Consider the following 115343-nt stretch of genomic DNA (forward strand, 5'->3'; position numbering starts at 1 on the left):
TTTCCATTTGCAAAGGTCCCGCGTTCCCGCCTTCTTTCCAGGCTTTATAAAGCTGGAGCGTCGTATGGCAGTATTCTTCCATGCGAAATTCCTGCTCCTCCGGACCCGGAAGATGATATTTGCAGGACGGAACGATGACGGTTCCGGTACTGCGGCCAATTTTAAGCGCGGCCTGCATAAACTCCAGATAATCCAGGATAGTGCCGTGCCATCCACGGCCTGCCCAGGTGACATTCCAGCCGGGTTCTCCGGTTTCTTTCCCCGTGATCGTATCGACGATCATCCGGGTTTCCTTGACCGCCCAGGCCTCCATGGAGCGTGTGCCATCGGCATTTTCCGCAATGACCGTTTTCAACACGACAAAACCGAGCCCGGCCTCCGCGTCGTCCTGAACCTGGCGGATATTTAACGACAATTGCCCCGACGCTTTGCCGAACGGATTCCGAATGGTTTTCGGACCGTAGCGGGACGATACGTCGAGGCTATAGGTTTCGAGCAAGTACTGTTCTATCCCGTCCGGAAGCCCGGCACGGAACCGTTCATAATCGCGCGCGATGCGCATGACATCCACGGAGGAAACCCGCGGACGATCGGGCAGGATCAGGCCGTTGTTCAACATCTTCATCTCCCCCATGAAGATTGTATTCCACAGCCGGGTTGATCTGTCCTGCCCTGAAGCCCTATTTTTTTGATAAACAAAATAATGACCTTCTGCACGATTCATTTACGACCTTTCGCTCACGATCTCCGAAGACATTTAAACCTGTATGATTTATCGTACACATTTTGCGTTTTGGCTGCTACAGGGGCGTTTCTGTATGATTTTTCATACACATTTCGCACTTTGGTTGCTATGGGAGCGTTTCTGTATGATTTATCGTACACATTTTGCGTTTTGGCTGCTACAGGGGCGTTTCTGTATGATTTATCGTACACATTTCGCGTTTTGCTCGCTCTGGAGACTTTTCTATACGATTTTTCATACACATTTCGCGTTTTGGCTGCTATGGTAGCGTTTCTGTATGATTTATTTTACACATTTCACCTACGCCACTGCATGGGGCATTAAAATCACTCATACCGGACTCAGCCTAGTTCTGCACTGCCCTCTCCGTCAAAAAACGCCGCGCAAACTCTGCGAGGAACGCCGCGCCGTGTTCCAGCGCCCGTTCGTCGATCGTCATTTGCGGATGGTGCAGCGGATAGTCGCCGAAGCCGGAGCCCCGCGCCCCGACCAGGAGAAAAGCGCCGGGCACTTTCTCCATGTAAAAGGCCATGTCCTCGCTCGTCATCGGCGTGCGGTCGAGCGGGACAATCGCCTCGGGGCCGAACAGGTCCCGGAGGCAGACTTCGGCGCGCCGGATCAGGCCGGGGTCGTTCACGGTCGGCGGGTAGCCGAATTCGTAGCCGACCTCGGCCCGGGCGTTCAGCCCGCCGGCGACCGCTTCCGCCAGCGCGGTTATTCGGCGCTGCATTCGTTCGCGCGCGCCCGAGTTTACGGCGCGCACCGTGCCACGGACCTCCACCCGGTCCGCGATGATGTTGGGCAGGCTGCCGCCGCGGATCGTTCCCATGCTGAGCACGATGGGCTCGGCGGGATCGGTCTCGCGGCTGACCAGCGCCTGCAGCGCCGTGAGCACGTGCGAGGCGGCGAGAATCGCATCGACGCCCTGGTGCGGGGCGGCGCCGTGCCCGGCACGGCCATGGACCGTGATGTCGACATGATCCATGCTCGCCATCACGGTCCCGGCTTTGACGCCGAAGCGGCCGGCCGGAAGATCCGGCCACAGATGCAGGCCGACGATGCCGTCCACGCGCGGCGATTCCAGCACGCCGGCCTCGACCATATGCCGGGCGCCGCCCAGCATTTCCTCGGCCGGCTGAAAAATGAACTTGACCGCCCCGCACAGCTCCTCCTGCGCGGCGGTCAGCAGCCTGGCCGCGCCGAGCGCCATCGTCATATGCCCGTCATGGCCGCAGGCATGCATCGCGCCGTCATGCCGCGAAGCAAAGGGCAGGCCCGTCGCCTCCGTCAACGGCAAGGCGTCCATATCCGCACGAATGGCCAAACACGGTCCCGGCCGGCCCGTGTCGAACAAGGCGACGACCCCCGTTCCCGCCACGCCCCGCTTCACGGGCAAGCCCAGCGCTGACAAATATTCGCCCACAAAGTCCGATGTCTTCCATTCCTTGAACCCCAGCTCGGGAATTTGATGAAGCTCGCGACGCATTCTCACAAGCTCCTCCCCCAAGCTGGCCGCCGCTTCCCGAAAGTTGACTCCACTCTTACCCATCATGAGCTTCCTCCAAATTCAGCGTATAAATTTGTCTCGGACGGCCCCGCCCTGCGGGCTGCTCCTCTCCCACGATGCTGGCCATTTCGTACTTTTCGAGCGCGGCCATAATGCGCCGGGCGCTGCGAAGCGTGATCCCGAACCCTTCCGCCAGCTGGGAGGCCGTGAATGTCGAAGTCCCTAAACGCCGGCACAGCGATAATAATTTGTTGATCGTGCCGACGCTGAGTCCGACTTTTTTGGCGATGGAAATCAGCTCCGGATTTTCGCTCCTCGCGGAATATTCCAGCGTCAAGTCGGACCCGAGAGGACCGTGGACGATGCCGTCCTGCATAATGAGGTAACATTTGCCGCCGCCCCCGGATTTCGCTTTATACAAAGCCTCCTTCGCTTTTCCCTCGGCTTCGTTGGCCGTACGGCCGATCCCGATTCCGATGCTCGCGTTCCATTGCAGCCGCTCCATGATTTCCAGCAACAGCGGAGCATCCTGGAATTTCCGGGTCACTTGCTCGATAATGCCTCTTGTCGTAATGAAAGAAACCTCATCCGAGTCGCTCCATTTGATCAAAGCCTGGGTCTCTTCGCCGAAGTCGACCAGAATTTGCTGCAAAATGATCTTTTTGCGCTGGATGTCGTATTCGGATGAGGCTTCCTTCGCCATCTTGGCGAAATTGTCGATATTTATGATCCCGATTGCGATCTGAGTGCTGCTCAGCCTGAGGCTTTTCCCCTCCAAAAGAGCGCGGTTCAAGCAATCCCGGATTGCGGAATGGGTGGGAACTACGCGATAGGCGGGAACGCCGAGCTCGATAAGCTGCCGATAGACCGATGTCACGCAGGTTACGGTAATATTTACGCGCCCTTGACGCCAAAGATCGGCGTGGAACTGGACCAGTTCTTCGTTCGTCATCCCGGACTCGTACGGTTTCACATGCATTTCCTCCACCGGCAATCCGAGCTCGCGCAGCGGTTCTTCGACCTCATTGACTTGCAGGACGTCCACGCTGATCCGAAGTCCGTCCTCAAAAGACTGGATCCCGTTGCGGTATAATTCGAACAACACTTTATACAGCGCGGTTCCGGAATAAAATACATGCACCATCGGCTTGCTCTCGGCACCCGCCAATGCGATCCGGTACGGGATCGGGCCCGTGAAGAGCAATATATCCGCCTGGTCCGCCACTTCCCGGATGACGTCCGGTGTTTCCCGCTCGTGGCGATACGGCGCAGGCAGCATTGTCATTTCCGCGAAAAACGAACCGAAATCCAGCACGGTCTCGACTAAATCCCGGGGTCCAATTACCGCGACCCGCAGCTTGATCGTCATGTTCACCGCCCCCTGCCCTTGAGGATGAATGGTTAACTATCAGCCCTTAAACCAGCTTCCAACCTTTTTTGCCTGGTTTTCTATATATTCCTTTACTTCCGAAAAAGAGCGTTTGGTGTTCAGCACGACCTGATCATAATCCCCCATGTACTCAAACGAAATCCAGCCCCGGTATCCGAGATCGAGCAGTTTTTGCAGAATCGGCGCATGATTCGCATCGCCCTGCAGGACGGGAACAGCCTGGCTTTGGCTCCAGTCCTGATGGTTCCAGCGGTAATCTTTGAAATGGACATGGTCGATCCAGGGAAAAAACTGTTCCAGTACCGGTACGGGCTCCAAATGATCCACGAACAAATTGAACCCGTCGAATATCAGCTTCAGCCCCTCTCCACGGACGTCCCGCAGCAAGGCCGTAAGGCTTTCGGCCGTATCGGCAAGCGTGTTGTTATGGATTTCGACGGCCAATTGAACCTGTTTTGTCAGGCATATCTCATGCGCTTTTCCCAATCCATCGATGACGCCGTCCCATTCCAGGGCAAGCGCGGCTCTGGAAGCCCGGTGCCCGGCAAACGTTCTGATCCGCGGACAGCCGAGCTCCGCCGCCCATTCCGACGCCCTGCCGATCCTGGCCAGTTCCGCCCTGCTTTCCTCCGGTCCTTTTGAAAAATACGTATATTCGCTGATTGCGGAAACTTCAAGGCACCGCTCGGCAAGCAGCTTTGTCAATCCGGCCGCCGTTCCCCCGCGCCCTTCATATTCGTCCAAATGACCTGCCCAGAGTTCGACGCCCTGCAAACCGACATCCTCCGCCAAAGAAAGTACGGCTTCCAGCCTTTCCTGCTTAAAACCCGTAGAACAAAGGCTAAATTTTATATCATGGAACATGCCGCTCCACCCCCGTCTCGTCCGAAAGATAAACGGCCTCGAGCGCGGCGATGACCGATCTGGCGTACTCCCCGCTGCTGTCCGGCTCCCCTCCGCTTTGGATCGCCTGCAGCAAATCTCTGAATTGCAGAATAAACGGGTCTTCGCAAGGAATCGGCTCGACTTGCTCATACCGGTTTTCACGGCTGATCCACAGCCCTTTGGCCGAGACCAATCGCGCCATTCCCTTCGAAAAGATGAGTTCCGTCTCATCCTTGGCGACACCCTCGTATCCGGACTGGATGATGACTCCGGCAAGCCCGCTGTCGGTCTGCAAAAAGACGCACCCGCTTCCTTCCACGTCGCCTTTCGGCCCTTCGAAGGTGACCGATGCTTTCACGCTCCGTACGCGGCTGTCCGTCAACCACTGAATTTTGTCGATGGAGTGGGCCCCGAGATTCATCAAAATGCCGCCCCCGGCCTTCCTCTTCTCCAGGAACCATTCCGGCCTGCTTTCCGCGTAATAAAAAAGATGGCGCGTATCGTGAATCGCCAGCAGCTTGCCGAGTTCCCCGCTTCGGATCAGTTCTTTCGCCTGAAGATTGGCCGGCCAGTAATGCTGCGTATGACCGACCATCAGCTTCACGCCCGATTCGGAAACGGCTTGCAGGATTTCGTCGCATTCCCGGACGTTGAGCGCCATCGGTTTTTCCAACAGGAGGTGGCACCCCTGCCCCGCGCACCATACCGCACAGGAAACATGCAAATGATGCGGCAGAGCGATGACCGCTATATCCGGTTTCTCCCGGAGCACCATCTCCTTATAATCCCGGTAAAAAGCAATCCCGTACTCCTCCGCCAGCCCCCTCCCCTTGCGGTCGTCCGTATCGGCGACCGCGGCGGCGTCCAGTTCATTCGTTTGCCGGATCGCATCCAGGTGATTGCGGGCGATGATCCCCCCGCCGATCATAACGACACGGTAGCTCATCGAATTCCTCCTTCCATCGAACATGATCGTTTGCCTTCGCCCGGCTTCTTCCGCCTACTTAATCCCTGCGGAGTTACTGCCCTTTGCACAATTTCCTCGGTTACTTTATACCTGCGGAATTGCTGCCCTGCACAAAGTATTTTTCAGCGAACAGGAAGACGACCAGGATCGGAACTAAGCTCATTAGCGCTGCGGCAACCATATACTGTTCGTTGCCGGACCATTGACCGGCCATGGAGAGAATGCCGATCGGCAGGGTGAAGTTTTCCTTGGAGGTCAAGAAGATCGCCGGCGCCAGAATTTCATTCCATTTGGACATGAAGGTAAAAACCGCGAGTGTCGCAAATGTCGGTTTGCACATCGGGATAAAGATGCGCCAATAGATCTGGAAAGGATTACAACCGTCCAGCTTGGCCGATTCCTCATAGTCCTTCGGAATAGCGAGGAAGGCCTGCCTCATCAGGAAAATGCCGAAAGGCGCAGCCAGCCATTCGAGAAGCCAAAGCGGCGTGAGCGTATCCAGCATATGAAGCGATTTGAAAATGACGAATTGCGGGATGATCAGCACGACCGGCGGGATCATCATCGTCCCAAGGACCACGAGAAACAATGTGTTTTTCAGCGGAAATTTCAATCTGGCAAAGGCATAAGCCACCATCGAACAGGATACGAGCGAGCCGATCACGGACAGGACGGTAATGATCGCGCTGTTGGACGTGTACAGGCCGAAGTCGCCCAGCTTCCAAACCTCGGCGTAATTTTTCCATTCCACCGGGTTCGGAATCCATTTTGGCGGGAAGCTCGTATACTGTGCGTAGGTTTTCAAAGAGTTGAAAATCGTCGTGAGGAACGGCATCACCATAATCAAAGAACTGAAAATGATGACGACATACCCGGTGATTTTGCGGGAACGGTTCAGCTTCATGCCGGGAGCCTCCTTTCCTCATTCATAGTGAACCCATTTTTTCTGAAGCAGCATTTGAATGACAGTGAGCAGGAACAAAATAACGAACAGCACCCAGGCAATGGCCGATGCGTACCCCATCCGGAGGAACGAGAAGCCTTCCTGGTACAAATAAATCATGAGAACAAGGCTCGCCTTATTCGGGCCGCCGGCCGAAGAAGCGTCCATGGCGCCGCCGGTCATCACGTAAATTTGTTCAAACGCCTGAAACGTCGAAATCGTACTCATGATCAACACGAGAAACGTCGTGCCGGAAATGAGCGGCATCGTAATGTTCAGAAATTTACGGAACGTTCCGGCCCCGTCAATTTCCGCGGCTTCGTAAACTTCGGAGGGCACGTTTTGCAGGCCGGCCAAATAAATGACCATGATATAGCCGATCCCTTTCCACACGGCGATCAACACGAGCAGCGGAATGACAAGATGCGCGTCCTGAAGCCATTTCTGCGGATCAAGGCCAAGCTTTAACAGCAAGGCGTTCGCGAATCCGAACCGCGGATTGAAAATGGCGTCAGCCACATACAGGATCACCGTCCACGAGGAAATGACGGGCAGAAAATGAGCCAGCCGGAACAGCTTTAATGCTTTCAGTTTTTGATTAAGCGCCACGGCCAGGATTAACGCCAGGATCGTTTGGAGCGGAACGAACAAAATCGTAAAGTAAACGGTATTCCAGAGCGCTTTCCAGAATACCGGGTCATGGGCCAGCTTCGTATAGTTCTCAAACCCGGTCCACTTGGGAGGATTCAGAATATCGTATTCCGATAAGCTGAAGTACAAGGAAGCGAGCAATGAGCCGAGCACAAAAACGACAAAATGGACGAGATAAGGGGCCACCATCAATAGTCCCCACTTACCTTCGCTGTTCAGCCGCTTTTTCCGGATGTTGACCGGCGGATTCGTTCGCGTTTTCCCTGATGTGACCGTTTCCGTATTTCCTACCATGCTCATCACACCTTTTGTTGACGTTTTGGAAAGCAGGGCTCCGTCTCCTTTTAAGGCGAAGCCCTTCCGCTTATCGTGCTACCTCTTCTACTTATTTCTTATAGAAATCGTCCAATACTTTTTGCACCTCGGTGTGCGCTTGTTTCATGGCCTGGTCGACCGGAATTTCCCCTTCGAACGCCCGGTTGATGTTATCGCCGAACTTGCCGACCCATTCGCTCCAGACGGCGTTGACGTCAAGCGTTCCGGCAAACTCGAAGCTGTCGAGGAAGGCTTGCTTGTTTTCCGGCTTTCCGCTCAGGAAGTCCGGCGAGTTGGCCACCGATTTTTTCACCGGCACCGCTTCGCCCAGCGACGCCCATTCCTTCTGAGCTTCATCATCGGTCGCCCAGAATTTTACCCATTCCCAGGCCGCATCGCCCTTAGCACCTTCGGCCTTCTTGTTGATCACCCAGGAATTCGCGATCACCGGGGAAAACCGCTTGCCTTCCGGCCCTTTCGGCAGCAGAGTCACATCATAGTTCAGATCCGCCGCATTGGCGTCGATCGTCCGGGCGTATATGCCGATCCGCATTGCGGCGGCTTTGCTCGGGAAAGGCGCCATATTGCTCTGGAAGCTCTTCAAATCGGATGGGGTCGGCAGCAGTTCCCGCTGCATCCCGTCGACGATCCAGTCCAGCGCCTGTTTGTTTTCCGGCGAATCGATGACCGATTGGGTCAGCGTTTCGTCGAGAACGCCCCCGCCGTACGATTTCAGTACCGTCATCCAGCCTTCCGTAATGCTGAAGAACGTAAGCCCGTACTGGCTAACTTTGTTTTTGTCGAAGCCCGGATCCGTCGCATATTTTCCGCTAGTATCCTTCGTCAGTTTTTCGGCGGCGACCTTCAGATCATCCCAAGTCCAATCGACGGTCGGATACTCCACCTTCGCTTCGTCAAACATGTCTTTGTTATAATAAAGCACCGCGATCTGGATACCCTGAGGCACTCCCCAGTACTTGCCGTTTGCGTCTTTATTGAAATCAAGTCCGTAATAGTCGTCTTTGTTCAAATCTTTTTCGATGAGGGAAGTCAAATCTTTCAGAACGCCGCGCTCCGCGTACTTGGGAACGAGCACTCCGTCGGACAGCCAAAGATCCGGCGCGCTTTCGGCCGCAATCTGGGTGTCGAGCTTCTGGAAAAATTGATTATACGGAGAAGATTCCGTTTTGATCTTAATATTCGGATGTTGGCTTTGGAACTTATCGATCAGCTCCTGCATTTTTGCATCCGTTTGCGCGGAGGAGTAGTATCCGAGTCGGAGTTCCACCTTTTCTCCTTCTTTTTTCGCCGGCGTTTCCGTAGCTGTTCCCTTATTGCTTTCGGCGGGCTCTGCCGTCGTGCCGCTGTTTCCTCCCCCGCCGCCGCAAGCCGCAGCCAGCATCGCAAACACCAGCAAAATACTGAATACATACGTTCCCCGCCAATTCAACTTACCTTTCATGGATTGACCCCCTCATAGATGAAATGTCCACAAAAAATAAAGCGTTTACAAATAGATGATTATCAACGATATCTTTCGGTATTTGTGGCGAATTTGTGAACTTATACTAAAAGTACGGTATCCGCCTTTAAAGGTCAACGTCCTTAATAAGTCCGTTTTTGATCGCCGCCGGATCTCCGGCTACACTTTTACGATATAAGCGCCACCCCGCTCACCGGAATTTACGCTTTCCCGGACAAGCAGCACTTCCCCGCTCATATGTCTGCCGGCGAATCTATACCCTTTGGGTCCTTGATGAGAAAACAGGATATGCTCGCAACCGTCATTGCGTCTGATCGTAAAAGCTGTCGCTTGTTTAGCGTCAACGGGATCTCCGTAACTGTCCAGAACCGGAAGAACCGAAATGACGGGAGCATGGGCGGCTTCCTCCCGGGTTCGGTGGGGAAACAGGATGGTTATGAATGTGGTCAGACCGCTTCCTTTTTGCCGAAACACCGCTTTTAAAGAAGACTTTTTCTCGTTATAATGGCGTGATACGAAACAGGAATCGACCAAGGTCTGCGCAGGAATGAACGGAATCATTCGGAGCGCGGGCTCCCGTTGGCCGGATGAAGCCAGAATACTCCCGTCCGGTTCGACCTGTAAGCTCAAGTCCTCCGCAAAATGAAACGGCAGCGAATATTCATGCTCTCCCCGGGATTTGCAGGTGTCCGCCACAACCCAGTAATTCGGTTTGACGAACAGAATCTGCCTGCGGACAAGAACCGGGTCTTCCAGCCTGAAAAATCCGTCATGGCTTCCTTCGGCATAATCATAGGCGCTCGCCGAGGCCCATACTCGCCCCATCGGACTCGCCACATCGGTCCAATTCCAGGAGTCGACATAGCCGGAAATCGTCCGGCCGTCCACGGACAGCGTGTTGTGCTGGAGCGACTCTTTAAAATATTGGCGGTACTCGTTTTCCATATAAGTATGACGGCCCGGATCGGTTAGGAACTCCTTGCCGTACGCAAAGAGACTGACGTGAAGCAGATCGTCGTGCCCATGGGCGCGGATCACGTCCATATGCCCCGCATCAAAGGCCAAATAATGTGCTTCGCGTTCCCAATTGGATCGCATGAACATATAGCCGCTTTGCGGCAATTCCATGGAAGCCGCTTCGGGCTCCCGACTTTCCAATTGGGAGTACCGCAGGCACCCTTCTTCCCCGAAAAACCAGATTCCCTCAAAATCGAGCACATCATACCCCATGCGCTTAAGGTCGCCTCTTTGAAAAAGCACGGCCCCCCGGGTCAAAACGTCGCGAATGTCGGTACCGTCGCTGTCGCCCAGCATCGGCTGACGTCCGTCCGGCTGGACGAACGAAAGCGAAGCGCTGTACATGCGGTTCAACGTCTCCCATAGCAAAGCCGGGAGCTCGATGTCATTCGCCTCCGCCAAGCGGCAGCATTCGAACAGGCAGTGCAGCACTTCATGATGGTACATCGTGCATTGTTCGTTGTGCATGCCGTCTTCAAACACTTGAAGCTCGCACATTTCCGCGAGCCGTTCCACGGCCGTGTCGAACCACTCCGCGGATTCGGCGAATTCCGGGAACAACACGGAAAGCTGAAACAGTCCGTTGCTTTCAAGGAACCCCCAATTGCTCTGCCGGTCATGCGGCGTGTATGCGAGATTCAGATACATGCCGTGAAGCCTTACCGCTTCCCGGAATAAAGCTTCTTCGTCATCCCCCCACTCGGCCGATTCCCGGACGCAATAGTATCCCTTCAACCAATTCGCGATCCGGATTCCGCTGTCCAGTTTGCGCCAGGTATCTTTGACATTGTAGGCCCGGTCTTTACTGGCACGCACCTCTTCCTCGGTAAGAGGGTTTTGGGCCAGCCAGTCTTTCATCAGCTCGATATATCCCGTAACGTATTTTTCCTCTCCGGTAAGCCAGTAAGCCTGCCCAAGCTCCCCCATATACCTGGCCCGGTTCAGCATGACCATCCATTCGATGTCTCCCTGATGCCTGTAGGTCCAATCAATCCCCTGGGGAAAAGAGACTTCAGTCTCGCAGCGTTCCATATCCCAGCGGTGCGTATAAATAAACGTTTTCCGGCAGGCGAGATCCGCGCGGTGCAGCACCTCGGCGATTTCCTGCGGCCATTGGTCACGGCAGGTAGCCACGATAAAGCCGCGGTCGGACTCCTCCCAGAAAAAACGTCTTGATCTTTGTGTTGCCGGGTTCATCGGTCCTCCCCTTTCACATTTTTTTACTTATCCTGATTGAAGCCATTCATCCAGATGTCTCCGGACGAAATCGTCATCGTTGAGATGCGGATATGCACGATACACGCGTTCGATTTCTTCAAGCTGACCCGTGGAAAGCTCTTCCGACGGGTTCAAGCACCACCGGCCTTGCAGCAATCCTTGTCGTCTCAGCACTTCATGGATTCCCGGGATGCTTCCCCGAAAGCCGTTGGCCGGATCGAATAACGCCGCATTCACATCGGTAATCTGTTGCCCGCGGGTCAGAAGTTCACCCGGTATCGCGCCGCCTTGATCCAGAATCACCCTGATTTCCTCCAGCAACGCAACCGCCTTGGCGGTCCACACTGCCCAGTGTCCAAGCAGGCCTCCGACAATCCGCTTCTCGACCTGTAGCCCATCGATGTCGAACCGGTAAGCCGTCAGCAAATCGGCGACAATATTGTCGTCGTTCCCGGTGTACAAGGCAACTTCGTCACGCCGGCTCGATTCGCACACCGCACGGACGACGTCCAGCGTTTGGTAGCGGTTGAAGGGCGCCATTTTGATCGCCACGACTCCGGGCAATTCCGCCAGTTCCCGCCAGAAGGAATAGCTGAGCAAGCGTCCGCCGACCGCAGGCTGTAGATAGAATCCGAACACGGGTATCACCTTCGTAATCGCTTCCATTCTTGCAAGCAGCTCGGCTTCCGTCCAGTCGTTCAATCCGCCCATACTGACCAATCCCAGGTCGTAACCCAGGTCCGCCGCCGTATCCGCCTCTCGCAGCGCCTGTTCGGTCGAACCGCAAATGCCGGCGATTTTGAGAAAAGGCCGATCCAGTCCTGCTGCTTCGACCTCCTCTGCGGCCAATCTCAACACCGGTTCAAACAAGTCGATCCCCGGGTCCCTGATCTCAAATTGGGTCGAATGCACCCCGACGGCGATACCTCCCGCGCCAGAGGCCATATAATATCGGGTAAGCGCCCTTTGCCGCTTTTCGTCCAGACGCCGGGAGGCGTCAAGCGCCAGCGGATGAGCAGGGATAACAGTCCCCCGCTGAAGCAGTTCCTTTTTCCCGGCGGACAATTCCTTGGCTGAATTCATTAAAACGCACCCTCCCGCTCTTGAAAATGCGTCGGTTTTCCCAAAGTTTCTCCGCCCGCAAGCACCCATTCCGCCGTCCACTCGATCATTTGACGCAGGGACACGGACGGATAACCGAGTAAGCGATGGCTGGCGGACGCGTTGCTGAGCAATGCCGTTTCTCCTTCTGCGCCCGTAAATACCGGGGCTGTGCCGATCGCTTCACCGAAGCGCTCGGCCAACCAGCGGACGGAAACCGCCTCCGGCCCGGTCACGTTTAACGTCACCGACGGCGAATTGCAGTGAAGAAGCGATCGGATCGCCATTTCGTTGGCATCGCCCTGCCAGATCACATTCACCATGCCCATATTCAGATCGATGGGGCGTCCTTCTTTGACAGCGGTTGCAATTTCGAGCAGAATGCCGTAACGCAGATCGATCGCGTAGTTCAAACGAAAGTTCAGCAAGGGCGTCCCGTTTTTGCGCGAAAAATAATCGAATACCCGCTCTCGTCCCAAGCAGGATTGCGCGTATTCGCCCACCGGGGACGGCCTGGTTTCCTCCGACGCCCCGCCTTGCGCCACAGGGGTGAACGGATATATATTCCCGGACGAAAAAGCGACGATCCGGGATGATTTGTACTTTTCGGCGACCCGTCCCGGCAAATACGCATTCATGGCCCAGGTGAAATATTCCCTGCCGGTCGTCCCGAATTTATGGCCCGCCATATAGATGACGTTCGGAGCATCCGGCAGCCCCGCAAGCGCCTCCTCATCAAGCAGGTCGGCCGCGACGGTCCGAATGCCTTCGGCTTCCAGCTCTTCCTGCAGCATGCCGGACGAAAAACGCGATACGCCGATCACCTGCGAATTTTTGCCTGCAGCGGCAAGTCCCCGTTTCGCCAGCTTCGCCAGGCTCGGTCCCATTTTCCCCCCGACCCCGAGGATGAGAATATCCCCATCCAATCCGTGCAGATCACGGATCAATCGCTCCGAGGGAGTGCTCAGCCGGTCCTCCAGCTCTTCTGTCGTTTTCATTCCATTCACCTCTTCTAGTCGATGGATGCTGTTCCATGGTTCTGGATCATATTTACAGTTCCATCGTAGGTTCCACGGGAATAAAAGACAACGACTTTAAATCGTCCATAATTCAACTCCGGCACAAAAAAGCTGCCCCCGCAGGCCTGCAACTTTGCCCTGGCGACAGCCTTAAATGAAATAGCAGGAAAACCTCCATCTAATTTTGATGGAATCGTTGGAAAGCTTTATTTAACGGGAAAAACTCCCTATGAATTCGCCAAAAGTCCAACTCATTTATCCTTTCCGTTAAATTAACGGGAGGTTTTCCCGCTAATTCGGACAATTCAGCCTTCTTGGGTAGATTAGCGGGAGGTTTTCCCGTTACTTAAATGCAAAAAAAAGACGGCGCAGGGAAAAGCCCCTAAACGCCGTCATTTACAACATCCTAACACCTCAAAACGAAATCATCGCCCCGGTCTCGTCAAACACCGCCGACGGATTCCAGCACACTTCCCATACATTGTACTCGGGGTCCGCAAAATAAGCCGATCTGCCGCCCCAAAACGCTTCCTCCGGCTCCTTGAGGATGACCGCGCCCGCTTGCCGGGCTTTTTCGATCGCCGTATCCACCATTTCCGGCTCCTCCACGTTGACGGCCAAAGTGATTCCCCTGAACGACGGCTTTGATTCTTTCACCGCCATCTCTTGCTCGGAGCCCTCCAGATTGGCATCTTTCAACAACTCCCGATAAGGGAACAAGCTCAGCAGCACTCCGGCCGTCGTGAATACACAGTAATCGTCGTTGCTGGTCGGGGTGTCTTCCCATCCTAATCTTTTGTAAAACGCTCTGAGCGTCCCCAGATCATGTGCGCCCAAAGTGACCAAAGTGACTCGCTGCGGTAACATTCTTATCCCTCCAATCGGTATGGTAATCATATCCTACCGCAAATGAAGGAGAATGACTAGGCTGTCTCTTTGCATTTCCGCAATTTTTGTCTTGCCCGGTACAGTAATATTTTGAAATGGGATAATCCGATCCCCATCAAATCGGCCGACTCCTGATACGAAAAACCGTGGATATGGTACAGGAGCACCGCATGTTGCTGATTCGGCGCCAACTCGGCAAGCATGGCGTACAGCTCTTCCTTGCTCTCCGTTGCCAGCGCATTGATTTCGGGCGTTTCTTCGCAAGGAACGTTATGGAAGTATTCGTTCTCGTAGACCGTGGAACGGCTTTCCTTCCGAAGTCTGTCGATATAGGCATTATAGGCGACGCGAAGCAGCCAGGCTTTCGTCTTTCTGCCTTCCATTTCTTCCAACCGGTCGCATGCCCGGCAAAATGTTTCCTGCATCAGATCCTCGGCATTGTGGTGGTTTTGGCATAAATAATACAAATATCGGTAGACGTCATGTTTATATTCGCGATAGATCAAATCCATCGAACGTTTATTCATCTCTTGCTCCCCCTTACATTTCAAAACCGTAGTCGAGCAGCTTGACCGTATCCGACCAAACTCCCCGTTCGCTGGAATGCAGCACTACGGTGATCAGTTCCTTTTCATCCCGGGCGGCCGAACCGACAAGACAATAGCCGGCTTTTTCCGTGTATCCGGTTTTCACGCCGTTGGCTCCGCGAAAATACCACTCTCCGGCGTCGTTCAGCAGCTGATTGCGATTCTGAAAAACATGCTCGCCCGCGCCTTCACCGCCTGTAGAATAAACGGTTTCGCCCACGATGGTCCTAAATTCTTCATTCTTCATCGCCTCTCTGGCGATTAACGCAAGATCGCTCGCGGTGGTATAATGCTCCGGATCATGCAAGCCGTGCGGATTCGTAAAATGGCTGTGCTTCGCGCCGAGCGCCTTGGCCTTCGCGTTCATCAATTCCGCAAAATAGGCTATGGCTTGCTCCGGTTTTTGGGACTCCCCGGTCTCTAACCGGGCTACGTAAGCCGCTGCCGTCCTTGCCGCGTCGTTCCCCGACGGCAGCATCATCGCCGCGGCCAACTCCCGGACCGTCAGCGTTTCGCCGGGAACGAGGCCGGCCGAGCTTTCGTCCGGGGTCCGCTGCAGCACCTCGTCTCCTACCGTGACCGACGCGTCCGGATCGCTTTTTTCCAGCAATAGGAGCGCGGTTAATATTTTCGTCGTGCTTGCGGGATACATTTTCTGATTGGCATGATCGCTGAAAAGGACTTTACCGGATGTTCTATCCATAATCAGAACGGCTTCCCCTTCCAGTCCCGGCAATTCGGGCGTTCGGATGTCGCGCCATTTTTGTTCAATTCGGTCGATGAGCTTGGTGCCGTTCTCCTGTACATATGCGAAGGATAGTTTCTCGTGATAAACGAAAATCAAAACAATGAATAACAGTATCAAATATCTCTTTTTTCCGGACAATGCCGCCAACCCCTCTTTATTTCTCCTACGTGTACCATTATGTCGCCCGAAGTTTGCGTCACGGATAAGAAATTATTAAGATTCCCTTAAGATTTCCCTTCGATTTCCTTAATCCGGAAAAAAAGCCTTAACCCGAAAGCTCGGACTAAGGCTTAAATGTAAAATATATGTTTATCTAATCTCTTGCGGAAGCCGGACCGTAAATACGGTCCGATCCTCGTCGCTTTCCGCGGAAATCGTACCGCCGTGCAGATCCACGATATGTTTGGCAATCGCCAGGCCGATGCCCGATCCCCCGGTTTGCGCGGCCCGCGACTTCTCGACCCGGTAAAACCGGTCGAACAGGTGCGGCAAATCTTGAGCCGGGATCGGTTCGCCGTAGTTCATGACTTCGGTAACCACATCGTTCCCTTCGATGCGCGCGCGGATATCGAGAAGACGCCCGTCGCTCCCGTAGCGGATCGCGTTCGTGATCAGATTCTCGTAAACGCGGCGAAGCTTGTCGCCGTCGGCGATGACGTAGAGCGGCTGCTGGTTCATGAACAGCCGGCACTCCATGCCGTTTTCCTGCAGCTGCCAGCCGAAATGCGCCGTAATCTGATACAGCATTTCCGCCAGATTGATCCGGTTATTGTTTAACTTCATTTCCTTGTTCTGCAGCCGCGTATACTCGAACAAGTCCTGCAGCAACTGCTTCAAACGCAAGGATTCCTCATAAGCCATATTGACATAATATCGCAGCTCGACTTCATCCTTGTACCGGTCTTGTTCGATCAGACCCAGATATCCGGTAATGGATGTCAGCGGCGTCCGCAAATCATGGGATACGTTCGTGATCAGTTCGTTTTTCGTCTGCTCTGCCCTCCGTTCCTCTTCCATGGAGGTCCGGAGCCGGTCCACCATCCGGTTGATGTCCGTCGCAAGCTGGCCCAGTTGGCCCACGTTTTCCACCGGCACTTTGGCGGTAGAGCCTTCTTCGATCTTGTGAACTTCTTCAATCAATTGGGACAGGTACTTCTGTTCATGACGTCTGACGCTTCTCCGGTAAAAATACAGCGAAAACAGCAAGAGAATCGGAACGCCCGCCAAATAATAGGCTTCAGGAAATCCGATGTGTTTGTTCACCAGCCGAATCACCGAATAAACCGTCAATTCGGGAAAAAAGTAATATACCGCTCTCGCAAGCTGGGCGAGCAGCAACAAGGAGACCAGCGAGGTGACGACCGTCCAGAACACCCAGACAAGAAAGCGGATGCTAGCCTTCAATTTTGTAGCCGACCCCCCATACCGTCCGGATCAGCTTCTCCCCGTCCATTTCTTTTTCCAGCTTGTCCCGCAACCGGCTGATGTGCACCGTCACGGAATTGTTGCTCTCGAAATATTTGTCCTTCCAGATCAGCTCGAAAATCTCCTCCGAACCGAATACCCGGCCCGGATGGCTGGCAAGCAGGTAAAGAATGCCGAATTCGATCGGGGTCAATTTGACCGGTCTGCCGTCCACTGTCGCGGTATGCGTCTCCTTATCGATTTGCAGCGAACCCAGCTTGATCAAGTTGTCCTGCGGGGCTTCTTTCGGCTGTGCGGCATAGGACGATCTCCTTAGCAGCGATTTCACCCGGGCCACTAGCTCCAGCGGGTTAAACGGTTTGACCATATAATCGTCCGCCCCGGTCATGAGGCCCGTAATTTTGTCCATATCCCCGTCTTTGGCGCTAAGCATCAAGATCGGCGTGGTCCGGGTTTCGCGTATTTTCAGGCAAACGGAAATGCCGTCCATGCCAGGCATCATCACATCGAGCACGACGAGGTCGATCTCTTCCCGCTCCATCATTTCAAGGGCAAGCAGCCCGTTTTCCGCCAAATGCACGGTATATCCTTCGTTTATCAAATAGATTTCGATCAGTTTCGCAATTTTCTCGTCATCGTCGACGATCAGAATTTGTTTACTCATCCATTAATCATCCTTTAAAATGTGCTGGACATACATTACCATCATATCATGCGCACTTGCCCAACAAACAAAAAAAAGGTTAAAAATCCATTACGAGAATATTAACAACGCCTTTACATCAACTATTCACTTTCCCACCGGACCGGCAAACGAATGACGAATTCCGTCCCCTCGCCGGGCGTCGACCGAACCGAAATGTCCCCCCGGTGAATATCGACGATTTTCTTGACGATGGACAAGCCCAGTCCGCTGCCTCCCTCATTACGGTTCCTCGAGCGGTCCGCTTTATAGAACCGTTCGAAAAGGCGGGGCAAATCCGTCTCATGAATGCCGATCCCCGAATCGGAAACCGTGACAAACACATGATTCCCTTTTGGGACAAGTTTCAGGATAACGGTTCCTCCGGCGGGCGTGAATTTAATGCTGTTGTGCAGGAGATTGATCCATACCTGACTCAGCAAATCCTCGGCCGCTTCGATCTCCGCTTCCTGCAGGTCCAGGTCGATTTGTAGATCCTTCGCCGACCACTGAGGCTCGCAGGACAGCACGATAGCACGAAGCTGGCGGTCCAGGTGGAAGCGGCCCGTTTCAAAGTCCAGCCTGTCCATATCGAGCGCCGACAGCTTTAATAAATTGTCGCTGATTTGCGACAGCCTTCGGCTTTCCCGTTCGATTATATCCAGATAATGGGCACGCTGATCCTGCGTTATTGCAGGATTGCGCAGCGCCTGGGCAAATCCCTGGATCGAAGTCAAAGGCGATTGAAGTTCGTGAGATACATTGGATATGAAATCCTGCCGCATCGTCTCCATTCTGCCAAGCTCACTGGCCATTTCATTAATGCTTCGCGTGAATTCCCTAAACTCCTTATTAATGCCTTGCTCATCCAGATGTACGGAGAAATCTCCTTTGGAAATGCGCCGAAGCGCCTGGATCATCGCGTTCCACATCGCCATTTCCTTTCGTCGAAAAAGCAGGCTTAAAACCATAAAAACCAAGGAGAATATCGTCACGCCGACGATCACATCAATAAGCCCGGCCACATAATTCCAAGGCGGCCTGCCCGTGTAACGGTAAACCGCATTGGTAAGGAGGCGGGCTGCCGTCCAGGAGACGGCCAAAACGAGGAAGACCACAGACATCCCGAACAGATGCTTGATAAACTTCCAGACCGCTTGAAGCGCTCTAGCCGACCGGGATTTCACTCTCCGCACACCTCCAGCCGGTAACCAAGGCCGCGAATCGTCCGGATCCGGAACCCGTATTTCTCTTCGGTGAAGCGCTCGCGCAGCCGGTTGATATGAACGTCTAGCGTTCGCTCGTTCCCTTCAAAATCATAGCCCCAAATTTCCTCGATCAGCTGCTCCCGAGGCAGCGTTCTTCCCGGATTGCTGGCCAGCCGAAACAAAAGCTCGAATTCCTTCAACGGAAGCGTGAAGGCCTCCTCCGCCGTCCCCGCTTCGAAGGATTGCCGGTTCATGCGGAGTCTGCCTGCCGATACGCTCTGCGAAACGATGATTTGATATCTTTTGAGCAAAGCCTTGACGCGGGCGACCAGTTCCGCCGGTTCAAACGGTTTGACCAAGTAATCGTCCGTGCCCAGGTCGAACCCTTTGACGATTTGTCTCGTTTCCCCTTTGGCGGTCAACATCAATAAAGGCATTTCATACAACCGCCTAAGCTCCCGGCAAAGCTCCCAACCGTCCATATTCGGCATCATAATGTCCAGAATGACGAGGTCGGCCGGTTTGTGCTCCAGAATTTCCAGCGCGTCCACTCCGTCCTCCGCCTCCATCGTCTCCATGCCGGCTTCCTCCAGGAAAACCCGCACCAGTTCGCGGATATGCGGGTCGTCGTCAACGATAAGTACTTTTGCCATGCTTGATCAGCCCCTTGTTTCTTCCAGTAAACCTTCGGCGATTTGCAACTGCTGCGCCGCAAACTCCCGGTACATGTCATGCCCCTGGATCAGCTCCTCGTGCGTGCCGCGTCCGGTAACGGTACCCTTCTCGATAAATATGATCTGGTCCGCGCCGACGACCGTAGCCAATCTATGTGCAATGACAATCGTCGTCCGGCCGGCCATCAGATTGTTCAGCGCCTGCTGGACAACCTGCTCCGAGCGGCTGTCCAGGCTCGAGGTCGCTTCGTCGAGCATCAAAATTTTCGGATCGCGCAGCAGGGCCCGCGCAATGGCAATCCGCTGGCGCTGCCCGCCGGACAGCTTGACGCCCCGCTCACCCACATCGGTGTCATAACCTTGCGGCAGTTCGCCGATAAACCCGTCAGCGTAAGCCATGGCGGCAGCTTGACGAAGCTCCTCGTCGCCGACCTCCCGCTCGACGCCGTAGCACAGGTTTTCCCGAATCGTGCCGGCGATGATCGGGCTATCCTGGGACACATATCCGATCAGCGAGCGCCAGGACCGAAGGGAGAAGCTATCGATCGGTTCGTCGCCCAGCAGAATGCGTCCTTCTTGCGGCAGATAAAATCGTTCCAGCATGGAAAACAGCGTCGTTTTCCCTCCGCCGCTCGGTCCGACGACGGCCGTGACGGTCCCCGGCTCCATCCGGAAGCCGATTCCCTTCAGCACCGGTTCATCCGGCTTATAACCGAAGGTGATGTTTTCGAGCGTCACTGGACGATTGCCGTAAACGACCTCTTCGCCCGTATCGAACTCTTCCTCGTCCGCTTCCAGCGTCTCCAAAATCCGTTCGGTAGCGCCCTTCGCTTTTTGCAGTTGAGTGAAGAACGTCGTCAATTGGGTCATCGGCATCACGATCTGGATAAGATACAAAATAAACGCGACCAGCTCGCCCGCCGTAAGGGCCCCCGAAGAGACCTGCATTCCCCCGTAACCGATCACCACGACCAGCAGCATCATCATCACGACGGAAATAAGCGGGCTGATCCAGGCCATGACGAGCCCTTCCTTGACCCCGAATTTCAGCAGATTCGAAATGCCTGTACTTCCTGTGGCATATTCTCTCCGCTCGGCATTCGATGCTTTGACCAAACGAATCTCCGACAAAACCTGGCTCAGCATCGCCGTAAACGAAGCGGTCTCATCCTGCATCCCCATCGAAATTTTGTACATTTTTCTGCCCAGCGGATAAAGCACCAAAGCCGCCAGAGGGATCACGATGAACATGATCAGCGTCATTTTCCAATTCAGGTACAGCAATACGGCGATGGAACCGATAATTGAAATGATTCCGGTGAAGAAGCCGGCCACATGCTCCGAAATGAGCGTCTTGATGACGCCCGTATCGTTTGTCATCCGGCTGACGGATTCTCCGGTCCGATTGTTATCGAAATAGGATACCGGCAGGACGAGCATTTTTTTCCACAGCCGGTCGCGAAGCGAGGCCACCATTTTTTGCCCGATATAATTCAGCAGGAAAATCCCTACTCCGGAGGCAAGCGTTTGACTCGCGAATGCGGCGACGAGCATGATGATTTGCTTCCGGTCCAGTGCGGCCAGCGAAAACCCGTCGACCAGATTTTTGGTAAACATCGGTATCACGAGCCCGACGAGTGTGGATACTATGCTGAGGACTATCGCAATGACCAATAATCCAACCGATGGTTTCGTTTCCTTTAATAAACGGTAAAAGGCACCCTGATTTTTCTTTTGTATGGCTTCCATGTTTCCGTTCTCCTCTCCCGACTCCAAGTCATGACTCTCTCTCAAGTACAGGAAAAGAATATCCCGCTAATATTAACTCAAGTTAAACGGGGACCGTCGTTACAAGTTCTCCACTTCCACGCTGATGACATGGTCGATATGCCGCAGGAAAAGATAAATTTCGGTCGTATATTCGCTTTCCGAAGCGGAGATCACCATGTCCACGCGCTGGCGCCCTTCTTCCAGATCTTTGATTTTCAGTCGCCGAATCCGGTGCTGGTTCTTTTTCGCCCCCCGACCCGTCAAATCCTTACGCTCAATGATACGAATCAGTTCCGAAACGTCGCCGTGATCTCCCATAACCACCTTGATGGATACGTCCCGTTGATTTAGCTTGTAAGGTCCGATCCATTTGATGATGTGCGGAATGCCGTTGACCGAGATAATCAGGAGGATGACGGCAAGCGATGCTTCAATGTAAAAACCCGTCCCGATCGCAATCCCGATACCTGAAGCGGCCCAAATCATCGCGGCCGAGGTCAATCCGGAAATTCCTTCGTTGCTGCGGCGCAATATCGCCCCCGCTCCCAGAAAACCGATGCCGCTGACGATTTGCGCGGCGAGGCGCATCGGGTCCATATTCGGATGGTCCGGCCCTGAAAATTTCTCGAACGCCTCGATGGAGACGATGGTGACCAAACAGCTAGCGATACAGATGACCATGCTCGTTTTGATGCCGAGCGGTTTCTGTTTGAGCTGCCGATCGATTCCGATGAACAGACCGAACAACAAAGCCATGCACAGCTTGAACACCATTTCCAGGTCTAGTTGTTCCATTGTCTCTCTCCTTCATGCATTATAGAGTGAGTATACGTGTATTGCCCCGTTAGGCGCAAATGATAAATACCCGTATCAGGCAAATAAGAAAAACGACCCCGGCTTTTAAGACCAGGATCGCGATTTGATTGTACAAATTATAACCCCGCAATGCGCCGGTAGGTCGCTTCATCGGAGACGACGTACAGCCTGGCGTCTGGCGGAATGGGTTGATCCAGCTTACGGTTAATGCCGAGATCGGCGCGGTCCGCAAGCAAGGTGGCTCCCTGGCTCAAAAGATCATCGAACGCATCCTTGTAGGTCCGCCAAGCAGAGGAGCACGGAACTTCATAAATATCGTCCCCGTGTTGGCGGCTGAGCAATTGGCGAATGACGTCCGGATTCCCCTCCTGCAATGCCGCGCGTACAGCCAATCTGGATATCGCATCGTGCGAAAGCACGAATTCGTTAACCTGCACATGCCGGAAATTCTGAATATGTTTTTCCTGAGTAATCTCTACGGTCGTATGTACCGCCGGGGCAAGCCGTTCGATGCTCGAAGCGATCAAAAGCGATTTCCCGTCGATCAGCGACGTTTCCTCGATCCGGGAATCCGCAAAAATGACCGCTGCCCTGGCCTCGGTAATGTTGGCCTTTTCCAGGATATCATCCGCGGAAGGATCGCCGCTGACAAAATGAACCTGGTGCACATGCTCAAGCGGATGACGGCCGGCTTCATCGATGATGACCATCTGCGTTTTGGGCGAATAGCTTAAAATCTCTTCTACCGCCGACTGCGTTTTTTTGTTCCAATTGATCAATACGATATGATTTCCGCCCCGAAAGCTCAAGGCTCCCGCCCCCCTTTGCCGGGCTATGCTCCCCAGCGAATCGATCACCTTTCCGATCACCAGGCTGAGAAGTCCTATGCCGAAAATGTACAGAAATATGGTGAACGCTTTTCCCTGTACCGTTCCGGCATAGTAATCCCCATAACCCACCGTAGCCATGGTCGTCAAGACCCAATACAGGGCGTTGAACCAAGTTCCGAACGTCGTGGGCTCCAACAAAAAAGCGACCGTCGCGCTAAAGATGATAAAGCCGACGATAATCAAACTGATCGATGTTTTGCGCATCTTCATCAGCTTGGTCGTGATTCTCAGAAAAAAATGCACGGGTCAGTCCTCCCCGATTGAATAAACCGATTAAATAATGAGACTGCTGATCGCAAACGCCGTGCCGATAAATACCAAGCAAAGCAGAATCCCGACGGCCACGTTGCCCTGTTTTAATTGGTCCGATACTTTGAAGCCGGGCGTAAACAGTTCAAAAATCCAATAAGCCGCAATCAGACATACGTACCCTACGGCAAACCACAGCATCATGAACCAGATCGACGTATTTGTATATGCCGCTACGCCAAGGATAATCGCCGTTCCCAGAAATTTGCCGCCCATGGCGAGGGCAGCTGCTTTGTTGCCGTTTTTCAATTCTTCCATATCCTTATACGGCGTCATCCAGCTGAAAATAACCATGCCCAATAATTGAAGCAGGATAATAACAATAACACTTACGATAATATTCACGAAAACCATTAATCCGCCCACCCCCTAAATTTTGCATACGCCATATCGTAGTCGGCAAAATCATGCACTTCCTCCAACACGACCGACGCCTTCTTCTCCGATTTCAGTTTTTCGTAACGAGCATCATCGATCGGCTGCTTCACCCGGTTGCCGGTCGGCAGCTCCAGAACCGCAAAATTTCTCGTTTTTTCCTGATACTCGGTTTTATACACACCGACCAAGTCGACATCCGTCGTAAGCGCAACTTTGAGTTCGGCGATATCCTTTTCGGCGGAAGCTTTGTCCGCGTAAGATTTGATGGTGCTCCAAGCGGACAGTCTTACCTCATTCTTCTGGTTCTCATCCGTTGTCAGCTCCGCGTCCATGAACTGCAAAATCCAGATTTTATCGCCAGTCGCAAAATTGCCGTCATTCGGCAGCAGCTCGTTATCCGGCAGCAGGGTCATATCGCTCCCGATCAGATCTCCGACCGTCGCCTCCTGAATCCGGTAGTCCCACGGAACCCGAGAGGTGGTCAAGGTCGTCTCCGTTCCGGAGTCCGTATGGAATACGCTCGTCGTTTGGTTTCCGCAAGCGCTCAGCACGAATAACGCCAGTGCCGCCAGCGTTAACCAAAGCATGCGTTTCTTTCGCATTTTTATTTCACTCCTATCGCTATAAAATGGCTGGCGTTCCCCGTAATCGGGCCGCCTGCCCGGCCAAGCAGTCCGCATGGAGTTCCGTTGATGACGAACATGCCTGTCAACAGATGAAGTTCGCCTTCAGCCGTTTCGATTTTGGCAAGCTCAGCCCGTTTCTGGTACACCGAAGGGAATAACACGCTGCTGTCGAAGCCTTCCTCGTCTTCAAGCTCCAGCCGGCCTTCCGCATCATACATGCGCACCGAACCGCCTTCGCGGCCAAACATCGACTTCGACACGAAGCCTCCCGAAAATACGGGCTTATTGTATGTCGGGAGCATGTACGCCGAAATGGCTTCCCGTTCCTCCTCATCAAACAGCAGCCCGAGCTCGTATAACCCCCACGCGGCTGCCATGAGGCCTTTCGATTGCAACAGCAAGCTGTGCGGCGGGTTTATGAGCGTTAACCGTCCCGTTTCGATCGCATAGGCCATCGCCTCTCCGGCGTCGTCCACGGCCATCCATTCCTTCGGGTATAAGGCGAACATGCGGCGTATGATTTCCTCGTCTTTATTTTTCAAATCCCCGTTATCAAACCACAGCTCAAGGCAGTCCTCGCACTTCATGTCCCTGCCGCTATGGCGGACAAGCGCCTCGATCGTGCCTGAATCTTCAAGATGCGAGCCGTAAGCCACGCACGCCGCCGTATCCGGCTGTTCCACGGCCCAAGCGGCAGCGACCAGCTCTTTCATCCCGGCGTTCGGCGATTCGAATCCGGCCCGTTTTAAAATCCACGGTGTCGCGATCGATGCCTCCACGTAACCGGTCGGCGTATCCGCGTTCAATTCGAGCAGCTTGATGCTGCCGTTCCCCGCAATGGCGAAATCGAACCTCGCATACCGGCTGATCAACCCGGGCTCGGCGAGCGGAGCCTCATCCAGCATCGGCCAAAGTAATGGCGGAATACCCAGCAGCTCATACAAATCCGGACGCCGATGAATATATCGTACCGTTTTATCCAGAATGGACCATAGCGACTTTGCCGCACGCTCCAATTCTTCGTAAACCGGCCGCTTCAAAAGCACGATTTGATCGATCCAATACTGCTCTTCCTCCAGGTCAGCCCAAGTAAAGCCGAGCTCGTAAAGCTCCCTTACACGGGATTCGCGATCTTTATCCGGCTTTCCGACAACCTCGAACACGCTTCCGGTCATCCTCCGAAAAATCCTTTTCCGCCGCTCGACTTGGAACTGGACGAACCGGAAACCGAACCTGAAGTGCCGGATTTCGAGCCGGACGAAGTCGAGCCGAGATTGCTGGATTTTCCGCCGATGCCGCCGGGGCTCGAGGATGTGGAACGTCTAATAATCGAGCCTTTGGTGGACGTCGATGTTTTTGGCGGTACGACCGATCCGGCCACCGGCTTGTTCTGGAAAGAGCCGCTCGAGTAGTTACGCGGCTGGTAAGGAGTCGTCGTCCCTGCATAGTAGCCGCCGTATTTTTTGTTCCAGCCGCTTGATGAATAGTTGGATCCGCTGTTAAACAGCAAATGGTAAAGCAGCATATCGTCCCAGCCGAATCCGCCGCCGTAATGGTTGATGATCGTCGTGCCTCCGCCGGATGCCGAGCCTTCCGCCGCCCCTGCGGCTCCGCCGTCCTGCTCTTCCGCTTCCGCTAATGGTAGAGGAAGATTCCAATCGACGTTTTTATCAAAGTATTGTTTGACTTCTTCCGATGACCACTCGACAAGCTTCGGTTCATCGCCGGCAGCCGTACCGCTTCCAGCAGCCAACGCCGTGCCCCCGGGCACCAGAAAAGCGTTGGCCAAAAGCGCGATCCCGAGCGAGGTGGATAACACCTTAATCGGCTTGCCTTCCGGCGTAAACAGCTTCGAGCCGTTATTTTCCTTTTCAAATTTGTCTTCCGAACTCAAAACAGCTTCCTCCTTTTCGCGTGGGTCAATCATTCAGTACCGGGACAAGCAGCAATTCCAGAACGCCGTCATCCACGTTTAACCGCCCTTCTATCGTCTCAAATTCTCGGGCTCCCACCACTATATAATTTACATGCTCCAATGCTGCAATCATGGTTGCGTTCCAAATCCGCTCATCAATTTGTTTAATCTCGCCATCCGGCATTTTTTCGAGCATTTTGACAGTCATGCTGTTCTCCAAACCGATCCCATCCTTTCTAAATTAAACGACTATTTAATGATACGATGTTATTGACCGTTAGTTTCAAGGAACCGATAAAGTCTACCTTCAGCCTAATTCCCCTTCTCCGATGCATATTCCTCAAACTCGATTTGGTCGGCTCGAAGTTCATTTTGCTCAAAGGTGTACGTGATATGAAAATCGCCGACAAATTTGATAACCGAAATATTCGCCCCCAGCCTTGCGGTCAGCTTTCCGTCTTTCACTTGATAGTAAATAATGCTTCCGTATCCGACCCGGTCGTTTAAAAACTCCGGCGTGACATCATCCGATTGAAGAATATGCTCCTTTCCCCGCACTTTCAATGAAATTTTGGCTGTATCCCCTTGCATGGCAACGTTGGAGGTTACCTCTTTATCCAGAATTTCAACCGGATCGGCAATCTTGATTTCTTCAAAAGTTGCCGTATCGACAACGTGGATTTCTTGTATCGCCAATTCCGTCCCTCTGCCCCATGTCATAATCACGACCGCTTCCTCAATTCCATCCCCGGTGATGTCGGCGTAGAAAACTTGCGTTTCATCGGAATACATACTTAATACTTCCCAGTCAAAATAATGCGGGTTTCCGTCGACCTCCAAAATGATTCCTTTAAAAGAGTCGTCCGCTTTATAGGTGGTATGCGCATTATAAAGCTTGATCTTCCGATCCGGATCGGTGATCATAAATCCGGCTTGTTTCGCCTTATTCTCAAGCTTGCTGCTGGACTTCACGGCAACCAATCTTTTGTTTGCCAAATCCAGCTTGTAAAGCTTCTCCTCGGCCTCCGCATCTCCTCCCGCGCCGATCGGTGGTGAAACAACCAGCAGATCGTTTTCGATGCGGGGAAATCGCTCGATTTCCGAATAAACCAAGGTGTCCGAGATGGATTCTCCATTGGATATTTTCAAACTGGACGCCTCTCCGTTCTTTTTATCGATGGCAAAGGCGTAGCCCTCCACGCCATGTCCCGTCTTATACTGAGGCGTCAGTAAATAGACATCCGCATCTTTGAAACTCAATGTATTGAAAATCAGTTTTTTGTCATTCGGACGGGCGTACATCAAGGCAGGCAGTTCCAATAAAGTCTTCGCTTCTTCTCCTTGCCTATAAACAATCTTATAGTTGCTTTGGAACGTCTTGTCCCCTTCCAGCCCCAGATTGCTTGATACGACCAAGTGTCCCAATTCTTCCCTTCCCTCGGACACCATGATCAAAGTACCCTGATCGGTTGCGGTCTCCGCCCGGACGGAAGACGCATCCAGAACGGAATCAAGGGCGGTGGAAGCCGTTAGCGGAGATTCAGGAAAACGGCTGGTTAACTTCTCGTTTTGATCCGTATTTTGGGCCGTATTTGCGGAAGGATTCGGATCCGAGGGATGCTGTCCATCGGTACAAGCAGTAAGCAGACCGCATAGTAAAAGGGTTGCGGAAAAAGTGCGATTCTATTCATCATCATACTCTACTTTCTCTTATTGATGTTTATACCACAATTATAAAACACCAATATATCCAAAAAGTTTAAAAAAGTATTCAAACGATGAAGATGAAGTAAGATTTCACTTTATTTTCTTTCTTATAATCGTTGATCTTCAAGGGTAAATCCCGTTAATTTTCTCACTTCCATAAATTCACCTTCTTCAAAGTGACTCCCTTTACACGGTTTTGATCCAATACCTTTTATTGATATTTCGAATAAACCTCAAAAGCATCCTTGATGATATTTGTATTTATGCCGCTAACCTTATTGATCCTTTCCGCCCATTCCGTCTGCGTCGGAAGTGCACGCTCCATTCGCTTCCCTTCCATAGAACTGTAGAAGCTAATAAAATCATCAAATTCCCAATGGATGACTTCCCGCTCCGCAAAAATTCTCATTTCCACGAGCGGGGTTCTTAATGTTCGCTGTGTTTTTTCCGCCTCGATCATTAGTTGTTCATCCGAAATAGGTTTAAGGAGATAGGTTTGATCCATTTCTTTACCATTCGGCCTTCTATACTTTACAAAGAGGGAATTATCATCGTTCGACTTCAACTTTACCCGGGCACCCGGAAAGAAGTGAGCCAAATACTCTTCCGTATACTCTTCGCTCTCGCGGTCTATTAATATCGGCTCGATCCATTGGTCTCCTAAATCGCATAAGTATCTATTGCCTTTCTCATTAATGGCAACCACGGCAACATGAGAGTCAGGGGTTAAGACGGCGTAACTCGGAAGCTTTGCTTGCCTGAACTCATGAATCAACCAAATCGCCAGATCAAAACAATTCCCGGAGGTTCCATACTGTTCCCTATGGGCTATCATTTGATCGACGGTTCTTTGTTTTTTCTCGGAGGTTATTTGAAAATACCATGCCTTGGTGATGGTCTCCATAGGGAAATTATCGAATTTTCTCCAAACGTTAAGGATATCCGGGGTCGCCCGCAATGCAGATCCCTCATTTCTACGGTTATGAAATCTGATACTTCATAAACGTTCTTAACTAACATCGGAATAGATGCGGAAGTAAGATTCAAGCAATCGCGAATTGGAGTGTTTTTCATGCACCATTTCCATTAGTTCACTCCAGTGCATTTTCATTTCGTTATAATCGCTACCTGCTATTTTTTGTTCATCCGTATTATTTTTCAGGATCTGCAGTATTTCTTCTAAATCTGTACAGGCTTGCTTCCACACCGCAAAATCTTTTTCCGTTTTTAGGATATCGTCCAAATTCATCCGAATACTCTCAAAAAAACGAGAAACTTCGATTACTGCATCGTATTGATTTTTATCCCCGATCGTAAGGTTCCAATGGTTTGCCGCAAGGGATGAAGTCTCGACAGCCACGCTCATATTGGAAATGATTTCATGAAGCCAGGTGGTTACGCCTTCTTTATCTATGGATTCATTAGCCATCCTTTCGTTCACCACTTGGATCGATTCATAAGGGAGCGATATTCCGTAAAAATAAAATCGATTCACCAACAGAGAAAATGTTGTTTCTTCTGCATGCTTAATTTCCTTATATTTGGTGTAGGTTACGATATTTGAGAGAATCAACGTGATAATTAGTAGAAGAATTATCAATTTGTATTTTTTCGACATCTAAGTACTCGCCTTTCTGGTATTCGGAAGGTATGTGCAACCGATCCTTTCAATTCAGCTAATTCAAAATCAATGCATATGGCCATAAAAAACCTCTTGCTTCTTATTTCTCGTTTAATTCTTTCCCTAGTGGTGTAATGAATCCGTCCATACTTACCGCATTCTTTTCCTTCCAATATTCCACCAATTTTTCGTCTCCTTTATTTGTCGCCCATTTGAGGAGCGTGTCTCGATCCCCTTCATAGTTATATAACGGCACACTGAATCCGCAAGAGGTTTTTACGATATCGATGTCCGACACAATGATTTGCCTAAACCCCGTATATAATTCAAAATAACCGGCCATATCATTCCATTCCTCAGAATTAGGCAGCACGACTCTTCCGGTTCCATAAAGTCTTAATATTAAAGGTTTTCCTACAAATGAAACAAACATATAAGTGATCCTATTGCTTTCCGTCAAATGCGCACTGGTTTCGTTGCCGCTTCCCGTCAGATCAAGATACGCGACCTTGTTGGGCGATAATATTCTAAATACATCGTGTCCTTTCGGAGATATATTTACATGCCCGTTTGCTGCCGCGGTTCCGACAAAAAACATATGCTGTTCCTTGATAAATTTCTCGTGTTCCGGCAATATGCTTTCAAATACTTTCCCCATGCCACTACCTCCTTTTATTTAAGAAACACCCCAGCTTAGATCGCACTTATCTTAGGCTGGGGCGGCGTATTATCCTAATTCCATCAAAGGTTTGGCCAGGATTTTCAAATCCCGTGAAATATTGCGGGCTTTATGAGACGTAACAATTGATGCGAATCGACCTTTTCATAATTCCATAACATCATAATACGTAAATCATCCGCAGGATAATACCAGATTTCAGACCGGAACCCCGGAGTTCCTCCACCAATCAAACGAAAATCGGACCCCAAAAACCATCCATATCCATAATTCAAATGAGGATCAAAGGTTGTCGTGTAGTATGGTGAAAACATCTTCTCCATGGTTTCTTGTTGCAGGAGCTTGCCATTAAAAAGGGCGGCACACCAAGCATCCAAATCACGAACCGTAGAGTAAAGTTCTCCAGGCGCGTCAATTTCACTTAGTCTATCATGAGCGGCATTGGTTATTTTTCCGTCTTCCAAAGCGTGTCCGTATGCACGATCGGCATTAATCTTCCTTGGACGATCAATACCGGTCGATTTCATAGCTAAGGGCGTAAAGAACCATTCATCAAAAATTTGATCGTACTGCATCCCTGTCACTGCTTCCAACATATATCCTAAAATGATATACCCCGTACTGCTGTATCCCCACCGTTCACCCGGCGCAAAATCCTGAGGCAGCCGGATCAAATAATCCACAAAGTCCTGTTTCTCAATTCTTAATTTACTCATCTCGAAACGTAGATTAGGAACCGCGTATATATCATGAATTCCGGACGAATGACTTAACAAATGATGGATTTTAATATTAGGGTGAAGTTCCTTAAATTTCTCAACGTATGAACCGGGATGTTTTTCCAAATCGATAAGGCCTTGTTCATACAGTTTGAGGACAGCGGTAGCGATGAACATTTTCGTAACAGAAGCAATATGAAATTTCGTGTTCAAGTGATTAGGGACATGGAGCTGAACGCTCGCTTGGCCGAATGACTTACTGAAGATTTCTTTTCCGCCCTTTGTAATAAATAGGTTGCCGGATAAATAGTTCTCCTCGTTGTAGGTTTTTAGTATGTCTTCCAATTGTTCCGTCATAGACTGCACCTCTTATAAAATCAGCTTTTTAAGCTCCTGAGCCAGATTATTTGTTTGACCCAGTTGCCGTATTAAATCATGTATAACCTCGGTATTTGCAACTTCTTTATTCGTGTTTAGATAATTCAAAATTAAATCGGCCTTTTCTTTCCGTCCCATCAAATCGTAAACACTTAATCTATACTTGCTTGCAAATGGAAAGTCTCCAGTGCTGCGCTCTTCCCATTCATACCCACCTATTGCTTTGATTAATTTGTCCTTTGGACAATCCACCGTAATATCCCAATCATTTGCACTATCCATTAAATTTAAATAGTATAGCAATCCACTTCCACCCAGGGCATATGGAATACTGTTCTCTTCCAGTCTCCCGAAGATTGGCAAGATTTCTTTAGGATCCACCCTGAATCACCTTCCAAACATAAATTTGCAACTATTATTAAAGTTGGGACATTAACTTTTTGTTGATATTCTCCACAAGTTTCACCTTTTTCTGGACGTCCTCTGTATGAAAGTACGCTGCACTATTTTTCATGTAATCTTCTAATGCTTTTTTATCGTTACCGGTTTTGTTTTCATAGCTGCCGCTTCTTATCGAATCCAGTTTTCCGGTAATCTCCGCAATGATTTGTATTCCGGTAATAACCTCCTCGTTTAAATTGTTGAGATTTATATATTGCCTTTCGGAATCGATCGTCTTCGCATCCAAGTATACTTGCTCCACATTTTCAAAAAACATCGAAAAGTCCTCAAACATATTAAATAGGTTATTTATTCCTATACTACTTATTTGATTATAATCCTCGTATGAAAATAAGGGGCCATACAACAAGGTTAATTCGCGATGCATACTACCTACTTTTTTAAAATCGCTTCTATATGGATTATTGAATTTCCCGGGCTCGCCAAAGTACAATTTCCCGTCCGATACGGCGTGCTGTAATGATCTATGAATGGACCCGATTCTATACTCGGAAGTAAAGTAACCAAGAGCGGAATCAACTGCGGTTTCGTATCTTTCATATTTTTTGGCTTTGTTAAATAGAACAATATTCAAAGATGCGGATATCACGAATAAAGCCGCGAGTAAGATTAAAACTATGCGTTTTTTCAAAACCTTTACCTCCTGGCGATGCTTATGCTAAGCCATTTCTCTGCTTCCAGCTTTTAATTTGCTTTTGAAATTCCTTCGAGCTGAAAGCACTTTCCATCCTGTCTATTTGATTCATTTTGACCTCATTTGTTTTTATTGCACGTATAACTATACTTTCCAAAGCGAGATAATGTTCTTCATTGTAAATTTGTATTAATTGATCCAGCATCTTATCCGACCAGGATAAGCCATGAAAATAAAACCAAATCATATGCTCCTTTACACTTGAATCGATATGGATCTCATTTTTATTTTTAGTTATTGCTTTAATTGTTGAGCTATTTAGTAGGCTATGTATTTCTAATTGATCGCTGAGATCCATTGCATTGATTAACCTTTCAATTTCTTTATAATTCATTTGAGCTGCTGCTAAATCGATCCGCTCTATGATTGAACCCATTTCATTCCTCATAATTCTGCTTTCCTTTTCGGGATCGATGTGCTAATATAAGCATCCTCTTTCAGTATCTTTCCAGTGTAAAGAATCTGTCCCATATGCTCCGAAAAATGAGCAGCACACTGAATAAACATATCTAAATGAGTGCGCTCCCGGTTCCTTACCGTTTGTGTTTCATAAAAGCGCTCTTCGCGCATATTTTCTATGGTCTCTATTAATTCATAAAATGATTGATTCAACATTTCGATCAATTCAAACTTGGTCTTATGTACTTCCTCAAATTCGGCATCCCGATTTCTTTGATATTCTTTTTGATTCATTCCTTTGCTGATGCGCTCACTTATATTAGCACTTATATGGATAATCAGATTTGCGATACTGTTGCTCGTCTCATTTGGACGCCAGTTTACTTCTTGATCATTCAACTGTTCGAGCACCAACAATATTCTTCTTTGAATTTCTTCATATTTTGCCTTTAATATGTTTTTTATCTCGTCCATAAAATCACTTCCTTGAACGTGTTAGGAGAAGCACCAGAATTCTTTACTATCCCCTGCCCTCTTAGTTTCATAGGTTACCATCTGTCCTGCTCTCTTACAGGTGCTTTCTTAAACTTATAATCAGCCGACTTGATGATCCCTTCAAAACCTATTTTTTCAAGCATTAATTCAAATTCATAAACCCCATACCAACCAACTTAACGGGAATCTTTGCAGATCGGTTTGTGTTGAAACTCCATCTTTCCACTTTTCATACCTCATTGTTTTCTGTTCAAGTAAGTTGAGTCCGTCCTTCGATTAACTGGAAAGAACCACACGGAATAATTATGGCATCATATTTACGAGGTATAGAAAAGTTATCCATTTCATCATGGTATAGATCGATAGTCAGATTTAATTCATCGCACCTTCTTCTGCACGATTCAAGCATCGCCATGGAGTTATCCAATCCATCAATATCGATTTATCTCCCCATCTTACTGACTTTGCAGCATTCCGGAATTTATTTCCATCCACCCCATATGGATATCTTATTGCCGTCAGGATCAAATACGTAAAAGAGATCCCCGCACCCCTCTATGTCTATAATCCCTTCAATTCTTACATCATTTGATTTCATATTGTTATAAATTTCTTCAATGTTTGTAACTTCAAGCGTAATTGCAGACATTTCAAATCCACCTATTTCGGTATAGTTCAGAGTTGTTTTCTCTTTCGTTTTAATTAAAAAAATCGCTTGGTGCTCTCCAACCCTAAATTGCGCTTGATCATCTGTAACCGGGTTTCTTAATTCAAGGCCCAGGTTTCTTTGGTACCATTCTGCGGACTCATATGGATCAGTAATTGGAATATAAACACATTCAATCTGTTTTACCTTTGCATTCATCATTTTATCTTCCTTTCAGTTCGCATTAATTTAGATAACGTTTTTCTCGTATAAATTAATCTTCCATCCGTTTTTCCATTCTAAGAATCGAATATGCTTATATCCGACATCGAGATAATATTGATTTAATCTAGCATTCTCCGCCATACAATCGAGCCTAATGAACTTTTTACCTCTATCTCGAATATAATCTTCCGCCCAACGAATGAGTTGTTTTCCTATTCCATTCCCAACATGGTCTCTACTTACTGCAAACCTATGAATATACCCTGATTCATCATTATCAAGTTCTTCCCAAAGAACTGGATCTGACCAACAAATATATAGCGTTCCTACTACTTCTTCATTCCACCGCGCTAAATAAATTTCAAATCCATTATTAAAACATTCCTGAACTTGGTTAATATTGAATGAATCCGGATTCCATTGATTGATCCCTTTGGATTGAATCCACCTTGCAGACCCTTTCCAAAGATCAAGTATGATCTGACTTTCATCTTCAGTTGCCCTATGAACATCAATCTGGATGTCTTTATTTTCTTTACTCATCGAATCCCCTCAAAATCATCTTATTTTACAAATCCCATGTTATATAACTATATGTCTTTTGTAACTTCAATCCACTTATGAACGACTTGTTTGAGGCGCTCTTTTTTGGCTTCTATATCATCCATCGATGTGAATTTAATCATCGCCCTATCCCCGGCAAGCCATTCCAGGAGGTTGGTGGAATCTTCAAAGAGTGGTTCCCCTTTAGCGTACTCTGTAACTTTCGAACCACAATGAAAAATCAGCCGAAACCCGTCTTTCCCGTGTAAATTGAAAGTTATTCGATCATCTCCATGTAAATAATAGCTTGGCGCATTCCATTTGATGTGTTCTGCCAATTGACTATTTGTTTCAATTATGATCCCTCTTACATACTGGATCTCAGATTTCAGAGGATGCTTGAGATTTTTTATGAATTTTACGACTTGTTCTTGATCTTTTAATTGTTTTGAGGTTTGATCTTTATTGATTGCCATTCATACACCCCCTTAATGAACTCGGCTAGTACACGAAAGCCCCAGCCCTAGATAGATTTCATCCTAGACTGGGGCGTTTTTTGCGAGCCTCTTTCATGACTAGATATCTTGCATCAATCTCTAGTCTTATGGTTGCCAAACTTCCCACACGTTACCGTCAGGATCAGCAAACGTAATGTTTGGTCCGCTAGTGACCCGTTCTCCTAAAATATTGACTCCGTTTTCCTTGAAACGTTCCAATAACTCAGTGATCCGTGGTGTAATGAAACAGGCCATTGCATGGGGTTTTCCGCCGTCCAAGGTCCATGAGAAACCTAATCGACCGCCTTCCTCGCCCGATTTGTGAAGGAACAGAGCAGGTACGACTTGCCTTAAACCAGGTACTGGCAAATTTCCATTCCGATCAGGTAAATTCAAAACAGCCATCTCCACCCCGGGCTCCAAGCGGTCGTTGGATGAAGGTTGATACCCCAAATTCTTTTGGTACCATTTCACAGACTCGTAAACATCATTTACCGGTACGTAAATACAAGTTACACCCGTAATATCCTCCAGTCTTTCCTCCACTTTGACTTCACCATTTTCCCCCATATCCGTTTCCTCCCTCATCTTTCAATGAACCCCTTCCGAATGCTGTACTTAAAAAATGACCCAGCCTTAGATAACTCTTATCTTAGGCTGGGTCAATTGTTGTCTGAGCTTCTTCCATGATTATACATCCTACAACCAAACGGCGATAGCCTCTAGCGTGAATGCAAACTCAAAAATTACTTTTAAACAATAATTCTGCCTCGGTTGGCTCAAATAGTGACAAATACATATTTTCCTCGATGTAGTGTTTAAATATTTACTATTCTCCTTCGTCTTTCTGAATTGCATATGAACTCAGTTAACACCTAGAGTTTATGAAACGACCCAGCCTTAGATAGCTCTCCTCTTAGGCTGGGTTGTAAAGTTATTATGGTATCAATTTATATTTTATTTGTAGGGATCACATAATATAGAGATTCGGCAGAAATTTCGAATCCCATTGACTGATAAAGACTTAATGCATGTTTATTCTGAGTAACTACGCTCAAACGGATTTGAGAGTATCCTTGGCCTTGCAAAAGCTTGACTAATCTAGTAAGAAATTCACGACCAATCCCTCTCCCCTGAAAGGCGGGAAGCACACAAAATCATGAATAACGGCAGTATTCAGTTGTAGACAATTAACTCTGACCATCCCTACTGGAGTCAGACTGTCCATAGCAATATAAGTAATGCGTGAAGGCTCTTTAGTATGGCTAAAATATTCTCTTGCCCAAGACTCCGAATCACCAAAAGCTTGAAAAGAACACTTAATCATAAACTCAAAATCCTGCTCTTCAGCTAATCGCAAAATAACGTCTGCAAAACATAATCTTGTATCTTCAACACGCTTGAAAGTCATGGTGAATTCAAATGTACTAAAGCTAGCCCCTAAATGTCTTATGCAATTAAGACCGGGCTCGGAGTTTGAATGGATTCTAAAACGGCAGGTAAGGATGCCCTGCATTTGCATATCCGCTGCCGCTCTTATCAATAATCTCCGAAATACACCTGAACGGCGGAATTCCGGGTGAACCATACTATTAATATTAGCTTCTGTCCCATCTGAAAAATCATTCATTTTTATAATTTGAAATTCTTGCATGTATACTGGTTGCCCTCATCAAGAAGGAAACACGCAGTTTATGGACGAGCAGGCGCTATCCTTTCAGTTTCTGTCCGAAGAGTCATGGTTACCAATTGAACCGCCTCCTTGATAAGCTGTGTATCCATTTATGTGGATTATTTAATTGTTGTTATGCGCCAGAATATTAACGATATTATTAAATGGATCCCGCACATAGAATCTCCGCACACCCCATGGTTCATCTACTGGTCCATATTCAATTTGGAAGCCCGCATCTTTCATTCGTTTATAAGCTTCATCAATGTCGTCTACTTCAATGGATAAATCAGGCGTATCGGTTCCTGAACCTCCTTGTGACGCAAAGCTAATTTGAATGTTCATTTCATCCTTTGATCCATAGGTTGCGATCCAACCATGATTCATCATTAAGTCGAGTCCTAATACGTCTTGGTAGAAGTATTTAGCCTTCTCTACGTCTTTTGAATGAATATTGGCCACGATTCGTTTCACCTTCATTTCAAACCCTCCCCAATAATACTGGAATTGGAAATGTCATTGTATGAATAAAATAATATCCCTTATTCTTAGCTAGAAAGTGCTTAGAAAAAGGGACAGAATTTGCGAAAAAGCTTATTATATACGTTGATATGTCAGCCTAGCTTATCGCTTATAGTCAGGCTGTTCCAAAGGAATAGGATTCGGATTGCCGAGTACCCAATGCACTGCCAGTTCGCACAGTCTCGCAGGTTCATCATTACCATTTCCGTTGTGAAGATCTTTCGCTAATGCTACTGCCTCCTTAAGGAAAGCGGGATTTAATGGTGTACCTAAGCTAAAATAATGTATTAAACTATTGAGCATCTTACGAAATTGTTCATCCCAGTTTATACCGCCATTATCCAAAATTTCGTATGACACTTTTCCAGTAATCCGGATAACCTCACCCTGTACGGTTTTCGCAGGTCCTTTTGAAGGAATTAGTAAATTCCAGAGTTCATCATGTTGTGCCTGCCAACCCGTTGTTGATACCGTTATTGAAGAGGTACCGTCGTGCATCATTCGCTTCTCTACTGGGGGAACATCAAACAGCTCAAATAGACGTACAAGTGCTTCATCGGTTTGATTCAAATTTTCTTTATGAAATCCTTCTCTGTGAAATTCAAAGTCGTTTCCGATTCGTTCAATAGAGTCCTTCATTTCCTGCGTAATCGTTGTTCCAGCGTTTAGCAAAATAACGGCAACCTCCGCCATATTCACAATATCCGCATTTCTGCACAATTTCAAAGCTTTTTCTAATGGAGTCTGGCCCATTTTATTTTTTGCGCTGATATTTGCTCCTTTAGTAACCAACGTGTGAACCGCTTTGGGTTTAAAGGAACCTGCGGCGGCAAATAACGGTGTCTCGTTTTGATAATCAATGGCCTCTAGATCCGCACCCAAATCAAGCAGCAGTTCAGTGTTACCGTTCCAACTCATTGCATGTTTGTGCAAAGCCGTTCTTCCGTAATTGTCTTTAGCATTTATATCAGCACCCTGTTCCACGAGCCAGCGAACCAATTCATCCGGTATATTGTAAAAGCTCAAGGCTGTTGACTTATTGTAACCGCCACGGGCATCCCATTCGCATTGGGTAAATACCTCTTTTAATGCTGATATATCGCCTGCATCAATGAGTTCATCAAAATTTTTCGGTAAGGTTTTTTTCTTCTTGCCCATATGTGCTTTCTCCTTGAGTTTAATTCTTCGACTTGATCTTTCGCGCTTTATATCATTGTTTCTTTCCAACAGCGATCCATCTTCTATCCATATCTTCAAATACAAATTCCTTATTATTATAATCAGTCGTCGTCAATGCTCTTACTATCTTAACGCCTAGTTCTTTAAACTCCTTCTCCATTTCCTCCTGATGATCGGTAATAAAATACGCATCATAGCCATATCCATGAATCTCTCGATTTGGAACTATTCTTTCTTGATTTGACTTCGTTAGAACGATCTCAATGCTATCTCTATACAAACAAATATGCGGCTCCTCGGAATTAAGGTAACATACTGCTTTGAACCCAATTCGTTCATAGAATTTTGATGTTTGTTCATATCAGGACTAGGAAAAATTTGTAGACAGTTAGTAAAGCCAGACATATATAATCACCTTTTCTATGAATGATTCAAATAAAGCCTTACTTTGTTTCTTCTATGATTTCATTAATCTGTTTAATATGTCTTTGTTCATGTAAGTAGAGTGTTTTCATCCATTCGATTAATAACATCTCTTTAAAAACTGGATGTATAAAATGTCTCCTACCGAGCACTGAGGGGTCTTCAATTGTGTTTAATATTGCAAGTAACTTCTCTCTTGAATGTTTAAGTTTTTCAACGATCTCATGATATTCCATGATTTCTTCCGTTGGTTTAGCTATGTCGGGTGCTATAATCTTTTTACTTCTATCCAGGAGAAAATCTAGGGGTATATTCTCAATAAGTGAATCCTCATTGCTTTTTAACCCTTTTTTAATGGCTATAACAAATAATTCTTCTGTCTTTATGAGGTGTTGATATATCTGACCGATACTCCAACTGTCCGAGTCTTTTTTCATGTATAATTGATCTCGATTCAATTCTTTAAGAATTCCTAGTAATTCATCTCTGGTTACTTTCAAATTGTGATTAATTTCTTGAATCTCCATAGAATACTCCCTTTCTTTAGTTCTTTGTTGTTTTCATGAACCCTCGCTAGCTTAAGCACATTAGTGTGGGGCGAATAGACTTAGCCAAAGTAAGATTGATTATCCGGCTGCCCCAATTCCCCTGTGTTAATTCTATTCAATCCATTTTCTAGGTCCGATGATGTGAAACAGATTTTTCTCCTTATTTAATGAGTCTCTAATTCGATTACAAGTAAAATCACTAATTGGTTTGGGTAGTTCATCCATCGAAAAAAATCCACATTCTAATATCTCCGGAGAGCTTGGTTTCGGCGTTTGATTGTCGTTAATTAAGGATACAAAAACAAAGTGATGCATATCATATTTAGGATCGTAATAAACACCGGTTAATTCTTCTACAGATATATCTACCCCTATCTCTTCAAGCGCCTCTCTCTTAGCTGTTTCCTGTGCAGATTCATTATCTTCTGATTTGCCTCCCGGTAAGTCCCAATTGTTTTTACCATAACTATGTTTGACTAATAATATCCTTTTTTCCGAATCAAATATAACTGATGCAGCTCCAATTAGTTTAGTTGACATTTACATTTCTCCTCTATATTTTTCTATACATGAATTTTCCGATAACATCCCCGTATTGACGAAACGACCCAACCTTAGATCGCTCTTATCTTAGGCTGAGTCGTTTGTTGTCTGTGCTTCTTCCATGATTATACATCTAATAATCAAGGGGCGATAGCTCCGCTGCATGAATACTATGTTAGGGGAAAGTGCAAGCCATCTTAGAGGGAGTCTAAATATTAAACATCCCATTTTCCGTCAATTTCCAAGATGATTTGATTTCTTAACTCAGAAATGTGTTCATACACATTAATAATCTCTGTAATCCCTTTTATCTTTTCTCTTAATAACTCAATAAAAAAGTTAAGGTCACTTTCTCTTGAATTTATCCCAGTTAGATACTTCTCGTTATATTCATTAATAAAATCATTTTTACTTTTATAAAATCTAAAGCGTTCCAGAATATAAAGTTCTCTTAGATTAATGAATAAAGATAAAAAATCCTTTAAATTTCTTGCAACTACACTAACTTCATTCCCAAAAGACATCGGCTGTATAAAAATAATCGGAGCTTCTTCTAAATCTATGATAGACCCCTTATTCGTATAAAAAGCAAAATGATCCCCACCTACCCCTGTCCTTCCAAATACGATCGAATCATTAGGAGTACAGTAGTATCTATCTTCATCGTCATTAAAAGTTATATAAAATCCTATGTAATCGTCGATCGTCCGGCCATAGTCTTTGCGTAATTCTGTATCCAATTGAACAAGTTTATCTAATGTTTCAGGCATTGTAATCGACATTCTTGAACCCCCGCTAAATAATAATTGCTTGTATTCGTGTACCCTGATTATTTATAATTATTCTTCGGTTCTTTCATACCAAAGTTTGTAACCCTCAATGTTTGTTTCTGAGTGGTCACTCGCGTCGAATGTCTTGAAATACCTAGCGTAATAGGCATGTTCAATCGTCTTTTTATCTTCATCAGTATTAATATCAAGGTAAATATTCGATATTTCCAATCCCCATTTGATACTTCGAGCAATCTCATTCAAGTTATCGATTGTTGAAAATTTCTTAATTTCCGTAAGAATCGATTCCAGTTCTTCTTTACTCGGTTCTTTGCTCATATCAATTCTGCAAAAAAGGTTTGGACGAGTAAATGTAAATTGCACTCTTCCGATTGACGGAGAAAGCTCCTTCAAGTCTTTTGTTAATTCTTTGGTTGAATCGGTCTCTATACGGTGAGTAGTACTGCAACCTGCTAAAAATATAAGGAAGCATATTAATATAGCTATCAATTTATTCATTCTGTACTCCAATTCGTGAGTATTTGTAATTAGATTGTGATTGTCGAGGATTTCATAAAACATTCCCGTATTCACAATGGCCCTTCCCCGACTTATCTTCCGGGACCGAAGCGACTTGTCCACTGATTCATGAAAACATCATTTCTTCCAATTCTCTACAAAATGATCTACCGCTGCCTGCTCAATTGCCAGCCCTTCCGTGTAGCGCTCCATAAATAAGGCAAAGCCATTCACATCTGCGCTGTCAGGATAAATTTCTTGTCCCTGTGCGTCATTGAACACTTTAGAGGCAAGGTAATCAGCCAATCCCTCGTGCTGCTCTTTATTAACCATATAAGATGCCAAAATTGCCATCCCCCATGCGCCGCCCTCACCAGCCGTAGACATGATCGAAACAGGAACATTCAGCGCTGCGGCACATATTTTTTGACCGACAAGCGGCGTTTTGAACAATCCGCCATGCGCCAAAATATGGTCAATTGTTACATGCTCCTTCTGTGTCAAAATATCCATCCCGAGCCTTAGTGCAGCAAACGCGGTAAACAAATGTACTCTCATAAAGTTAGCTAGATTAAAGCGGCTTTCTGGAGAACGAACGAATATCGGACGACCTTTTGCAAGCCCTGTAATGTTCTCTCCTGAATAGTAACCATAACTCAGCAAACCGCCGCCATCAGCGTCTGCTTCCAGCGCTTTGTTAAACAGGACGCTGAATAACTGGTTCATATCGGTTTTCAACCCCATTGCTTCATAAAATTCGCTGAACAAGTTGAGCCAAGCATTAATATCGCTGGAGCAGTTGTTAGCAAGAACCATTCCAACAGGGCTGCCATCAGGTGTAGTTACGATATCAATCTCAGGGTATACGGTGGATAAATCTTTCTCTAGTACAAACATGGCAAAAATCGATGTACCTACCGAAATGTTGCCGGTACGCTTTTTAACACTATTCTTAGCGACCATGCCTGTTCCTGCATCGCCTTCTGGAGGACATAGCGGAATACCTGTTTGCAAGTTGCCTGATGGATCTAAGAGTCGGGCACCAGCTTCATTGAGATATCCAGCATGTTCACCGGCAGAATAAACTTTAGGTAAAATATCTTTAAGAATCCACGGGTAGCCTTTATCGGCAATTAAGTTGTCAAACTTCTTAATCATATCTTCATTATACTGCTGTGCAGATACATCGATTGGAAACATACCCGAGGCATCCCCTACACCAAGAGCCTTGCTATCAGTCAACAGCAAATGAATGTAACCTGACAAAGTAGTAATGTAATCTATGTTGGTGACATGCTTTTCATCGTCCAAAATCGCTTGATACAAATGTGCAATGGTCCATCGTTGTGGAATTTTAAACTGGAACTTCTTGGTTAACTCCGTTGCAGCAGTACCCGTTGTGGCATTGCGCCATGTACGGAATGGAGCCAATAGCTCCCCTGCCTGATCAAGTGCGATATAGCCCTGCATCATGGCAGAACATCCGATTGATCCAATTTTGTGCAATGTTACGCCATAATTATTCTCAACCTCTTGCTTTAATTGGTGATAGGTTTCTTGCAACCCACTAATCACTTCATTGAGATCGTAGGTCCAATAACCGCCGATCAATTGATTTTCCCACCCATAGCTGCTAGAAGCAATAATTTCAAAATTGTGATCAATCAGTACAGCCTTGATTTGTGTGGATCCAAATTCGATGCCAAGCGAGGTTTCTCCCCTGACTACCGCTTGTTTAATATTTTGATCCATAGTTGCGTTGCTCCTCTCTATATGCAGCAATTTCTTATAACGTTCTTGTATTCGCGAAACGCCCCAGCCTTAGATAGCTCTTATCTTAGGCTGGGGCGTTTGTTGTCTAAGCTTCTTCCATGATTATACATCTGAAAACCAAGGGGCGATAGCCCGGAAGCGTGAATACGGTGTTATTTGAAGTAACATGCTCTCCACGAATTATCTTATAAAGGTTTGTATTCTTCTTCCGGCTTTGTTAACTGTACTGTTAATTCTTTGTTGAAGTAACGGACAGCAGAGTTGTAAGGATTGCATGAATACCCGTGAAAAAAACAGTAAAAACGAGTTGACATTGGAGTTTACTCAAATGTTATTGTGAATGTATGGAAAAACAACAATATTCTATAAATGAAGTTTCACGGATACTTAATATTCCGAAGGATACGCTCCGGTATTATGACCGTATTGGAATCGTAACTCCGTCTCGGGGACACAATTCTTACCGCAGGTATTCTAGGGACGACATCGTCGATTTGATGAATATTCAAATCATGCAGTATGCGGACTTTTCTCTAGAAGAAATCAAGGGGAAGTTTCAGTTCCACAGAATGCAGAGTGTAGATCCTGCTTATTTCCGGGAGGTCGCTGAATTCCTTGATGCCAAGAAAGCAGAAACACGCAAGAAAATCGCACATCTTGAAAAGGTCAGTCAGTTGCTTGACGTTGCAGTTAAAACGCTAAGGGATTTTAATCATGAAAGTGACCAACAATTGGCACTGTTCGTTCGGGAGATTTACCGTGATATACACAAGAAGGAACCTGAATTAACTATGGAGGATTGTGATGGACATCAGAATTAAGAATTATTATTGTTTGATTGCCGGCGTTCTTGCAATACTTTTTGCTGTTACGCACGCATGGAACGGGCAATCCGCTGTACTGCCGACGCTCTTAGTGAATGATATCGCCTTGGATACACGGATAACATTTACGTATGTCTGGCACATTATTACCGCTGAGAATCTGGTTTTCGGTATAGTATTTATGATCCTGTCATTTCAAAGTGAGAAATCCAATATCCGGTTTGCTGCGTGGATGATTGTGTCACTTCTGCTCATTCGTCTGATGGTCATTCTCGGTGTAACCGCATTATATGATGTTTCCGCACTTACGAATACGTTAATCGATTCGATTGCCACCTTAATTTATGCCGCTTTCATTATAATCGGCACAAGAATCAAGAAAAAAGAGTAAGGACGTCAATCATCACAAACTGTAGGAGGTTTAAAGCACTAAACTGCGGTTTCACTGCCAGTGATTGTCTCAGCCCGCCGCGTTGGATGTGATGTTAGGCGATTTGATTGCCTTCTTTCCCGTGTTCACGACGTCCCACCACCCTAAGGACCTTTAGGTCCGGCCGCGATGCGGTTGGGTGGTGCGGATGTGTCCCGGCAATCACTTCCTCAACTTATCTTCCGGGACCGAGGTGGCTTGTCCGCCGATGCGTGAACACATTGTTATCAGATGCTGCTACTTCTTTGAGTTGCTTAAATTAGCTCTGAATGATTTCAAATACTTCATCATCAGATACCAAATAATCTTCAGCATGTTCAATTACGTATATGTAAAAAAACACTTTGCCGGTATCTGTATCAATCCAATGAGTTTCCATTACCTCAGCGATCATATTATTGAATGAAATTTCTGAGTCAACAAATCTAAATTTATATTGTTTGCCTTCGATCAAAAATAAGTTCTTATTTTTGATTTTTGCTTTGAATATGTTTCTAGATAGAATTATCTGTTCAGCGATCTTCAAGCATTCTTCTGTTGTTTTAATAAAGTCTTCTCCGAATTGCTCAATAAATACTTGTTGTATCACCCTTGTTAATCCATCAATCCCATCTATACTTAACAAGCAATCTTCTATTAACTTTGATTCAAAATCATATTCATCGTCAGGTGCATGAGACATTAAACACTGGGGATCCCAATCAGTAATTATTTGTTTTTTTGACATCACAGTACCCTCAACTTGGTTCTTGGCAGTTTCTGATAACGTCCTTGTATTCACGAACCCTCACTGGCTTAAGCTGCCGGCCGATCTAGCGCAGTGATCGGTTCGCCGGGTCGAAGACTTAGCCAGTGCAGGTTTGTCCGCTGATTCCGCTCCCATGCAAATGCTTCCTGCGGACCGAGGGGCGTTAGCCCCGATGCGTGAATGCGGTGTTAGATGAAGTCCTCGCCTTCTTCGATTTACTCTCGCACCTATATATCTCGCTTAATGAATGGTTTAACCATTTCTTTCTGAGTAATGTTGTTTCCTGTCCAAAGAATCATCTCAATCCCAAATATACCATCAGGATGAATATCTAAATTGCAATCTTGTTCTTTAACCATCATGATTTCTTTATCTTTTTCAAAACTTAAGATTATCTCGTTTTCTAATTCGATAACTTCGCCAGAATAAATTGGGTAATCGATTGCACCTACTCTTGGCAGAGTTATTACGTTGCCATCAGTATCTTTATTCGTAATCTTCACACCAATCCAATTTCCGTTTTGGTCATAAATTAGATAGCATTGAACTGATGATTCTCCTCCACAATTCTCTACATATTTTTGTTGCTCTTTTAAATAAATGTAGACTAGATTATTATCTTCAATTGTAATATGCATTGGTTTTGTACTTCCTTCCATTCCTTATTTGCGAGGATTTCAGATAACTCCCATATCTCTGCACGTCGCAAATTCTCGTATATGCCCAGTATTCACGAACCTATTCGATATCCATAATTATAACTTTATTTCATGATTATGTAAGCCTAGGCGATAAAAAATGGAATGTACTTCCTGCCCGGTAACAGTTAGTTCATCCCTCATTCCCTCCGCCCTTCCTCTTTTTGTTCGAAACTTACTTTTTGCTGATTTCGGCCGACGTCTGAGCCGGATAGGATTGATCGATGGCAACGCCGTTCGGAAAATGAATATCCACGTGGTCTCCTACGGCAACTTCGTTCAAGTCGGCTTTACTAACCGAAATCCACATGGCATTAGGAGCGGCACTTTCCAATATATCGTTGAGCGGGGCGCTAAAATCGCTGACTTGATCCCGAACCACGAGTACTCTTCCATTCTCTTTGGCGACAACATACCCTTCTCTGTAATCCCACGGGCCATCCTTGGAGCTTTCCAAAGATGATGAACACCCCGTACTCATAACACCCGCAATAACAAACAAAAAAAGGATAAACAGCAAATTTTTCTTCATGATCTCCCTCCCTCTTTTCACACGGCGAAAATATCCGCTTATATAGACAGACTCCATCCCAATTCAAAAAGTTTCACAAAAAGTAAACCTGAATGGGGTTTTAAACGTATTTATTGTAGGATATTCATATAGTTGTGAATGCAAACTGGTATCATTGGTTTTTCGGATCGATTTTAAAAATATCGAAGAGGTGAGTCATGAGATTCAGCAGAGTAAAAATGGAGAAATGGTCTAATGTTGTGACATGGGTATCCGATCTGGTGGCCTACATTCCACGGCTGATCATGCGATTGCTCAACTAACTTATACGCAAAAAAGGCCACCCTGGAGGTAAGAACAACCTCTGCAGAATGGCCTCATTTTAATGATAACTATGAATGATGTCTAAATTAGAATTTTGCAGCCAGGTCAGCCGCACGTTTTACGCCGTCCGATACGATTTGTTCCGCACGGTCCGGGAATTGGTTATGGCCTTCAACGATGACAGTTTCCGGGTTGGTGACGCCCCAGAATGCCAACGAAGCCTTCACATATTTCATCGACATTTCCACGTCAGCCATTGGAGCTTCGGAGTAAACACCGCCACGAGCTTGCAAAAGCGCCACTTTCTTGTCGCCTACGAGGCCAACCGGACCATTCTCGGTGTATTTGAACGTTTTGCCGGCTTGGTTCAGGTAGAACATGTAAGTCAGCAATTGAGCCGGAATGGTGAAGTTCCACAGCGGGAAGGCAAAAACGACTTTGTCGGCGCCCAGGAATTGATCCAGGTACGTGTTTGCCAAATCGGCCGCTTTTTGTTCTTCCGGAGTTACAGGGATCCCTTTTCCGAGCTTGAACAGGCCGTTCAGCATATCGTTGTCATAGTATGGAAGATCTGCTTCAAACAGATTCAATTCGGTAACCGTGTCTTCCGGATGAGTTTCCTTGTAAGTTTTCAAGAAGCTTTCATAAAGTTTGACGGTAACCGATTGTTCCGCCGGGCGGTTGTTTGCTTTAATAAACAGTACGTGTGCCATGATGTATGATTCCCTCCTATAATATCCACTAACTTTTTTTCTAATACTTTCTTAGTTATAGTATAAAATTTTGCTCCTGCTGTCAAATAAAATTCGTTAAAACGCCCCTCCAAATGTTACAAAAAAGCGAACCACGAACAGAATGTGTTCTCCGTCACAAGAGTCATGTGAAAAAATTCATATGCTTGTTATACAAAACCCATCAGAACGAGGTGCTGCGGATCATGAAGAAATATGCGAAGCCCGCCTTCTTTATCATATCATGTCTGGTTGTCCTCTTCACTGTCTGGAATTCGTCATCCGCCGGTGAAGAAGAACAAGCAACGGATACGGAGCAGGAGGCTCATCATATCAATACGCCCCCCGTCGATCCGGTGATCAAGCGCGAAGGGAAAGTCGTCCACATTGAAATGACCGCCCAGGTTACGGACGTGGAAATATCGGAAGGCGTCTTTTATAATGCTTGGACTTTTAACGGAACGGTTCCCGGCCCCGTGGTCCGCGTGAAAGAAGGCGATCAATTGAACTTTACCTTAAAAAATATGGATCCCGACATGCCTCACTCCATGGATTTTCATGCGGTACATGCCGCGCCGAGCAAAAAATTCATCGACGTGATGCCGGACGAGCAAGGAACCTTTACTTATCCGGCCAATACACCGGGCGTATTCATGTATCATTGCGGTACGAGCCCCGTCCTGTTGCATGTGGCGAACGGCATGTACGGTACGATTATCGTCGAACCCAAGAACGGCTATCCGTCCGATTCCAAGGTGGACAGGGAGTATACGATCGTCCAGAGCGAATGGTACAGAGAGCATGATGAAGAGGCTTTTCTGAATGAAAACCCGGAATATGTCGTCTTTAACGGGAACGATTTTACCCTGAAAGAACACCCGCTGCTCGCCAAAGTCGGGGATACGGTCCGGATCTATGTCACGAATGTCGGACCCAACGAAGTTTCTTCCTTCCACGTCGTCGGAACCACGATGGACCAGGTTTATATCGACGGGAATCCGAAAAATGTGCTGTACGGTCTGCAAACGGTCATGCTCCCTTCCGGCGGCTCGGCGGTCGTTGAAGTTACCCTAACCGAGGAAGGAGACTACCCGATTTTGACGCATCAGCTCAATGACGCCTCCAAGGGAGCGACCGCGATATTGCGAGTAACCAAGGACGGAAAAGACAATCATGAACCAACCATGAATCATTAATCAATATAGTGCCTTGAACCCGACTGTTCCATTCTGTGACAGAAATCACAAGGAACTTAAAACCGCAATCTATAATGGAATCAAGAGGTGAATTCCAATGAATAAACAAGACGCTAAAATCGTAGAACTCGATGTCCGGGAGCAGCTTCGTAACAAGCTGGAGCCTTTTCAGCTCATTATGGATGCCGTAAAAACGCTGGGTCCCGATGATATTTTTGTGCTTCATGCGACTTTTAAGCCGACGCCGTTGCTCGGTTTTCTGAAGATGAAAGGCTATGTCGGCAAGTCCGTGCAGCAGCAGGATGACAAAGAACACTGGATTACGACATTCGTAAGCAAAAAGAATAAACAATGGCTGGAAGAATCCGATAAGGAAAACGGAGCCAAGACCGATGCGCCACGGCGTGAACGCAGCCTCACGGATCGGGAGGATGAAGGCCCGAAAGTCATCGAACTGGACAATCGGGGCCTTGAGCCCCCTCAACCGATGATCCGCACGCTAGCCGCTCTTGAACGTTCCCGCCCGGGCGATCTGGTCAAGATTCATAATGACCGCGTGCCGGTATTTTTGATCGAAGAATTGAACAATTTGGGGTGCACCTATACGGTGGAGGAGCAGCCGGACGGATCGGCCAAAGTCACGATCACCAAAGCTTAAGGGGGTTATGAACATGAATTCATCGATCTCCCGTCTCCCCTTTCTGTTCATCATCACCGGAATTTTCGGGTTCGTACTTTTCCATGCTACTTCGTTGATGTCGTTTACCGGGTGGATCGGCGAAGGGATACGCGGACCGACCGGATGGTTCCATGTCCACTTGTTCGTATTGGGCTGGGCGACGATGCTGGCTATGGGAGCCGTGTACCAGCTGATTAACGTAATTTTGCAATCCAACATCTATAGCGGGCGGCTAGGATACGCCCATTACTTCCTGTTTACGTTCGGCCTTTTCGGCCTCTTGTTCGGCTTTATTCAAGGAGAAATCGCCTGGATAGCCGGTTTTGCCACCCTCGCCTTTGCCGGAATCGTGGCCTTTGTCTGGAATATGGCGATGACCTTGCTTCGCGCGGGAAAATGGGATCCGATCACGATCAGTACCGCCTGCGCCGTGTTCTACCTGCTCATGACAGGCATTAGCGGTATGTCCATGGGGATCGACTTTGGTACGGGATTCCTTGGCGATGCGCATGAAAATGTGTTCGGAGCCCATATCCTGCTCGGCACGCTCGGCTGGTTCGGCCTTTTAATCACGGGATTCAGCTATAAATTGCTGCCGATGTTTTATTTGTCCCATGATTACAGCACCCGGCTCCAATATGTCACTTTATTATTATGGAATGCCGGCGTGATTGCCGGAACGATATCGCTTCTTTTCGGGACATCCCTTTGGGTGACTTGGGGAGCCCTCGCTCTGATGGTGATTGCACTGGTCTGCTATAACATCCATCTCCTGCAAATCCGCAAGAAACGGCATAAACGCAGTCCCGGAGCCGGTATCGCTTGGACGATTTACGGAAATCAGATTTTTCTCGTGTTTGCCTTCGCCATGCTGATCAAATTGCTGGGATCTCCCGAGCAGCTGCTGACGACAAAAACAATGCTGATGATCGGCTGGGTTTATTTGAACGGCTGGGTGTCGTTTATGATTTTAAGCTATGCATCAAAAATCGTTCCCTTTCTCTGGTGGACCCACAAGTACGGGAAACAAGTGGGAAAGCCGGGAACGCCTGTCATGGCCGATCTGTTAAACGACAAAAAAGCAAACCTCGGCCTGCTCTTGATCGCCTGCGCCAACTTGGCGGTTCTTGCCGGGATCGGGCTGAATTGGCCGTTGATGATCGCGATCGCCGGCTCCTTTTTTTCCATCGTTTCACTGGCATATATTTCTCTGATTGTCCTGGTTTTTTCAAAATAACAAGCAACATTACATTAACTTTCGGAGGTTGATTGAAATGGATCGTACACCGCTAATCCGCGAATGGCTAAAGGAAGTATATGACCCGGAACTCGGCGTTAATATTGTCGATCTCGGTCTCGTATTCGATATCCGGGATCAAGGAAATTCCGTCTTCGTTCAAATGACGCTCACGACGCCGGGCTGTCCGATGCACGATACGATCGTCGGCGGGGTCCGGCGGGTGTTGGAAGAACAGCTTGGAATTAACGAGGTGGAAGTCGAACTTGTCTGGGAGCCCCGCTGGTCCCCGCATATGATGTCTGAGGAAGCTAAACGGGAACTGGGATTTTAAAGAACCGGCCGATCTTCCTGCTCCTTGGTTCAAAAACAAAAAAACGCGAGCTCGCCTGGTTCAACACCTTGCGGACTCGCGTTTTTCTAATCCTTGATGTTTATTTCACGATAAATTTCCCTGTCATTTGCTTATGATTCTTACCGCAAGAGGTGTTGCAGGAAAAAACGAACTCTCCCTCCTTGTCCGCGACGAAAGTGACCGTTTTCCCGCCTCGGACCTCCTTGTTGTAGCCCTTGATTTTCAGGGAATGCATGCCCTGATCGTTTTTGAGCGTAATTTTGACGGTATCGCCTTTCTTCACCTTGATCTCCTGAACATCAAATCCGCTGCTTCGGGCATGTATGGTAAACTGCTTGACCGGACCATTTATCAAGTCGGCCCCGGCCGGCGAATCTTCAATTTTTCCGCAAGCGGACATCAGCAGCACTACGGCAAGCGTAAGCCAAATCGCCAGGAACGCTTTCTTGAAATGCGGCATAACGCTTCTCCCCCTCTATATATACCTTAATATTATTGTAAGCCGAGAATGAAGCTGTCATTGTGATTTGTATCACATAGAATATCGCAAATGAAATCTAACCCAAGGATAGCTAACGGAATACACGGCCCTTATTTCGCCATTCATCCCCATTTTCTAGATCTAACGGAACCATGCGCCCTTATTAGGACGGATTCAAGGAAAATACCTACATGTGCAGGCATATAGAGGCTCTCAGTTCCGTTAATCTTCGCAATCCCTCGTTTTTCATTAAAATAAAGGCGGTGATTTCCGTTAACTCGTCATCAGACGCAAAAAGGCAGATCCCATAGGACCTGCCATGTAAAATACTCATCAATCGCTTTACAGCATTTTCTTGATTTCATCCTTGATCGCTTCGGATTGCGGACCGAATACGACCTGTACAGCGCCTTTGCCGAGTCTCATGACTCCGGACGCGCCGAGCTGCTTCAATGCCGCGTCGTTAACCGCCTTTTCGTCTTTGACGACCAGACGCAGACGAGTGATGCACGCATCGACGGATTCAATATTCGCCGGCCCGCCGATATTCGTCAAAATCTTGGCGGCACGGCTATCCCCATTACCGCCTTTCACGGCAGCGGCCGAAGGACTTTCCGCCGGAACTTCCACCAGCTCGTCGTCATCTTCGCGGCCCGGAGTCTTCAGCTTCATGAGGCTGATCAGAGCACGGAACAAGATGTAGTACAGCAGGAAGAACCCGATGCCGACCGGTATCAACAGCCATGGATTCGTGGACAGCTTCAAATTGACCAAAAAGTCGATCAAGCCCGCCGAGAAGGAAAAGCCCAGCTTCACATCCAGCGTATACATGATTAAGCCGGCAAGACCGGTCAGCACCGCATGGACGGCGTAAAGAAGCGGCGCGACGAACATGAAGGAAAATTCAAGCGGTTCGGTAATCCCCGTCAGGAAGGAAGCGATGGCTGAACCGACGAAAATCGAAGCCACCATTTTCCGTTTTTCCGGTTTGGCCGTATGGATAAAGGCCAGCGCCGCACCCGGCAAGGCGAACATCATGATTGGGAAGAAGCCGGTCATAAACATGCCCGCGCTCGGATCCCCCGCAAAGAAACGCCACAAGTCGCCGTGGACGACTTCTCCGGCCGCATTCGTGTAGTCTCCGATCTGGAACCAGGCGATCGAGTTAAGAACATGGTGCAGACCGAACGGAACCAACAACCGGTTGGCAACCCCGAACACGAAAGCACCGATGCCGCCCAGGCCGACGACCCAATTTCCGAAGACGCTGATGGCGTCCTGGATCGGGCTCCAGATCATGCCGATCAGTACGGACAGAACGAGCGTGCTCGCGGCGGTGACAATCGGTACAAACCGTTTGCCCGCGAAAAATCCAAGCCAATCTGGCAGTTTTATATTGTGATATTTCTTGTAAAGATACGCTGCCCACAGACCGACGAAAATACCACCGAGAACGCCCATGTCCAGCTTGACGTCGTCACCGATCCAAGGGAACGCTTTCGGAACTTGCGCCAAGACATTGATGAGCACCTGGTAGGCGATCAACGCCGACAATGCCGCTACCGCATCCACGGCATAACCGATAGCGACGCCGATCGCAAAGATCAATGCCAGGTTGCCGAAGACGGCCTGAGCTCCCGCATTCAAAAACGGAGCGATATATTGATTCAGGAAGCCGCCTACTGCATGACCGAAATGCAAATCTTTCTCGTAGTTGATCAGGGCAAAACCTTGCAAAATCCCCGCGGCCGGTAACGTGGCTACCGGAAGCATCAGCGATTTGCCAAGCTTTTGGAGTGATGCCAGCATGTAAATCATCCTTTCAAAGATTTGATTTAAGATTTCATAACCGCTTTTAAAATGACATCTCTGCCTGCGGTCACAGGCCCGGTGAATTTCTCAAGCTCGCTCGTCACTTCATCCGCGTTCGTAACTATGACAGGGGTGATGACCGGATATCCCGCGGCCTTGATTTTTTCGATATCGAATTCGATCAAGCTCTGACCCGCTTTCACTTGGTCACCGACGGACACTTGCGATGCAAATCCTTCTCCTTTCAGAGCAACGGTGTTGATGCCGATATGAAACAAAAATTGTATTCCGGCAGCGTCCTCCAGCATGATTGCGTGATTGGACTTGATGACATGAACCACTTTTCCGTCAAACGGAGCGATCAGCTTGCCTTCGCTAGGCTCAATCGCGATCCCCTGACCCATATGCCCTGCGGCAAACGCTTCGTCCGGAACTTCCGAAAGAGGAACGGCACGCCCCGTGACCGGCGCCTTTACCTCTACGACTTGACTTAAAGATGCTTTCTTTCTCCACTTTGAAAACATACGAATCCTCCTATCTCTCTCCTGGACATGTTCCCGTACCGTTAATATGCCTGTCGGACAGGCGAAATATTTCGGGACAGGCAACAAAAAAAGCCAAGAAAAGAGTCCTATCGAAATAGGTCTGCTTTTCTTGGCTCATGCCCATTTAACGTCAACGGTAACACGCCATTTGTAATCGTTTTCTTTTTTGATGTGCTAATCATAAATCACATGTCTTGCTTTCGTCAACCGTTTTTTTGACCATGCCAACAATTGCTAATCCGGAATCGATTGGAGGCCTTGAGGAATACTACAAAAAAACAGGAAACGGAGCCTATCGATGAAACAAGTATTTTCAATCTATGTACGCGATCTTCGCGGTATTGTTACGAACTGGGCTGCCGCAGTGGTGATCGGCGGACTCATCATCCTCCCTTCGCTTTACGCCTGGTTCAACATCGAAGCATCCTGGGATCCTTACGGGCAGACATCCGGCATTAAGGTCGCCGTCGTGAATCAGGACGCGGGCGCGGAACTGCGCGGTCAAACGCTAAAAATCGGAGACGAGATCATTACATCACTGAAGGAAAACCATAATATCGGGTGGATTTTCACGGACGAAAACAAAGCGATGAAGGGCTTGAATCGCGGAAATTATTATGCCGCCATCATCATACCGGAGCATTTTTCCTCCAAAATAGCTACCGTTTTATCCCCGAACCCGGAAAAGGCGGAAATCTTATATTACGTAAATGAAAAAATTAATGCGGTCGCTCCCAAAATCACGTCAAAGGGTGCAAGCTCCGTGACGAGCGAGGTCAACCGGAACTTTATCAAAACGGCCAATGGGGAAATATTCAAAATATTCAACCAAATCGGAATCGAATTGAAGCAAGAGCTGCCGTTGATCCGAAAAATGAAGGCTCTCGCGTTTGAGTTGGAAAAGATGTACCCTGAAATCAGCGGTGCCGCGGACACTGCCGTGAAAGATCTCCAAACCACGCAAACCTTCGTCGGCAAAGTCCATGACGAGCTTCCCCGTGTCAAGGAATTGGCGCTGACGGGACAGGACTGGGCGGATAAAACCGCTGTATTCCTGGATGAGGGCACTTCCGCTTTGGAGACGGCAGCCCCTGTCGTCAAGGAAACGTTGGAGCATTTGAAGCAAACCGGCGACGCGGCATCCCAATTATCGGATCTCATGTTGGCCGCAGTGGAAAACGGCGAAGACTTGGTCCGGCAAAACAGTTTGCCCGCCATACCGGAGCACATGGCCTCTGCGCTGCGTACGGCCGCGGATGTGGCCAATTCCCTTGCGGATATGACGGAAAGAATTCAGGCTTCCGATTCGTCGGGGAAACTTTCCGGAGTAACAGCCGAGCTTCGTCAAACCGGAGTAAAATTCGGAAATATGGCGCGTTTGATTCAGGAGATTCCTGCCTTAACAGAGAAAACGGGGGAAGCGGCCAAAGCCTCCATTGCCGATTTTTCCGAGCTTGCAAAGTCGGCAAGCGGGATCCTCGGCGGCCTCACGGACCGTTTTGACAAAACGGTTTATCCCGCAATGCAGTCGGCCTTGGAAAGACTGAAACAGGATGCCGGCCATGCGGGGACCGTATTGAAAGGAGTCATCGGTGACCTTCCGAAGGTCGACAAGGTGCTGACCGATGCCGGGAAAGGCCTGAATACCGCGGTGCTCGGGGCGGAAAAGGCCAGAAAGGAACTTCCCTCCGCACATCGGAAATTAAAAGAAATGACCGACCGGATTACATCGCTGGAGAGTAAAGGAACCATCGAGGACCTGATCAGGCTGCTAAGCTTGAATTATGCCAAGGAAAGCGAATTTTTCGCCGAACCGGTCCTTTTGAAAGAAAACCGCCTGTTCCCCATCCCCAATTACGGTTCCGCGATGTCGCCGTTTTTCACGACGTTGTCGGTATGGGTCGGCGGGTTGCTGCTCGTTTCCATGCTGACCGTGGAGGTTCACGCGCAGCCCGAAAACTTCCGCAGTTACCATGAATACTTCGGCCGGTTTCTGACCTTTCTGACCTTGGCCTTGCTGCAGACTCTGGTAACGACCGTCGGCGATTTGCTGGTTTTGGGTACCTACGCCGCGAATCCCGTCCGATTCGTCCTGTTCGGCCTGCTGCTGGCGGTCGCATTCATGCTCATGATTTATACGCTCGTGTCCGTATTCGGAAATGTGGGAAAAGCGATGGCTATCGTACTCCTCGTACTTCAACTGGCCGGGTCGGGAGGGACGTTTCCCATTCAAGTTACGCCCCCCTTTTTCCAGGCGATCTATCCTTTTCTGCCGTTCACCTATGGTATCAGCCTGATGCGTGAAGCGGTCGGCGGAATCGTCCCGGACATCGTGACCCGAGATATAACTATGTTACTGATTTACGTGGTCATTTCTTTGGTCCTCGGCATCGGGTTGAAAAAAATCGTCAACCGCGCCGCGGCCAAATGGGTAATGAAAGCCAAATCCGGTCATCTGATCCACTAAACCAACGCCGGGAAGGCCTGGAAGAAGGTCATTTGCTCCCTTCAGGCCGCACCCGCCGGGTTGCAGTCGCCGAAAGCGGGTCATCCGGCCAGTAATGCTTCGGATACCTGCCTTTCAAGTCCTTTTTGACTTCAAAATAGGTCCCTTGCCAGAAGCTCCGCAAATCCGCCGTGACCTGAACCGGCCGGCTGGCGGGAGACAAGAGATGCATGGTCACGGGAATGCGCCCGTAACCGATGCGCGGCGTGTCCATCATGCCGAACACTTCCTGCAAACGTACCGCGGCATATGGAGCTTGCGGCCCGTCGTACTGTATGGCGATTCTGGAACCGCTCGGCACCGTCAGATGCGTAGGCGCTTCGGCATTAAGCTCCTGTACCTGCTGCCAATCGAAACGGTTCTCCAGGATTTGATGCAGCGAGAGCGACATCAGATCCGATTTTTTGCGGAATCCGGCCACGTAGGAAGCGAACCATTCTTCCGCATTCGCCGACAAGGCTTCGTCGGAAACGTCCGGCCACTTTTCCCCGTCCAGTCCCCGAAGAAACAGGATGCGGGCTTGCAGTTGTCTGGACTTCGCATTCCAAGGCAGAATTCTCGGTGCTTGCTCCCGGATCACGCCAAGCAGCGCCTCCTGAATGAGGTCGGGAGAAGGATTCGGATCAGGCTGCTCCTTCAAAACGATCGCGCCGAATACAAGGCGAATGCGCGCCCGTACGGCCCCCGCCGAATCATCCCATTCGGCGGATTTTTCTTCCCGGAGTTCGTCCCCGTAGAACTCCGCCAGCCAGGATTCCTCCATCGGCGCCGCCAGGAGGATCCGCCCTTCCGGGCCGTCGTCGTCCACGTCGGCGATGGCCAGCAACGGTGCCGCGCTCAGCGGCTGCGTGTTCCCAAAGGCGGCCCCCCGGCCGCTGCGCAGCAGATAACGCCCGTCGCCTCGGCGGCGGGCGATCCGGTCGGGATAGGCGAACGAGACGAGCAGCCCGCAGTACCGCTGCCAATCCGGCTGCTCGTGCGGGGTTTCGGCGCCTTCCGGGAATTCCGATTCCAGAAGGCGCTCCCACTGCCGGCTGACCGCAAGCAGCCGGCGGATGTCCGCCGCCCCGGCACCGTCCGGGGCGGTCCGGGCCGCAGCCGGGCCGGCATCGCCGGCCGCAGCCATCAGCACGGCGAGCCTGCCGCGCAGGTCGCCGTCATGGGCCTGGCCTTTCACCAGGCCAGGCTCTTCCAGCAGCGCGGCGAGCCGGCAGGCCGCCCGCGCGAGACCCAGCGGCTGCGCACGCAGCAGCATGTGCGCAAGCCGCGGGTGCAGGCCGAGGCCGGCCATGCGCCGGCCGTGGGCCGTGATGCGGCCCGCCGCGTCCAGCGCGCCGAGCTGGCGCAGCAGCTGGACGGCCTGGCCGTACGGCGCCGCCGGCGGCGGATCGATCCAGCCGAGCTCAGCCGGATCCTCCGCGCCCCAGGCGGCCAGCTCCAGCGCCAGCGGCGTCAGGTCCGCCTCCAGCATCTCCGGAGGCGTGCTTGGCGCAAGCGCACGGTCATCCGCCTCGCTCCAGAGGCGGTAGCATACGCCGGGCTGCAGCCGGCCCGCCCGGCCGCGCCGCTGATCGGCGGAGTCGCGGGCGGCCCGCACCGTGACGAGCCGGCTCATCCCGGTCCGGGGCGAGAACAGCGACGTCCGCCGCAGCCCGCAATCGATGACGACCGTGATTCCGGACACGGTCAAGCTGGTCTCGGCGATCGAGGTCGCCAGCACGACCTTTCGCCCGCCCTGCGGCGCCGGCTCGATCGCCTTGCGCTGCTCCTCCTGCGGCAGCGCGCCGTACAGCGGCGCCACCGTCACGCCGGCCGGCACGCTCCCGGCCAGCAGCCCTTCGACCCGGCGGATTTCCCTGGCGCCGGGCAAAAACACCAGCACGCTGCCCTCATGCCCGGCCAGCGCCCGCAGCACCGTCCGTGCGGCTGCCGCTTCCAGCGGCTCACCCGCCGGACGCCCGGCAAACACCGTCTCGACCGGGTACATTCTACCCCGGCTCTCGACAACCGGCGCGTTCCCGAGCAGCTCCGCCACCGGGCCCGCGTCCAACGTGGCCGACATCACGAGGATGCGCAAATCTTCACGGAGCAGCTGTCGGCTTTGCAAAGCAAGCGCAAGGCCGAGGTCCGCATTCAGGCTGCGCTCATGAAACTCGTCGAAAATCAGCAGGCCCGTTCCCAGCAAAGCCGGGTCCTGCTGAAGCATCCGGGTAAGAATCCCTTCGGTGACGACCGTAATCCGGGTCTTCGCGGACACCCGGCTTTCCATCCGAATCCGATACCCTACCGTCTCTCCCGGTTTCTCCCCAAGCTGCCTTGCCATATATTCGGCCGCAGATCGGGCGGCCAGCCTCCGCGGCTCCAGCATGACGATCCGCTGCCCGGCAAGCCAAGGCTCGTCCAGAAGAGCGAGCGGGGTCCGCGTTGTTTTTCCGGCGCCGGGTTCCGCAATCAGTACACTTGCTCCGAACTTATTCAAATTGTCCCGTAATGCCGGGATCACTTCATCAATTGGCATTCGCTGCTGATTCATCATTATCTCCTTACGAGGTTACACTAAATAAAATCTCGACATTTCATTTTAACATACGAAGTCCCATCCAGGCTGCGGGTCCATGCTTTGGTTCTGATCCGAGGTCCTGTATAATATTTAAGTTCGAAGCTGCCGGGGAGGTTAACGACGAACATGAAGTTCAACGGAACTATCGCCGAGATATTGCTGGTGATCACGCTTGTCCTTCTGACCGCTTGGTTTGTGCTGGCGGAAAACTCATTACGCGGCATAAAAACCGGACGGGTCGAAATCATGCTACGCGAAAAACGAAAATATGCCGCCACTCTGGCCGAGTTGATGCGGAAGCCCCAGCGGGCGCTTTCCGCCTGCCAGCTTGGCATTACGATGACCTCGCTCATCTTGGGCTGGCTGATGCAACCGCTAATGCAGGGCCTGCTGCAGCCTGCTTTCCGATTGGTGATGCTGCCGCCGGTCCCGGAAGCCATTCTGTCTTTTGTCATCGCGTTTATCGTCATTACTTATTTACATGTCGTGCTTGGCGCTCTTGTACCCAAAATGCTTGCCGCCCGAAAAGGCGAGGCTTTTGCCCTCAAGAACTCCCGACCGCTGTTCTGGTACACGACCTTGATGTCTCCGCTCGTTTGGGCGCTTAACCGCTCCTCCAGCCGCATCGTTTCCTTATTCGGACTCAAGCCCTCCACGGAGCAAAGCGAAGCGCATTCGGAGGAAGAACTCTTGATCCTGCTTGGCGAAAGCCTGGAACAGGGTGAAATCAACAGCTATGAGTACGATTATCTTCACCGGATTTTTGCTTTTGACGAATTGACGGCCAAAGATATTATGGTTCCGCGCACGGATATGGTTTGCCTGTATGCGGATAAATCCCTGGAAGAGAACCTTGAAATTATCAAAAAAGAGCAATTTACGAGATTTCCGGTCATTCGCAGCAGTAAAGACGATATCGTCGGCGTGATCAATACGAAGCACATGTTTTTGCTCTACGAAGAGCAGCATGACGTACCGCTTACCTCCTTCGTCCGCCCGGTCATGACCGCCCCGGAAAACATTCCGTTAACCGCGCTTCTGTCCCGTATGCAGAAAGAGCGGACCCATATCGCCATTCTGATCGATGAATATGGCGGTACATCAGGCATGATCACGATCGAGGACATTCTGGAGGAAATCGTCGGGGACATCCGTGACGAGTTTGATGCCGATGAGGAGCAGGAGATCACTCGCCTTTCGGAGAACCATTTTATAGTTGACGGAAAAGTATCGATTTCGCACATCAATGATCTGTTAAGAACCGATTTGGAGGAAGAGGAAACGGATACCATCGGCGGTTGGATTTACGGAAACGACATGGAAATTGAAGAAGGCACGGAGCTGGCATACGGAGATTACAGTTTTAAAGTGCTCGAGCGTGGGGACAGCCGGATCCGAAAAATTGAAATTATGAAGAATGAAGATCGTGAACTATTTGAAGGAAGTGAAGCAACAGAATGAAACGCGGACGTTTTGCGCCGACGCCGTCGGGCGATATGCATCTCGGCAACGCTAAAATCGCGCTGCTGTCCTGGCTGCACATGCGCTCGGTCGGCGGCGTTTTTATCGTAAGAATCGAAGATATCGACATGCAACGCTCCAAGCCTGAAATTACGGAGCGCATCCTGGAAGACCTTCGCTGGCTCGGGCTGGATTGGGATGAAGGCCCCGAAAAAGAAGGCTCGTATGGCCCCTATTGGCAAAGCCGGCGCTTACAGTTTTATGAAGAAGCTCTGCGCCGGCTGGAGGAGACAGGCCGGCTTTATCCATGCTATTGCAGCCGCGCCGAACTGCTCGCCGTAGCCGGAGCACCGCACGGCCTCTCCTCCGAGGGCGCTCCCTATGCCGGGACCTGCCGCAGCCTATCCCCTGAAGAACGCAGGGAACGCGAGTCCCGTAAGACCCCTTCCCTTCGATTCGCAATGGGAAAAGAGCCGATCCGATTCCGCGACGGAATCGCCGGCCCTCAAAGTTTTGCTCCGGATAACAGCGGCGATTTCGTCGTCCGCCGGGCGGACGGCATGTTTTCCTATCAACTTGCCGTCACGGTCGACGATGCGCTGATGGGCATCACCGATGTGTTGCGCGGCGATGACCTGCTCGACTCCACGCCGCGCCAATTGGAACTGTATGCGGCGCTCGGCTACACGCCCCCCGCGTTCGCCCATGCTCCGCTGATTCTTGGCGAAGACGGACGGCGGCTGGCCAAGCGGCACGGCGATCTTGGACTATCCGCCATGCGGGCCGCCGGAACGCGCCCAGAAGCCGTGGTCGGCTGGCTTGCCCATATCAGCGGGTTGATCGACCGGTATGAGCCTATCGCACCCGCCGACCTGATCCCTTCATTCTCTTTAGATAAAGTATCCAACCAACCTTATATACTCAAAGAATTGGATTTTATGAATTAATGAATCGTCTTACAGCAAGGATTCCGCCCCATCGATGACGATCCGGGCGCCTGTCACGTGAACCGACTCGTCCGAAGCCAGGAAAGCGACGAGGTCGGCCACGTTTTCCGGCTGTCCCGGCCCGTCGGCAAGCGGCTGGGCTCCTTCCGGATACTCCACCGGAATAATGATTTCCTCGAGCTCTTCGCTGATTTCCGAAGAAGAATCGATATTCGTCGCAATCGCGCCCGGGCAAATCGAGTTGACCCGGATTTTGAACTTGGCCAGCTCCAGCGCCAGCATTTTGGCAAAAGCGACCTGCCCCGCCTTGGTCGTGCTGTACGCCGACATGCCGAATCCCGAGAACCGGTCGTTCCCGTTAATCGAGCTGGTGATAATGATGCTGCCGCCCCCCTGATTTTTCAAATGGGGGACGGTATATTTGACGGTCAGGAACGTGCCGTTCAAATTGATGCGCAGCGTTTTCTCCCAATCCTCGAAGCTCATTTCGTCCACCGGCGCCAGGACGCCGTTTATCCCCGCGTTCGCGAATACGATGTCGATTCCGCCGAACGCTTTGACCACTTCCTCAACCGCTTCCTCCATTCGGGCCGGATCGGAGACGTCTACATCGAATGCCCGTGAAATGCCGCGGTAAATGTTATTGATTTGGTGTTCCGTCGTTCTGGTGCGGTCGTTCATCAGATCGAATAACGCGACTTTGGCACCTTCTTTGGCCAATTTGATCGCCGTCGCCTTCCCGATGCCGGACCCCGCTCCGGTTACGATCGCCGTCTTGCCTTGAAACCGTCCGCGATTCGTCGAATTTTCAGCCATGATGCCACACGCTCCTGTTTTATGGGATAAAATGATTTTGGTTACTTCCTGTCTCAAGATTACCCATAAAGAGGTACGGTTTAATCACTTCCCGGAGCTCAAAGATCCCTTTTCCTGAAAATGGATAGCGAAGTCAAATAGGAAACGATCAACGCAAGCACGGTAACCCCTGCCGCAAAAATCAGGACAAGTCCGGGATGATTCGCGATTTTATCGGCCAAAAACGGCTCGCTGAGCACTTCGGACACCGTTCCGTTGCCGACCATAATGACAATCATCATCGCAATATTCAAAAACTGGGCTCCTTTCGAGGCAAGCCAGTAATATAGCGGCAAATAGAGAGAGACAAAGAGCGTCATGGATACGAACGTACCCAGGATGATCTGCGTATCCACCATCATCTCGCCGGATTTCAGCGCATGAGCCGTCGTGTTTATGACCGCGCAAATCACTAAGGAAAGGATCAAAAACATTAAAGAAGAAACATATTTGGCGAAAACGAGAAAGTTACGGCCGACAGGCAAAGAAACCATAAATTGTTGATTCGGCGTGCGCAAATCGTTGCCGATCGCCAGAATCATCAGCATGCCCGGCAGCAAGCTATACAGAAGGAACGGCTGATTGCTTTGAATAAAACCGGAGAATACGAAAGCGTAAATCGCCAGCAGCCACAAGTAACGCTGTACAAGAATCAGATCCTTTCGCAGCAACCGCATAATATTAGGCATACTTTTTTCCTCCCTTGGCCGTGAAATACATAATGTCTTCCAATGACGGCTGCTGGTAGAGTACCTTATCGCCAAACAGCTTCTGTGCTTGTACCCGATCCCTCGCCAAAGCCTCGAATCCGACTTCGGTCTCGCGAAGCCCGACGAGTTCGTTCCTGATATCGCTATCCAGCAGATCCCTTCCGCCCTTGACGATCAAATATCTCTCCAGTACCTCATCTTTGCTGTCCGCAAATTCGACGCGCCCGCGATGAACAAATGTTACATAGTCCGCGACCCGATCGAGATCCGTCGTTAAATGAGTAGAGAAAAGGATCGTATTTTCCTCCTCTTGGATATAATCCCCGAGCAGGTCCAAAAGCTCCCGCCGAAAAACCGGGTCCAGACCGGCCGTCGGTTCATCCATAATCAAAAGTGAAGGATGGTGCGACAGCGCCAGAGCGATCGAATACTTCATTTTCATTCCCTTGGAGCAATCCTTGATTTTTTTGCGCGGGGAAAGCTCGAACAAATCCATGTATTTGCGATACAGCTCCTCATCCCAATCCGTATAAAAGGGAGCGATGATCCGTTTCATCTGTTCCATGGTCAAGTATTCGTAAAAGATGTTTTCATCCGAAATGTATCCGATCTTCTCCTTATAATCGCCATTTTGCGGCCCCCCTTCCCGGCCCAGTACCGATATGCTGCCGCTATCCGGAATGATCATCCCCATAATCGCTTTGATGATCGTGCTTTTACCCGCTCCGTTCGGTCCGATCAAGCCGGAAATATAACCTTTCGGTACCGAAAAAGAAACGTCCGACATCGTAAATCCGCCGCGATAGCTTTTATTAAGTCCTTTGATCTCCACCGCATTCATGACTCATGTCCTCCCTCATGTTCCAGCAGTCTGATCCATTCGATCAGCTCGTCCGTAGTGACCGGTATGTTCCGGCATTCCTCAAGCAGTTCCTTGATTTTATCCTCCACCAGGCGCATCCGCTGCTCGCGGATATATTCCTTGTTCGCTCCGGCCACAAACGATCCTTTGCCCACGACCGAATCGATCAGGCCCTCCTGCTCCAGCTCGTTATAGGCACGTTTCGTCGTAATGACGCTAATCTGCAAGTCTTTGGCCAACTGGCGAATGGACGGCAGAGGAGTTCCGGGCGAAAGCTCCCCCTGCAAAATGCTCCCCCGGATCTGCCTGACAATCTGCAAATAAATCGGTTCGCCCGAAGAAGGGGACAGCAAAATGTTCATAATTCACCTTCCTGAATAAATTCATTTGATTTAATTGTATATATACAATATATACACTATATACGGTTAAATCAACTATTTTTCGCAAAAAAAAGAGCCCCTCACGGGCTCGATAAAATCTATCTAATGCTTTATGACTGTTGAATCCAGGATTCCAACATCTCCTGGAATTTTGCGTTCGTGGTCGGCGTAGCAATAAGCCAATCCTCTTCTTCTCTGGAGCTCGAACGTATGAGCCAATTCATATGATGATTATTTATAAATTTCGCGCTCTGGCTTTCCCAATCTCCGCCCTGCCTTGCATAAAAACGCAAATCCCCATGGGCGATACTCGTCTTCATGCATTTAGCAAACGCGATGAGACCTTCGTGATCATCCGAAACCGCCGACAACTCGGACAAAATTTCTTCCCATTCGAGTTCGTCCAGTTTCATTACGATTTCCGCAAACTTCCGCCTGGATAACAAAAGTGCCGGAAGTTCATCCGGTGTATGCAAATTCCACCTCATTTTTCCGGCCAGCATTCCGCAAGCCTGACGTACATTTCCGATTTCGTCCATGAAGAGAAGCTCGGAATCATCCTCTTTTCGCTGCAGGGCTACAATCCGTTCATCGGAAATATGCAAAACCTCTTCAACCATCTCGGTTTCCGTTTTGTACCTCATCCAACAAGCTTTATCCGCGAACAGAACAGCGGCAAGGCTGGACAACATCTGTTGCGAAATTTCCACCTGTCCGGCAGCCTGCTGAAGAACGCCTTTGGCGATGAGGGAGTCGCGGATTTCATCCGTGTCCTCCTTCAAGCCTCCCTGGAAATATCCGCGAAAAGGATTTACCTTGCAATCTTGGCAATCCGCGCCCAGCAGCTCGGCCAGAAAGGACAATTCCTTCGACTCGAGCACAACGGTTTCTTTCTTCGACAGGTCAGTAACGATCATCGGTCCGCCTCCTTTTACTCCCGTGGTTGAAACTGTTCTCTCTATGTTTGTTGAAGTTATCATACCACTGATTTAAACTGGGTTGCTCGGAAAATTATGTAAATCTATTACAATCTACCCATAAAAATAGTCTTTGAATCACATCTTTTTATGATGCCTGAAACTTTTTTTAACGGTGTAACGTAATATTAAAAAAGGCATGGAAATCAATCATTTCCACACCGCTTCGTCACAAAACCTTAATTGAATTATAATCTTATCTTAATCTTTTTTTAAGAAATCTACTATACAATGTATAGTATGAGACCACTGTATAGAGGTGATTAACTATGAGAATTCTAATAACTTTCCAAAACAGCCAAGTTCCCGTATATTTCAACACCGATACCAAACAACCCGTGCAGCGTACATTGAAGCTGCTGACCAGTGCGCTGGAGAACAAGCTTATGTACGGGAAACAGGCGCTGAAGAAATGCTTGAGCTCGTTGATCAGCATCGAAATCGAAGGCTCCGAAGCGATTTTGCACAGCAAAAGCGAATTCGACACTCTGGCACTTTCCCTCTACTAAATTGAAACGACATCGTATAAAGTCATGAAAAGAAGAGGCCCGGACAACGGATTATATTCCCGTTCTCTGGGCCTCTTCTTTGAGCATCGCCTTCTCGATCCGGATGAGGAATAATTTCAGCAAATTCAGGCGCATCGGTTCATAGGTGCAGGTTTCGATTTTTTTGATGATAAACCGGTCTATGGCCATGTCCTATCCCTCCAAAGGGTAAATGGTCCGACGCAGGAACTTTTTTCCTGTATCTTACTCGTAATTTAACCCGATTCGTGAGGATTAAACGGCCAGAACCCATGTCTGGCAAGGATTCTTAGAGTTCGACATGTTTCCTCCGTCTCACGCCCCCGCTCCCTATTCCAATCAGAAGCACGCAAGCCGTTACGGTCAGAAGAACTCCATTCAGCACGAATACGACGGATATGGGGACATATCCCGCCAACACGCCGCCGGTAATCGGGCCGGCCATGTTGCCAAGCTGGCTGGACGATTGGTTCAGGCTGAAGGCTCTGCCGCGAAACTCAGGTACGGTCGCCTTGACGATAAGGGCGTTTAAAGCCGGAAAAACGGCGGCAAAGAACAAGCCATATATGAAGCGAAGGGCGCCAAACCCGATGAGGCTGTGGAAGAACAGCTGCAAAATGTTCCCGATCCCGCCTCCCAAAAGCCCGATCATGAGCGTGTTCCGGTAGCCGATCCGCTCGCCGATCTTTCCCCACAACGGAGCAGCCAGCACCGTGGCGATTCCGACCGCCGAAAAAATGATGCCCGAACTTAAAGAGGCGTCCGAAGCTGAAGCACCTAAATCAAGCACATACAGCGATAGCAGCGGTTCAAGCACCATCACGGAAGCCGTCACGATCAGGACGACGCCCAAATGTCTCATTAATGCGGAATTCGCCTTCGCTTCCTTCAAGTCGTCAAGGACATGCGAACGCTCCCGGTTCCGGTCAAAGTTCTGTTCCTTCACGAAGAACAAGGCAATCAAAGCCGAGAAGAGCACGACGCCGCCGGCGACCAGAAACGATTCCCTGTAGCCCAAATACCTGCTGACAAAGCCGCCGATCATCGGTCCGATAATGCCTCCCGCCGCGCTGGCCGTCGACATGATTCCCAGACTATATCCCACTTTGTTTTCGGGCGTATTTGTCCCGACCAACGCAATCGCCGCAGGAACGTAGCCGGACAGAAGCCCGGATAAAATCCGCACCGCAATGAGCTGAACAGGGCTTTGTACCAGCGAGTTGAGAATGTAAACCGCGCACAAAGCAAACCCGGAACGGAGCAGCATCGGTTTGCGTCCGTATTTGTCCGAAAGCGAGCCCCAATACGGAGAAATGAGCGCCCCTGCCAAAAAAGTAATCCCGAAGGCAAACCCCGACCACAACGTCAAATGCTTTGTGACGCCGAGATCATGCGCAATAAACAGGGACATGAACGGGATCGACATCGAATAAGCCGTACTGGAAAAAAACACGCCAAGCCACAAAACGTACAGATTTCTTTTCCAGGGGAATTCCATTCTTGTCCACCCCCATGCTTGTTCGACTATTTTCCCCGGTGAACAACTGTTGTTCTATTGTAGCACTTTCGGGGCGGACAAGCGTTTGAAAACTTCACATTTTGAAACGGCAACCGTTGCTAACCCTAATACTCCGTTACGTTTAGTCCAATTCCCGCTCGAAACGCCTCCGCTGCTCGCCTTTACTCCGGCGCGCTTCTTTTTTGGCGGCCGGCTTGCGCTCGTTCCTTTGGCGCGTCTGCTCCTTCGAGGCTTGATATTTCAATTCCCGCTGGGTTTTGCGGTAATTATCAAACCTCTTTCGCTCCAACTCGCCGTTTCGGAGCGCCTCCTGCACCGCGCATCCGGCTTCCCGTTCATGCCGGCAGTCTCCGAACCGGCATTGCGAAGCGAATTCCTCGATATCCGTAAAGACTTCGGACCATCCTCCGCCCGCATCGTCCCAAAGCTGTAGCTCGCGCATTCCCGGTGTATCGATCATCACCGCTCCCTGCGGCAGCACAAACATTTCCCGATGAGTCGTTGTATGGCGTCCGCGGCTGTCGTTTTCCCGGATCCCCTGCGTAAGCTGCATCTCCTCCCCCGCCAGCCAATTCAGGATCGTCGACTTACCTGCCCCAGAGGAGCCCGTGAGCGCGATCGTCATGCCTGGCCGAAGCAGGGATTCAAGTTCTTCTCTTCCTTGATCTTTAATGGCGCTGACCGCAATAACGGGAACGCCGGGAGCTATATTTTCCGTCTCCCTGACGAAATGCTCCGGATCTTCGCACAGATCCGCTTTGCTGAGCAAAATAACCGGACTTGCCCCGCTGTTCCACGCCATCACCAGGTAACGTTCCAGGCGGCGGAGATTAAAATCAAAATTCAACGCGGCAACGAGAAGCAATACGTCGACATTGGCGGCAATCATTTGCTCGACCGGTACCGAGCCCGCAGCGCGCCTTGATATGCGGCTGGATCTCGGCAAAATTCCATGGATGATCCCGTCCTTTTCGCTTTCCGAAAAATACCGAAGCGCAATCCAGTCCCCGACTGCCGGATGATCGCTCCGATCCGTGATCTCGTGCAGGAGCTTTCCGGACATTTCGGCCCAGCCTTCGCCCCGCTTCGTGATCACCCTGTATTTGTGTCCGTGATCGGCTACGATCCGGCCCGGTTCGACATCTTTAAGCCCGAGCTCCGCAAAGGCAGCCTCCCATTTGGAATTCCAGCCGAGCGAATTCATATCCAGAATGTCGTTCTCGCCATGCTTGCCCATCTTTAAAGTCAATTTCGTTTCCTCCAATTCGTTTTGAAATACCCTTTCAAAGAGGCTAAAACAACAAAAAAGACGCGGTTTAACTAACCCGCGTCTTAACCTTCCTGATAACGGCAATTACCGTTACAGGAAAATGAAAAAACCGCAGGACCAATACGGTCCTGCGGCAGCATCCATGATCAAAGGCGATTAGAAGTCGTGCAAACGACAATAAAAGGCGCCTTTTAACAGTTATCCCGTCCAGAGACCGTAATTAAATGTTGGATTGTCGCAAATACGCTTTGATTTACTCCGTACATAATTACCAGCCTCCTTGAAAAGAATTGTCTACATCATATTCGAACCCGGAAACATTTGTCAACCCGTCGCCCGAAAATCATTTTGACGGCAGACAGCATGCTTGCAGCATCGGGGCAATCTCGTCCAAACCGTTAATGGTTCGCCAAGGCGCTCCTCCCTCAAGATCATCGGACCAGGCGTGCTTTCTGAGCAGCCACACTCCGCGGATCCCTACTTTGGAGGCTCCCCAAATGTCGTTGCGGGGATGGTCGCCCACGATAATCGTCTCTTCGGGGGACGTTCCCAGCTTTTCCAATGCGATGCGATAAATGCGTTCGTCCGGTTTTTTAATGCCGATATCGCCGGAAACGATGATGGCATCGAAATGCCGGCGCAGCTCCAGCAAATCGATCTTTCCGTGCTGCAGATGACTGAATCCGTTCGTTATGATCCCCAGCTTCAGACCTAACGACTTGCAAGCCTCAAGCGCATCCTCCGCATGATCCATCACGCGGGCGTGCGACATATAGTTTTTGTCGTAATAAGCTTTGAGTTCCGTTAAATCCGGCTTTGCCGTCCATGGCAAGGTCTCGATCAGCTCCTGGAAAAATCCCTCCTTTGGCCGGTAACCATCCGCGTCGCTCTCGATCATATAGGCGAGAATTCTCTCCCTTTCCTCCGGGTCGCTCACCTTCAGCTTCTCGCGAATGAGCTGCCCGGCGAATTCCCGGAACGTCCAGTCCCGGTCCATCAGCGTATTGTCCAAATCAAACAGAACCGCTTTAATCTGCTCCATGCTTATCCCTCATTTTCTGTTTCGTCTCTATTCTCTATTTTAGAACAGGCTGTCAATGCGGCCGCAAACAAAAAAAGCGCATCTCCATGTTGTTGGATTTGCGCTTTTGCGGGATATTGCTCTCCCAAGCCTCAAATGACCTGCTTTGGACGGTGCGTGAGCAGCATTTCCTGGTCCGTGATGTAGAGCGGGAACGGCGGGATTTCTTTCAGGTAATGCTCCCTTTGCAGCAAGCCGACATCGACCTGGAACGGCGGGGCCGGATTCAAAACGGGGAGCTTGCCGGTATCTTCCACATACACGTCCACGGCCACCTGCACGAGATCGAGAAAATAAGGAATCTCCCGGTCGTCCTCCTCGAATATTTCGTAAGTCTCGCGCGACAAATAAAATTTTTGGTCCGTGATCCCGCCCAAATAACGGGACAATCTTTGCAAATCCAAACTACCGTCGGGCAACAGCAAGGATTTCCGGTTTATACCGTCCGGCATATCGGCTTCATATTCCAGCACTGCCTGTTTGACCTCTTCCAGCGTCACTTGAACGGAACGTGGAGAACCTGTGGATTTCCTGCGGTTGCGTATATTTTTTATCCAGAGCAGCATGACAGGAGCCTCCTATCTGAACTCGTTGTTTAGGGAAACGCTTACAATATTATTATATCCTTTTATTCGTATTATGATCGTCTTTTGAACCATTCTTCATAGAATAGACATACCATGGACAAGCCGAACCCGGTTACGGGCACGTCTCTGGATATTCTTCCGCGTTTGCGGTAGGATTGATAATGTTCGGAAAGCAAATCAAAAACAGGAGGACTCCCATGCAAGACGTTATTATCATCGGAGCGGGTCCTTGCGGACTGTCCGCCGCCATCGAATGCCAGCGGCGAGGTTTACATACGCTCATCCTTGAAAAAAATTGCCTCGTGCATTCCATCTTCTCTTACCCGACGCATATGCAGTTTTTCAGCACTGCGGAAATGCTGGAAATCGGGGACATTCCGTTTGTTTCCCCCAACGAGAAGCCGTTCCGCCACGAAGCGCTCGCTTATTATCGGAGAGTCAGTCAACATTATGGCATTCAAATTGCCGCATATGAAGAGGCGACCTCGATCGTTCGCCAGCCTGACGGCACATTTATCGTCCATTCGGTAACCCGCAACGGCGAAAAGTGGACGTATCCCGCCCGGCATGTCATCATCTCGACCGGTTATTTCGACCATCCGAATATGCTCGGCATTCCCGGAGAGGACACCGAAAAGGTATCCCATTATTTTCAGGAAGCTCATCCGTATGCCGGAATGAAAGTAGCCGTCATCGGCGGCAGCAATTCCGCTGTCGATGCGGCGATGGAGCTTGTCCGCGTCGATGCAGACGTGACGGTTATTTACCGGGGCAAGGAATTGTCCGAGTCGGTCAAGCCTTGGGTCAGACCGGTCTTCGACAGTATGGTCGCCAAGGGCAAGATCAAGCTTCTGCTGGAAAACCGGGTGATCGAAATCAAAGAGCGCGAAATCGTCGTCCAGTCGGTGGATCTCCGCAAACAGGAGACGCTGGCTAACGATTTCGTACTGGCCCTGACGGGCTTCCGCCCTGACCGCAAGTTAATGCTGGATGCCGGCGTGGAAATGTCCGGCGAGATGGAAAAGCCCGTTTTCAACCCGGAAACGATGGAGTCGAACATCCCGGGAATTTACGTCGCGGGGGTCATCGCCTCGGGACGTAACGCCAACGAGGTATTCATTGAAACCGGTCGCGGCCACGGGCGCCTGATTGCCGATCATATTGCCGGTTTAAGAGAGAGCTAGTCCCCATGAATCAAATGGACACCCTGTCATTGCTGCTCTTGGTGATGGCGGCTCTCGGCATATTCAGTTCCAACATGCCGATTACCGTAGCCATGATCGTTCTGCTGCTGATCCGGGTTCTGCATATGCACTATGCTTTCCCGTGGCTTGAGAAATATGGTTTGACCGTGGGGATCATCATTTTGACCATCGGGGTTATGGCACCGGTCGCCAGTGGAAAATTATCGCTTCAAACGCTGTGGGCTTCATTTTTCCATTGGAAGTCGCTGCTCGCGATCGCCGTCGGCATGCTTGTCGCCTGGCTGGGCGGACGGGGAGCCGCTTTGATGGGCAACCAGCCGACCGTCGTGGCCGGGCTGCTGATCGGGACCGTGCTCGGCGTCGCGTTTTTTCGCGGCGTTCCCGTCGGACCGCTGATCGCCGCCGGCATTTTATCGCTGTTTGTCGGCAAGCTGTAATGAAAAAGGCACCGTCTTCGCCTATGGGGCAAGGATGGTGCCTTTATTTTTATATTATAGATATTCCTGTATAAATATAATGCTTCACGAAAAATCAAAAGTGGTTTTTTACTATTAAACTAGGCCTAAGGTAGTATATAATGGATGAAACCAATGATGCAGGAGACAATCGCTGATGGATGTTTATGCAGCCAGACAACCTATTTTTGACAGCCGTTTGGGTGTTTACGGATACGAGCTGCTTTATCGGAAAAGCATGAACAATTTCTATGAAGGCTCCGATGATAATCAGGCTACGGCGGAGTTGATCAATAATTCGTTCCTGGTCTTCCAATTGAGCGATCTTACCGATAACAAACGCGCCTTCATCAACTTTTCCGGAGAAATGCTGGCCAAGGAAATTCCGCTGCTGCTGCCGAAAGAACGGATCGTGGTGGAAATTCTGGAGCGCGTGGAACCGACGGAAGCCGTGATCGAAGCCTGCAGAAAATTGAAAGACAGAGGATACGTGCTGGCTCTTGATGATTTCGCGTTTGACGATAAATTATCCCCGCTGATTGAATTGGCGGATATGATCAAGGTTGATTTTTCCGCCGTCAGCCTCAACAAACAAAGCCAACTGATCCAAGCTTATAAAGAGAAATACCGCATCACGTTTTTGGCGGAAAAAATTGAAAACAGGGATGAATTCCTTGCTGCGCGCCGGTTAGGATACGAATTGTTTCAGGGTTACTTTTTCAGCAAGCCTATCGTCGTCCACGGAAAAGAAATCGGAATCATGCAGTCCAGCGTCATCCGGATTATCGATGAGTTGAACCGCGATGAACCCGACTATCAGCATATGGCCGAGATTATCGAGAAGGATTTGGGTCTTACGTATAAATTGCTGAAAGCCGCCAACTCCTTGTTTTACGGTTCAAGAAACCGAATCCATTCTATTCGGCAGGCGCTCGTTCGTATGGGAACGGACGAATTGAAAAAATGGATGTATCTGCTCATGCTGAAAGACATAAAAAACGTTCATAACAAGGAACTGATCAAAACCTCGCTGATCCGGGGAAAAATGATGGAGCTGCTGTCCCTTCAACTGGGGATGAAACCGAAACAATTCGATTACTTTATGGTAGGATTATTCTCCTCCGCCGATATTTTGTTGAATAAAAAAATGAATGATGTCGTCCACGAGCTGCCTTTGACGAAAGAGGTAAGAGAAGCACTGACCCGCCGAAGCAACAAACTTGGCCAGGTGCTGGACTTTATCCTCAGCCTTGAAAGCGCGGACTGGAGCCGCGCCGACAAGTTTGTTCTGGCCGGCAAGATCGATTATGAGACCGTGCTTTCGCAATACATATTGGCGATCAAATGGGCGAATGAGTTTCAGGAGTGATGTGAGTATGAGCAAGCTTATTGCGGCTATCATCTGTCCGTTTATCCTATCGCTTTGGATGTCCCTATCCGCTTACACGCCGAAAGCCGAACAGCTCCCGAATGTGTCCTATCATCCTTTTTGGGCCTTGTTCCTCATCGGCTTCCTGATCCTGTTTGCGATTTATCTGGTCATCGGGATTCCGCTCACAGGTTTTATCGACGGTTTGGCGGCAAAGTATGCGAATACCAAAGCCTTTTTCCATCGTTGCTACATCCTTGTTCCGGGTTACGCTCTGGGAGGAGCGTTTACCGGTTTATTGTTCGGCTGGCTCTTTCAAGTAACCGCCCCCTGGTCCCTTATGCCGCTTTTTGCCGCAGGGGGATTGCTCTTCCTGATCATACAAGGACTCCTGGCGTATGTAGGCCAGCGTGCGGTCCGTTAAACCTTCTTCATATATTCCTTCGTTGCATGCTGCAGCAAACGCAGCTCTTCCTGGTAATGAAACGGATGCACGCCGGTTTTGGCGATAACGGTCATCGCGGAAGGAAGAATGTCCAATACGAATTTCGAGCCGGTTTGAACGGCGGCAACCAGTCCCGACAACTCTTCTTTTTTATTTAACAAATAGCCGGTTTCCTTCCGGAAATTCCGTTCCGCTTCATGTAAAATACTTTGGTTCGCCCCCGTAATGTTGAGCTTTTCGCGAAGAACCGTCATTTTGCGTTGCTTAATATCCATTTTCCGATCCAACTGTACCCTGATGACGGAAAACAAGCGTACGGCCGCATCGATCATTTCTTTCTCTTGTTTTTTGGAAAATACGCGCTTGATGCCGGACGACAATTTGCCGCCCTGGCTTGCGCCTGCATAAGCCCCGAACATCGCGCCCGTAATCCCGCCTGCCGGCCCGAACAGTAACGTGCCGACCAGGATGCCGGCTTTCTGGCCGAGCGACCCCAAAATGACCTTTGACGTTGTATCGCTGACAACATGGAACACGGCCTGATTAATCGAAACATCATCCTTCCAAATCCGCTTGATATTATAAAACGAACTCACGCCCGCCGTAATCCAGGGAATTTCAAAATCCAGCAAATCGTCCGCATGTTCGAGCGTCGCAGTCGTGGCCTCCAGCACCTCTTCGCGGGATACGCCGGTGACATATACATTCGGATTCCCCTCGAAATATGGAGCGAGTTCCTCATTGATATAAACCGGGATATCCGGATAGGTATCCAGGTGTTCTCTAACGCCTGCAGGATCGCTCATGCATTTCACCTGAAACGGCTGTCCGTCGACCAGAATATCCCACCCCGGATTGTTGGACGTGGCTGGAAATTCGACTTCATGCCCTTTGGCCTGCAGCTCGGCCGCAACCATTTGCTCGGCAACGTACCCCTGCAGCTGAGCGACATCGCCAGTAACCGTAGACGTATCGATGTGACTCGCGAACCGGCTTAATGTAAATAGCGAGGATAAATCTTCCGTCCGCGCAAAATCAAGTCCATCCACCACCGCCGGATTGATCATGATGACATCATAAAGAAACTCGCCGACGCTGATCCCTGTCACGAGCCCCGTCTGTTTCAATTGCTCCGGTGTTCCGAACAGCATCGTTTGAAGCCGGTTTTGCTGCGGTTTCTCTTCATCCGCCGCACATTTCAAAGCTTCGTCAAACATCCCTTTTTTCCAGTAATGCCAAAACCGCTGATTTAATGTCCCCATACTCCCCCGCCTGCTCCGATCTGTTCGTTAATTCGTTTGCAAATCCGCCAATCCGTAATTTTCCTTTTCCAGCTTCTCTATTTTTTCTTGGCACCGGCTATGCTTATCGATGAGATCCTTCAACTTTTGCTCTTCTTTTTGCTTCCCGTTTTCCTCGAGTTCTTTGGACTTCTTCAATGTTTCAATTTTTTGCTCCAGCGCTTGAATCCCCTCGCGCTCGGATTGTTTGTACGGGCTGTCGGATCGGAGAATATCTTCCACCATCATGTTCAGAATCCGGTCCAGCTTCTTTTCCTCTTCCTTGATATCCATCCCGGCGGATATTTTCGATAATTTGTTGCCGAGTTTCCCGAGAAAGCCCGTTCCGACCGGCATCGTCTCCTTGTCCTCTTTCAGCTTGACGATACGTTTGACCGTTTTTCGGTATTCGAACCGGTGAGCGGAAAAAGATGCGGAAATTTGTAAGTTCTCCAAATTCGTATATTTCAGCGAGGAGTGGATTTTTTGCTTCTCCTCCTTGATCTTCGCAATGCAATTCGTCGTCTGGGCAGCGTAAGATTGAATTAATATTTTATGATGCTGGATGTTATCCTTGGATTCTTTTTGCGCGCTTTCCAGCTCTCCAAGATCTACGAGCAGACTTGCATAAACATCGTAGCGCCGCCCCCACTCTTCAATGAACGGCTCAAACGGAACAAAGTCGCCGCCCTGGCTCATATATGGCAGCGCAATTTGCATGATGATAATGGGAAGGAGTTTCTTTTTCAGAACGAGATTCTGATGCTTTACGAGAAAAAATCCTCCGCCTAACAGGGCCGGAATCAAAAATACCGGATTTGCCAGCACGGCGACCGTAGACGTCAACCCGGTATAGAATCCGAACGGCAGCGTAAGGCCGAACAAACCTGCAAAAGAAGCGACCAGCGAAGTCGCCGTCGTATAAAAGGCGAACCCGCTAACCTCGACGATGATCGCAAACACGAGACTCGTGCCGCTGGCGGCAATCGCTTTGCGGACCACTTCGTCCGTCAGGTCGTCGATACCGAGCTTGTCCTTGATTTTCGCCTGCTTGTCCGCGGGCAAGCTTTGAATATATTCATTGACCTGGGCCGCGAATTTCGTTTGATCTTCGACCGTAAAATCTTTAAAATTGCCGTCCAGCTCGCTAAAAATTTTGCCCATCTGAAACTGGATCATTTGCTGCAGCTTGGTTCCGTGCGTCTGATTCTCGGTATAAGCGGAAAACGGCTTGTCCTGTTTCTTGAACTGCTCGTAAACATGATGAACGATCAAATCGCATTGATCCTCGATCTCTTGCCGAAGCGAATACTTGGTCCCTCTGAGCTTCAGCAACCGGGTGATCTCAAGAAACAAATTGACTTGCAGCTCGCGATCCTCCGTATTTTCAAGTTGCTTCACTTCCGCTTCCAAATGCCGCATAAAATGATCCTGGTCTTCTTTCGAAAACAGGTCCTTTGTCTTGGACAGCAAAAGTTGACCGATATTCGTCTTGAACAATAGAGCGTAAACCATTCGAAGGTCCGTCCCCTTCAAACTGACCAGGCTTTGGGCTAAAAGTTGTCCGTCCATGTTGCCACTCCAATCGCATACTGAATGGTTCAATTATACTATGAACCGCCTGGTTGCGGATTCAAAATTGTTAAAGTTACATCGTGCGGCTGTAGTCATTTCTCTAACGGTTGCTATTGCGGTTATTGGCTTAATTTAGGCTTTTTGAAAATCTATCGGTTGCCAACAGCTCTATCGGAACAGGAAATCGCCGATAGACTGCTTTTTGTAGAAATAACGAATTTGGCAACCGTTACATTTTCGAATCCGCGGTTTTCGGCCAAATAGCGCCAATCACAACCTTTAGCACGCTATAGACCAATTCGCAAACACGGATTATGCACAAAAATCCCGCCACCCCCGATCAACCCGGGAATGTGGCGGGACTCGACTGAATCATACATTTACGTATGCGTTTTAGTGGCCTTGCCCATTCAGATTCTGAATATTATACAGCTGCGCGTATACTCCGTCCTCTTTCGCCATCAGCTCCTCATGCGTGCCGCGCTCGGCAATCGAGCCGTTCTTCATGACGACGATGAGATCGGCATGGGTAATCGTGGACAGCCGGTGGGCAACGATAAGCGTCGTCCGGCTTTTGGACAAATGCTGCAACGATTGCTGGATCAGATGCTCGGATTCCAGGTCGAGCGCGGATGTCGCCTCGTCCAAGATCAGGATCGGCGGATCTTTCAGGAACACGCGCGCAAGCGCGATTCGCTGCTTCTGTCCGCCGGACAGCTTCACGCCCCGCTCGCCCACCTCGGTATCGTAGCCCTGAGGCAGGGCCATGATGAAATCGTGCGCATTCGCCGACTTGGCCGCGGCGACGATGGCTTCCTCATCGGCTTCCGGATTACCGAGCCGGATATTGTCCCGAACGCTGCCGCTGAACAGGAAGTTGTCCTGCAGTACCATGCCGATCCGGCTGCGCAAGCTTTCCATCGTCCATTCGCGGACATCTCTTCCCCCGACCGTCAGGGAGCCTTTCTGAATGTCGTAGAAGCGCGGAATCAGCCCGACCAGCGAAGATTTGCCGCCGCCGCTCATTCCGACAAAGGCGACCGTTTGGCCCGGGGCCACCTGAAGCGATATATTTTTCAGCACCCAGTTCCCTTGCTCCTGGTATTTGAACCAGACATTCCGGAACGCAACCCCGTGCGAACCCGCCGGCAACGTCGCCGCATCCTCCGCATCCTTCATATCGTAAGGCTCTTCCAGCAATTCGAGTACCCGTTCCCAGGAAGCGGAAGCCTGAGTCAATATCGTGGAGGAATTGATCAGCCGCTTCAGCGGAGCGTACAGCCGATCCAGGTAGCCGAAGAACGCCACAAATGTCCCGAGCGTCAAATTCCCCCGAATCACTTCGTATCCCCCGTAACCGATCACAAGCAATGGCGCGATATCCGTCAGCGTATTGATGATCGCGAAAGTCCAGGCATTCCAGCGGCTGTGCGCGAGCGCTTTGCCCAAATACTTGCCGTTGATTCCCCCGAATTGGCGTGCGTCATAGCGTTCCAGCGCAAAGCTGCGGATGACGGAGATCCCTTGGATTCGTTCATGCAGATACGCCTGGATTCCCGCTAGTGCCGCAGAGCGGTCCTTGGTTAGCTTTTTCAACCGTTTATACAGCACCTTCACCGCAATCGCGTACAACGGAAAAATCGCGATCGACACGATGGCAAGCAGCGGGTTCAAATACAGCATAAACCCAAGCACGAACAACAGGGTAAACAAGTCCAGCCATACGTTCATCAGGCCGACTTCAACGATGTTTTTCGTCTGCTCGGCATCGTTGATGAAACGGGAGATCACTTCTCCCACTTTCGTATTCTGATAATAGCGAAGCGACAGGCGCTGCAAATGTTCATATAGCCTGTTGCGCAAGTCGAACAAGATCCTCGCCGTAATCAGCTGCGCAAAATACTGTCTTGCATACTCCACCGGCCCCCGGACGATCACGAACAGAAAAAAGGTTCCGCCCAGTACGATCAGCAAGCGGTTCACTTTCCCCGCGAGATCGAGCGCGTCGGTCAGCAGAATGTCGTCCACCACGTATTTTTGCACCAGCGGCAGCAAGGACGGAATTCCGAATTTCAATATACCGATGAATAACGTCAAAATGATCCATTTCGTATAAGGCTTAACAAATGAAAAATAAGCTCTCCAATGCTTCAACTTAGCTGCACATCCTTACTATTCCTATATCTTCTTACTAACTCAACCCATCGCTTTCCGAACCAGGCTGACCGCGTATTCATCGAGCCGTCGTGCGATCAATTCGGCATTCAAACCGCGAAAGCCGAGGTCGATCCACCCCGGATACACTTCCGGAGGCCATGCCAGCACTTCGATTAAATCCAGCATGTCCCAATAGGGATCGTCCGCCTCTGTAACGCTTCCCGGACAGTCCAGATAATCCGTCAAAAATACATCCGCCGTTTCCACTCCGTACAGCTGGACCAGGTTTAACCGACAATGTCCCGTATCGATCCCGGCGGGACCCATACACGCGTTGACCCAATCGACGACCCCGCTGACCCGATTATCCTTCCAAAGTACATTTGCGGGGTGGTAATCCCGATGAATGAACCTCGGCGTGTAATGCGGCGCTGGCCCTCTAACCCGTTCTATGACGGCGGACCAAGCCTCCGGCTCTTTCGACCATTCCGGGATTTGCAGTTCGGAAACCTTATTATAGGTAAAATAGTTCCACTTCACCGGCTCAACCTCTGCTCCATGCAGCTTTGCCAGCGCATCGGCCAGCCCGTGAAGCCATGCTGCCGAAGGAGGATTTTCGGGTAAGACCACGCGTCCCGGCAAACGAGTCATAACGACGGTGGGAAGGCCGCACCGCTCCCCCTCAAAATCCGCGCCAACCCATTCCGGCGACTTCATGCCTGATGCAAAAGCCGATTTCAATACCGTCGACTCATGCAGGGCTAAGTCCGGCTCCGCCTCGTTCCAGCTTTTGTCGGTGAATTGCCGCATCACCCACCGAACCCGTTTCCCGCCGTTCAACTCCATTTCCAGTGCGTATACCGCGGAGGAAATGCCGCCTTTCAGCGGCTCGACGGCCAAGAGCTTTGCGGATGGCCCTGCCAGATCCGCCACCCACGCCCGTGTTTTATCGGACATTAAAGATGCTGTAGGATGTTGTGCCATGTTCATACGTCATCTCCCTTCTGCTTGGACCATCGCGCATTTTTCCAGCGGAAGCTGTATTTGTAAACTCAATATGATATACTCCATATTAACATGTCATTGTCTGCAGTAGGAGGATTACCATGTCACGACGTTTTGTGATCGAAGCCGTGATGGTGGCGATTTACGGAGAATTGCTGGTGCCCTCGGCACCTGTCGAATATATTGTCCCTTATAACACCGTCATGGAACTATATGAATTTCAAAATAGCCCGGAACCGCTGATGAGCGATGCTGCGGACGATCTCCACGTCAAAAAGAAGATCGGCGAGCTCATCTCCTATCTGGAAGAACCGCTCAACCGCAAAAAACTGGAGCGTGCCTTAACTGTTCCCTGGTCCAAGAGCCCGGCCATCCTGTTCGGTGACAACGTGTCCTGGACCGTTATCAATGCGGTGGACAACGAGCAGTACGGCGAAATGCTCGACCCGATCGAAACCGAGATCGTCCTGACCGCGCAGCGGGAAGCGGTCCCCGTGCTTACCGATCAGGTGGAACTCATTCACCGCATCATCGAAGCCGAAGCTCCGGTTCAGGTGTTCGATATCGGCGACTTTGATTTCGCGATGGAAGACAGCATATTTACGAATTAATGCCCGTCCGTACATTACGAGATTTCATGCTTAGGCAAGCAAGGTTCATCAAAAATGACCGTCCCACCCCTGGTGGACCGGTCATTTTCCTTTTTTACTGCTCATATTCGTATTCGATGTCATCCTCTGCGGCATTATAGACCACTTTTAATTTATGTCCATCAAGATACCACTTGTCGTGTTCTTCCATGAAGAACGTAATTCCTTCCACCTTGGATGAAATGCCGGGAAATACCGGATCCTCCACCCCGATCCCGAGCGAAAATCCCGGGTGGATCTTTCCGCCCGCGCTGTATCTGGCAAATAAACGGACCGCCTGGCCTTCCTTCAAGCCGAGTTCTTTTTTGAACCAATTGGCCGCGTCTTGGGTAATTTCTATCATCAGCAACCCCTCCTATACTCTCTTTATTTTAGCCGAAACCCGCCCATTTGCAAAAAAAAAATTGACACCTTGCCGAAGCCGGTGATAAAATCGTCAACATACGAGATCATGTTTTGAATTAATTACCATTTAGAAAGGGTGAAGACGGTGTTTAATATGTTTATCCAGCCCGTGTTTTACGATGCGGTACGCAAACAACAGAATACCGAAGTAACCCTGCTGGCTTCGACAGCGTTCTAATGTAGGCGCGTTTCGCAAGCTAAGAGCTTTAAGAATGGCGTTTTTTCATTCTCGCGGCGGTTACTCTTTAAGTAACGTACGCGGGCATATGTTTGAATCTAAGGCATATCGTTTTCGGACGATGTGCCTTTTTTGCTGTTTTTTCGGCTTTGGCGGGTTATTTTCAACCGAGAAATAAAGACAAGGAGGAAACCTAAGCTATGTTTTCCGTGCTAAAAAAATTGGGGTGGTTTTTCCACCGCGAACGAAAGCGTTATCTGATTGGCGTTATCCTGCTCATTCTGGCCGGAATTCTCGAACTCGCTCCACCGAGGCTGCTCGGAAGCGCGATCGACGATATCGTGGGCGGAACCGTAACATGGAAGTCGCTGACCACTTACATCACATTAATGATTGCCGTATTGGCCGTAATCTATTTTATCACCTACATATGGATGCATAAATTATTCGGCGGTTCCAATCTGGTGGAGCGGCTTCTCCGCTCCCGGTTTATGAACCATCTGCTCGGCATGACGCCTCCGTTCTTTGAACGGAGCCGGACCGGTGACCTGATGGCCCGGGCGACGAACGACCTTCGTTCGGTCTCGGCGACCGTCGGGTTCGGCATGCTGACCTTGACCGATTCCACCGCCTACCTGTCGGTGATCTTTATCGCCATGAGTACGCTGATCAGCTGGAAGCTGACCCTGGCTGCCATCATCCCGCTCCCGTTCATCGCCTTGGCGATGAAGATTTACGGACGCATCATCCACGAGCGTTACACGCTCGCGCAGGACGCGTTCGGGGACATGAACGACCAGGTGCTGGAGTCCGTTGCCGGCATTCGCGTCATTCGCGCCTATGTGCAGGAGCGGAACGATGAGAAACGGTTTGCGGATATCACGAATGACGTGTATAAAAAAAATCTGGCCGTTGCCAAGGTAGACGCGTATTTCGAACCGACCATCCGACTGTGCGTAGGGCTAAGCTATGCGATCGGTCTTACCTACGGTATTTATCTCGTGTTTCACAATGAACTCACCCTGGGGGATCTCGTATCTTTCAACATGTACCTGGGGATGATGATTTGGCCGATGTTCGCGATCGGCGAGCTGATCAATGTCATGCAGCGCGGCGGCGCCTCGCTGGACCGGGTAAACGAAACGCTACACGTCGTACCCGATGTTCAGGACGTAGAAAATCCGGTCGAAGTGAAGTCGCCGGAAGAAATCGAGTTCCGAAATTATACATTTACTTATCCGACCTCGGCCGTCACCAACCTGGAGGATGTCGATTTACGGATCCGGCGCGGCGAAACGCTCGGCGTCGTCGGCAGAACCGGCAGCGGCAAATCGACGCTGCTGAAGCAGTTGCTGCATGAGTATCCGACCGGCTCGGGAGAGCTGACGGTTTCCGGGGTCCCGATTCAGCAAATCGCCCTCGACCGGCTGCACGGTTGGATCGGTTACGTGCCTCAGGAACAAGTCCTGTTCTCCAAGACCGTCCGGCAAAATATCCAGTTCGGATTGAAAGACGCGCCGGACGAAGTCATTATGGAAGCGATCCGGACCGCAGCCTTCGATCAGGATTTGGGCACGCTGTCCGACGGGCTCGATACGCTCGTCGGCGAAAAAGGGGTTGCCCTCTCGGGCGGACAGAAACAGCGCGTGTCGCTGGCCCGGGCCTTTATCGCCGATCCCGAGATTTTGATTCTCGATGACGCCCTGTCCGCCGTCGATGCGCGGACCGAAGCCCGGATCATCGACAATATCCGGAATAAGCGTTCCGGCAAGACCACGCTCATTTCCACGCACCGGCTGTCCGCGGTAGAACACGCCGATTGGATCATCGTGCTGGAAAAAGGGCGCATCATTGAACAAGGTACCCATGAAACGCTGCTGGAGCTCGGCGGATGGTATCGCGAACAATATGAACGCCAGCAGGTTGAAAGCGACCTGACGGAATAAGGAGGTGCCTTCATTTGCACACCAATACGGGAAAAGCATTATTCAAATACGCCCTGACGGCGAAAAATACATTTATTCTGGCGCTGCTGATGCTCGCCATCGGCGTTGCGGCCGAGCTCGCCGGCCCATTCATCGCAAGGACCATGATCGACGATCACATGCTGGCGATCGAAAGGCCGTACTTTGAGACCACGGATACGGGGAAAGAATCCGTTTCCTACGACGGACATTATTACAAGCGCGGCGACCGTTTTGCGGAAGACGAAGCCCGCGGAACCGAGGTGCGCCTGCTGCAAGTCGGGATGTCCTTTATCTTTGTCGGCGAACCGGTTACCGATATTACCGGCGATCGCAGCTTCGAAAACGGTTTGCTGCGCCTGGAGAAAAAGGACGGCACCGTTGCCGAATACCCCGGCGTGAAGCTTAGCGCCGCGGAAGTGTTTTCTTTTTACAAACCGGAGGTTCCCGGTATTTTGACCCTGGTCGGCTGGTATTTCGTCTTCCTGGCGATTTCGATCGTCATGGAATTCGGCAAAACCTACTGGCTGCAATCCTCGGCCAACAAAGTCATCCAGAAGCTGCGGATCGATGTTTATGCGCATATCCAGCGGCTGCCGGTCCATTTCTTCGATAACCTGCCGGCAGGCAAAGTCGTCTCCCGCGTCACAAATGACACGGAGGCGGTCAAGGAATTGTTCATTGCGGTACTGGCGAACTTTTTTTCGGGGATTATCAATATGCTCGGAGTGTATACCGCCCTCTTCCTGCTCGACGTGCGGCTGGGTCTCATCTGCTTGTTCGTCGTGCCGGTTATTTGGGTGTGGGTGGTACTATACCGGAAATTCGCGACGAAATACAATACGATAATCCGGTCGCGGCTGAGCGAAATTAATGCGATCATTAACGAATCGATTCAGGGGATGTCCATCATCCGCATCTTCCGCCGGCAGAAACAAACGTCGGAGGAATTCGAGAACCTGAATTACGATTACATGACCAACCAGAACAAAATGCTCAATCTGAACGCATTTACGACCCATAACCTGGTCAATGTGATCCGCAATCTGGCCTTTGCCGTCGTGCTCTGGTATTTCGGCTCCGCCCAGCTTAGCGGCATCGGCGTCATCTCGCTCGGCGTGCTGTACGCTTTCGTCGACGTGCTGGGACGGTTGTTCCAGCCGATCACAGGGATGGTCAACCAGCTGGCCGCGCTGGACTCGTCCATGGTTTCCGCCGGCCGCGTCTTCGCGCTGATGGATGAACCGGGCGAAGACGTGACCGACGGGTCGATGCCGCGGTACAAAGGGAATGTCGAGTTTAAGGACGTATCGTTCGCTTACAAACGCGATTACGTGCTCAAGAACATTTCCTTCGAAGCCAAGCAAGGCCAAACGGTGGCGCTCGTCGGACACACCGGTTCGGGCAAAAGCTCGATCATCAACCTGCTGTTCCGGTTCTACGATCCGCAGCAAGGGACGATCACGATCGACGGCAAGCCGGTGAAGGACCTGCCGAAGCAGTGGATCCGCCAGCATATGGGGATCGTATTGCAGGACCCGTATCTGTTCACCGGCACGATCGCCTCGAACGTAAGCCTTGGCGACGAACGCATCACTCGCGAACAAATCGAGAAGGCGCTGGAGGACGTCGGAGCGACGCGCATTCTGGCGCATCTGCCCAAAGGGATCGATGAGCCGGTCGTGGAAAAGGGCAGCACCCTGTCCGCCGGCGAGCGCCAGCTGATTTCGTTCGCCCGGGCGTTGGCGTTTGACCCGGCGATCCTCATTCTCGATGAGGCGACCGCCAACATCGACACCGAAACCGAGGCGCTGATCCAATCCGCGCTCGAGGTGCTCAAGCGGGGGCGGACGACGTTCATCATCGCCCACCGGCTGTCGACGATCCGCAGCGCGGACCAGATCCTCGTCCTGCACCGCGGAGAAATCGTCGAACGCGGGACGCACGAGGAATTGCTCGCGCTCGGCGGGCGGTACTATCAAATGTATCGCCTGCAGCTCGGTAGCACGGACGCCACGGCTACGGGTGCCCTCCCTGCCATGCAGCCGGCTTCAACAAGGCTGTAATGTAACAATGAACTACAAAAAGGCTGTCACCATCCAGCAGTATTGCGAACTGCATAGGGGCGACAGCCTTCTTTTAATTCATGTTAATTCAAAGCTTTGGACTTCAACTCCGCAATCTCCACTTCAAACCTGCTTGAAACGAACGTTTCGGTTTTGGTGTCCGTAATGACCTGCGGATATAACATGTCCGGATCTGGCGACAAGAGCTCGTAATAAACCTTTGCCTTATTGTCCTTGGAGAACTCGACTTTGGCGACGCGGATGCCGTATCCCGGGTGGGCTTGAGCATGACGGGTAATGATCACCTTGTTGATCTCGTCATTTACCTTTTCCAGAGAGAACGATATCTCATCGTTTTGCCCCGGCAGCTCCATGTCCTGATGCGCCTTCACGAATTCCGCGGCCTGGTACACCATTCGGGCGGCTTCGATACGCGTGATGGACGCGGTCGGGTAAAATTTGCCCTGATCGTCCAACTCAGCGATCTTCATAAGCAGTAACCGCTGAATGCTGCCGGTATAATGGACATTTCCTTGATCCGCATCCTTGACCTCGATAAACATTTTGATCATCGGATAATTTCCCGTGGCCGAGATTGCCTGGTCGAGAATATACGCAAACTGTTCTCTGGTAAGCTCCCCGTTCCATTTGAACGAATCCGGGAGCTTGATGCCGTTGTCCTCCGCCGCCTTTAGCGCGGAAGCGTACCAAGGTTGGTTCGGCTGCACCTCTTTACCCGCCCCTTGCTCCTGCTTCGATTCAAGACCGAGCGCCTTGACGATCATGTATACCCCTTGCGCCCCGGTAAGCTTGCTCTTCGGAGCGAATTTGTCTTTCGAAATTCCTTGGATGATGCCGCGTTGCTGCAGCGATTCCGTCATTTTTGCGTCTTGGCCCTCCACGTCGCTGAACGCAAAAGCCGATGCAGCGGATCCCAGCAGCAAGCTTCCGGACAACAGGAATGCCGTGGCCGCCTTTTTCTTCATCATTTTCATGAATATCACCTCTGCCCCCTTGACGCTGGCCACAAGGAAAATGTTGCATGTCTATTATTTGGCTAGCCGAATTTCCGGATCGGCGGGATGGTTCTCCCGAACCCAGGTCAGCCATCCGTTCGCCTCGAGAATTTCGAGGTATTTACCGAGTCTCGGATATAGCGGCTCTGCTTCATCGCCAAACTCTGCGCGAATGATCGAAGCGATTTGCTCCACCGAATGCCTTCCCTTGCAATGGGTAACGACCATGCTCCCCAATTCATCCAAATGGACTTTTATCCGCTTCGGCTGCTTTAAAAAGCGGATCGACTGCCGCTCCAGCCAACTCGTTCTCGGCAAAAGCAAGATTACCTTTCTTTCTCCGTCCGGTTCCATGCCGATATGGGAACGTAACAGCGGCACCATATGCAGCAAGTTGTCCGGGGGGGTCTTTTTTCTCCTTAAAAATCCCATGGGTCCGCCTCCTATCCGTTTTTGGCGATGCCTTCCTTACTGCTCAAGGAAACGAAAGCGAGCAAGAACGTGACCGCCAGAAATATGAGAAACGGCAAAGCATGGTTCTGTATCGCTAAAATCGACGGAATTTGCACGCCCGCCCAGATCAGGATAGCAATGACGACACCGATCAACGATTCGCCGGCGATAAGTCCGGAAGCAAGAAGCGTCCCGGTCTCTACCCGGTTTTTAAGCACGGCTTCGTTCCGGCGGGATACAAGCTCGACGTACCAGCGCACAAGACCTCCGACCATGATCGGCGTGCTGACATGGACCGGCAAGTAGATGCCGACCGCGACCGTGAGCGAATTGAGCCCGAGGCATTCGAACACGACCGCCGCCGCCACCCCGATGAATATCAAGTCCCAAGGCAAATTCCCCGCCATAATTCCTTCGACGATCATCCGCATCAGTACCGCTTTCGGGGCGGGCAACTGCTCGGAGCCAAGCCCGTACGAAGCGTTCAACACGTTCAAAATAAACCCGATCACGAGACCGGATACGAGCACGCCGATCATCATGGCAACCTGCTGTTTCCAAGGCGTGCCGCCGACCAGATAACCGGTTTTTAAATCCTGGGAAATGTCTCCGGCCACGGCCAAAGCCACGCAAACGATCGCTCCCACGGTGAGGGCGGTTACCATACCCGCTGTCCCCGACAACCCGGACAGCTTGTAGATGACAGTAACGATCAGAAGCGTCGCGATCGTCATCCCCGACACCGGAGAGGAAGAACTTCCGACAAGACCGACGATACGGGAAGCCACGGTGACAAACAAAAAACCGAACAGGGCAATGGCGACTGCGCCAATAATGCCTACTTCCGTAATCGGATCAAACGCAAGTAAAATAATCAAAACGGCGATCAACGCAAATACCCATTTCCCCGAAATATCCTTGTTGGTGCGGTCGAGCGTTACCTTTTCGTCCCCTTGCTTCATCAGACCCCGAAGTGTCGCCGTCAGAGAACTGAACAGCATCGGCAATGTTTTTATCAGCGTGATGAGTCCCCCCGCCGCCACCGCGCCCGCACCGATATAACGGATGTAATCGCCCCAGATGCCCCAGGCTTCGAGTTGGCCGATCGGGGTCTGGGAAGGGGCGATGACCGATTGGCCGCCCGCTCCGAAGAAGCCGATCACCGGAATCAGAACGAGCCAGGCGAGTATGCCTCCCGCCAGCATTTGCCCGGATATTCTCGGGCCGATAATATACCCGACCCCCAGCAATGCCGGATAGGTATCCATCCCGATCACGGCGTTTTTAAATCTGAAGATCGCGGTCTCGATTTCGGTGCGAAACAGCATAAAACCGTCGCCTAGCGCTTTGACGATCCCGCCGACGATAAAGCCGAACGAAACCATCCGTGCGCTGCGTCCCCCGGTCTCGCCGGATACCAGCACTTCCGCGCAAGCGGTCCCTTCGGGGTACGGCAGCGTCTCATGTTCATTAACGATCAAAAGCCGCCGGAGCGGCACCATCATCGCCACGCCGAGAAAACCGCCTACCAGCACGATAAAACTGACCATCTGCTGGCCGGGATTCAAATTCCACATATAGAGCGCGGGAAGGGTAAAAATAGCCCCTGCCGCGACCGCTTCGCCCGCGGTCGTCATCGTCTGGACGATGTTGTTTTCCAGAATCGACTTCCGCCGCAATAAGCCGCGAAGCACCGCCAGGGAGATCACCGCCGCAGGAATCGAGGCACTGACGGTCAAGCCGATTTTAAGGCCCAGATAGGCGTTTGCCGCGGCAAAAATCACCGCAAGCACGATCCCGAGAACGATCGCTACCGCCGTCAATTCCGGCAGGGTCCGGGATGCGGATATGTACGGGACGAACGTAGTTGAACCGGTTGACTTTTTATCCATGGCACATTCTCCCTTCATAGCGAAAAAGCAGTTTATATAATACCCGAATCCCGCTTCTAATAAACGAAAACCCGGGTGATCCTCCGATATAAGTCGGAAAGATCATCCGGGTTTTCTCATGCCGCCCCTCAGGCGGCTCCCATCATGCTGCGGCACATTTCCGCGCAGCGCCGGCAAGCTTCGGCACATGCTTTGCAGTGATCATGCCCATGATTGCCGCATTCGTCCGCGCAGGCCTCGCAGGCTTTCGCGCATAGCTCTAAAATTTCGATCGCGAACGGCGTATTCCGTGATAAGGACTCCGCCGCGAACGCGCATATTTCGGCGCATTCCCGGTCCAGCCTGATGCATTCCCTCAGCATCGCCAGCTCATATTCCTTCAAACTGGATACATAGCAGTAGTTACAAGCATTCATACATTGGAGACATACATCGATGCATTCACGGTATTTTTCCTGAATCATAGTTAGCTTACCTCCTACGGATGATTTGCAAGTCAACACGCACAACATGTATTACCACGAGTCGTGAGCCAACGAAACATTCGTCTGCTTACTCGCCTCCGTCGGAGCCTGCCGGTACGCCTTCCAACGCCTTCAGTCTTGCCGCAATCTCCTGCTTATCGAAATGCTCCCCGATGAGCACGACCGCGTCCGGGACATTTCCTTGGGGCGTTATTTTCATATAGTCCGTTTCTCGGTAAGCATACTGGAACAGGAACCTCCCCGAGGTGTCGGAAAAATGGACGATCCCCTTGCCACGATAAACTTCGCGGGGCAGCTCCTTGATAAATTCCTCAAACGCCCTGCTGTCGATCGGCCCGGACAAATAGTACGTATATACGGTTACATGCTCATGTAAAGAGTGGTCGTGAGCATGTCCGTGTGAATGGTCATGGTTATGTTCATGTTGATGTTCGTGGATATGACCCTGAGGATGCTCCGAATGAACGGGTTCATCGTTGCTAACGTGCTTTGCCGGTATGTCAGCCTGCTTATTCGATTCCAGCAATAAGATCGGATCCACCTCGCAGCGGATTGCCGGCGTAATGCGGGCATACGGATTCAAGCGTACAAGCAAATCCTGCATTTCCTGCTGCTGTTCAGAGGCAAGCCGGTCGATTTTGTTCAAAATCAGCTCGGAGCCGCAGCGGATTTGCTCCAGCATCAGCCGGTAGGTTTTCCCCTGTTGGGAAGCATATAGTTCCGCCAGATGGGCCGCGTCCACGACGGTAATCATCGGCCGGATATCGAGCTTTAAATACATGGATGCTTCCGAAACCGCGTCGAACATGTCCATCGGGTTAGCTGCGCCGGTTGCCTCAATGACGACCAGATCGGGATGTTCCTGGGTAATCAGCTCGTACAACTGGACGCTGAGGTCACCCCGAAACGTGCAACAGATACAGCCGCCCAGCATTTCGGCCATCGGCACCTCTTCACCGACAAGCATACCGTCCAGATTGATCTCGCCCATTTCGTTCATAATGACTGCCGGACGTAAGTTTTCTTTTTTCCAATAGGCCAGCAGCCGCTGCAGCAATGTGGTTTTCCCGCTCCCCAAAAAACCGGATAAAATATAGACGGGCGTTGCCCCGGTCATTTTTTCCATTTACAATTCCTCCGTCCCAAAACGCTTTTTCCGTTTTCCATGAAAGCGAGTTTACACCAAGCGGATGATTCCTGCAACTTTTGTGGTAAAGTATAAATACGAAATCCTCTATACAGAAAGGATACGAGCGATGATGAAATCCGTTGATGAACACCGCAGTCAGGCCCCTGATCAGGTTGCCTGCATGGTCATTACCGTTTCTGATACCCGGACCGAGGAGAATGATTACAGCGGTCAAATTATGCGTGAATTGCTTCAATCCCATGGCTACAAGGTTGTCAAATATGTTATCGTCAAGGACGACTATGACGGCATCCGCCAGCTGCTCCGCGAGGCCGTCTCCAGCCGGGAAATCGAAGCCGTGCTGCTGAGCGGAGGCACCGGAATTGCCCCTCGGGATACGACGTACGAAGCCGTTCGCAGCCTGCTGAACAAGGAACTGCCGGGGTTCGGCGAAATTTTCCGCTATCTCAGTTTTACGGAAGATATCGGGCCCGCAGCGATATTAAGCCGGGCCATCGCGGGAACGATCGGAAATATGGCCGTGTTTTCCATGCCGGGCTCCCAAGGGGCCGTAAAATTGGCGATGGAGCGAATCATTCTGCCGGAGCTGAGACATGTGATGCGTGAAATCTACAAAAAATAGAAAATCGCCGGCATAACGTAAATAACCCCTCTCATAGGCGGATGGGACTGACCCCCGTTTGTGAGACAGGGATCAAAACACCTTACAAGTCTAAGCAGCCAGTTGCCGGAAATGAACCGGTGACTGGTTGTTTAGTTTTGTTTGAACGCGAATTGAGTTATAGTAAGTAATGTAGTCTCGAACGGTCTGTTCGACGATTGCCGTCGTCGTACAGGTTAAACCTTCGAGATAGAACGTTTCAGACTTTAGCGTGGAATGAAACGATTCGATGGGGGCATTATCAGCGGGCGTTCCCTTGCGGGACATGCTCATGGTAATGCCTTTTCCTTTTATAGCCGCCTGATAAGCCTGAGACGTATAAACACTGCCTTGATCGCTATGGAGCATCATACCCGGTACAGCTGGTAATTGGTTTAACGTGTCTAGAACAAGAGTCGTGTCTTGCTTGTCTGCTATACTGTAAGCCACAATCTCTCCATTAAACAAGTCCAAAATACTCGACAGGTACAATGTTTTTCCGCCAAACGGCAAATACGTAATGTCTGTTACGAGTTTTTGCATGGGGACATCGGCCTGAAACTGACGCTTTAACAAGTGTTCTGCGATGTAAGCTGGCTGCCCTGTAGGTTTGCGTTTCTTCACTTTGACACGACATTGGAGCCCCTCTCGCTGCATAATCCGCTGCACGCGTTTATGGTTAATCTTACATTCCATCCGAAGTAATGCCGTAATCTTCCGGTAACCATATCGAAATTTATGTTGAATGCAAAGTTCCCGGATTTTCTCCACCGTTGGTTCTGGACATTTTGCCTCCATAGTTGCTTTCCAGCGATAATAGGTGGCTATTGCAATGCCGAGCCACGCACAAGCCTGCGTCACCGTTGACTTCTTCTCGAATGGACTCGATCCAAGCAACAACGACTTCTATTTCCACCTCCTTTCTAACTCCTTGTACTTTTTTAGCAGGTCCAACTGCTGCTTTAAAAACCGGTTTTCTGCCTGTAGCTTTTCTAACTCTGAAGAGTGTTCTGGCCCTTTTCCGTAGCTATATTGCTTACCCACAGGCTGCTCCAGCCGGCACCTTCTCGGTACCACTTCATCCACATCTTCAGCTGTGTCTTATTCCGTATCCCGAGTTGCTTCATGACCTCACGAACCGGAACTCCTTCTAATCTCATTTCAATGGCTTTCAATTTAAGTTCGAATGGGTAGCTGACTCTTGTTGCCAATGCAAAAACACCTCCAAGGTTATCCCCATATCTTACGACATGGTTTAATTCTCTTGAAGGTGTTTTAATTTGTCTCACGCTTTGGGGTCAGTCCTGATGGATTCCTGCCCTTTGCAGAGGGGTGTTTGTTTTTGGGCGAGTTAATGACGCGGTGCCTGATTCTGATCCATATTCATCCCGCTTAGCACTTTGTCGAATACCTTTTTCATGTCATCGTTGTATTTGCTTTTTTCCATTCCGCTGGAGGCGTAGATAAGCGCAACTTTGCCTTTTTGAGACATGACGGAAGTTTCTTCGGCTGAGGCTGCGGTCACCGAACCGTTTTGGCCTCCGTATACTTCGGCCATTTCCTCGACTCTGTCCCTTTCGGTCGGAAACACATGAACGTTTACAAAGTGACGTGCATCACCGTTAATGAAATAAGTGTAACTGATTTTTCCGTTCAGATCTTCCGCGTACGTTTCGTGCGTAAGCCGGATGCTGCGCTTGGAGCTCTCGGCTTTCAATGCCTGCAGCAATCCCGTATTCAGCGTAGTCCCGTTGGAAAGCTGTCTCTGATTTCCCTGATTGTAGCTTTTCATATTGTATAAGTCGACTTCGCGGCGCGCCGTTCTCTGCGCTCCATCGCTGCATCCTGCTGCAAACGATAACGCCATTACCGAAGCCAGGCCGAATATCCACCATCTCATCGTAAGCAATCCCTTCTTTCTTAAAGGCTGGCAAACATCAATGAAGTTAGATTGCCACATCATTCGCCATTTTATACCACGTGAAGTGGCGAAACCGGATAATTATCGAGCCTGACCATCCGGGTTTAGATGAATTGCGCCCTCCGCAAAAACAAAAAAAGGATTGTACCCTGGCTTTCCCAAGATACAATCCTTTTTGGTTATTCCGACAATGACACGACCTGACGGCCTTTGGCCTTCCCTTGAAGGATCGTTGCCAAAGCCTCCGGCAAATGCTCGAGCCCAAAGACGGATAGCCATTCGGAAAGCGCCGTTTCCGGCTTCCATTCGCCTGCGAGCCGCTCCCATAACTTAAGCCGGAGCGGCATCGGGCAAAACACCGAGTCAACCCCGAGCAGGTTAACGCCACGCAAAATGAATGGATACACGGTAGCTTCAAAGCTTCCACCGGCAGCCATTCCGGATACGGCGACCGATCCGCCGTACTTCACCATCTTGAGCAGATCGCCGGTAATAGCCCCGCCCACAGGGTCAACCGCGGCCGCCCACAGCTCCTTACCGAGAGCGCCTTTGGCGCCCGAAGCGGCTTCTTCGCGGTTCAGCACCCGGCTGGCACCGAGCGCAAGCAGCCGCTCCGTAATGCCGCCCGTACCGGCCTTGCCTGTCACGGCGGCCACTTCAAAGCCGAGCCGGCCGAGGATCGACACGGCCATGCTGCCGACGCCTCCGGTCGCGCCGGCGACCAGCACCGGACCGCCATCCGGGGTCGCTCCGTTGGCCAGCAGCCGCTCCACCGAAAGGGCTGCCGTGAAGCCGGCCGTTCCGATCCCCATCGCCTCAAGCGGCGTCAGGCCGGCCGGCAGCGGCACCAGCCAGTCCCCCGGGACGCGGGCGAACTCGGCAAAGCCTCCTTCATGGCTTACTCCGAGCCCATATCCCGTACATAGAACAAGGTCGCCGGTCTGATAACGGCCGTCTTTGGAGTCCACGACTTCCCCTGCCAAATCGATGCCGGGGATGAACGGGTAACGCTTAACGATTTTCCCTTCGGGGATTGATGCAAGACCGTCCTTGTAATTCACGCTGGAGTAATGGACACGGATTGTTACGTCCCCCTCCGGCAGGTCGTCGAAAGTGATATGTTCCACTCCCGAGCGGAACTCCGTTTCTTCTTGATGAACCCGAAATGCGCGGAATTTCTCCATGATGTCAAAGTCTCCTCCTTAAGCTTACAAAAACGGATGCTCGTGCTTCGCCTGCAAAATTTGCCAGCGCCGTTCCACTTCAGCCTCAAAAGCCTGGAGCGCTTCAGCGTTTTCCGGTTTCAGCAAATGGCGCGTTTTCCCCATCGTCTTCAACCAGTCGGTCAGCGGAACCCGCTTGCCTTTTTCATCCGGATTGTAAGTAATCGCCGTTTGCCCGTGCTCCACTTCATAGAGCGGGAAGAAGCAGGAATTGACGGCGGCGTCCACGATATTCGTGCCCTCGTCATCCTTGCTGATCCAGTTGAGCGGGCATGCAATTAATATTTTACCATAAACCAGCCCTTCATTCTGTGCATACCACTGCGCTTTGGCCGCCTTCTTCACGAGATCCTGAGGATAAGCTTCGCTTCCGGTAAATACGTAAGGAATGTTGGTTGCAGCCATAATTTGCGCCGTATCCTTATGATGGAACACTTTCCCCTGCTGGGCCGACCCTAGGTTCGATGTGGACGTACGGTGTCCGAGCGGTGTCGAGTACGACAACTGGGCCCCGGTATTCATATATCCTTCGTTATCGTATTCCACGATAATCATCTTATGATTCCGCAGCGCGGCCCCGATGGCCGGTCCCATCCCGATGTCCATTCCTCCGTCGCCCGTTACCATGACAAAGGTGAAGTCATCCTTCAACCCGAGATCATCCAGCTCACCTCTGCGTTTGCGCTCCCAGAACATTTCCACCACACCGGAGAGCGTTGCCGCCCCGTTTTGGAACAGGTTATGAATATACGTGGCTTTATGGGAAGAGTACGGATAGCCGGTTGTCGTTACCATCGCGCATCCCGTATGGAACAAGGCGACGATATCTCCTTCAATGCCTTTAAAGAACAGCTCCAGTCCGGAAAAAATACCGCATCCCGGACAAGCCCCGTGCCCCGGCGCAATCCGTTTCGGTTTTTTGGTCAACGACCGGAGCGGCGGAATGCGGACGCCGAGCTTGCCGGTTTCTTCGTTCCGGGTAACCGTGATAAGCCCGGTTTTCAGGTCTTCAAAGCGGAGCGGATTCAGCACCCGTTTCGGCGCCTTCTCCTTGTCCCCAGGCGTGTGGCCGTAATAATCGAACGGCACCTCGACGCGTCCTTTATTCGCGGCTTCGATCGCCAACGAGAACAGATGGTGGCCGTCTTCGGCGTAAAATTCTTTCCCGCCCAAACCGTAAACCCGGCTGACGACTTGCGTCGTGCGGTTTCCGTACGTAAACAGCGCCGCCTTGATCTCGTTCGTCATGTTCCCGCCATGGGCACCGTAGGAATCGGCGCGGTCGCCGATCGTCACCGCCTTGACGTGCTTCAGCGCCTCGGCGATTTGTTTCTGCGGAAACGGCCGGATCACGTTCGGCGCGATCGAGCCGGCCTTGATTCCTTGGCGCCGCAGATCGTCCACGACGTCCTTGATGATTTCCGAAGCCGAGTTCATCAGGAATACGGCGACTTCGGCGTCCTCCATCCGATACGTGTCGAGCATTTCGTATTTCCGGCCGGTCAATTCGGCATATTCGTCCGAAATCCGCTCGAACACCCGCTCCGCGTTATACATCGCCTGAGACTGCTGGTAACAGTTGTTGATGTAGTCCGGTTCGTTCATATAAGGTCCGACCGTGATCGGATTGTTCCGGTCCAGCGTGTGCATGAACCCGGCAGGCGGACGTTCCCCCACGAATGCCTGCACGTCTTCATTCCGGGCAAACGTACGAACTCGGCGTTTTTGGTGGGACGTAAAATAACCGTCCGAAGCAACGAGCACGGGCAGCCGTACTTCGGGATCCTCGGCCAGCTTGATCGCCATGATGTTCATGTCGTACACGGCTTGAGGATCGCGGCACATTAAAATCGGCCAGCCCGTATTCAGGGCAAAATACAAGTCCGAATGATCCCCGTGGATATCCAGCGGCCCCGAAACGGACCGGCAGACCAGGTTCATGACCATCGGAAAACGGGTGCCGGATTGCACGGGCATTTGCTCAAGCATGTACATGTAACCGTTCGCACTCGTGGCATTGAATACACGGCCGCCTCCTGTAGACGCCCCGTAACAGATCCCCGCCGAGCTATGCTCGCCGTCCGACGGGATCAGCTTGATGTCGTGTTGACCGTTCGCCTTCATCAGGTCCAGAAACTGGGCAACCTCGGTGGACGGGGAAATCGGAAAATATCCCATGATGTGATAATTGATCTGATGAGCGGCGTAAGCCGCCATTTCGTTACCCGACTCGTAAACGATGCGCTCTTCCACTTTGGCCGAGCTGAGCTCTTTTTCCAAATTTATCGCCATTCTAGGTAAACCGCCCTTCTATTTAGTATTGAACGACCTGGTCGAACAGATGCGGCACCCGGTGCTGATCGGCATAGCCGTCTTCCTCCCGCTCACCGGACAAGGCGTCCGTCGGACAAGCGAGAATGCATTTCAGGCAACCCTTGCAGTACTGATAATCGATGCCTTTCAGGAACATCTGAGGCCGGCCCTTCTTGTCCGGCAGCTCTTCCCATACAAAACAATTATCAGGGCAGACGTTATCGCACTGTGCGCAGTGAATGCACGTTTCCGCCTTGAAATGAGGCATCATGCCGGAGCGGGAAATGCTGAGGTCCTTCAGAACGCTGTTCCCAGGATTGACCACCAAGCCGCCGATCGGTTGGGTTTCATATCCAAGCACGGGCGTGTCCGCGCGCACGAAAGCCGGCATAACGGCTCCTTCAGGCAATTCGAACGTTTGAAATTGTACCTCCCTGTAACCTCTGTCGAACGTGGCCAGGGCCGGAGCGACCGTTTGCGGATATTTTTTCTCAAGCGACTTGCGGATGACGCCTTTCATCGTTTCCGGATCCAGGAACGGACAAAGCCGGAACAACGCGCCCAGCATAGCCATATTGACCCGGTTCTTTTCCTCCAGCGCGATGCCGGTGGCATCGATCACGGCGATCGTGCCGCCCATCAGCTTCATTTTCTCCTTCAGTTCCCCCGGCGTTTTGCGCGAGTTGACCAGTACGGTGCTGTCCTCGTAAATACCGCTGATCACGTTAACCGTCTTTGCAAGCGCCTCCTGAAAAATACCGACGATATGCGGCCGTTCCACCGGAGACGTGTCGCGGATCGGCGTGTCCAGATCGCAGAACCGGATATGCGCCTTGACAGGCGACCCCTTCTTCTCCGATCCATAGGAAGAAAAACTGACCCCATTCAGCCCGGCCCCTTCCACGCCGGCTTCCGCCAGCATTTTTCCGGCCAGATTGGCCCCGAGTCCACCTATCGATTCCAAGCGAATTTCAAAAAAACCAAGATCATTCAATTTCGGCAATTGCACCACGCATTTAACCCCCTTCTTCGCTGCAGCCAGACGATTCGCAGCCAACTAGCATTACCTTGATTAATGTTACAATTTATCACAGAAGCAGTGTGACGAATGTAACAAATGTCATATGGACAATCTCGTTTGGACAATTGTACTCGCAATGTCATAAATCACACGAAATGTCGAAAAGTGTGCGCGAAATCACCTAAAAACTCGATTTCTGCGCTTTCCCGAGAAATAATTGATTTCTCACGCAAAAAAGCCCCGAAAGTCTTTAGTCAAGACTCTCGGGGCTTCCTTTTATTCTTCCAGTCGGCTCATATGCTCTTCAATCATTCGCTGCTTCAGTTCCCATGCTTCCTGGCTAAGGTTCACCCTGTATTTTTCCGGGTTCAGCTTGCGCAGATACTCCGGCCAAAACATCTGAAGCTGGTCTTTATGGTGTTCACGGATTTCGGCCAGACTCGGAAGCTCGTAAACCAGTTCACCGTTCACGAATACCGGCTGAAGCATCGAAACGGCCTCGTAGTCCTTTACCGATTTTTTTAAATAAGGATGGACCGGATCGAACAACCGCAGCTTTCCTCCGGAACGGGCCTGCTCCTCGTGAGGCAGGCAAACATAATCGGCAATCGCTCTGCCGTTCTCTTTGCTGACGATGCGCAACACATCTTTTTTTCCGGGCGAGGTCACCTTCTCCGGATTACCGGAAATTTTGATCGTCGGCTCCATCGCGCCGTTCCGCTCCCGCTCTACCAGCTTGTATACCCCGCCGAGAGCGGGCTGGTCCGCTGCGGTAATCAGCTGCGTGCCGACGCCCCAGGTATCGATCCTGGCGCCCTCCGCCTTTAGATTGAAGATGGTATTTTCGTCGAGATCGTTGGAAGCCACGATTTTGACATAAGGAAGACCCGCATCATCCAGCATTTTGCGGGCCTGAACGGATAGATAAGCCAAATCTCCGCTGTCGAGCCGGATGCTGCCCAGCCGCTTGCCTTCCGCTTCCAGCAGCTTCGCCGTGCGGATCGCATGGGGAACCCCGCTTTCGAGCGTATCGAATGTATCTACCAATAGGGACACTTGATCCGGAAGCGCCCGTGCGTAGACTTCGAACGCCTCCTGCTCGGAATCGAAAATTTGTACCCAGGAATGCGCATGGGTTCCTTTCGTCGGGATCCCGAAAATTTCGCCGGCCAGCAAATTGGATGTCGCATCAAATCCGGAAAGATACGCCGCACGGGCTCCCCAGATCGCCGCATCCGCCTCCTGGGCCCGGCGCGAGCCGAACTCCAGCAGTACGTCCCGCTCCGCTACCCTTTTGATCCGCGATGCTTTCGTTGCGATCAGCGTCTGAAAATTCATGAAGTTAAGCATCGCCGTTTCGATCAATTGGGTTTCCATTATCGTGCCTTCGACGCGAATCAATGGCTCATTCGGAAAACAAATATCGCCTTCCCGAAAAGAAAGCAGGTTCCCCCGGAACCGGAAATTCCGCAGTAGCTCCAAAAATTCCGGCTTGTAATTCTCCTCCTGTTCAGCCAGGTACCGGAGATCGCGGTCGGTAAAGCGCAAATTCCGGATGTATTCCGCAATGCGTTCCAAACCCGCAAAGACGGCGTAGCCGTTGCCGAACGGAAGCTTCCGGAAGTATGCCTCGAACACGGCTTTCCGGTTATGGCTGCCATTGATCCAATGCGCATAGATCATATTTATTTGATATTTATCCGTATGAAGTGCCAAATGTTCATTTTGCATCTTAAAAAGTCATCCTCTCTCGGCTGTCCTGACTGCAGAGGCCTAGCTGTAAAAATATGTAATGGCCCGCCGCCAAGCTACGTATAGATGGACAGGCGGGGAGTAAAATCGGTAAACCGGTACAGCTGTGCCGGACGCTGGGAATATTGATTGGACAGCATCGGCTTGCCGTTCCCATCGTGAACTTCCTCCAATATGCCTTGACGGCTGCGAGTGGACGTAATTTTCCGGATAAAGTTTAACTCCGCAAAATCCGGAACGACCGTCTGGATTACCTGATACAGCTCCCCGAGCGTAAAGTGCGGAGGCAAAAATTGCTTGGCGATCGTCGTTTGCAGCATTTGCTGCTGAATGCGAAGGTAAGCATCATTCAAAATTTCGCGATGGTCAAATGCCAAATCCAGTTCCTCCAGGGCCTCCCTTACGGGAAACAAGCCGACTTCCTGGGCATCGTCCGCGGATTGGCGCTTTTCCAGCACCCATTCTTCCACAAGGGCAAAGAAGGCGTGCGATATAATCCAGCCCCTCGGGTCCCGACCGGGTTTGCTGTACACGCCCAAATATTCGAGGTGGTGCCCGTCTACGCCGGTTTCTTCTTTCAATTCTCTCCGCGCCGTTTCATAAAGGGACTCGTCTTCCTGCGAAAAGCCGCCCGGAAGAGCCCATGCTCCGGCAAAAGGCCAGCTTCTGCGACGGATCAGCATCACCTTGAGATCAAAATGCGGCAGCGATTTCGTGGATGCTTTGCGTTCTTGTCTCGTCAAGGTAAACATGACAATATCGGCCGGGATGCCGTCCGGCGTTCGGTATTTCTTTACTTCGTCATCCGGCTGCGATTGTTGCCTTTCCCTATTGCTCATCACGATCACCACGTCAGTATTTTGTAATTACTTCATCACATTAATTAGTTGTATCCTTCGTTTTTTCGTTCCCGGAAAGCCGCGGGAGACGGAAAGTGGCTGTCGATATGCAACCGAGCACATCCTTACTGTCCCGTACCTCGGCCTTCAATGTCATGGTCCGGCTGCTTTCATGGATCGGATACGCCGTTGCAATCAATTCGCCCTTTCGCATGGGGCTTAAAAAATTCACGTTCAGATGAGTGGTTACTCCCTGAATACCTTCCTTGGAAACGGCAACCAGCGTGCCCATCGCCTGATCCATCATCGCGGACAGCACGCCTCCATGCACGATGCCCATGGAATTCAAATGCGAATCACCGGCGGTAATGCCGATTTCCACGCGCTCCTTGTCGGCCGTCAACAATCTCATTCCCAACAGGCCCCAAAACGATTGTTCTTCTTTCTGCATGATTTCATTCCAGTCCATGGACCGAAACCTCCAAGTTGTAATTTGGTTATGGCCTTCGTTAGTCCTTCATGAATAAAAAGGTGCGGGAAAAACCGCTCCCGCACCGACCTGATTACTCGCCATAGCCGGAAGTCGCCGCCGGCTCGCTGCCTGCTTCTACATTGATTTTTTCGGATACGGTATCCCGAATGACCGAAATCACAAGCTGCAGCAAATAATTGATGTCGCTCTGGCTTTGCTGAAACTCGGTAACAAGCGGAATATCATCGAGCTCGTTTTGGAGTTCATCGATTTCACGCTCGATTTTTTCAACCATCGCCTTGTTCTGGAAGCTCTCGAACGCGACGATTTCCTTTTGCTTCTTCTTGATTGCGCTGATCAGTTTCTGGACACGCTCATGATTCTGTATCATCTGCTCCGCTTTTTGAAACTGACGTACCTCTTCGCTTGTTCCGATCAAACCGGCAAGCTCTTTCGCCTTGGCCATAATATCTTCACGGATGACGAGATCGCGCGAATCGAACTTCGGAATTCCGCAATCCGTATGATCCTGATGGTTATGATGATCTCCCATGCTCAACCCTCCCTATGCATCTAAAAAAAGAATTTTACTCCGTTCAGGACATCGATACGGCTTCAGGCACGATATTGCCCTTGATATACCATGTCATCGGATCGGTAATCTCCACATGGACAAATTGACCGATCAGCTCGCTGCCGCCTTCAAAGTGAACCAGTTTATTGCTGCGCGTTCTGCCCGACAAAATGGATGCGTTGTTTTTGCTTTCGCCTTCCACCAACACTTCGACGATCTGCCCCAGCATCGTGTCATTGCTTGAACGGCTGTTTTCGTTAACGACTTCGTTAAGTCGCTGCAGTCGACGCTTTTTGACTTCCATCGGAATATTGTCTTCCATCACCGCGGCCGGAGTTCCTTCACGTGGTGAATAAACAAAGGTGTAGGCGGAATCGAATCCGACTTCGCGAACGAGCGAAATCGTCTCCTCAAACTGCTCTTCCGTTTCGCCCGGAAAGCCTACGATAATATCCGTCGTGAGAACAACATTCGGAATCGCGGACTTGATTTTGCTTACCAGTTCCAAATATTGCTCTCTCGTGTATTTCCGGCTCATTTTCTTCAATACGGCACTGCTGCCCGATTGAACCGGCAAATGAATATGCTCGACGAGATTTCCGCCCTTCGCAAGCACTTCGATCAAATGATCGTCAAAATCCCGCGGATGCGAGGTTGTGAAACGAACCCGAGGAATATCGATTTTCCGGATATCGTCCATCAGATTGGCGAACGTATACTTGATGTCGGTAAAATCTTTTCCGTAGGCGTTCACGTTTTGACCGAGCAGCGTAATCTCTTTGAACCCTTGACGCGCGAGCTCCCTGACTTCCGCGATCACGTCTTCCGGCCGCCGGCTCCGCTCCTTGCCCCGGGTGAACGGGACGATGCAGTAAGTGCAGAACTTGTCGCAGCCGTACATAATGTTGACCCAGCCCCGCATGCCTTCGCGCTTCTTCGGAAGGTTCTCGATGATATCGCCTTCCTTGGACCATACCTCGACAACCATTTCCTTGCTGAACAGCGCCTCCTGGATCAGATACGGCAGCCGATGGATGTTATGCGTGCCGAAAATCAAATCGACGAAGCCGTGTTTTTGCAAAATCCGGTTGACGACGCCCTCTTCCTGGGACATGCAGCCGCAAACACCGAGCAAAAGCTCGGGGTTTTCCGTTTTCAGGCCTTTCAAGTGCCCAAGCTCGCCAAACACTTTATCTTCCGCATTTTCGCGGACCGCACAGGTGTTCAACAAAATGATGTCCGCTTCTTTGCGGTCTTCGGTAGGCTGATACCCCATCTGCTCGAGCAGGCCCTTAATCGTCTCCGAGTCATGCTCGTTCATCTGGCAGCCGAAGGTATACACGATGTAGTGTTTGCCGGCCCCGATCGACTTCATTTCCTCCGGCACCGCAGTGTCGTAAAGCACCTGGATATCCTCTTTGCCCCGCTGTTTCTCTATGCGCTGATTCGGTTCGGACAAAATTTGGATCTCCCGTCCGCGAATTCTGATCTTCTTCCCCCGTTCGTCCTCCGAAATGACTTTGGCGTCCGAGAAGTCAAAATACTTGGAGTAATCCTTCGTTTCCTTAGCCATGATGTCGGCTCACTCCTTTTTTGCCAATCTATCTGTTTGCACGGTATGAAATATTAATTAGTCGTAAAAAAACGCATTACACCAAATTATAACATGATTCATAGGTGATATCCATAAGCAACTCCTTGCATGCCGCTATCCGCAAAAGAAAAAGGCCCGTTCTTTCGAACGGGCCTCCACCTTCATCTGATTAAAATCCTTTATATTGCGGTTCTTCGTTTTCCAGATCTTTTACCCGGCTTTCGACTTGGGTAACGATTTGCTGGGTTTGCTCCGCCGCGTTCGTGAACAACGTTTTCGCTTGCTGGTTTTGCGTATTCAAGGCGAATTGCTCCAGGTTGGCCTGAGCGCTCTTGAGGGAAGCCAGCGTCGTTTTTACTTGAGCTGCCACTGTCATTTGAAATCACCACCTCTGCGCAAAGTATTTCTAATTTGCTCGGGGGTACCTGCAAATTATTCGGTCCGCGATATCCATATTTTGTTTTCTTTAATAACAATCCTTACTGCGCATAATTGGAATAGTTTAAAGACGGAAGGAGAAAAATTATGCCGATTTGGCTGGAAGTCATCGTGCGGACATTGGTTTCCGCCGTTATTCTCTTTATATTGACGCGCCTGTTGGGTAAAAGGCAGATCTCTCAGTTGTCTTTCTTCGAGTATATTACGGGGATCACGATCGGGAGCATCACCGCCTATTTGTCCGTCGACGTAGACACTCACTGGTACCTGGGCATCATTTCCATGGGGGTTTGGTTCCTCGTCTCGCTGGGCATTGAATATTTGCAGATCAAGAGCAAGAGAGCCCGCGACTGGATTGACAGCAAGGCCACCGTATTGATTAAAGACGGGAAAATCATGGAAGAGAACTTGAAGAAGGAAAAGTTGTCGAACGACGAATTGCTGGAGCAGCTCCGGAAAAAGAGTATTTTTCAAACTTCGCAGGTCGAGTTCGCTGTGATAGAGCCCGACGGCTCGATCAATGCTTTGCTTAAAAAAGAGTATCAACCGTTGACACCTTCGCATCTTGGAATCAAGGTCAATCCGGAAACCGAACCTCAAACGGTCATTATCGACGGAAACATTATGGACGAGCCGCTCGCCACGATCGGCATGAACCGGCGTTGGCTGCATACCGAGCTCGAAAAACTCGGCGTTTCGCTCGACAATGTCAATTTGGGACAGGTGGATGGCAACGGACAGCTATATGTCGATCTATACGACGATGTGCTTCAAGTTCCCGAGCCGCAGGAAAAAGCTTCCCTTCTTTCACAGCTAAAAAAATGCGAGGCCGACTTGGAGATGTACGCCCTGTCTACAGAGGACGGCCAGGTCAAGCAAATGTACACCGATTGCTCCACAAAACTGCAGCAAATTATCGATGACGTCAAGCCTATTCTGGCGAGATAAGGAAGATAAGGAGGCACTATTGCGATGGTCAAATCAAAAAACAAGAAACTGACCCCGACACAGCAGCAATACCAGCGGCTCGCGGCCGATGCGGAACCGAAACGCCCCGCTTTCGTCAACTGCTTGCGCGCCTTCTTGGTCGGAGGGATCATCTGTCTGATCGGGGAATGCATCCGCCAAGCTTTTATCGCCTACGGAGGGTTCAGCGAAAAAGAAGCCGGAAATCCCACCGTCGCCGTACTCGTGATTTTGTCCGTCATCCTGACGAGTTTCGGCGTATACGATAAAATCGCGCAATGGGCCGGGGCCGGAACGGCGGTTCCCGTCACCGGGTTTGCCAACTCCGTCGCTTCATCCGCCATAGAGCATCGCAGCGAAGGACTTGTTCTCGGCGTCGGAGCCGGAATGTTCCAGCTTGCCGGTTCCGTGATCGTCTTCGGGACGGTGGCTGCTTTTATTATCGGGCTAATTTATGCCGTATTTGTGCCCGGGTTTGCCGGAGGAGGTCATTAAAACATGCTGAAAGGCCATCAAAGCTGGGTATTTGAAAACAAGCCGAAAATTATCAGTACAGCAACGGTCGTGGGTCCGTTCGAAGGCCAAGGGCCGCTTGCGGAAGATTTCGACATCGTCCATGCGGATCTTTACTTAGGTCAGGACAGTTGGGAAAAAGCGGAGAAAGTGCTGTTGGAAGAATCAACCTCCCTGGCGATCGAGCATGCCGGATTGACCAAGGAACAGGTACAGTTTTTTTTCGGCGGGGATCTGATGAACCAAATCATCAGCAGCAGCTTCGCCGCACGTACGCTGAGCATCCCTTATCTCGGGTTGTTCGGTGCCTGTTCGACGTCAATGGAAAGCTTGGCGCTGGCTTCCTACATCGTAAATTCGGGCGGAGCGAAATACGCGCTGGCCGGAACGTGCAGCCATAATGCAAGCGTCGAGAAACAATTCCGCTATCCGACGGAATACGGCTCCCAAAAACCGCCGACGGCCCAGTACACCGTAACCGGCTCGGGCGCCGCCCTGCTTTCTCCCGAAGGTCAGGGCCCGGTCGTTACCTCGGCGACAATCGGCCGGGTCATCGATATGGGCGTCTCGGATCCGTTCAATATGGGCGCGGCCATGGCGCCCGCCGCCGTGGATACCATCGAAGCCCATTTTAGGGATTTGGACATCAAGCCTTCCCACTACGACCTGATCGTGACCGGGGATCTGTCCAAGGTCGGCTACGAAATCGCAAACGAGCTGCTGGAGCGGCATGGCGTGCCGATGAAGGAAACGACCTACAAGGACTGCGGCATGATGATTTACGATTACGAAAAACAAAGCGTACAGGCCGGAGCCAGCGGCTGCGCATGCTCCGCGGTCGTCACATACGGTCATCTTCTAAATAAGGTGCGCAAGGGAGAGTTAAAGCGAATTCTCGTCGTCGCCACCGGCGCTTTGCTTTCCCCGCTTTCCTTCCAGCAAGGCGAAAGCATTCCGTGTATTGCTCACGCGGTTTCCATAGAGAGTGAAGACGCAACCTCGTAACAACATGCAAAAGACCTCGCAGGCATAAGCTCGCGAGGTCTTTTTACAGTGAATCTAATTATTCAACAATCTCGGCAGTGTCGCCTGTTTTGGCTCCTGCAGCGTTTGCTTCGTCCGTATCAATATGCATGTCCAGGGCAAACGAATCGGAAACCCGGGCAATCACGTTTTCAAGCACCAGGCCGCGTTCGCCGCCAAGACGGACTTTCAGAAGCTGCTTGTCTTTGATTCCCCATTTTTCCGCATCGGAAGTATGGAAATGGATATGTCGCGCTGCAACGATGACGCCTTGTTCCAGTTCGATTTCTCCGGCCGGGCCTTTCACTTTAATTCCCGGGGTTCCTTCAATGTTGCCAGATTCGCGAACCGGAGCCTTCACGCCGATCGCGAACGAATCCGTACGGGAAATTTCCAACTGCGATGCCGGACGCGCCGGTCCAAGAATGCGGACTTTGTCAAACTGGCCTTTCGATCCGATAACCGCTACTTGTTCATTAGCCGCGAACTGGCCGGGCTGGGACAACGGCTTAAATTCGGTCAGTTGATAGCCAGGGCCGAACAATGCCTCGATATGTTCCTGAGTCAGGTGAATATGACGTGCCGATACGCCGACGGGTACAGTTTTGCTCATGTTTGAAAACACTCCTCGTATATTCTCTATATCGATGACGATTCACATCGTTACCCATTATACACCTATTCGAAACAAAAAGGAAAAGATGTCCGCATGATGCGGACATCTTTAAGGTCGATTACACGAATTCTGCTACAAGTTTGTCAAATTCGCTCTTATCCAAAGCCAGGTTTTGATGGACCAACGGCTCTTTCTTAAAGCCGTGTACCATGTCTTCATAAGCTTTTTTCTCTTTGTTCTGATAGATCAGGCCGGTTATCATGCTGCCGGTTTCCATCAGTTTCGCCATCGCCAACGCCCGGTTGCTCGGATCGTAATCCGGCACGGTATCGAGGTTGATGATGTTCTCCTTGAACCAGTCGTACGTATTCACCTTGTTAAAGGTGACGCAAGGGCTGAATACGTTGATCAGGGAGAAGCCTTCGTGCTGAATTCCTTGCTCAATCAAAGAGGTCAGCTGTTTCAGATCGCTGGAAAACGATTGGGCGACAAATGTCGCTCCCGAAGCCAGTGCAACCTCCAATGGAGACAGCGTGGATTCCACCGAACCCTCCGGCGTGCTCTTCGTTTTGAAGCCTTCGCCGCTGCGAGGGGACGTTTGCCCTTTGGTCAATCCGTAAATCTGATTATCCATGACGATATAGGTGATGTTAACGTTCCGGCGAATCGCATGGACCGTATGTGCCATACCGATCGCAAATCCGTCGCCGTCGCCGCCGGAAGCGATGACCGTTAGATCGCGGTTGGCCAGCTTGACGCCTTGGGCGATCGGAAGCGCCCGGCCATGGATGCCGTGCAGTCCGTATGCATTGATATATCCGGAAATCCGGCCCGAGCAGCCGATCCCCGAAATGACGGCCAAGCTTTCCGGCTCAAGGCCCACGTTGGCTGCTGCGCGTTGGATGGCCGCCTGGATGGAGAAATCGCCACATCCAGGGCACCAGTTAGGTTTAATGCTATTGCGGAAATCTTTAAAGGTTGCCATTATTTCACCAACTCCCCATGTGCATGATTGCCGGCGGCCTGTTTGCATCTTTCAAAAATCTCCGATGGCAGGAACGGATTCCCGTCATATTTAAGGATATTCACGATTTTATCGTGATGTCCGACATTCATTTTGATTAAGTTGGCCAGTTGGCCGGTAGCGTTGTTTTCCAAAACGACGATTTTCTTGGCTTTTTCCATCTGCTCTTTCACTTCCTCTACCGGGAAAGGATGCAGCAGGCGAACCGTCATATGGTTTGAAGTAATGCCCTCGCCATTGAGACGCAAACGTGCTTGATCGATCGTCCCGCCTGTCGAACCCATGCCTACGATCAGCAGATCCGGCTCGGCGTGTGGAGCATGCAGGTGGATCGGGTTCTCCACCTCCAGCTTCGCGAGTTTGCGAAGCCGCTTATCCATCATTTTCTTACGGTTAACCGGACTTTCCGATGGCCGGCCTGCTTCGTCGTGCTCGACGCCGGTTACATGGTGGATACCGTTTTTCTCGCCCGGGAGAACCCGAGGCGATACGCCGTTGTCGGTGAAAGCGTACCGGTTAAACATGCTCGAATCTTCCCGATCCGGAATATCCTTAACGATATAACCGCGGTCGATTTGCACCTTGTCGAAATCGAGTCCTTCGCAGGATTGCTTTCCTAGAGATAATTGCAGGTCGGTGGCAAGGATGACCGGAACCTGATATTTATCCGCCAGGTTAAACGCTTGAACCGTGTCGTAAAAGCATTCTTCAATCGAGCTTGGCGCCAAAACGATCTTCGGAATTTCGCCGTGCGTTCCGTAAATCAGCGCGCTGATATCGGATTGCTCCTGCTTCGTCGGCAAGCCCGTACTTGGGCCGCCGCGCTGCGTATCGACGATAACGACCGGAATTTCAGTCATTCCCGCAAGCCCGATCGCTTCCATCATGAGCGAAAGACCAGGACCTGCCGATGCGGTCATCGTACGTACGCCGGCGTAGCTTGCTCCGATCGCCATCGTAACTGCCGCGATCTCATCCTCCGTTTGCACAACGGTTCCGCCGAATTTCGGCAGCTTTTTGATGAGATACTCCATAATTTCCGAAGCCGGCGTAATCGGATAGGCGCTCATGATCCGGCAGCCCGCCGCTACGGCTCCAAGGCCGATCGCGTCGTTACCGATCATGAACAGCTTTTGCTTGCCGTCGGCCGGTTCCAGCTTGAAGTTCTCCAACGGTCCTCCGGCCAGCTCCAACACATACTCCGCACCGCGTTTAACCGCTTCGATGTTCTTTTCCACAATTGCCGGACCTTTGCGTCCGAACTCTTCTTCCACAGCTTTATTGAATACTTCCAGCGGCAATCCGAGCAGCGCCCAGGATGCTCCGGAAGCGACCATGTTTTTCATCAGTGAGGTGCCGAGTTCCTCCGCAATGCTCGTGATCGGAACCGGGAACAGCTTTGCGTCCACCCCTTCCGGCACGACCGGATTAAATTTGGCGTCGGCCACGATAACTCCGCCGCTGCGCAGTTCATGAGCATTCAGATCGATACTTTCCTGGTCGAAAGCGACTAAGATGTCCAAGTCGTCGGAAATCGCGCGAATCGGCTTGGTACTGATCCGGATTTTATTATTGGTGTGACCGCCTTTAATACGAGATGAAAAATGCCGATAACCGTACAAATAATAACCGAGTCTGTTCAAGGCTGTCGAAAAAATCCGGTCCGTGCTTTCAACGCCTTCTCCTTGCTGACCACCGATCTTCCAAGACAATTGACTAATCAAGATCGCCCACCCCTTTATCGTATCGCACCTTAGTAAAATAATTTGAAATTAGTGCTTTACAGAATGCAAACCTGTGAGATTTGATATAAGATCTCGCGAAATTTGTGAACATTCTGTTTCAGAGTCATGTCAATTTTATGTCTCCGGGATGTAAAAAGCAAGCGTTTTCTACCCTTTTTCGTATAGTAGTTTTCGATGATATTGTTCTCGTAAATGCATTAATTAAAGCGCTTACTTAATTTGAGGGAGCCATTTTCTTAAAAAAGCCATTGCATTGCCGGACAACCATCCCCTAACCATCCGTTCCGGGTAGTGTTTGAGCAGGAGATTTGCCCAATCGGCATAATGGCCGGCATGGGCGAGACCGCGAATATGCGTGTCGATGCCGTCAAAATCCGATCCGAACATGATCGCTTCTTCTCCCCCGAGCGAACAGATATGATCGATATGCGGCAACAGATCCTCGGCACTGACGGCGGAGCCGCTCTTCACAAACCAGGGAACGAACGTCATGCCGATTCTCCCTCCAAGGGATATGATCGCACTGATCTGGTCGTCCCGCAAGTTCCTTGCATGCGGGCACACCGCATATGCATTGGAATGGGAAGCGATAAACGGAATTCCCGCCTCTTCCGCAAGCCCTGCAAGCTCCCAGAATCCATTGATCGATAAATGAGATACATCGAGCATCATGCCAAGCTTATGGCAAGTATGAACCAACTCCACTCCTTTCGGGGTCAAACCGCCTCCGCGCGGCTCCATAATCCCGTCCGCCGCCCAGTTCGCATAGTTCCAGGTGAGACCCAGAAACCGGACTCCCCTTTCATAGCAAAGCTGCAGGTAGTGCAAATTTCCCTCCAGACCGTCCGCCCCTTCCAGCGACAAAAAACCTCCCGGCGTCCCGTTCCTTTCCGTCTCATCGAGGTCCTCTACGAATCTAACCGGCCTTACGCCTGCTTCCACAACCCTCGACCGGAACAGATCAATCTGCTCGAGGACATGGCCAAATTCGGCCTTGCCGAGCTTCTCCGACAAATAAATCGCAAAGCACTGCAGCCCAATACCCCCTTGCCGCATTCGTTCCAGCGTGACGTCCAATCGGGTATCCTTCACGAAATCCAGATTCGGATCAAGCTGCATTTTGCTGAGCGCATCGCAATGAAAATCCACGATCATTACAAAATTACCCCTTTCTCCAAAAAGAATGCAAAAAAACCTGTCTACTTATACGTAAACAGGCGTCAGTTTCATATGAATCTTTTCTTTATTATCTTGGCTCGACAATCAATTTAATAGCCGTACGATCCTCGCCGTCAATGACGATATCCGTAAATGCCGGGATACAAATCAAATCGACACCGCTTGGTGCCACAAATCCCCGAGCAATCGCTACCGCTTTTATCGCCTGATTGAGAGCACCTGCCCCGATAGCCTGAAGTTCAGCAGCGCCACGTTCTCTTAACACTCCAGCAAGCGCACCGGCGACGGAGTTAGGATTGGATTTTGCTGAAACTTTTAATACTTCCATGGTAAGTACCTCCTGGGAATAATGGTTTGATCGATCCCACTACTTAGAACATATTCGTGAGCGCTCAAATAATTCCTGCTTTTTTCCCAAGAGGCTCCATGGACCTGCTATTCCATCAACCAATCGTCCTCAAGTATGCGAATTTTCTGGATTTTTACGGCGTGCCCCGTAGATTCGTCGATATCAACCAAGCATGCATGAAAATGCCATTTGCCTTCGCACACCGTAAACCGCACCGGCAGCTGGGTTGTGAACTTCCGAAGCACGGCGCTCCGTTCCATGCCGAGCACGCCTTCGCGCGACCCGACCATCCCGACGTCCGTCATAAATGCGGTGCCCTGCGGCAGGATGACATCATCATTGCTTTGCACATGCGTATGCGTACCGACAACGAGCGAAGCGCGCCCGTCAAGATGCCAGCCCATCGCGATTTTTTCCGATGTCGCTTCCGCATGGAAATCGACGAGAATGCATTTATGCTTTTTGGAGATGGTTTCCACGATCTCATCCGCCATTCGGAAAGGATCTTCTATGGCCGGCAAAAACGTCCGTCCCATCAGATTGACAAGCGCCAATTCCTTGCCGTTCGCGCGAATGACGGTCGAGCCCAGTCCAGGCGTTCCCGGCGGATAATTGGCCGGCCGCACCATACGAGGCTCGTCGTCGATGAAATCAAAGATCTCCTTATTGTCCCATGTATGGTTGCCCATCGTCAGTCCGTGAATGCCCATTTCGAAAAATTCCTTGGCGATTTTGGCCGTAATGCCACGCCCGGAAGCGGCATTTTCCCCATTCGCAATAATGATATGAGGGTTGTGCTTGGACTTCAGATGCGGCAGCGTTTCTTTCAGCGCTTTCCGTCCCGTGTTTCCTACAATGTCACCGATAAACAGAACTTTAATGATTTTTCCTCCTCTTGCGCTCATGCGGTCACAATGAAAAAGCGGCCCGGGAGGGGCCACTTTTCAGCATAACCTTTACTTCGCGTATTCAACCGCCCGAGTTTCACGAATGACGGTAACTTTGATGTGTCCCGGATAATCGAGTTCACTTTCAATCTTCTTCGTAATGTCACGCGCCAGACGGAATGCTTCCGCATCGTCGATCTTCTCAGGCTGCACCATCACGCGCACCTCGCGGCCCGCTTGAATAGCGAACGATTTCTCCACGCCTTCGAACGATTCGGAAATTTCCTCGAGCTTCTCCAAACGCCGAATGTAAGTTTCCAGCGTTTCGCGTCGTGCACCAGGTCTTGCCGCCGACAAGGCGTCGGCTGCGCCAACCAGCATCGCGATGACCGAAGTCGCTTCGCAATCCCCGTGATGGGACGCGATACTATTGATAACGACCGGATGTTCTTTGTATTTCTTCGCCAGTTCCACGCCGATTTCGACATGAGATCCTTCCACTTCATGATCAAGCGCTTTACCGATATCGTGCAAGAGTCCGGCACGTTTGGCGAGAGTAATGTCTTCGCCCAATTCTCCGGCCATGAGACCGGCCAGATAAGCAACTTCCATCGAGTGCTTAAGCACATTTTGTCCGTAGCTTGTCCGGAACTTGAGACGTCCCAAAATTTTGATTAAATCCGGATGCAATGCGTGAACGCCGACTTCAAATGTAGCCTGTTCACCGTACTCGCGAATCCGTTCATCGACTTCACGGCGGGATTTATCGACCATTTCCTCGATTCGTGCCGGATGGATACGTCCGTCAGCCACGAGTTTTTCCAAAGCCGTACGGGCGATTTCACGTCGAATCGGGTCGAATCCGGACAAGATGACCGCTTCCGGCGTATCGTCGATAATCAAATCGATACCGGTAAGCGTCTCCAGCGCACGGATATTGCGGCCTTCGCGACCGATAATCCGTCCTTTCATCTCCTCGTTCGGCAGGGTGACAACCGAAACCGTCGTTTCCGCGACATGGTCTGCCGCGCAACGTTGAATCGCCAGCGTAATAATTTCACGCGACTTCTTATCGGCTTCTTCCTTCGCCTGCTGTTCAATGTCCTTAATCATTTGGGCCGTTTCGTGGCGAACCTCCTGTTCCACATTGTTCAAAATAATGGAACGGGCGTCCTCCATCGTCAAATTCGAAATGCGTTCAAGCTCTTGAACCTGACTCTTGTAGATCAGGTCAATTTGCTGCTGCGTTTCTTCAATTCGTTTCTCTTTGCCGGCCACTTGCTCTTCTTTACGTTCCAGCGATTCCAATTTTTTATCCAGCGACTCTTCCTTTTGCAACAATCGTCTTTCTTGTCGTTGAATTTCATTCCGACGTTCACGAATGTCTTTATCAGCTTCGGCTCTGAGCTTGTGGACTTCGTCCTTCGCTTCCAGAACCGTTTCCTTTTTCAGTGCTTCTGCGTCTTTCTTTGCGTTTTCCAAGATTTGACTTGCAGCTTGCTCCGCACTGGAAATTTTAGCTTCTGCAAGAGATTTGCGAATAAAATATCCGATCCCGAACCCAAAGAATAAAGCGGCTGCAACGAGAACGATCCAGATTCCTGTGTGCATCTGTTCACCTCCCCGTTGTTTCCTCCAAGGCATTCCTTGGGATGTTTGCAGTTGTAATTTTCTCAATTCATCATCATACAAAGAATTCATTACAGGCCGGTTCAGGCAAGGCCTCCAGGCCTTCATCATTGGCAGATGAATCTTGGCGGGATCCCGTTATTTTGGAAGGAAAATAGGGTTCCATAAAAAAAGATTCATATTCATTTTAGTATTTGACGAAAAGAATTGTCAAGCTACTGTCACGGGTTGCAGCTTCCGGGAAACTACTGGTCTTCCCAGTCATCTTCATCGCGCATGCCATCTTGCTGGACCAATTCCCGAATCACCTTCGAAACAAGAGACCCTTGATAACCGCGGCGAAGCAAAAAGGCTCCCGTTTTACGTTTACGGTCCGCGATCTCCCCAGTCGTGGTCCGCCATTTTTTGGCGGCGAGCTCTTTCGCGCTCTCATACTCTTCATCCTCGCTGACCGTATCCAAAGCCTCCTCGATCAACGGCTTGGAGACGCCCTTCTGGCGCAATTCCTGTCGAACCCAGAGCTTCCCCTTCCCCCGGCCGCGAACGCGCTGTGAGGCCCATTCCTGGGCGTATGCCGCATCATTGAGAAGTCCTTCATCGGTGAGCCGCCGGATGGCCTCCGCCGCATGTTCTTCGCTCCACCCCTTCTCGCCGAGCCGCATCGTCATTTCATAGGCCGTCCTCGGCTTCCTGCTCAAATATTGAAGAGCGTCCGCATAACATCTTTGGCGCTCATCCGCAAGAACAACCTCTTCCAATTCAATTCTCGTAAAGACGGCACCTTTGATCATCCGGTATTTGATCATGACATCTTCATGAACCTCGAGCGAAAGAGTCCCAAAAATGATCCGGTACCTGTACTTCGGCCGCTTCATCATCTGTACGGAAGTAATCGTCAATTCCGCGTCCTCGGGAAATTGATCCAGACCGACGGAATCGGACTTCTCGTTTCCTGCCGGACTTTCATCCCGGGTAACCGCTCTACGAACCGCTTCCCAGTCCCCTTCTTCCGAGATATCCATAATTCCTTCCGGTTCCTTATGTTTTCCGCCGGCCCGTGGCGCCTCGCCCCAGCGTTTCTGAAATTTACGGTCGACCATCGGTATGCCCCTTTACCTTGAAAATGTAATATTTTTTCGTGTTACCATTGGCTTAATCCGCTCTCTGTGTTCCCGGATTAAATTTATCCCGTTTATGGTTATTGGACCATAAAGCAAAAGCGCCCTGCTCCGGGTAATCCCGGCCACAGAGCGCCAATTAGCATTATTATTCTACCTCGAAAAGCGCCTGCTCTTCCTTGGCTTCAGCTTCAAGTTCGCTGGAGCTCGGGGAGGCTACCGAAGTCGTCAGATTGCTGGCTTCCCGGATCTTTTGCTCGATCGTATTACAAATTTCCTGATGTTCTTTCAGGTATTGCTTCGCATTTTCGCGTCCCTGACCCAATCGTTCTCCGGCAAAAGAATACCAGGCCCCGCTCTTATCCACGATATCCAGCTCTGCGCCGATATCGATAATGCTTCCTTCTTTGGAGATACCTTCACCGTACATAATATCGATCTCCGCCTGTTTGAATGGAGGAGCTACTTTATTCTTGACAACCTTAATCCGCGTCCGGTTACCAACCATATCGTTGCCCATTTTGATCGTTTCCACACGGCGAACGTCAAGACGAACCGTCGAGTAGAACTTCAAAGCACGGCCGCCCGGCGTAGTTTCGGGATTTCCGAACATAACTCCAACTTTCTCGCGCAACTGGTTAATGAAAATCGCAATTGTCTTGGATTTACTGATCGCACCCGACAATTTCCGGAGCGCTTGAGACATCAGACGGGCTTGAAGACCGACGTGGGAGTCGCCCATCTCGCCTTCGATTTCCGCTTTCGGAACCAAGGCGGCAACGGAGTCGATGACGATGATATCCACCGCGCCACTCCGTACGAGAGCTTCGGCGATTTCGAGCGCTTGCTCGCCGGTGTCCGGCTGGGAAAGCAACAGCTCATCGATATTTACGCCCAGTTTGTTGGCGTAAGAAGGGTCGAGCGCATGCTCGGCATCAATAAATGCAGCTTGTCCGCCAATCTTCTGTACTTCGGCGATGGCGTGCAGCGCCACGGTTGTTTTACCGGAAGATTCCGGCCCGTATACTTCAATGATCCGGCCGCGAGGAAGTCCCCCCGTGCCGAGTGCAATATCAAGTGCTAACGATCCGCTAGGTACGATTTCCACCTGCATATGCGTGGATTCTCCCAGCTTCATGATCGAACCTTTACCGAATTGTTTTTCTATTTGACGAAGCGCCATTTCCAGCGCAGCTTTCCGATCTGACAATCAGCTCACATCCTTAAAATATAAATTGGATACAGGATTTCTTACAGTTATAATTGTACCTTGTTTTGGAACGTTTGCCAAGCATTTTTTCGAACATACATTCGTAATTTTTCTCAACCCTCCCAAACCCTCCCTTACCGTAAGGGAGGGCCCCCCAGGGCTCCGCCCTAGGGGATACCCGGAACTGGAAAACGTGAGAGGGAATGAGGCCCTCCTGCACGGCTTTCCCCTTCGGGGATGCGCCTTACTGTGGATCATCGCACGCTTATCCCCCTTCGGGGCCGCTTCACTTTAGGAGCACCCGTGCCGCCTGGAGGGTTGCAGGCACTGCTGCTTTCTGCGCACCCGGGACGACTTAGTTTGGTAAGCCGCTTGTCGCCCCTTCGGGGCACGCTTTACTTCAGAGCGCCTGCTAGTGGGGCTATAGAGATACTTCGTGCGGGTTGACTGCGAAAAATAGTGCGACAAGGCGCTCTCCCCTACGGGGAATCGCTTACTCCTGCGCAAACTCTTCCCAAACCCTTCCTTACCTTAAGGGACACGGAACGGGAGAACACGGG

The 115343-nt window shown here is 50.4% G+C and carries 117 protein-coding genes and 1 pseudogene (1 of these 118 only partly in view); 21 read left to right on the forward strand and 97 right to left on the reverse strand.

Annotated elements, in window-relative coordinates; genetic code table 11:
• The 49 genes from ACSFXJ_RS14600 to ACSFXJ_RS14840 form a co-directional block, all read right to left on the reverse strand.
• Positions 1–619: the start of a hypothetical protein gene (locus tag ACSFXJ_RS14600; RefSeq protein ID WP_435921068.1), read on the reverse strand. It extends 686 nt beyond the left edge of the window; only the first 619 of its 1305 coding nucleotides appear in the window; its start codon is at positions 617–619; its stop codon lies off the left edge, out of view.
• A gap of 472 nt (positions 620–1091) precedes the next feature.
• Positions 1092–2231, reverse strand: a complete 1140-nt coding sequence (locus ACSFXJ_RS14605; RefSeq protein ID WP_435921069.1) for a M20 metallopeptidase family protein — start codon at positions 2229–2231, stop codon at positions 1092–1094.
• A gap of 55 nt (positions 2232–2286) precedes the next feature.
• The gene (locus ACSFXJ_RS14610; RefSeq protein ID WP_435921070.1) at positions 2287–3621 is read right to left on the reverse strand and encodes a transcriptional regulator; all 1335 of its coding nucleotides are present in this window, start codon (positions 3619–3621) and stop codon (positions 2287–2289) included.
• Between the two features lie 39 nt (positions 3622–3660).
• Positions 3661–4506: a sugar phosphate isomerase/epimerase family protein gene (locus ACSFXJ_RS14615; RefSeq protein WP_435921071.1), complete on the reverse strand. Its 846-nt coding sequence runs from the start codon at positions 4504–4506 to the stop codon at positions 3661–3663.
• Positions 4496–5473: a Gfo/Idh/MocA family protein gene (locus ACSFXJ_RS14620; protein ID WP_435921072.1), complete on the reverse strand. Its 978-nt coding sequence runs from the start codon at positions 5471–5473 to the stop codon at positions 4496–4498. Before ACSFXJ_RS14620 ends, ACSFXJ_RS14615 begins: the two co-directional genes overlap by 11 nt.
• A 100-nt stretch (positions 5474–5573) precedes the next feature.
• The gene (locus tag ACSFXJ_RS14625; protein WP_435921073.1) at positions 5574–6398 is read right to left on the reverse strand and encodes a carbohydrate ABC transporter permease; all 825 of its coding nucleotides are present in this window, start codon (positions 6396–6398) and stop codon (positions 5574–5576) included.
• An 18-nt stretch (positions 6399–6416) separates the two neighbouring features.
• On the reverse strand, positions 6417–7382 hold the full coding sequence (locus tag ACSFXJ_RS14630; RefSeq protein WP_435921074.1) for a carbohydrate ABC transporter permease: 966 nt from the start codon (positions 7380–7382) through the stop codon (positions 6417–6419).
• Positions 7383–7473: 91 nt separating this feature from the next.
• Positions 7474–8865 (reverse strand): ABC transporter substrate-binding protein, encoded by a 1392-nt coding sequence (locus ACSFXJ_RS14635; RefSeq protein ID WP_435921075.1) that lies wholly within the window; start codon positions 8863–8865, stop codon positions 7474–7476.
• 180 nt (positions 8866–9045) lie between these two features.
• Positions 9046–11100, reverse strand: coding sequence for an alginate lyase family protein (locus ACSFXJ_RS14640; protein WP_435921076.1), 2055 nt, complete (start codon positions 11098–11100; stop codon positions 9046–9048).
• A 27-nt stretch (positions 11101–11127) separates the two neighbouring features.
• A complete protein-coding gene (locus ACSFXJ_RS14645; RefSeq protein WP_435921077.1) occupies positions 11128–12204 on the reverse strand; it encodes a dihydrodipicolinate synthase family protein in 1077 nt (358 codons plus the stop codon).
• Complete coding sequence (locus ACSFXJ_RS14650; RefSeq protein ID WP_435921078.1) at positions 12204–13220, reverse strand: NAD-dependent epimerase/dehydratase family protein; 1017 nt, start codon at positions 13218–13220, stop codon at positions 12204–12206. The genes ACSFXJ_RS14645 and ACSFXJ_RS14650 overlap by 1 nt, the downstream gene beginning before the upstream one ends.
• 435 nt (positions 13221–13655) lie before the next feature.
• Positions 13656–14108, reverse strand: a complete 453-nt coding sequence (locus ACSFXJ_RS14655; protein ID WP_435921079.1) for a VOC family protein — start codon at positions 14106–14108, stop codon at positions 13656–13658.
• 56 nt (positions 14109–14164) lie between these two features.
• A complete protein-coding gene (locus ACSFXJ_RS14660) occupies positions 14165–14656 on the reverse strand; it encodes an RNA polymerase sigma factor (protein ID WP_435921080.1) in 492 nt (163 codons plus the stop codon).
• 13 nt (positions 14657–14669) lie between these two features.
• On the reverse strand, positions 14670–15611 hold the full coding sequence (locus ACSFXJ_RS14665) for a D-alanyl-D-alanine carboxypeptidase family protein (protein WP_435921081.1): 942 nt from the start codon (positions 15609–15611) through the stop codon (positions 14670–14672).
• A 162-nt stretch (positions 15612–15773) separates the two neighbouring features.
• Complete coding sequence (locus tag ACSFXJ_RS14670) at positions 15774–16868, reverse strand: sensor histidine kinase (protein ID WP_435921082.1); 1095 nt, start codon at positions 16866–16868, stop codon at positions 15774–15776.
• The gene (locus ACSFXJ_RS14675) at positions 16858–17553 is read right to left on the reverse strand and encodes a response regulator transcription factor (protein ID WP_435921083.1); all 696 of its coding nucleotides are present in this window, start codon (positions 17551–17553) and stop codon (positions 16858–16860) included. Before ACSFXJ_RS14675 ends, ACSFXJ_RS14670 begins: the two co-directional genes overlap by 11 nt.
• Positions 17554–17675: 122 nt before the next feature.
• Positions 17676–18758 carry a sensor histidine kinase gene (locus ACSFXJ_RS14680; protein WP_435921084.1) on the reverse strand — a complete coding sequence of 361 codons (1083 nt, stop codon included), beginning with the start codon at positions 18756–18758 and terminating at the stop codon, positions 17676–17678.
• Positions 18755–19432 (reverse strand): response regulator transcription factor, encoded by a 678-nt coding sequence (locus ACSFXJ_RS14685; RefSeq protein ID WP_435921085.1) that lies wholly within the window; start codon positions 19430–19432, stop codon positions 18755–18757. The genes ACSFXJ_RS14680 and ACSFXJ_RS14685 overlap by 4 nt, the downstream gene beginning before the upstream one ends.
• 6 nt (positions 19433–19438) lie before the next feature.
• Positions 19439–21202 carry an ABC transporter ATP-binding protein gene (locus tag ACSFXJ_RS14690; protein ID WP_435921086.1) on the reverse strand — a complete coding sequence of 588 codons (1764 nt, stop codon included), beginning with the start codon at positions 21200–21202 and terminating at the stop codon, positions 19439–19441.
• 99 nt (positions 21203–21301) lie between these two features.
• A complete protein-coding gene (locus tag ACSFXJ_RS14695) occupies positions 21302–22018 on the reverse strand; it encodes an MgtC/SapB family protein (RefSeq protein ID WP_435921087.1) in 717 nt (238 codons plus the stop codon).
• 137 nt (positions 22019–22155) lie between these two features.
• Positions 22156–23172, reverse strand: coding sequence for a potassium channel family protein (locus ACSFXJ_RS14700; protein WP_435921088.1), 1017 nt, complete (start codon positions 23170–23172; stop codon positions 22156–22158).
• Between the two features lie 30 nt (positions 23173–23202).
• Positions 23203–23592, reverse strand: coding sequence for a DUF350 domain-containing protein (locus ACSFXJ_RS14705; protein ID WP_435921089.1), 390 nt, complete (start codon positions 23590–23592; stop codon positions 23203–23205).
• Positions 23592–24218: a signal peptide protein gene (locus ACSFXJ_RS14710; RefSeq protein WP_435921090.1), complete on the reverse strand. Its 627-nt coding sequence runs from the start codon at positions 24216–24218 to the stop codon at positions 23592–23594. The genes ACSFXJ_RS14705 and ACSFXJ_RS14710 overlap by 1 nt, the downstream gene beginning before the upstream one ends.
• Positions 24219–24220: 2 nt before the next feature.
• Entirely contained in the window at positions 24221–25417 is a 1197-nt protein-coding gene (locus ACSFXJ_RS14715) for a glutathionylspermidine synthase family protein (protein WP_435921091.1), read from the reverse strand.
• Entirely contained in the window at positions 25414–26169 is a 756-nt protein-coding gene (locus ACSFXJ_RS14720; protein ID WP_435921092.1) for a hypothetical protein, read from the reverse strand. Before ACSFXJ_RS14720 ends, ACSFXJ_RS14715 begins: the two co-directional genes overlap by 4 nt.
• Positions 26162–26377, reverse strand: coding sequence for a hypothetical protein (locus ACSFXJ_RS14725; protein WP_435921093.1), 216 nt, complete (start codon positions 26375–26377; stop codon positions 26162–26164). The genes ACSFXJ_RS14720 and ACSFXJ_RS14725 overlap by 8 nt, the downstream gene beginning before the upstream one ends.
• A 92-nt stretch (positions 26378–26469) precedes the next feature.
• Entirely contained in the window at positions 26470–27606 is a 1137-nt protein-coding gene (locus ACSFXJ_RS14730) for a hypothetical protein (RefSeq protein WP_435921094.1), read from the reverse strand.
• Between the two features lie 469 nt (positions 27607–28075).
• The gene (locus ACSFXJ_RS14735; RefSeq protein WP_435921095.1) at positions 28076–28768 is read right to left on the reverse strand and encodes a hypothetical protein; all 693 of its coding nucleotides are present in this window, start codon (positions 28766–28768) and stop codon (positions 28076–28078) included.
• A gap of 105 nt (positions 28769–28873) precedes the next feature.
• Positions 28874–29482, reverse strand: a complete 609-nt coding sequence (locus tag ACSFXJ_RS14740; RefSeq protein WP_435921096.1) for a hypothetical protein — start codon at positions 29480–29482, stop codon at positions 28874–28876.
• 103 nt (positions 29483–29585) lie between these two features.
• Positions 29586–30143, reverse strand: a complete 558-nt coding sequence (locus tag ACSFXJ_RS14745) for a pyridoxamine 5'-phosphate oxidase family protein (protein ID WP_435921097.1) — start codon at positions 30141–30143, stop codon at positions 29586–29588.
• 104 nt (positions 30144–30247) lie between these two features.
• Positions 30248–31240, reverse strand: a complete 993-nt coding sequence (locus tag ACSFXJ_RS14750) for a serine hydrolase domain-containing protein (protein WP_435921098.1) — start codon at positions 31238–31240, stop codon at positions 30248–30250.
• Between the two features lie 12 nt (positions 31241–31252).
• A complete protein-coding gene (locus tag ACSFXJ_RS14755; RefSeq protein ID WP_435921099.1) occupies positions 31253–31642 on the reverse strand; it encodes a hypothetical protein in 390 nt (129 codons plus the stop codon).
• 37 nt (positions 31643–31679) lie between these two features.
• The gene (locus ACSFXJ_RS14760) at positions 31680–32354 is read right to left on the reverse strand and encodes a hypothetical protein (protein ID WP_435921100.1); all 675 of its coding nucleotides are present in this window, start codon (positions 32352–32354) and stop codon (positions 31680–31682) included.
• A gap of 22 nt (positions 32355–32376) precedes the next feature.
• On the reverse strand, positions 32377–32793 hold the full coding sequence (locus tag ACSFXJ_RS14765; RefSeq protein WP_435921101.1) for a hypothetical protein: 417 nt from the start codon (positions 32791–32793) through the stop codon (positions 32377–32379).
• An 8-nt stretch (positions 32794–32801) separates the two neighbouring features.
• Positions 32802–33290 (reverse strand): DUF1572 family protein, encoded by a 489-nt coding sequence (locus tag ACSFXJ_RS14770; protein ID WP_435921102.1) that lies wholly within the window; start codon positions 33288–33290, stop codon positions 32802–32804.
• A gap of 502 nt (positions 33291–33792) precedes the next feature.
• Positions 33793–34179, reverse strand: a complete 387-nt coding sequence (locus tag ACSFXJ_RS14775) for a VOC family protein (protein WP_435921103.1) — start codon at positions 34177–34179, stop codon at positions 33793–33795.
• A gap of 27 nt (positions 34180–34206) precedes the next feature.
• Positions 34207–34725: a GNAT family N-acetyltransferase gene (locus ACSFXJ_RS14780; RefSeq protein ID WP_435921104.1), complete on the reverse strand. Its 519-nt coding sequence runs from the start codon at positions 34723–34725 to the stop codon at positions 34207–34209.
• A gap of 47 nt (positions 34726–34772) precedes the next feature.
• The gene (locus ACSFXJ_RS14785) at positions 34773–35201 is read right to left on the reverse strand and encodes a DUF1801 domain-containing protein (protein ID WP_435921105.1); all 429 of its coding nucleotides are present in this window, start codon (positions 35199–35201) and stop codon (positions 34773–34775) included.
• Positions 35202–35327: 126 nt separating this feature from the next.
• Positions 35328–35792, reverse strand: a complete 465-nt coding sequence (locus ACSFXJ_RS14790; RefSeq protein WP_435921106.1) for a VOC family protein — start codon at positions 35790–35792, stop codon at positions 35328–35330.
• A gap of 380 nt (positions 35793–36172) precedes the next feature.
• Entirely contained in the window at positions 36173–36373 is a 201-nt protein-coding gene (locus ACSFXJ_RS14795; protein ID WP_435921107.1) for a GNAT family N-acetyltransferase, read from the reverse strand.
• Positions 36319–36876 (reverse strand): hypothetical protein, encoded by a 558-nt coding sequence (locus tag ACSFXJ_RS14800; RefSeq protein ID WP_435921108.1) that lies wholly within the window; start codon positions 36874–36876, stop codon positions 36319–36321. The genes ACSFXJ_RS14795 and ACSFXJ_RS14800 overlap by 55 nt, the downstream gene beginning before the upstream one ends.
• A 141-nt stretch (positions 36877–37017) precedes the next feature.
• Positions 37018–37374: a VOC family protein gene (locus ACSFXJ_RS14805; protein WP_435921109.1), complete on the reverse strand. Its 357-nt coding sequence runs from the start codon at positions 37372–37374 to the stop codon at positions 37018–37020.
• Positions 37375–37518: 144 nt separating this feature from the next.
• Positions 37519–38574: an ankyrin repeat domain-containing protein gene (locus ACSFXJ_RS14810; protein ID WP_435921110.1), complete on the reverse strand. Its 1056-nt coding sequence runs from the start codon at positions 38572–38574 to the stop codon at positions 37519–37521.
• Between the two features lie 52 nt (positions 38575–38626).
• The gene (locus ACSFXJ_RS14815) at positions 38627–38875 is read right to left on the reverse strand and encodes a hypothetical protein (protein WP_435921111.1); all 249 of its coding nucleotides are present in this window, start codon (positions 38873–38875) and stop codon (positions 38627–38629) included.
• Between the two features lie 163 nt (positions 38876–39038).
• Positions 39039–39545, reverse strand: coding sequence for a DinB family protein (locus ACSFXJ_RS14820; RefSeq protein WP_435921112.1), 507 nt, complete (start codon positions 39543–39545; stop codon positions 39039–39041).
• A gap of 132 nt (positions 39546–39677) precedes the next feature.
• Positions 39678–40106, reverse strand: coding sequence for an NUDIX hydrolase (locus ACSFXJ_RS14825; protein ID WP_435921113.1), 429 nt, complete (start codon positions 40104–40106; stop codon positions 39678–39680).
• A 218-nt stretch (positions 40107–40324) separates the two neighbouring features.
• Entirely contained in the window at positions 40325–40891 is a 567-nt protein-coding gene (locus ACSFXJ_RS14830) for a hypothetical protein (protein WP_435921114.1), read from the reverse strand.
• 57 nt (positions 40892–40948) lie between these two features.
• Positions 40949–41398: a hypothetical protein gene (locus ACSFXJ_RS14835; RefSeq protein WP_435921115.1), complete on the reverse strand. Its 450-nt coding sequence runs from the start codon at positions 41396–41398 to the stop codon at positions 40949–40951.
• 138 nt (positions 41399–41536) lie between these two features.
• Positions 41537–43150, reverse strand: coding sequence for a xylulokinase (locus ACSFXJ_RS14840; protein WP_435921116.1), 1614 nt, complete (start codon positions 43148–43150; stop codon positions 41537–41539).
• A gap of 365 nt (positions 43151–43515) precedes the next feature.
• Between ACSFXJ_RS14840 and ACSFXJ_RS14845 the strand changes: the two genes are divergently transcribed.
• Positions 43516–43992, forward strand: a complete 477-nt coding sequence (locus tag ACSFXJ_RS14845; protein WP_435921117.1) for a MerR family transcriptional regulator — start codon at positions 43516–43518, stop codon at positions 43990–43992.
• Positions 43976–44386, forward strand: coding sequence for a hypothetical protein (locus ACSFXJ_RS14850; protein WP_435921118.1), 411 nt, complete (start codon positions 43976–43978; stop codon positions 44384–44386). Before ACSFXJ_RS14845 ends, ACSFXJ_RS14850 begins: the two co-directional genes overlap by 17 nt.
• A gap of 298 nt (positions 44387–44684) precedes the next feature.
• Here ACSFXJ_RS14850 and ACSFXJ_RS14855 read toward each other — a convergent pair whose 3' ends face one another.
• The 4 genes from ACSFXJ_RS14855 to ACSFXJ_RS14870 all read right to left on the reverse strand — a co-directional run bounded on the left by ACSFXJ_RS14855 (position 44685) and on the right by ACSFXJ_RS14870 (position 47419).
• Complete coding sequence (locus ACSFXJ_RS14855; RefSeq protein WP_435921119.1) at positions 44685–45152, reverse strand: DUF1871 family protein; 468 nt, start codon at positions 45150–45152, stop codon at positions 44685–44687.
• 248 nt (positions 45153–45400) lie between these two features.
• Positions 45401–45811: a hypothetical protein gene (locus tag ACSFXJ_RS14860; protein ID WP_435921120.1), complete on the reverse strand. Its 411-nt coding sequence runs from the start codon at positions 45809–45811 to the stop codon at positions 45401–45403.
• A gap of 235 nt (positions 45812–46046) precedes the next feature.
• Complete coding sequence (locus ACSFXJ_RS14865; RefSeq protein ID WP_435921121.1) at positions 46047–46403, reverse strand: DUF3221 domain-containing protein; 357 nt, start codon at positions 46401–46403, stop codon at positions 46047–46049.
• A 389-nt stretch (positions 46404–46792) separates the two neighbouring features.
• Positions 46793–47419, reverse strand: a complete 627-nt coding sequence (locus ACSFXJ_RS14870) for an FMN-dependent NADH-azoreductase (RefSeq protein WP_435921122.1) — start codon at positions 47417–47419, stop codon at positions 46793–46795.
• A 224-nt stretch (positions 47420–47643) separates the two neighbouring features.
• On the opposite strand from ACSFXJ_RS14870, the gene ACSFXJ_RS14875 reads away from it, so the two are divergent.
• From ACSFXJ_RS14875 to ACSFXJ_RS14890, 4 genes are all read left to right on the forward strand, one after another.
• The gene (locus ACSFXJ_RS14875) at positions 47644–48633 is read left to right on the forward strand and encodes a multicopper oxidase domain-containing protein (protein WP_435921123.1); all 990 of its coding nucleotides are present in this window, start codon (positions 47644–47646) and stop codon (positions 48631–48633) included.
• A gap of 97 nt (positions 48634–48730) precedes the next feature.
• Positions 48731–49291 (forward strand): DUF2249 domain-containing protein, encoded by a 561-nt coding sequence (locus ACSFXJ_RS14880; protein ID WP_435921124.1) that lies wholly within the window; start codon positions 48731–48733, stop codon positions 49289–49291.
• Between the two features lie 13 nt (positions 49292–49304).
• A complete protein-coding gene (locus ACSFXJ_RS14885) occupies positions 49305–50549 on the forward strand; it encodes a hypothetical protein (RefSeq protein ID WP_435921125.1) in 1245 nt (414 codons plus the stop codon).
• A 37-nt stretch (positions 50550–50586) separates the two neighbouring features.
• Entirely contained in the window at positions 50587–50883 is a 297-nt protein-coding gene (locus ACSFXJ_RS14890) for a metal-sulfur cluster assembly factor (protein WP_435921126.1), read from the forward strand.
• A gap of 100 nt (positions 50884–50983) precedes the next feature.
• Here the strand turns inward: ACSFXJ_RS14890 and ACSFXJ_RS14895 are convergent, their stop codons facing one another.
• From ACSFXJ_RS14895 to ACSFXJ_RS14905, 3 genes are all read right to left on the reverse strand, one after another.
• A complete protein-coding gene (locus ACSFXJ_RS14895; RefSeq protein ID WP_435921127.1) occupies positions 50984–51364 on the reverse strand; it encodes a cupredoxin domain-containing protein in 381 nt (126 codons plus the stop codon).
• A 363-nt stretch (positions 51365–51727) separates the two neighbouring features.
• Positions 51728–53194 (reverse strand): PTS transporter subunit EIIC, encoded by a 1467-nt coding sequence (locus ACSFXJ_RS14900; RefSeq protein WP_435921128.1) that lies wholly within the window; start codon positions 53192–53194, stop codon positions 51728–51730.
• A 26-nt stretch (positions 53195–53220) separates the two neighbouring features.
• Positions 53221–53721: a PTS sugar transporter subunit IIA gene (locus ACSFXJ_RS14905; RefSeq protein WP_435921129.1), complete on the reverse strand. Its 501-nt coding sequence runs from the start codon at positions 53719–53721 to the stop codon at positions 53221–53223.
• A gap of 319 nt (positions 53722–54040) precedes the next feature.
• On the opposite strand from ACSFXJ_RS14905, the gene ACSFXJ_RS14910 reads away from it, so the two are divergent.
• Positions 54041–56209: a YhgE/Pip domain-containing protein gene (locus ACSFXJ_RS14910; RefSeq protein ID WP_435921130.1), complete on the forward strand. Its 2169-nt coding sequence runs from the start codon at positions 54041–54043 to the stop codon at positions 56207–56209.
• Between the two features lie 28 nt (positions 56210–56237).
• Here the strand turns inward: ACSFXJ_RS14910 and hrpB are convergent, their stop codons facing one another.
• Entirely contained in the window at positions 56238–58781 is a 2544-nt protein-coding gene (hrpB, locus tag ACSFXJ_RS14915; protein ID WP_435925772.1) for an ATP-dependent helicase HrpB, read from the reverse strand.
• A gap of 153 nt (positions 58782–58934) precedes the next feature.
• On the opposite strand from hrpB, the gene ACSFXJ_RS14920 reads away from it, so the two are divergent.
• On the forward strand, positions 58935–60269 hold the full coding sequence (locus ACSFXJ_RS14920; protein WP_435921131.1) for a hemolysin family protein: 1335 nt from the start codon (positions 58935–58937) through the stop codon (positions 60267–60269).
• Positions 60266–61216 carry a tRNA glutamyl-Q(34) synthetase GluQRS gene (gene gluQRS, locus ACSFXJ_RS14925; RefSeq protein ID WP_435921132.1) on the forward strand — a complete coding sequence of 317 codons (951 nt, stop codon included), beginning with the start codon at positions 60266–60268 and terminating at the stop codon, positions 61214–61216. The genes ACSFXJ_RS14920 and gluQRS overlap by 4 nt, the downstream gene beginning before the upstream one ends.
• Positions 61217–61225: 9 nt before the next feature.
• Here gluQRS and ACSFXJ_RS14930 read toward each other — a convergent pair whose 3' ends face one another.
• The 5 genes from ACSFXJ_RS14930 to ACSFXJ_RS14950 form a co-directional block, all read right to left on the reverse strand.
• The gene (locus ACSFXJ_RS14930; protein WP_435921133.1) at positions 61226–62032 is read right to left on the reverse strand and encodes an SDR family oxidoreductase; all 807 of its coding nucleotides are present in this window, start codon (positions 62030–62032) and stop codon (positions 61226–61228) included.
• Between the two features lie 98 nt (positions 62033–62130).
• A complete protein-coding gene (locus ACSFXJ_RS14935; protein ID WP_435921134.1) occupies positions 62131–62760 on the reverse strand; it encodes an ABC-2 transporter permease in 630 nt (209 codons plus the stop codon).
• The gene (locus tag ACSFXJ_RS14940) at positions 62753–63622 is read right to left on the reverse strand and encodes an ABC transporter ATP-binding protein (RefSeq protein WP_435921135.1); all 870 of its coding nucleotides are present in this window, start codon (positions 63620–63622) and stop codon (positions 62753–62755) included. The genes ACSFXJ_RS14935 and ACSFXJ_RS14940 overlap by 8 nt, the downstream gene beginning before the upstream one ends.
• The gene (locus ACSFXJ_RS14945) at positions 63619–64005 is read right to left on the reverse strand and encodes a GntR family transcriptional regulator (RefSeq protein ID WP_435921136.1); all 387 of its coding nucleotides are present in this window, start codon (positions 64003–64005) and stop codon (positions 63619–63621) included. The genes ACSFXJ_RS14940 and ACSFXJ_RS14945 overlap by 4 nt, the downstream gene beginning before the upstream one ends.
• A gap of 131 nt (positions 64006–64136) precedes the next feature.
• Entirely contained in the window at positions 64137–64943 is an 807-nt protein-coding gene (locus ACSFXJ_RS14950; RefSeq protein ID WP_435921137.1) for a hypothetical protein, read from the reverse strand.
• 329 nt (positions 64944–65272) lie between these two features.
• Between ACSFXJ_RS14950 and ACSFXJ_RS14955 the strand changes: the two genes are divergently transcribed.
• Positions 65273–65512 carry a hypothetical protein gene (locus ACSFXJ_RS14955; RefSeq protein WP_435921138.1) on the forward strand — a complete coding sequence of 80 codons (240 nt, stop codon included), beginning with the start codon at positions 65273–65275 and terminating at the stop codon, positions 65510–65512.
• 51 nt (positions 65513–65563) lie between these two features.
• Here the strand turns inward: ACSFXJ_RS14955 and ACSFXJ_RS14960 are convergent, their stop codons facing one another.
• The 5 genes from ACSFXJ_RS14960 to ACSFXJ_RS14980 all read right to left on the reverse strand — a co-directional run bounded on the left by ACSFXJ_RS14960 (position 65564) and on the right by ACSFXJ_RS14980 (position 69966).
• Entirely contained in the window at positions 65564–65701 is a 138-nt protein-coding gene (locus ACSFXJ_RS14960) for a hypothetical protein (protein ID WP_435921139.1), read from the reverse strand.
• 118 nt (positions 65702–65819) lie between these two features.
• The gene (locus tag ACSFXJ_RS14965) at positions 65820–67028 is read right to left on the reverse strand and encodes an MFS transporter (RefSeq protein WP_435921140.1); all 1209 of its coding nucleotides are present in this window, start codon (positions 67026–67028) and stop codon (positions 65820–65822) included.
• Positions 67029–67170: 142 nt separating this feature from the next.
• Positions 67171–68286 (reverse strand): ribosome small subunit-dependent GTPase A, encoded by a 1116-nt coding sequence (rsgA, locus tag ACSFXJ_RS14970; RefSeq protein ID WP_435925773.1) that lies wholly within the window; start codon positions 68284–68286, stop codon positions 67171–67173.
• Between the two features lie 376 nt (positions 68287–68662).
• Positions 68663–69361, reverse strand: coding sequence for an HAD family hydrolase (locus tag ACSFXJ_RS14975; RefSeq protein ID WP_435921141.1), 699 nt, complete (start codon positions 69359–69361; stop codon positions 68663–68665).
• 131 nt (positions 69362–69492) lie between these two features.
• Entirely contained in the window at positions 69493–69966 is a 474-nt protein-coding gene (locus ACSFXJ_RS14980) for a DUF3939 domain-containing protein (RefSeq protein WP_435921142.1), read from the reverse strand.
• Between the two features lie 218 nt (positions 69967–70184).
• On the opposite strand from ACSFXJ_RS14980, the gene ACSFXJ_RS14985 reads away from it, so the two are divergent.
• The 4 genes from ACSFXJ_RS14985 (at position 70185) to ACSFXJ_RS15000 (ending at position 73440) form a co-directional block, all read left to right on the forward strand.
• Entirely contained in the window at positions 70185–71171 is a 987-nt protein-coding gene (locus ACSFXJ_RS14985) for a YpdA family putative bacillithiol disulfide reductase (RefSeq protein ID WP_435921143.1), read from the forward strand.
• Between the two features lie 14 nt (positions 71172–71185).
• Complete coding sequence (locus tag ACSFXJ_RS14990; protein ID WP_435925774.1) at positions 71186–71629, forward strand: DUF441 domain-containing protein; 444 nt, start codon at positions 71186–71188, stop codon at positions 71627–71629.
• 175 nt (positions 71630–71804) lie between these two features.
• A complete protein-coding gene (locus tag ACSFXJ_RS14995; RefSeq protein WP_435921144.1) occupies positions 71805–73016 on the forward strand; it encodes an EAL and HDOD domain-containing protein in 1212 nt (403 codons plus the stop codon).
• 7 nt (positions 73017–73023) lie between these two features.
• Positions 73024–73440: a hypothetical protein gene (locus ACSFXJ_RS15000; RefSeq protein ID WP_435921145.1), complete on the forward strand. Its 417-nt coding sequence runs from the start codon at positions 73024–73026 to the stop codon at positions 73438–73440.
• Here ACSFXJ_RS15000 and ACSFXJ_RS15005 read toward each other — a convergent pair.
• From ACSFXJ_RS15005 to ACSFXJ_RS15020, 4 genes are all read right to left on the reverse strand, one after another.
• On the reverse strand, positions 73437–74723 hold the full coding sequence (locus ACSFXJ_RS15005) for a hypothetical protein (RefSeq protein WP_435921146.1): 1287 nt from the start codon (positions 74721–74723) through the stop codon (positions 73437–73439). The two genes, ACSFXJ_RS15000 and ACSFXJ_RS15005, sit on opposite strands and share 4 nt — an antisense overlap.
• 27 nt (positions 74724–74750) lie before the next feature.
• Entirely contained in the window at positions 74751–76313 is a 1563-nt protein-coding gene (locus ACSFXJ_RS15010) for a hypothetical protein (protein WP_435921147.1), read from the reverse strand.
• Between the two features lie 396 nt (positions 76314–76709).
• The gene (locus ACSFXJ_RS15015) at positions 76710–78470 is read right to left on the reverse strand and encodes an ABC transporter ATP-binding protein (protein WP_435921148.1); all 1761 of its coding nucleotides are present in this window, start codon (positions 78468–78470) and stop codon (positions 76710–76712) included.
• Between the two features lie 42 nt (positions 78471–78512).
• Complete coding sequence (locus ACSFXJ_RS15020) at positions 78513–79463, reverse strand: phosphotransferase family protein (protein WP_435921149.1); 951 nt, start codon at positions 79461–79463, stop codon at positions 78513–78515.
• Between the two features lie 116 nt (positions 79464–79579).
• Between ACSFXJ_RS15020 and ACSFXJ_RS15025 the strand changes: the two genes are divergently transcribed.
• Positions 79580–80089, forward strand: coding sequence for an ADP-heptose synthase (locus tag ACSFXJ_RS15025; RefSeq protein ID WP_435921150.1), 510 nt, complete (start codon positions 79580–79582; stop codon positions 80087–80089).
• Positions 80090–80183: 94 nt separating this feature from the next.
• Here the strand turns inward: ACSFXJ_RS15025 and ACSFXJ_RS15030 are convergent, their stop codons facing one another.
• Positions 80184–80471, reverse strand: coding sequence for a HesB/YadR/YfhF family protein (locus tag ACSFXJ_RS15030; RefSeq protein ID WP_435921151.1), 288 nt, complete (start codon positions 80469–80471; stop codon positions 80184–80186).
• Positions 80472–80911: 440 nt separating this feature from the next.
• Between ACSFXJ_RS15030 and ACSFXJ_RS15035 the strand changes: the two genes are divergently transcribed.
• Both ACSFXJ_RS15035 and ACSFXJ_RS15040 read left to right on the forward strand, forming a co-directional pair.
• Positions 80912–82657: an ABC transporter ATP-binding protein gene (locus ACSFXJ_RS15035; protein ID WP_435921152.1), complete on the forward strand. Its 1746-nt coding sequence runs from the start codon at positions 80912–80914 to the stop codon at positions 82655–82657.
• 14 nt (positions 82658–82671) lie between these two features.
• The gene (locus ACSFXJ_RS15040; RefSeq protein ID WP_435921153.1) at positions 82672–84741 is read left to right on the forward strand and encodes an ABC transporter ATP-binding protein; all 2070 of its coding nucleotides are present in this window, start codon (positions 82672–82674) and stop codon (positions 84739–84741) included.
• A gap of 83 nt (positions 84742–84824) precedes the next feature.
• Here ACSFXJ_RS15040 and ACSFXJ_RS15045 read toward each other — a convergent pair whose 3' ends face one another.
• The 5 genes from ACSFXJ_RS15045 to ACSFXJ_RS15065 all read right to left on the reverse strand — a co-directional run bounded on the left by ACSFXJ_RS15045 (position 84825) and on the right by ACSFXJ_RS15065 (position 89704).
• Positions 84825–85736 (reverse strand): S-layer homology domain-containing protein, encoded by a 912-nt coding sequence (locus ACSFXJ_RS15045; protein ID WP_435921154.1) that lies wholly within the window; start codon positions 85734–85736, stop codon positions 84825–84827.
• 54 nt (positions 85737–85790) lie between these two features.
• Positions 85791–86189: a PqqD family protein gene (locus ACSFXJ_RS15050; protein WP_435921155.1), complete on the reverse strand. Its 399-nt coding sequence runs from the start codon at positions 86187–86189 to the stop codon at positions 85791–85793.
• Positions 86190–86200: 11 nt separating this feature from the next.
• Complete coding sequence (locus ACSFXJ_RS15055) at positions 86201–88102, reverse strand: OPT family oligopeptide transporter (RefSeq protein ID WP_435921156.1); 1902 nt, start codon at positions 88100–88102, stop codon at positions 86201–86203.
• 128 nt (positions 88103–88230) lie between these two features.
• On the reverse strand, positions 88231–88566 hold the full coding sequence (locus ACSFXJ_RS15060; RefSeq protein WP_435921157.1) for a four-helix bundle copper-binding protein: 336 nt from the start codon (positions 88564–88566) through the stop codon (positions 88231–88233).
• Positions 88567–88654: 88 nt separating this feature from the next.
• A complete protein-coding gene (locus tag ACSFXJ_RS15065) occupies positions 88655–89704 on the reverse strand; it encodes a CobW family GTP-binding protein (RefSeq protein WP_435925775.1) in 1050 nt (349 codons plus the stop codon).
• A 142-nt stretch (positions 89705–89846) separates the two neighbouring features.
• Between ACSFXJ_RS15065 and ACSFXJ_RS15070 the strand changes: the two genes are divergently transcribed.
• Positions 89847–90359 (forward strand): MogA/MoaB family molybdenum cofactor biosynthesis protein, encoded by a 513-nt coding sequence (locus ACSFXJ_RS15070; RefSeq protein ID WP_435925776.1) that lies wholly within the window; start codon positions 89847–89849, stop codon positions 90357–90359.
• A 90-nt stretch (positions 90360–90449) separates the two neighbouring features.
• Here the strand turns inward: ACSFXJ_RS15070 and ACSFXJ_RS15075 are convergent.
• The 11 genes and pseudogenes from ACSFXJ_RS15075 to ACSFXJ_RS15125 form a co-directional block, all read right to left on the reverse strand.
• Positions 90450–91588, reverse strand: a pseudogene (locus tag ACSFXJ_RS15075) (IS3 family transposase).
• A 140-nt stretch (positions 91589–91728) separates the two neighbouring features.
• Complete coding sequence (locus ACSFXJ_RS15080; RefSeq protein WP_435921158.1) at positions 91729–92277, reverse strand: hypothetical protein; 549 nt, start codon at positions 92275–92277, stop codon at positions 91729–91731.
• Positions 92278–92477: 200 nt separating this feature from the next.
• Entirely contained in the window at positions 92478–93482 is a 1005-nt protein-coding gene (locus ACSFXJ_RS15085; protein WP_435921159.1) for an acrylyl-CoA reductase family protein, read from the reverse strand.
• Between the two features lie 24 nt (positions 93483–93506).
• Positions 93507–95813: a thiamine pyrophosphate-dependent enzyme gene (locus tag ACSFXJ_RS15090; RefSeq protein WP_435921160.1), complete on the reverse strand. Its 2307-nt coding sequence runs from the start codon at positions 95811–95813 to the stop codon at positions 93507–93509.
• 22 nt (positions 95814–95835) lie between these two features.
• Positions 95836–96846 carry a 2-oxoacid:acceptor oxidoreductase family protein gene (locus tag ACSFXJ_RS15095; RefSeq protein ID WP_435921161.1) on the reverse strand — a complete coding sequence of 337 codons (1011 nt, stop codon included), beginning with the start codon at positions 96844–96846 and terminating at the stop codon, positions 95836–95838.
• Positions 96847–97131: 285 nt separating this feature from the next.
• Positions 97132–98586 (reverse strand): nicotinate phosphoribosyltransferase, encoded by a 1455-nt coding sequence (locus tag ACSFXJ_RS15100; protein WP_435921162.1) that lies wholly within the window; start codon positions 98584–98586, stop codon positions 97132–97134.
• 77 nt (positions 98587–98663) lie between these two features.
• Positions 98664–99446 (reverse strand): NUDIX domain-containing protein, encoded by a 783-nt coding sequence (locus ACSFXJ_RS15105; RefSeq protein ID WP_435921163.1) that lies wholly within the window; start codon positions 99444–99446, stop codon positions 98664–98666.
• Positions 99447–99486: 40 nt separating this feature from the next.
• On the reverse strand, positions 99487–99915 hold the full coding sequence (locus ACSFXJ_RS15110; RefSeq protein ID WP_435921164.1) for a PaaI family thioesterase: 429 nt from the start codon (positions 99913–99915) through the stop codon (positions 99487–99489).
• A gap of 94 nt (positions 99916–100009) precedes the next feature.
• The gene (locus ACSFXJ_RS15115) at positions 100010–100471 is read right to left on the reverse strand and encodes a RicAFT regulatory complex protein RicA family protein (RefSeq protein WP_435921165.1); all 462 of its coding nucleotides are present in this window, start codon (positions 100469–100471) and stop codon (positions 100010–100012) included.
• Between the two features lie 43 nt (positions 100472–100514).
• Positions 100515–102065 (reverse strand): tRNA (N6-isopentenyl adenosine(37)-C2)-methylthiotransferase MiaB, encoded by a 1551-nt coding sequence (gene miaB, locus ACSFXJ_RS15120; RefSeq protein WP_435921166.1) that lies wholly within the window; start codon positions 102063–102065, stop codon positions 100515–100517.
• Positions 102066–102255: 190 nt separating this feature from the next.
• Complete coding sequence (locus ACSFXJ_RS15125; RefSeq protein WP_435921167.1) at positions 102256–102462, reverse strand: DUF1657 domain-containing protein; 207 nt, start codon at positions 102460–102462, stop codon at positions 102256–102258.
• Between the two features lie 149 nt (positions 102463–102611).
• Between ACSFXJ_RS15125 and ACSFXJ_RS15130 the strand changes: the two genes are divergently transcribed.
• Genes ACSFXJ_RS15130 through spoVAD form a run of 3 tightly spaced genes read left to right on the forward strand, consistent with a single transcriptional unit; the run spans position 102612 to position 105008 of the window.
• On the forward strand, positions 102612–103472 hold the full coding sequence (locus ACSFXJ_RS15130; protein ID WP_435921168.1) for a DUF421 domain-containing protein: 861 nt from the start codon (positions 102612–102614) through the stop codon (positions 103470–103472).
• A gap of 24 nt (positions 103473–103496) precedes the next feature.
• Complete coding sequence (gene spoVAC / locus ACSFXJ_RS15135) at positions 103497–103985, forward strand: stage V sporulation protein AC (RefSeq protein ID WP_435921169.1); 489 nt, start codon at positions 103497–103499, stop codon at positions 103983–103985.
• Positions 103986–103988: 3 nt separating this feature from the next.
• Positions 103989–105008, forward strand: a complete 1020-nt coding sequence (spoVAD, locus tag ACSFXJ_RS15140; RefSeq protein WP_435921170.1) for a stage V sporulation protein AD — start codon at positions 103989–103991, stop codon at positions 105006–105008.
• A gap of 58 nt (positions 105009–105066) precedes the next feature.
• Here the strand turns inward: spoVAD and pduL are convergent, their stop codons facing one another.
• From pduL to recA, 9 genes are all read right to left on the reverse strand, one after another.
• A complete protein-coding gene (pduL, locus tag ACSFXJ_RS15145) occupies positions 105067–105639 on the reverse strand; it encodes a phosphate propanoyltransferase (protein ID WP_435921171.1) in 573 nt (190 codons plus the stop codon).
• 121 nt (positions 105640–105760) lie between these two features.
• Positions 105761–106627, reverse strand: coding sequence for a 2-oxoacid:ferredoxin oxidoreductase subunit beta (locus ACSFXJ_RS15150; protein WP_435921172.1), 867 nt, complete (start codon positions 106625–106627; stop codon positions 105761–105763).
• On the reverse strand, positions 106627–108390 hold the full coding sequence (locus ACSFXJ_RS15155) for a 2-oxoacid:acceptor oxidoreductase subunit alpha (protein ID WP_435921173.1): 1764 nt from the start codon (positions 108388–108390) through the stop codon (positions 106627–106629). Before ACSFXJ_RS15155 ends, ACSFXJ_RS15150 begins: the two co-directional genes overlap by 1 nt.
• Positions 108391–108621: 231 nt before the next feature.
• Positions 108622–109566: a dipeptidase gene (locus ACSFXJ_RS15160; RefSeq protein ID WP_435921174.1), complete on the reverse strand. Its 945-nt coding sequence runs from the start codon at positions 109564–109566 to the stop codon at positions 108622–108624.
• Positions 109567–109657: 91 nt separating this feature from the next.
• A complete protein-coding gene (locus tag ACSFXJ_RS15165; RefSeq protein WP_006286829.1) occupies positions 109658–109918 on the reverse strand; it encodes a stage V sporulation protein S in 261 nt (86 codons plus the stop codon).
• 107 nt (positions 109919–110025) lie between these two features.
• Entirely contained in the window at positions 110026–110844 is an 819-nt protein-coding gene (locus ACSFXJ_RS15170; RefSeq protein WP_435921175.1) for a TIGR00282 family metallophosphoesterase, read from the reverse strand.
• A gap of 51 nt (positions 110845–110895) precedes the next feature.
• Entirely contained in the window at positions 110896–112437 is a 1542-nt protein-coding gene (rny, locus tag ACSFXJ_RS15175; protein WP_435921176.1) for a ribonuclease Y, read from the reverse strand.
• Positions 112438–112700: 263 nt separating this feature from the next.
• On the reverse strand, positions 112701–113555 hold the full coding sequence (locus tag ACSFXJ_RS15180; RefSeq protein WP_435921177.1) for a regulatory protein RecX: 855 nt from the start codon (positions 113553–113555) through the stop codon (positions 112701–112703).
• Positions 113556–113721: 166 nt separating this feature from the next.
• Positions 113722–114783: a recombinase RecA gene (gene recA, locus ACSFXJ_RS15185; RefSeq protein WP_435921178.1), complete on the reverse strand. Its 1062-nt coding sequence runs from the start codon at positions 114781–114783 to the stop codon at positions 113722–113724.
• Positions 114784–115343 lie beyond the last annotated feature (560 nt).

This window comes from Paenibacillus salivarius, from assembly GCF_051307165.1.
Taxonomy (GTDB): domain Bacteria; phylum Bacillota; class Bacilli; order Paenibacillales; family Paenibacillaceae; genus Fontibacillus.

Coding starts and splice junctions, on each gene's coding strand:
- ACSFXJ_RS14605 (WP_435921069.1), bottom strand. CDS start 2,231: ATGCGTCGCGAGCTTCATCAAATTCCCGAGCTGGGGTTCAAGGAATGG.
- ACSFXJ_RS14610 (WP_435921070.1), bottom strand. CDS start 3,621: ATGACGATCAAGCTGCGGGTCGCGGTAATTGGACCCCGGGATTTAGTC.
- ACSFXJ_RS14615 (WP_435921071.1), bottom strand. CDS start 4,506: ATGTTCCATGATATAAAATTTAGCCTTTGTTCTACGGGTTTTAAGCAG.
- ACSFXJ_RS14620 (WP_435921072.1), bottom strand. CDS start 5,473: ATGAGCTACCGTGTCGTTATGATCGGCGGGGGGATCATCGCCCGCAAT.
- ACSFXJ_RS14625 (WP_435921073.1), bottom strand. CDS start 6,398: ATGAAGCTGAACCGTTCCCGCAAAATCACCGGGTATGTCGTCATCATT.
- ACSFXJ_RS14630 (WP_435921074.1), bottom strand. CDS start 7,382: ATGGTAGGAAATACGGAAACGGTCACATCAGGGAAAACGCGAACGAAT.
- ACSFXJ_RS14635 (WP_435921075.1), bottom strand. CDS start 8,865: ATGAAAGGTAAGTTGAATTGGCGGGGAACGTATGTATTCAGTATTTTG.
- ACSFXJ_RS14640 (WP_435921076.1), bottom strand. CDS start 11,100: ATGAACCCGGCAACACAAAGATCAAGACGTTTTTTCTGGGAGGAGTCC.
- ACSFXJ_RS14645 (WP_435921077.1), bottom strand. CDS start 12,204: ATGAATTCAGCCAAGGAATTGTCCGCCGGGAAAAAGGAACTGCTTCAG.
- ACSFXJ_RS14650 (WP_435921078.1), bottom strand. CDS start 13,220: ATGAAAACGACAGAAGAGCTGGAGGACCGGCTGAGCACTCCCTCGGAG.
- ACSFXJ_RS14655 (WP_435921079.1), bottom strand. CDS start 14,108: ATGTTACCGCAGCGAGTCACTTTGGTCACTTTGGGCGCACATGATCTG.
- ACSFXJ_RS14660 (WP_435921080.1), bottom strand. CDS start 14,656: ATGAATAAACGTTCGATGGATTTGATCTATCGCGAATATAAACATGAC.
- ACSFXJ_RS14675 (WP_435921083.1), bottom strand. CDS start 17,553: ATGAGTAAACAAATTCTGATCGTCGACGATGACGAGAAAATTGCGAAA.
- ACSFXJ_RS14685 (WP_435921085.1), bottom strand. CDS start 19,432: ATGGCAAAAGTACTTATCGTTGACGACGACCCGCATATCCGCGAACTG.
- ACSFXJ_RS14690 (WP_435921086.1), bottom strand. CDS start 21,202: ATGGAAGCCATACAAAAGAAAAATCAGGGTGCCTTTTACCGTTTATTA.
- ACSFXJ_RS14695 (WP_435921087.1), bottom strand. CDS start 22,018: ATGGAACAACTAGACCTGGAAATGGTGTTCAAGCTGTGCATGGCTTTG.
- ACSFXJ_RS14705 (WP_435921089.1), bottom strand. CDS start 23,592: ATGGTTTTCGTGAATATTATCGTAAGTGTTATTGTTATTATCCTGCTT.
- ACSFXJ_RS14710 (WP_435921090.1), bottom strand. CDS start 24,218: ATGCGAAAGAAACGCATGCTTTGGTTAACGCTGGCGGCACTGGCGTTA.
- ACSFXJ_RS14715 (WP_435921091.1), bottom strand. CDS start 25,417: ATGACCGGAAGCGTGTTCGAGGTTGTCGGAAAGCCGGATAAAGATCGC.
- ACSFXJ_RS14720 (WP_435921092.1), bottom strand. CDS start 26,169: ATGATTGACCCACGCGAAAAGGAGGAAGCTGTTTTGAGTTCGGAAGAC.
- ACSFXJ_RS14730 (WP_435921094.1), bottom strand. CDS start 27,606: ATGGTGTCCGAGGGAAGGGAAGAATTGGGACACTTGGTCGTATCAAGC.
- ACSFXJ_RS14735 (WP_435921095.1), bottom strand. CDS start 28,768: ATGGAGACCATCACCAAGGCATGGTATTTTCAAATAACCTCCGAGAAA.
- ACSFXJ_RS14740 (WP_435921096.1), bottom strand. CDS start 29,482: ATGTCGAAAAAATACAAATTGATAATTCTTCTACTAATTATCACGTTG.
- ACSFXJ_RS14745 (WP_435921097.1), bottom strand. CDS start 30,143: ATGGGGAAAGTATTTGAAAGCATATTGCCGGAACACGAGAAATTTATC.
- ACSFXJ_RS14750 (WP_435921098.1), bottom strand. CDS start 31,240: ATGACGGAACAATTGGAAGACATACTAAAAACCTACAACGAGGAGAAC.
- ACSFXJ_RS14765 (WP_435921101.1), bottom strand. CDS start 32,793: ATGGGTTCAATCATAGAGCGGATCGATTTAGCAGCAGCTCAAATGAAT.
- ACSFXJ_RS14770 (WP_435921102.1), bottom strand. CDS start 33,290: ATGGACGAGATAAAAAACATATTAAAGGCAAAATATGAAGAAATTCAA.
- ACSFXJ_RS14775 (WP_435921103.1), bottom strand. CDS start 34,179: ATGATGAATGCAAAGGTAAAACAGATTGAATGTGTTTATATTCCAATT.
- ACSFXJ_RS14780 (WP_435921104.1), bottom strand. CDS start 34,725: ATGAGTAAAGAAAATAAAGACATCCAGATTGATGTTCATAGGGCAACT.
- ACSFXJ_RS14785 (WP_435921105.1), bottom strand. CDS start 35,201: ATGGCAATCAATAAAGATCAAACCTCAAAACAATTAAAAGATCAAGAA.
- ACSFXJ_RS14790 (WP_435921106.1), bottom strand. CDS start 35,792: ATGGGGGAAAATGGTGAAGTCAAAGTGGAGGAAAGACTGGAGGATATT.
- ACSFXJ_RS14800 (WP_435921108.1), bottom strand. CDS start 36,876: ATGCAAGAATTTCAAATTATAAAAATGAATGATTTTTCAGATGGGACA.
- ACSFXJ_RS14805 (WP_435921109.1), bottom strand. CDS start 37,374: ATGAAGGTGAAACGAATCGTGGCCAATATTCATTCAAAAGACGTAGAG.
- ACSFXJ_RS14810 (WP_435921110.1), bottom strand. CDS start 38,574: ATGGGCAAGAAGAAAAAAACCTTACCGAAAAATTTTGATGAACTCATT.
- ACSFXJ_RS14820 (WP_435921112.1), bottom strand. CDS start 39,545: ATGGAGATTCAAGAAATTAATCACAATTTGAAAGTAACCAGAGATGAA.
- ACSFXJ_RS14825 (WP_435921113.1), bottom strand. CDS start 40,106: ATGTCAACTAAACTAATTGGAGCTGCATCAGTTATATTTGATTCGGAA.
- ACSFXJ_RS14830 (WP_435921114.1), bottom strand. CDS start 40,891: ATGTCGATTACAATGCCTGAAACATTAGATAAACTTGTTCAATTGGAT.
- ACSFXJ_RS14835 (WP_435921115.1), bottom strand. CDS start 41,398: ATGAATAAATTGATAGCTATATTAATATGCTTCCTTATATTTTTAGCA.
- ACSFXJ_RS14840 (WP_435921116.1), bottom strand. CDS start 43,150: ATGGATCAAAATATTAAACAAGCGGTAGTCAGGGGAGAAACCTCGCTT.
- ACSFXJ_RS14845 (WP_435921117.1), top strand. CDS start 43,516: ATGGAAAAACAACAATATTCTATAAATGAAGTTTCACGGATACTTAAT.
- ACSFXJ_RS14850 (WP_435921118.1), top strand. CDS start 43,976: ATGGACATCAGAATTAAGAATTATTATTGTTTGATTGCCGGCGTTCTT.
- ACSFXJ_RS14855 (WP_435921119.1), bottom strand. CDS start 45,152: ATGTCAAAAAAACAAATAATTACTGATTGGGATCCCCAGTGTTTAATG.
- ACSFXJ_RS14860 (WP_435921120.1), bottom strand. CDS start 45,811: ATGCATATTACAATTGAAGATAATAATCTAGTCTACATTTATTTAAAA.
- ACSFXJ_RS14865 (WP_435921121.1), bottom strand. CDS start 46,403: ATGAAGAAAAATTTGCTGTTTATCCTTTTTTTGTTTGTTATTGCGGGT.
- ACSFXJ_RS14870 (WP_435921122.1), bottom strand. CDS start 47,419: ATGGCACACGTACTGTTTATTAAAGCAAACAACCGCCCGGCGGAACAA.
- ACSFXJ_RS14875 (WP_435921123.1), top strand. CDS start 47,644: ATGAAGAAATATGCGAAGCCCGCCTTCTTTATCATATCATGTCTGGTT.
- ACSFXJ_RS14880 (WP_435921124.1), top strand. CDS start 48,731: ATGAATAAACAAGACGCTAAAATCGTAGAACTCGATGTCCGGGAGCAG.
- ACSFXJ_RS14885 (WP_435921125.1), top strand. CDS start 49,305: ATGAATTCATCGATCTCCCGTCTCCCCTTTCTGTTCATCATCACCGGA.
- ACSFXJ_RS14890 (WP_435921126.1), top strand. CDS start 50,587: ATGGATCGTACACCGCTAATCCGCGAATGGCTAAAGGAAGTATATGAC.
- ACSFXJ_RS14895 (WP_435921127.1), bottom strand. CDS start 51,364: ATGCCGCATTTCAAGAAAGCGTTCCTGGCGATTTGGCTTACGCTTGCC.
- ACSFXJ_RS14900 (WP_435921128.1), bottom strand. CDS start 53,194: ATGCTGGCATCACTCCAAAAGCTTGGCAAATCGCTGATGCTTCCGGTA.
- ACSFXJ_RS14905 (WP_435921129.1), bottom strand. CDS start 53,721: ATGTTTTCAAAGTGGAGAAAGAAAGCATCTTTAAGTCAAGTCGTAGAG.
- ACSFXJ_RS14910 (WP_435921130.1), top strand. CDS start 54,041: ATGAAACAAGTATTTTCAATCTATGTACGCGATCTTCGCGGTATTGTT.
- hrpB (WP_435925772.1), bottom strand. CDS start 58,781: ATGAATCAGCAGCGAATGCCAATTGATGAAGTGATCCCGGCATTACGG.
- ACSFXJ_RS14920 (WP_435921131.1), top strand. CDS start 58,935: ATGAAGTTCAACGGAACTATCGCCGAGATATTGCTGGTGATCACGCTT.
- gluQRS (WP_435921132.1), top strand. CDS start 60,266: ATGAAACGCGGACGTTTTGCGCCGACGCCGTCGGGCGATATGCATCTC.
- ACSFXJ_RS14930 (WP_435921133.1), bottom strand. CDS start 62,032: ATGGCTGAAAATTCGACGAATCGCGGACGGTTTCAAGGCAAGACGGCG.
- ACSFXJ_RS14935 (WP_435921134.1), bottom strand. CDS start 62,760: ATGCCTAATATTATGCGGTTGCTGCGAAAGGATCTGATTCTTGTACAG.
- ACSFXJ_RS14940 (WP_435921135.1), bottom strand. CDS start 63,622: ATGAATGCGGTGGAGATCAAAGGACTTAATAAAAGCTATCGCGGCGGA.
- ACSFXJ_RS14945 (WP_435921136.1), bottom strand. CDS start 64,005: ATGAACATTTTGCTGTCCCCTTCTTCGGGCGAACCGATTTATTTGCAG.
- ACSFXJ_RS14950 (WP_435921137.1), bottom strand. CDS start 64,943: ATGATCGTTACTGACCTGTCGAAGAAAGAAACCGTTGTGCTCGAGTCG.
- ACSFXJ_RS14955 (WP_435921138.1), top strand. CDS start 65,273: ATGAGAATTCTAATAACTTTCCAAAACAGCCAAGTTCCCGTATATTTC.
- ACSFXJ_RS14960 (WP_435921139.1), bottom strand. CDS start 65,701: ATGGCCATAGACCGGTTTATCATCAAAAAAATCGAAACCTGCACCTAT.
- ACSFXJ_RS14965 (WP_435921140.1), bottom strand. CDS start 67,028: ATGGAATTCCCCTGGAAAAGAAATCTGTACGTTTTGTGGCTTGGCGTG.
- rsgA (WP_435925773.1), bottom strand. CDS start 68,286: ATGGGCAAGCATGGCGAGAACGACATTCTGGATATGAATTCGCTCGGC.
- ACSFXJ_RS14975 (WP_435921141.1), bottom strand. CDS start 69,361: ATGGAGCAGATTAAAGCGGTTCTGTTTGATTTGGACAATACGCTGATG.
- ACSFXJ_RS14980 (WP_435921142.1), bottom strand. CDS start 69,966: ATGCTGCTCTGGATAAAAAATATACGCAACCGCAGGAAATCCACAGGT.
- ACSFXJ_RS14985 (WP_435921143.1), top strand. CDS start 70,185: ATGCAAGACGTTATTATCATCGGAGCGGGTCCTTGCGGACTGTCCGCC.
- ACSFXJ_RS14990 (WP_435925774.1), top strand. CDS start 71,186: ATGGACACCCTGTCATTGCTGCTCTTGGTGATGGCGGCTCTCGGCATA.
- ACSFXJ_RS14995 (WP_435921144.1), top strand. CDS start 71,805: ATGGATGTTTATGCAGCCAGACAACCTATTTTTGACAGCCGTTTGGGT.
- ACSFXJ_RS15000 (WP_435921145.1), top strand. CDS start 73,024: ATGAGCAAGCTTATTGCGGCTATCATCTGTCCGTTTATCCTATCGCTT.
- ACSFXJ_RS15005 (WP_435921146.1), bottom strand. CDS start 74,723: ATGGGGACATTAAATCAGCGGTTTTGGCATTACTGGAAAAAAGGGATG.
- ACSFXJ_RS15010 (WP_435921147.1), bottom strand. CDS start 76,313: ATGGACGGACAACTTTTAGCCCAAAGCCTGGTCAGTTTGAAGGGGACG.
- ACSFXJ_RS15020 (WP_435921149.1), bottom strand. CDS start 79,463: ATGAACATGGCACAACATCCTACAGCATCTTTAATGTCCGATAAAACA.
- ACSFXJ_RS15025 (WP_435921150.1), top strand. CDS start 79,580: ATGTCACGACGTTTTGTGATCGAAGCCGTGATGGTGGCGATTTACGGA.
- ACSFXJ_RS15030 (WP_435921151.1), bottom strand. CDS start 80,471: ATGATAGAAATTACCCAAGACGCGGCCAATTGGTTCAAAAAAGAACTC.
- ACSFXJ_RS15035 (WP_435921152.1), top strand. CDS start 80,912: ATGTTTTCCGTGCTAAAAAAATTGGGGTGGTTTTTCCACCGCGAACGA.
- ACSFXJ_RS15045 (WP_435921154.1), bottom strand. CDS start 85,736: ATGAAAATGATGAAGAAAAAGGCGGCCACGGCATTCCTGTTGTCCGGA.
- ACSFXJ_RS15050 (WP_435921155.1), bottom strand. CDS start 86,189: ATGGGATTTTTAAGGAGAAAAAAGACCCCCCCGGACAACTTGCTGCAT.
- ACSFXJ_RS15055 (WP_435921156.1), bottom strand. CDS start 88,102: ATGGATAAAAAGTCAACCGGTTCAACTACGTTCGTCCCGTACATATCC.
- ACSFXJ_RS15060 (WP_435921157.1), bottom strand. CDS start 88,566: ATGATTCAGGAAAAATACCGTGAATGCATCGATGTATGTCTCCAATGT.
- ACSFXJ_RS15065 (WP_435925775.1), bottom strand. CDS start 89,704: ATGACCGGGGCAACGCCCGTCTATATTTTATCCGGTTTTTTGGGGAGC.
- ACSFXJ_RS15070 (WP_435925776.1), top strand. CDS start 89,847: ATGAAATCCGTTGATGAACACCGCAGTCAGGCCCCTGATCAGGTTGCC.
- ACSFXJ_RS15080 (WP_435921158.1), bottom strand. CDS start 92,277: ATGAGATGGTGGATATTCGGCCTGGCTTCGGTAATGGCGTTATCGTTT.
- ACSFXJ_RS15085 (WP_435921159.1), bottom strand. CDS start 93,482: ATGGAGAAATTCCGCGCATTTCGGGTTCATCAAGAAGAAACGGAGTTC.
- ACSFXJ_RS15090 (WP_435921160.1), bottom strand. CDS start 95,813: ATGGCGATAAATTTGGAAAAAGAGCTCAGCTCGGCCAAAGTGGAAGAG.
- ACSFXJ_RS15100 (WP_435921162.1), bottom strand. CDS start 98,586: ATGCAAAATGAACATTTGGCACTTCATACGGATAAATATCAAATAAAT.
- ACSFXJ_RS15105 (WP_435921163.1), bottom strand. CDS start 99,446: ATGAGCAATAGGGAAAGGCAACAATCGCAGCCGGATGACGAAGTAAAG.
- ACSFXJ_RS15110 (WP_435921164.1), bottom strand. CDS start 99,915: ATGGACTGGAATGAAATCATGCAGAAAGAAGAACAATCGTTTTGGGGC.
- ACSFXJ_RS15115 (WP_435921165.1), bottom strand. CDS start 100,471: ATGGGAGATCATCATAACCATCAGGATCATACGGATTGCGGAATTCCG.
- miaB (WP_435921166.1), bottom strand. CDS start 102,065: ATGGCTAAGGAAACGAAGGATTACTCCAAGTATTTTGACTTCTCGGAC.
- ACSFXJ_RS15125 (WP_435921167.1), bottom strand. CDS start 102,462: ATGACAGTGGCAGCTCAAGTAAAAACGACGCTGGCTTCCCTCAAGAGC.
- ACSFXJ_RS15130 (WP_435921168.1), top strand. CDS start 102,612: ATGCCGATTTGGCTGGAAGTCATCGTGCGGACATTGGTTTCCGCCGTT.
- spoVAC (WP_435921169.1), top strand. CDS start 103,497: ATGGTCAAATCAAAAAACAAGAAACTGACCCCGACACAGCAGCAATAC.
- spoVAD (WP_435921170.1), top strand. CDS start 103,989: ATGCTGAAAGGCCATCAAAGCTGGGTATTTGAAAACAAGCCGAAAATT.
- pduL (WP_435921171.1), bottom strand. CDS start 105,639: ATGAGCAAAACTGTACCCGTCGGCGTATCGGCACGTCATATTCACCTG.
- ACSFXJ_RS15150 (WP_435921172.1), bottom strand. CDS start 106,627: ATGGCAACCTTTAAAGATTTCCGCAATAGCATTAAACCTAACTGGTGC.
- ACSFXJ_RS15160 (WP_435921174.1), bottom strand. CDS start 109,566: ATGATCGTGGATTTTCATTGCGATGCGCTCAGCAAAATGCAGCTTGAT.
- ACSFXJ_RS15165 (WP_006286829.1), bottom strand. CDS start 109,918: ATGGAAGTATTAAAAGTTTCAGCAAAATCCAATCCTAACTCCGTCGCC.
- ACSFXJ_RS15170 (WP_435921175.1), bottom strand. CDS start 110,844: ATGAGCGCAAGAGGAGGAAAAATCATTAAAGTTCTGTTTATCGGTGAC.
- rny (WP_435921176.1), bottom strand. CDS start 112,437: ATGCACACAGGAATCTGGATCGTTCTCGTTGCAGCCGCTTTATTCTTT.
- ACSFXJ_RS15180 (WP_435921177.1), bottom strand. CDS start 113,555: ATGGTCGACCGTAAATTTCAGAAACGCTGGGGCGAGGCGCCACGGGCC.